The sequence below is a fragment of the Curtobacterium sp. MCBD17_008 genome, assembly GCF_003234475.1.
In the GTDB taxonomy this organism is placed as follows: domain Bacteria; phylum Actinomycetota; class Actinomycetes; order Actinomycetales; family Microbacteriaceae; genus Curtobacterium.
The window spans coordinates 1-87,698 of the sequence record NZ_QKTK01000008.1 but is presented as its reverse complement, the minus strand read 5'-3'; the positions used below and the strand labels follow the sequence as shown (position 1 = coordinate 87,698).

77 protein-coding genes and 1 other RNA gene are annotated in these 87,698 nt (G+C 72.3%); 37 read left to right on the top strand and 41 right to left on the bottom strand.

Going from position 1 to position 87,698, the window contains the following annotated elements:
* Positions 1-135: 135 nt before the first annotated feature.
* The 4 genes from DEI95_RS09325 (at position 136) to DEI95_RS09310 (ending at position 3,581) form a co-directional block, all read left to right on the top strand.
* Positions 136-861, top strand: a complete 726-nt coding sequence (locus DEI95_RS09325; RefSeq protein WP_110825130.1) for a PspA/IM30 family protein — start codon at positions 136-138, stop codon at positions 859-861.
* A 57-nt stretch (positions 862-918) separates the two neighbouring features.
* Entirely contained in the window at positions 919-1,740 is an 822-nt protein-coding gene (locus tag DEI95_RS09320; protein ID WP_110825131.1) for an arginase family protein, read from the top strand.
* 80 nt (positions 1,741-1,820) lie between these two features.
* Positions 1,821-3,221, top strand: a complete 1,401-nt coding sequence (locus DEI95_RS09315; protein WP_111060067.1) for an NAD(P)/FAD-dependent oxidoreductase — start codon at positions 1,821-1,823, stop codon at positions 3,219-3,221.
* Positions 3,222-3,224: 3 nt separating this feature from the next.
* On the top strand, positions 3,225-3,581 hold the full coding sequence (locus DEI95_RS09310) for a Fe-S oxidoreductase (RefSeq protein WP_111060066.1): 357 nt from the start codon (positions 3,225-3,227) through the stop codon (positions 3,579-3,581).
* 202 nt (positions 3,582-3,783) lie between these two features.
* On the opposite strand, the gene DEI95_RS09305 is transcribed toward DEI95_RS09310, so the two are convergent.
* Both DEI95_RS09305 and DEI95_RS09300 read right to left on the bottom strand, forming a co-directional pair.
* A complete protein-coding gene (locus tag DEI95_RS09305; RefSeq protein WP_111060065.1) occupies positions 3,784-4,599 on the bottom strand; it encodes an ABC transporter ATP-binding protein in 816 nt (271 codons plus the stop codon).
* On the bottom strand, positions 4,596-5,510 hold the full coding sequence (locus tag DEI95_RS09300; protein ID WP_110825134.1) for a siderophore-interacting protein: 915 nt from the start codon (positions 5,508-5,510) through the stop codon (positions 4,596-4,598). Before DEI95_RS09300 ends, DEI95_RS09305 begins: the two co-directional genes overlap by 4 nt.
* Before the next feature lie 79 nt (positions 5,511-5,589).
* On the opposite strand from DEI95_RS09300, the gene DEI95_RS09295 reads away from it, so the two are divergent.
* The 6 genes from DEI95_RS09295 to DEI95_RS09270 all read left to right on the top strand — a co-directional run bounded on the left by DEI95_RS09295 (position 5,590) and on the right by DEI95_RS09270 (position 11,631).
* Positions 5,590-6,546: an alpha/beta fold hydrolase gene (locus tag DEI95_RS09295; protein ID WP_181436260.1), complete on the top strand. Its 957-nt coding sequence runs from the start codon at positions 5,590-5,592 to the stop codon at positions 6,544-6,546.
* A gap of 111 nt (positions 6,547-6,657) precedes the next feature.
* Positions 6,658-8,157, top strand: a complete 1,500-nt coding sequence (locus DEI95_RS09290) for an ABC transporter substrate-binding protein (protein WP_111060063.1) — start codon at positions 6,658-6,660, stop codon at positions 8,155-8,157.
* Positions 8,158-8,166: 9 nt separating this feature from the next.
* Positions 8,167-9,120, top strand: a complete 954-nt coding sequence (locus DEI95_RS09285; RefSeq protein ID WP_111060062.1) for an ABC transporter permease — start codon at positions 8,167-8,169, stop codon at positions 9,118-9,120.
* 2 nt (positions 9,121-9,122) lie between these two features.
* Entirely contained in the window at positions 9,123-10,022 is a 900-nt protein-coding gene (locus DEI95_RS09280) for an ABC transporter permease (RefSeq protein WP_111060098.1), read from the top strand.
* Positions 10,019-10,822, top strand: coding sequence for an ABC transporter ATP-binding protein (locus DEI95_RS09275; protein WP_110825138.1), 804 nt, complete (start codon positions 10,019-10,021; stop codon positions 10,820-10,822). The genes DEI95_RS09280 and DEI95_RS09275 overlap by 4 nt, the downstream gene beginning before the upstream one ends.
* Entirely contained in the window at positions 10,819-11,631 is an 813-nt protein-coding gene (locus DEI95_RS09270) for an ABC transporter ATP-binding protein (RefSeq protein WP_375342351.1), read from the top strand. Before DEI95_RS09275 ends, DEI95_RS09270 begins: the two co-directional genes overlap by 4 nt.
* Positions 11,632-11,783: 152 nt before the next feature.
* Here DEI95_RS09270 and DEI95_RS09265 read toward each other — a convergent pair whose 3' ends face one another.
* A complete protein-coding gene (locus tag DEI95_RS09265) occupies positions 11,784-13,223 on the bottom strand; it encodes an amidase (protein ID WP_111060061.1) in 1,440 nt (479 codons plus the stop codon).
* Between the two features lie 71 nt (positions 13,224-13,294).
* On the opposite strand from DEI95_RS09265, the gene DEI95_RS09260 reads away from it, so the two are divergent.
* Positions 13,295-14,056, top strand: a complete 762-nt coding sequence (locus DEI95_RS09260; RefSeq protein ID WP_111060060.1) for a hypothetical protein — start codon at positions 13,295-13,297, stop codon at positions 14,054-14,056.
* Here DEI95_RS09260 and DEI95_RS09255 read toward each other — a convergent pair.
* Entirely contained in the window at positions 14,053-15,021 is a 969-nt protein-coding gene (locus DEI95_RS09255) for an NAD-dependent epimerase/dehydratase family protein (RefSeq protein ID WP_111060059.1), read from the bottom strand. The two genes, DEI95_RS09260 and DEI95_RS09255, sit on opposite strands and share 4 nt — an antisense overlap.
* 106 nt (positions 15,022-15,127) lie before the next feature.
* Between DEI95_RS09255 and DEI95_RS09250 the strand changes: the two genes are divergently transcribed.
* Entirely contained in the window at positions 15,128-16,792 is a 1,665-nt protein-coding gene (locus tag DEI95_RS09250; protein ID WP_110891351.1) for an ABC-F family ATP-binding cassette domain-containing protein, read from the top strand.
* A 21-nt stretch (positions 16,793-16,813) separates the two neighbouring features.
* A complete protein-coding gene (locus tag DEI95_RS09245) occupies positions 16,814-17,299 on the top strand; it encodes a tetratricopeptide repeat protein (protein WP_111060058.1) in 486 nt (161 codons plus the stop codon).
* 21 nt (positions 17,300-17,320) lie between these two features.
* Here the strand turns inward: DEI95_RS09245 and DEI95_RS09240 are convergent, their stop codons facing one another.
* Positions 17,321-18,637: a cytochrome P450 gene (locus tag DEI95_RS09240; protein ID WP_111060057.1), complete on the bottom strand. Its 1,317-nt coding sequence runs from the start codon at positions 18,635-18,637 to the stop codon at positions 17,321-17,323.
* Between the two features lie 108 nt (positions 18,638-18,745).
* Here DEI95_RS09240 and DEI95_RS09235 point away from each other — a divergent pair, with 108 nt between their 5' ends.
* Positions 18,746-19,750, top strand: coding sequence for an SPFH domain-containing protein (locus DEI95_RS09235; RefSeq protein ID WP_146243641.1), 1,005 nt, complete (start codon positions 18,746-18,748; stop codon positions 19,748-19,750).
* A gap of 38 nt (positions 19,751-19,788) precedes the next feature.
* On the opposite strand, the gene DEI95_RS09230 is transcribed toward DEI95_RS09235, so the two are convergent.
* Positions 19,789-20,331 (bottom strand): gluconokinase, encoded by a 543-nt coding sequence (locus tag DEI95_RS09230; protein WP_111060055.1) that lies wholly within the window; start codon positions 20,329-20,331, stop codon positions 19,789-19,791.
* Positions 20,328-21,830 (bottom strand): GntP family permease, encoded by a 1,503-nt coding sequence (locus tag DEI95_RS09225; protein ID WP_110891346.1) that lies wholly within the window; start codon positions 21,828-21,830, stop codon positions 20,328-20,330. Before DEI95_RS09225 ends, DEI95_RS09230 begins: the two co-directional genes overlap by 4 nt.
* A 215-nt stretch (positions 21,831-22,045) precedes the next feature.
* Here DEI95_RS09225 and DEI95_RS09220 point away from each other — a divergent pair, with 215 nt between their 5' ends.
* Positions 22,046-22,744 carry a FadR/GntR family transcriptional regulator gene (locus DEI95_RS09220; protein ID WP_111060054.1) on the top strand — a complete coding sequence of 233 codons (699 nt, stop codon included), beginning with the start codon at positions 22,046-22,048 and terminating at the stop codon, positions 22,742-22,744.
* 25 nt (positions 22,745-22,769) lie between these two features.
* On the opposite strand, the gene DEI95_RS09215 is transcribed toward DEI95_RS09220, so the two are convergent.
* Genes DEI95_RS09215 through DEI95_RS09195 form a run of 5 tightly spaced genes read right to left on the bottom strand, consistent with a single transcriptional unit; the run spans position 22,770 to position 26,177 of the window.
* Positions 22,770-23,378 carry a GNAT family N-acetyltransferase gene (locus DEI95_RS09215; RefSeq protein ID WP_111060053.1) on the bottom strand — a complete coding sequence of 203 codons (609 nt, stop codon included), beginning with the start codon at positions 23,376-23,378 and terminating at the stop codon, positions 22,770-22,772.
* 23 nt (positions 23,379-23,401) lie between these two features.
* Positions 23,402-24,088 carry a uracil-DNA glycosylase gene (locus DEI95_RS09210; protein WP_111060052.1) on the bottom strand — a complete coding sequence of 229 codons (687 nt, stop codon included), beginning with the start codon at positions 24,086-24,088 and terminating at the stop codon, positions 23,402-23,404.
* A 1-nt stretch (position 24,089) separates the two neighbouring features.
* Positions 24,090-24,809: a Type 1 glutamine amidotransferase-like domain-containing protein gene (locus DEI95_RS09205; protein ID WP_110825232.1), complete on the bottom strand. Its 720-nt coding sequence runs from the start codon at positions 24,807-24,809 to the stop codon at positions 24,090-24,092.
* On the bottom strand, positions 24,806-25,336 hold the full coding sequence (locus DEI95_RS09200; protein ID WP_181419527.1) for a phosphoribosyltransferase: 531 nt from the start codon (positions 25,334-25,336) through the stop codon (positions 24,806-24,808). Before DEI95_RS09200 ends, DEI95_RS09205 begins: the two co-directional genes overlap by 4 nt.
* A 43-nt stretch (positions 25,337-25,379) precedes the next feature.
* Complete coding sequence (locus tag DEI95_RS09195; RefSeq protein WP_110825151.1) at positions 25,380-26,177, bottom strand: SDR family oxidoreductase; 798 nt, start codon at positions 26,175-26,177, stop codon at positions 25,380-25,382.
* Between the two features lie 84 nt (positions 26,178-26,261).
* Between DEI95_RS09195 and DEI95_RS09190 the strand changes: the two genes are divergently transcribed.
* A complete protein-coding gene (locus DEI95_RS09190; protein WP_111060051.1) occupies positions 26,262-27,353 on the top strand; it encodes an acyltransferase family protein in 1,092 nt (363 codons plus the stop codon).
* Between the two features lie 7 nt (positions 27,354-27,360).
* Here the strand turns inward: DEI95_RS09190 and DEI95_RS09185 are convergent, their stop codons facing one another.
* Positions 27,361-28,350, bottom strand: coding sequence for a helix-turn-helix domain-containing protein (locus DEI95_RS09185; RefSeq protein WP_110891340.1), 990 nt, complete (start codon positions 28,348-28,350; stop codon positions 27,361-27,363).
* 213 nt (positions 28,351-28,563) lie between these two features.
* Between DEI95_RS09185 and DEI95_RS09180 the strand changes: the two genes are divergently transcribed.
* The 5 genes from DEI95_RS09180 (at position 28,564) to DEI95_RS09160 (ending at position 34,684) form a co-directional block, all read left to right on the top strand.
* Positions 28,564-29,895 carry a bifunctional o-acetylhomoserine/o-acetylserine sulfhydrylase gene (locus DEI95_RS09180; RefSeq protein ID WP_110900136.1) on the top strand — a complete coding sequence of 444 codons (1,332 nt, stop codon included), beginning with the start codon at positions 28,564-28,566 and terminating at the stop codon, positions 29,893-29,895.
* A gap of 135 nt (positions 29,896-30,030) precedes the next feature.
* The gene (locus DEI95_RS09175; protein ID WP_111060050.1) at positions 30,031-31,230 is read left to right on the top strand and encodes a homoserine O-acetyltransferase; all 1,200 of its coding nucleotides are present in this window, start codon (positions 30,031-30,033) and stop codon (positions 31,228-31,230) included.
* A gap of 181 nt (positions 31,231-31,411) precedes the next feature.
* Positions 31,412-32,569 (top strand): sensor histidine kinase, encoded by a 1,158-nt coding sequence (locus DEI95_RS09170; RefSeq protein WP_111060049.1) that lies wholly within the window; start codon positions 31,412-31,414, stop codon positions 32,567-32,569.
* Positions 32,566-33,882 (top strand): hypothetical protein, encoded by a 1,317-nt coding sequence (locus DEI95_RS09165; RefSeq protein WP_111060048.1) that lies wholly within the window; start codon positions 32,566-32,568, stop codon positions 33,880-33,882. The genes DEI95_RS09170 and DEI95_RS09165 overlap by 4 nt, the downstream gene beginning before the upstream one ends.
* Positions 33,883-34,012: 130 nt before the next feature.
* Positions 34,013-34,684 carry a response regulator transcription factor gene (locus DEI95_RS09160; RefSeq protein WP_111060047.1) on the top strand — a complete coding sequence of 224 codons (672 nt, stop codon included), beginning with the start codon at positions 34,013-34,015 and terminating at the stop codon, positions 34,682-34,684.
* A 219-nt stretch (positions 34,685-34,903) separates the two neighbouring features.
* Here DEI95_RS09160 and DEI95_RS09155 read toward each other — a convergent pair whose 3' ends face one another.
* From DEI95_RS09155 to DEI95_RS09145, 4 genes are all read right to left on the bottom strand, one after another.
* A complete protein-coding gene (locus DEI95_RS09155; protein ID WP_111060046.1) occupies positions 34,904-36,172 on the bottom strand; it encodes an MFS transporter in 1,269 nt (422 codons plus the stop codon).
* Positions 36,173-36,382: 210 nt separating this feature from the next.
* On the bottom strand, positions 36,383-36,559 hold the full coding sequence (locus tag DEI95_RS16680) for a hypothetical protein (RefSeq protein WP_181436259.1): 177 nt from the start codon (positions 36,557-36,559) through the stop codon (positions 36,383-36,385).
* A gap of 131 nt (positions 36,560-36,690) precedes the next feature.
* Complete coding sequence (locus DEI95_RS09150; RefSeq protein WP_110900133.1) at positions 36,691-36,999, bottom strand: thiamine-binding protein; 309 nt, start codon at positions 36,997-36,999, stop codon at positions 36,691-36,693.
* A complete protein-coding gene (locus tag DEI95_RS09145; protein WP_111060045.1) occupies positions 36,996-38,273 on the bottom strand; it encodes a glycosyltransferase family 87 protein in 1,278 nt (425 codons plus the stop codon). The genes DEI95_RS09150 and DEI95_RS09145 overlap by 4 nt, the downstream gene beginning before the upstream one ends.
* 184 nt (positions 38,274-38,457) lie before the next feature.
* Between DEI95_RS09145 and DEI95_RS09140 the strand changes: the two genes are divergently transcribed.
* On the top strand, positions 38,458-39,183 hold the full coding sequence (locus tag DEI95_RS09140) for a YceI family protein (RefSeq protein ID WP_258365875.1): 726 nt from the start codon (positions 38,458-38,460) through the stop codon (positions 39,181-39,183).
* Positions 39,184-39,266: 83 nt separating this feature from the next.
* Here DEI95_RS09140 and DEI95_RS09135 read toward each other — a convergent pair whose 3' ends face one another.
* Positions 39,267-40,136 carry an ADP/ATP-dependent (S)-NAD(P)H-hydrate dehydratase gene (locus DEI95_RS09135; protein ID WP_111060044.1) on the bottom strand — a complete coding sequence of 290 codons (870 nt, stop codon included), beginning with the start codon at positions 40,134-40,136 and terminating at the stop codon, positions 39,267-39,269.
* Between the two features lie 24 nt (positions 40,137-40,160).
* Between DEI95_RS09135 and DEI95_RS09130 the strand changes: the two genes are divergently transcribed.
* The 3 genes from DEI95_RS09130 to DEI95_RS09120 all read left to right on the top strand — a co-directional run bounded on the left by DEI95_RS09130 (position 40,161) and on the right by DEI95_RS09120 (position 43,401).
* The gene (locus DEI95_RS09130; RefSeq protein ID WP_146243640.1) at positions 40,161-40,784 is read left to right on the top strand and encodes an HAD-IA family hydrolase; all 624 of its coding nucleotides are present in this window, start codon (positions 40,161-40,163) and stop codon (positions 40,782-40,784) included.
* 209 nt (positions 40,785-40,993) lie between these two features.
* A complete protein-coding gene (locus DEI95_RS09125) occupies positions 40,994-42,364 on the top strand; it encodes a hemolysin family protein (RefSeq protein ID WP_258367557.1) in 1,371 nt (456 codons plus the stop codon).
* Positions 42,361-43,401 (top strand): hemolysin family protein, encoded by a 1,041-nt coding sequence (locus DEI95_RS09120; RefSeq protein WP_110891332.1) that lies wholly within the window; start codon positions 42,361-42,363, stop codon positions 43,399-43,401. The genes DEI95_RS09125 and DEI95_RS09120 overlap by 4 nt, the downstream gene beginning before the upstream one ends.
* Positions 43,402-43,479: 78 nt before the next feature.
* Here the strand turns inward: DEI95_RS09120 and DEI95_RS09115 are convergent, their stop codons facing one another.
* Positions 43,480-44,919 (bottom strand): GuaB1 family IMP dehydrogenase-related protein, encoded by a 1,440-nt coding sequence (locus DEI95_RS09115; RefSeq protein WP_111060042.1) that lies wholly within the window; start codon positions 44,917-44,919, stop codon positions 43,480-43,482.
* Positions 44,920-45,108: 189 nt separating this feature from the next.
* Here DEI95_RS09115 and DEI95_RS09110 point away from each other — a divergent pair, with 189 nt between their 5' ends.
* Positions 45,109-48,816: a multifunctional oxoglutarate decarboxylase/oxoglutarate dehydrogenase thiamine pyrophosphate-binding subunit/dihydrolipoyllysine-residue succinyltransferase subunit gene (locus DEI95_RS09110; protein WP_181436258.1), complete on the top strand. Its 3,708-nt coding sequence runs from the start codon at positions 45,109-45,111 to the stop codon at positions 48,814-48,816.
* A 101-nt stretch (positions 48,817-48,917) separates the two neighbouring features.
* Here DEI95_RS09110 and DEI95_RS09105 read toward each other — a convergent pair whose 3' ends face one another.
* From DEI95_RS09105 to DEI95_RS09095, 3 genes are read right to left on the bottom strand one after another with little or no spacing between them, the layout of a single operon-like run.
* The gene (locus DEI95_RS09105) at positions 48,918-49,355 is read right to left on the bottom strand and encodes a GNAT family N-acetyltransferase (protein WP_111060041.1); all 438 of its coding nucleotides are present in this window, start codon (positions 49,353-49,355) and stop codon (positions 48,918-48,920) included.
* Positions 49,356-49,413: 58 nt separating this feature from the next.
* Positions 49,414-49,656: a zf-HC2 domain-containing protein gene (locus DEI95_RS09100; protein ID WP_110825167.1), complete on the bottom strand. Its 243-nt coding sequence runs from the start codon at positions 49,654-49,656 to the stop codon at positions 49,414-49,416.
* Positions 49,653-50,474 carry a sigma-70 family RNA polymerase sigma factor gene (locus DEI95_RS09095; protein ID WP_110825236.1) on the bottom strand — a complete coding sequence of 274 codons (822 nt, stop codon included), beginning with the start codon at positions 50,472-50,474 and terminating at the stop codon, positions 49,653-49,655. Before DEI95_RS09095 ends, DEI95_RS09100 begins: the two co-directional genes overlap by 4 nt.
* Before the next feature lie 152 nt (positions 50,475-50,626).
* Between DEI95_RS09095 and aroA the strand changes: the two genes are divergently transcribed.
* The 7 genes from aroA (at position 50,627) to DEI95_RS09060 (ending at position 60,746) form a co-directional block, all read left to right on the top strand.
* A complete protein-coding gene (gene aroA / locus DEI95_RS09090) occupies positions 50,627-52,045 on the top strand; it encodes a 3-phosphoshikimate 1-carboxyvinyltransferase (RefSeq protein ID WP_111060040.1) in 1,419 nt (472 codons plus the stop codon).
* Positions 52,042-53,094 carry a ribosome small subunit-dependent GTPase A gene (gene rsgA / locus DEI95_RS09085; RefSeq protein ID WP_110825169.1) on the top strand — a complete coding sequence of 351 codons (1,053 nt, stop codon included), beginning with the start codon at positions 52,042-52,044 and terminating at the stop codon, positions 53,092-53,094. Before aroA ends, rsgA begins: the two co-directional genes overlap by 4 nt.
* Before the next feature lie 88 nt (positions 53,095-53,182).
* Positions 53,183-53,968 carry an inositol monophosphatase family protein gene (locus DEI95_RS09080; protein ID WP_111060039.1) on the top strand — a complete coding sequence of 262 codons (786 nt, stop codon included), beginning with the start codon at positions 53,183-53,185 and terminating at the stop codon, positions 53,966-53,968.
* Positions 53,969-54,413: 445 nt separating this feature from the next.
* Positions 54,414-57,155 (top strand): LuxR family transcriptional regulator, encoded by a 2,742-nt coding sequence (locus DEI95_RS09075; protein WP_111060038.1) that lies wholly within the window; start codon positions 54,414-54,416, stop codon positions 57,153-57,155.
* 48 nt (positions 57,156-57,203) lie between these two features.
* On the top strand, positions 57,204-57,923 hold the full coding sequence (locus tag DEI95_RS09070) for a M50 family metallopeptidase (RefSeq protein ID WP_110901477.1): 720 nt from the start codon (positions 57,204-57,206) through the stop codon (positions 57,921-57,923).
* A 139-nt stretch (positions 57,924-58,062) separates the two neighbouring features.
* On the top strand, positions 58,063-59,442 hold the full coding sequence (locus DEI95_RS09065) for an O-acetylhomoserine aminocarboxypropyltransferase/cysteine synthase family protein (RefSeq protein ID WP_111060037.1): 1,380 nt from the start codon (positions 58,063-58,065) through the stop codon (positions 59,440-59,442).
* Positions 59,442-60,746, top strand: coding sequence for an LLM class flavin-dependent oxidoreductase (locus tag DEI95_RS09060; RefSeq protein ID WP_111060036.1), 1,305 nt, complete (start codon positions 59,442-59,444; stop codon positions 60,744-60,746). Before DEI95_RS09065 ends, DEI95_RS09060 begins: the two co-directional genes overlap by 1 nt.
* A gap of 15 nt (positions 60,747-60,761) precedes the next feature.
* Here the strand turns inward: DEI95_RS09060 and DEI95_RS09055 are convergent, their stop codons facing one another.
* The 7 genes from DEI95_RS09055 to DEI95_RS09025 form a co-directional block, all read right to left on the bottom strand.
* A complete protein-coding gene (locus DEI95_RS09055) occupies positions 60,762-61,574 on the bottom strand; it encodes a hypothetical protein (protein ID WP_146243639.1) in 813 nt (270 codons plus the stop codon).
* 197 nt (positions 61,575-61,771) lie between these two features.
* Positions 61,772-62,147: a transfer-messenger RNA gene (gene ssrA / locus DEI95_RS09050) on the bottom strand.
* Between the two features lie 125 nt (positions 62,148-62,272).
* Positions 62,273-62,749, bottom strand: coding sequence for an SsrA-binding protein SmpB (gene smpB / locus DEI95_RS09045; protein WP_110825237.1), 477 nt, complete (start codon positions 62,747-62,749; stop codon positions 62,273-62,275).
* A 121-nt stretch (positions 62,750-62,870) separates the two neighbouring features.
* Positions 62,871-63,785, bottom strand: a complete 915-nt coding sequence (ftsX, locus tag DEI95_RS09040) for a permease-like cell division protein FtsX (protein WP_110825176.1) — start codon at positions 63,783-63,785, stop codon at positions 62,871-62,873.
* Positions 63,782-64,537, bottom strand: a complete 756-nt coding sequence (gene ftsE, locus DEI95_RS09035) for a cell division ATP-binding protein FtsE (protein WP_110825177.1) — start codon at positions 64,535-64,537, stop codon at positions 63,782-63,784. Before ftsE ends, ftsX begins: the two co-directional genes overlap by 4 nt.
* Positions 64,538-64,613: 76 nt before the next feature.
* Positions 64,614-65,723 (bottom strand): peptide chain release factor 2, encoded by a 1,110-nt coding sequence (prfB, locus tag DEI95_RS09030; protein ID WP_110825178.1) that lies wholly within the window; start codon positions 65,721-65,723, stop codon positions 64,614-64,616.
* Between the two features lie 81 nt (positions 65,724-65,804).
* Positions 65,805-66,968, bottom strand: a complete 1,164-nt coding sequence (locus DEI95_RS09025; protein ID WP_111060034.1) for a cysteine desulfurase family protein — start codon at positions 66,966-66,968, stop codon at positions 65,805-65,807.
* Positions 66,969-67,005: 37 nt separating this feature from the next.
* Between DEI95_RS09025 and DEI95_RS09020 the strand changes: the two genes are divergently transcribed.
* From DEI95_RS09020 to glgB, 3 genes are all read left to right on the top strand, one after another.
* Complete coding sequence (locus DEI95_RS09020) at positions 67,006-69,078, top strand: glycogen-debranching protein (RefSeq protein ID WP_258367551.1); 2,073 nt, start codon at positions 67,006-67,008, stop codon at positions 69,076-69,078.
* An 84-nt stretch (positions 69,079-69,162) separates the two neighbouring features.
* Entirely contained in the window at positions 69,163-71,163 is a 2,001-nt protein-coding gene (locus tag DEI95_RS09015) for an alpha-1,4-glucan--maltose-1-phosphate maltosyltransferase (RefSeq protein WP_110890922.1), read from the top strand.
* Positions 71,160-73,661: a 1,4-alpha-glucan branching protein GlgB gene (glgB, locus tag DEI95_RS09010; protein ID WP_258367550.1), complete on the top strand. Its 2,502-nt coding sequence runs from the start codon at positions 71,160-71,162 to the stop codon at positions 73,659-73,661. The genes DEI95_RS09015 and glgB overlap by 4 nt, the downstream gene beginning before the upstream one ends.
* 83 nt (positions 73,662-73,744) lie before the next feature.
* On the opposite strand, the gene DEI95_RS09005 is transcribed toward glgB, so the two are convergent.
* Both DEI95_RS09005 and DEI95_RS09000 read right to left on the bottom strand, forming a co-directional pair.
* Complete coding sequence (locus DEI95_RS09005; RefSeq protein WP_111060033.1) at positions 73,745-74,740, bottom strand: tetratricopeptide repeat protein; 996 nt, start codon at positions 74,738-74,740, stop codon at positions 73,745-73,747.
* Positions 74,737-76,479: a hypothetical protein gene (locus DEI95_RS09000; protein WP_110825182.1), complete on the bottom strand. Its 1,743-nt coding sequence runs from the start codon at positions 76,477-76,479 to the stop codon at positions 74,737-74,739. Before DEI95_RS09000 ends, DEI95_RS09005 begins: the two co-directional genes overlap by 4 nt.
* A 186-nt stretch (positions 76,480-76,665) precedes the next feature.
* Here DEI95_RS09000 and DEI95_RS08995 point away from each other — a divergent pair, with 186 nt between their 5' ends.
* Positions 76,666-78,522 (top strand): hypothetical protein, encoded by a 1,857-nt coding sequence (locus DEI95_RS08995; protein WP_181436257.1) that lies wholly within the window; start codon positions 76,666-76,668, stop codon positions 78,520-78,522.
* Between the two features lie 29 nt (positions 78,523-78,551).
* Here DEI95_RS08995 and DEI95_RS08990 read toward each other — a convergent pair whose 3' ends face one another.
* The 10 genes from DEI95_RS08990 to DEI95_RS08945 form a co-directional block, all read right to left on the bottom strand.
* Positions 78,552-79,331: an alpha/beta hydrolase gene (locus tag DEI95_RS08990; RefSeq protein WP_111060032.1), complete on the bottom strand. Its 780-nt coding sequence runs from the start codon at positions 79,329-79,331 to the stop codon at positions 78,552-78,554.
* Positions 79,328-79,633 (bottom strand): hypothetical protein, encoded by a 306-nt coding sequence (locus tag DEI95_RS16980; protein WP_181419523.1) that lies wholly within the window; start codon positions 79,631-79,633, stop codon positions 79,328-79,330. The genes DEI95_RS08990 and DEI95_RS16980 overlap by 4 nt, the downstream gene beginning before the upstream one ends.
* 12 nt (positions 79,634-79,645) lie before the next feature.
* A complete protein-coding gene (locus DEI95_RS08980; protein WP_110825184.1) occupies positions 79,646-80,629 on the bottom strand; it encodes a transglycosylase SLT domain-containing protein in 984 nt (327 codons plus the stop codon).
* A 93-nt stretch (positions 80,630-80,722) separates the two neighbouring features.
* Positions 80,723-81,271 (bottom strand): DivIVA domain-containing protein, encoded by a 549-nt coding sequence (locus DEI95_RS08975; RefSeq protein ID WP_110825185.1) that lies wholly within the window; start codon positions 81,269-81,271, stop codon positions 80,723-80,725.
* 81 nt (positions 81,272-81,352) lie between these two features.
* Positions 81,353-82,294 carry a phosphatidate cytidylyltransferase gene (locus tag DEI95_RS08970; protein WP_110825186.1) on the bottom strand — a complete coding sequence of 314 codons (942 nt, stop codon included), beginning with the start codon at positions 82,292-82,294 and terminating at the stop codon, positions 81,353-81,355.
* 50 nt (positions 82,295-82,344) lie between these two features.
* Positions 82,345-82,899 carry a ribosome recycling factor gene (frr, locus tag DEI95_RS08965; RefSeq protein WP_110825187.1) on the bottom strand — a complete coding sequence of 185 codons (555 nt, stop codon included), beginning with the start codon at positions 82,897-82,899 and terminating at the stop codon, positions 82,345-82,347.
* A gap of 54 nt (positions 82,900-82,953) precedes the next feature.
* Entirely contained in the window at positions 82,954-83,673 is a 720-nt protein-coding gene (pyrH, locus tag DEI95_RS08960) for a UMP kinase (RefSeq protein ID WP_110825188.1), read from the bottom strand.
* 106 nt (positions 83,674-83,779) lie between these two features.
* Positions 83,780-84,607 (bottom strand): translation elongation factor Ts, encoded by an 828-nt coding sequence (tsf, locus tag DEI95_RS08955; protein ID WP_110825189.1) that lies wholly within the window; start codon positions 84,605-84,607, stop codon positions 83,780-83,782.
* A 90-nt stretch (positions 84,608-84,697) separates the two neighbouring features.
* Complete coding sequence (gene rpsB, locus DEI95_RS08950) at positions 84,698-85,624, bottom strand: 30S ribosomal protein S2 (RefSeq protein WP_110825190.1); 927 nt, start codon at positions 85,622-85,624, stop codon at positions 84,698-84,700.
* Positions 85,625-85,910: 286 nt separating this feature from the next.
* The gene (locus DEI95_RS08945; protein ID WP_258365872.1) at positions 85,911-87,353 is read right to left on the bottom strand and encodes a sugar porter family MFS transporter; all 1,443 of its coding nucleotides are present in this window, start codon (positions 87,351-87,353) and stop codon (positions 85,911-85,913) included.
* Between the last annotated feature and the right edge of the window lie 345 nt (positions 87,354-87,698).

Below are 87,698 nucleotides of genomic sequence, written 5' to 3'. Positions count from 1 at the left end.
GAGCTGCGGGCCGCCGCGACCGCCGCCCATGCCGCCGCCGGGCCACCCGGTGGTGTCGTCGTTCGCCTCGTCGATGGCGGCCGCTTCTGACCGGTCAGACCCACCTAGACAACCAACCACGAAAGGGACACAGCAATGGCAAAGCAGACCATCTTCGGCCGGATCTCCTCGCTCGTCCGGGCGAACATCAACCAGATCATCGACGACGCCGAGGACCCGCAGCTGATGCTCGACCAGCTCGTCCGCGACTACTCGAACAACATCGCCGACGCCAAGAGCGCCATCGCGCAGACGATCGGCAACCTCCGCCTGCTCGAGCAGGACAACGAGGAGGACGTCCGCGCCGCCCAAGAGTGGGGCCAGAAGGCGGGCAACGCCTCCGCCGCAGCGGACAAGTACCGCGCCGAGGGCAAGACGGCCGAGGCCGACAAGTTCGACAACCTCGCCAAGATCGCCATCGGCAAGCAGATCGCCGCCGAGCAGGAGGTCAAGGACAACGCCGCACCGCTCGCCACGCAGAACGAGCAGGTCGAGAAGCTCAAGCAGGGCCTCGCCGGCATGGAGCAGAAGCTCGAGGAGCTCCGCGCCAAGCGCAACAGCCTCGTCGCCCGCGCCAAGACCGCGGAGGCGCAGTCGAAGGTGAACGACGCCATCGGCACGATCGACATCACCGACCCGACGAGCGACCTCGCGCGCTTCGAGGAGAAGGTCCGTCGCGAAGAGGCGAAGGTCATCGGCCAGCAGGAGCTGCAGGCGTCGAGCCTCGACGCGCAGTTCGAGAGCCTCGAGGACGTCGGCCGCGACGCCGAGGTGGAGGCCCGTCTCGCAGCCCTCAAGTCCGGCGGGACGTCCGCGGTCTGACACCGCGCACCACCGGCAGCTCCGGACGACGTCGGACCCGACTGACAGACTGACAGGATGCGCTTCCTCGTGGTCGGTCAGTGGCAGGGTTCGGCGTCGTCTCGCGCCATGCGGCTCGCGGACGGAGCCGCCGCCGTCGCCGCGGACCTCCCCCGAGCCGCGACGACCACGATCGCCGTCCCACCCGGTGCGGGCGACCGGCTCGACACTGCGGTCGCCCGCTACACCTCGGTCCTCTCCGTCTCCGGGTCCGTCGCCGAGGAGTGCGCCGTCGCGAGCGAACCCGTGCTCGTCATCGGCGGGGACGGCTCGACCGTCCTCGGTGCCTCGGTCCTCGTCGGCCCCGACACCACCGTCGTCCGGTTGTCCGGCTCGAGCGGCTACCGAGCGCTGAACCGCGCGCAGCCGGTCGCCGCCGAGACGGCCGCGCTGCGCCTGCTGGTCGACCGCCCGGCAGACCTGTTCCCGGAGCTCCCGGTCGTCCCCGCCGCGTCCGTCGTCGTCGCGGGCACCCGCGGGACCGAGGGGGCCGAGGCGGCCGCCCTCGAGCGCGCCGGCGTCGCACACCTCGACGTGGACGCGGCCACGCCCGACGCGCTCGCAGCCGCCGTCGAGCGGACCGGGGCCACCGGGGTCTTCGTCCACGTCGACCTCGACGTGCTCGACCCCTCCGAGGTCGACGGCCTGCTGGAACCCGTGCCGTTCGGACTCGACGGCGCCGCACTGGTCGCCCTCGTCCAGGCGGCCACCGCCGGCCGACGGCTCGTCGGCGCCGCACTCACCGGCTTCGCACCCGTCGACCCGGAGCGGGCCGTCGACGACCTCGGCGTGATCCTCCGGATCGTCGGCGCACTCTCCACCGCAGCACGGGCCTCCTGACCCGCCCGTCCACACCGGACGCTCCACACAGCGCAGCGCTCCCGGCCGGGACCCCACCCCGGGCGGCTACGCTCGGCCCCATGACGGACTACGACCTCATCGTGATCGGAGCCGGCGCTGTCGGCGAGAACGTGGCGGACTACGCCCACAAGCGCGGCCTGTCGGTCGCGGTCGTCGAAGCCGAGCTCGTGGGCGGTGAGTGCTCGTACTGGGCCTGCATGCCGTCCAAGGCCCTCCTGCGCAGCAGCCACGCGGTCGCCGCGGCCAAGCGCCTCGGCGGAGCGGAGGAAGCCGTCACCGGCACCGTCGACGCTGCCGCCGTCCTGGCCCGTCGCAACTCGTTCACGAGCAACTGGGACGACGCGTCGCAGGTGCAGTGGCTCGAGTCGTCCGACATCGCGCTGATCCGCGGGTACGCGAAGTTCACCGGCGCGAAGACCATCGAGGTCGACGGGACCTCGTACACGGCCGGGGCCGTCGCCGTCGCGACCGGCTCGCTGCACACGCTGCCGCCGGTCCCCGGACTCGAAGCGGCGAAGCCCTGGGGCACGCGCGAGGGCACGAGTGCACAGGAGGTCCCGGAGAGCCTGCTCGTCATCGGCGGCGGCGTCGCCGGGTCCGAGCTCGCCACCGCGTGGGCGGCCCTCGGCGCGAAGGTGACACTCGTCGCCCGCCACGGCCTGCTCGGCGGGATGGAACCGTTCGCCGGTGAACTCGTCGGCGACGCCATGCGCGAGGCCGGCATCGACGTCCGCACCGGCGTCAACCCGACGCGCGTGGACCGCGACGAGCACGGCCTCGTCACGACGACCTTCGACGACGGCACGACGCTCGTCACGAGCGAGGTCCTCGCCGCGACGGGCCGCGCCCCGGGCACCGGCAACCTCGGGCTCGAGGCCGTCGGACTCACCCCGGGCGAGTGGCTCGAGGTCGACGACACCATGCTCGTCACCGGCACCGACTGGCTCTACGGCGTCGGTGACGTGAACCACCGCGCCCTCCTCACCCACCAGGGCAAGTACCAGGCCCGCGCCGCCGGCGAGGCGATCGCCGCCCGCCTCCAGGGGAAGCCCGTGCACGCGGAACCGTGGGGCGCCCACGTCGCCACGGCCGACCACGCCGCGGTCCCCCAGGTGACCTTCACCGACCCCGAGGTCGCGAGCGTCGGCCTCACCGAGGAGCAGGCCCGGCAGCAGGGCATCGACGTCCGTGCGGTCGAGTACGACCTCGGCGCCGTCGCCGGCTCGGCACTGCAGGCCGACGGCTACACGGGGCGCGCCAAGATGGTCGTCGACGAGTCCCGCGGGGTCGTCGTCGGCGTGACCTTCGTCGGGCAGGACGTCGCCGAGATGCTGCAGGCCGCGACGGTCGCCGTGGTCGGCGAGGTCCCCGTGGACCGGCTCTGGCACGCCGTCCCCGCCTACCCGACGATGAACGAGATCTGGCTCCGCCTGCTCGAGACGTACGGCCGCCCCGAGTAGCCGGTGCTGAACCCGCTCGTCGACTCGCCGGTGTCCCGCGCCGGGTGGGCGTTCGCGACGGCCGTCGGCCTCGCGATCGGCCTGACGCTGTCGACGGGGCCCGTGCGGGTCGTCGACGGGCCCGTCGTCTGTCGGGGCCTGCCCCGCTGGGTCTTCCGGCGTGGCGGGACCTGCGTCGGCTCGGTCTACCTCACCCGGGACAACGACGGCGACCGGGTCCTGCGGCACGAGCGGGTGCACGTCGACCAGTGGCGGCGGTACGGCATGCTCATGCCGCTGCTGTACGCGCTGGCGGGGCGCGACCCGCTGCACAACCGCTTCGAGGTCGAGGCCGGACTCGAGGACGGCGGCTACCGCTGAGCGCCGAGCGCCGAGCGCCGAGCGCTCCGCGCCGAGCGCCGGCCCGCGCCCGGCTCGGCGTCGGCCGCGGCGTCCGCCGGTCACGCGCAACGGAAACCGGCTCGAACCACGGACTCCCGTGGTTCGAGCCGGTTTCCGTTGTGCGGCCCCGGACCGCGCCGGACCGCGCCGGACCCGGACCGTGCAGCGCGCAGCAGGCCCGTCAGCGCGCGCGACGCGGCACGACGAGCGGCGTGCCGGTCTCCGGGTCCGACACGACCACGCACGGCAGGCCGAAGACGTCCTCGACGAGCTCCGCGGTCACGACCGTCGCCGGCGGCCCCTGTGCCACGATCACCCCGTCCCGCATCGCGATCATGTGCGTCGCGTACCGCGCAGCCTGGTTGAGGTCGTGCAGGACCGCCACGACCGTGCGACCGGCCGCGTGCAGCGTCGAGGCGAGTTCGAGCACGTCGTACTGGTGCGCGATGTCGAGGAACGTGGTGGGTTCGTCGAGCAGCACGATGTCGGTCTCCTGCGCGAGCACCATCGCGATCCAGACGCGCTGCCGCTGGCCGCCGGACAGCTCGTCGACGCCGCGGTCGGCGAGGCCCACGATGTCCGTCTGCGCCAGGGCGGCCTGCACGACCTGGCGGTCGGTGCCGCTCGAGGGGTGCAGCAGGTCCTGGTGCGGGAAGCGTCCTCGGGACACGAGGTCGCGCACGCTGATGCCGTCCGGGGCGATCGGCGTCTGCGGCAGCATCGCGACGCGCCGGGCCACGGCCTTCGGGCGGTACGACGTGATCGGACGGCCGTCCAGGTAGACCGTCCCGGCGGTGGGCTTGAGCGTCCGCGCCAGCGCCTTGAGGAGCGTCGACTTCCCGCAGGCGTTCGGACCCACGATGACGGTGAGCTCACCGTCCGGCACGTCGACGTCGAGCCCGTCGACGACCACGCGGTCGTCGTAGCCGAGCCGCAACCCGCGGGCGCCGAGTGCGGTGACGGGCGCCTCGGGGGTGAGGACGCTGGCAGGGGTCAACACTCCGCCTTGCCGTGGCGCCAGTACCCCATGAACGCGACCTGCTTGCGGTCCAGGCCGACGCCGCGCACGAGGTGGCGTCGGAGTTCCTTGACGCAGCCGGCCTCCCCCGCGATCCAGGCGTAGACGGGCAGGTCGTCGTCCTCGCGCGGGACGTCCCAGAGCACCTGGTGGTCCACGTCGACGTCCGCGAGTTCCACCGGCACCGCCGCGCGCCCATCGGTGAGGACGGGCGCCGGCACCGCGACCGTCGATGCCCAGGCTTGCACGTGGTCGGTCATGCGGACGCCGTGCGACGCGCCGTTGCGGGCGATCCACCGCACCTCGACGCCGGCGGGCGCGGAGACGGGCAGGCGGTCGGCGTCGGTCGGGACCTCGATGAACACGTGTCCGACGGCCGAGACGTCGAGGGCCTCGAGGATCGCGCAGATCGCGGGAGCGGCCGTCTCGTCGCCCGCGAGGAGGATCCGGTTCGCCGACCCGGGCGCGAACTCCGCCGCGCCGGACGGCAGGTCCTCGGGCGACTCCGGCACGCGGGGGCCGACGATCCGCAGTTCGTCGCCGACACGGCACGCGGACACCCAGCGCGAGGCCGGCCCGCCGTCCCCGTGGGCGACGAAGTCGATGTCGAGCTCGTGCGCGTCCGGACGGAAGGAGCGGACGGTGTACGTGCGGATCGGGTTCCGGGTGGCGTCCGGCAGCGCGCGCCACGCCGCGAACCAGTCCTCGCCCTCCGGCAGGTCGGAGAACCCGTGGCCGTCGAGCGGCAGGAGCACCTTGATGCGTTGGTCCAGCCCGACGGCGGAGAACTCCGCGAGTTCGGCACCGGTCAGCGTCACGCGGACGAAGTGCGGGGTGAGCGAGGTGACGGCCGCCACGCGGACGGAGAAGACGCGGTACCGGGCAGCCACACATCGAGTATGGCATGCCTTACCTAAGGAGAGAAGGACGGGTCATGTCGCAGCCCGCGTCGGCTGCGACACTGGGACGGTGTCCGTGCACGATGACGAGTTCTCCGACGTCCCCGCCCTGGCCGCCGCGAGCGGCGTGACGGAGCCGCTCCGCGCCTCCCGGCAGGTGGTGCCGACCGTCCCCGGTGGTGACGTGTCGGCGATCCGTTGGTCGCGCACCGGTCCGCCGGTCCCCGCTCGGGAGGCCCGGATCACCTACCTGCACGGGCTCGGCATCGACGCGCACAGCTTCGACCAGACCGCGATCGCCGTCGACGAGCCGGCCGTCGCGCTCGACCTGCCCGGGCACGGGCGGTCCGCGTGGCGTGCGGACGCCGACTACGCCGCCACCACCACGGCCCCCACCGTCCTCGCCGCGCTCGACGCACTGGACGTCCCGCCGGGCATCGTCGTCGGGCACTCCCTCGGCGCGATCCTGTCCGCCCGCCTCGCCGCGCTCGCTCCGGAGCGGGTCACCGGTCTCGTGCTGGTCGACATGTCGCCGGACTTCGCGCAGCGCGCCGTCGACCGGATCGCCCGTGCACTGGAGGCCGAGGAACCGTTCTCGGACCTCGACGAGGTCGTCGACCGGGCGATCGCGGCCCGCGTCGGCGACGACCGACCCACGCTGCTCCGCGAAGCCCGGCACACCACGCGGCTCGGTGCCGACGGTCGGCTGGTGCGACGCCACCACTTCCCGCACCTCGGCGTCGGACGGTCGGCCTCGGTCGGGCGCTTCGCCGACGCCTGGCCGGACCTGGAGCAGCTGGACGTACCGCTGCTGCTCGTGCGCGGGGACCGCGGGTACGTCTCCCCCAAGCTGCACCAGTCCTTCGCCGAACGACTCCCGGATGCCACGATCGTCACGGTCGCGTCCCGGCACGCGGTGCAGACGCAGGCGCCGCTGCCCCTCGCCGCTGCCATCCGGTCCTGGGCGACCACGCATCGTTTGTCGGACGGCGTCGAAGAACCCCCCTCGACTTCGTCGGAGCCCTGACACCGCCGGTGCGACGCATCCCGGTAGCCTCGTCCGAGCGCCGCTGACGACCGTCGTCGCGCCGCCCTCGTTCCGGACCCTGCGTGGCCCGGCTCCGGGAAGGAACCCAGCATGCGTCCGCTCCACCGCACCGCACTCGCCGCGACAGCACTCGTCGTCGCGACCTCGGTCGCCCTGGCCGGCTGCTCCGGCGGCCCCGACGAGACCCGTGGCGGTCCCGACGCGACGGTCCGGGTCGGCCTGGTGCTCGAACCGACGAGCCTCGACATCCGCACCCAGTCCGGCAACGCGCTCGACCAGGTCCTCATCGACAACGTCTACCAGGGGCTCGTCGGCCGGACCGCCGACGGCGGGATCCGCGACGTGCTGGCGTCCTCGCACGAGGTCTCGGACGACGGCCTGACGTACACGTTCACGCTCCGCGAGGGCGTCACCTTCCAGGACGGCGAGCCGCTCACGGCGGACGACGTCGTGTCCTCGCTCGAGGACGTCAAGGCGAACGACTCCTACGTCGACGCGGACGACCTCGCCTCGGTCGACACCGTGACGGCGACCGGCGACGACCAGGTGCAGCTCCGGCTCACCCGGCCCGACTCCGAACTCCTGTGGAACCTGACCGGACGCGCCGGGCTCGTGCTCGAGCAGGGCGCGGACGGCGACCGGACGAAGACCGCGAACGGCACCGGGCCGTTCGAGGTCGCGAACTGGAAGCAGGGCGACTCGCTCACCTTCAAGCGGAACCCGGACTACTGGGGTCCGAAGGCGAAGGTCGGCACGGTCGTCTTCCGGTACATCACCGACCCGTCCACGGCCGTCAACGCGATGGCCGGTGGGGACCTCGACGTCCAGACCGCGGTGGACGGCACGCTGAAGGGGCAGCTGGAGGGCACCTCCGGCATCACCCTGCACACCGGCAAGACCACCGACAAGTACACGCTCGCCTTCAACGACCGGAAGGCGCCCTTCGACGACGTCCGCGTGCGCAAGGCGATCCGGCAGGCGATCGACCCCAAGGCGGTCATCACGGCCATCGGCGGCGGCGGCGTCGAGCAGGGCGGCCCCATCCCGGCGCTCGACCCCGGCTACCAGGACCTGACCGACGTCGACGCGTACGACCCCGCGTCGGCGCGGAAGCTCCTGCGGCAGGCCGGCGTCACGAAGCCAACGCTCACCCTCACGTACGCGAACGTCTACCCGACGGCCATCGGCGACGTCCTGACCTCGCAGCTCGCCGACGTCGGCATCACGCTGAAGGTGCGGCGCGTGGACTTCGCCACCTGGCTCGACACGGTGTTCACGAAGAAGGACTTCGACCTCAGCATGGTCAACCACACCGAGGCACGGGACTTCGGCAACTGGGCGGACCCGGACTACTACTTCGGCTACGACAACGCACAGGTGCAACGGCTGTACGCCGCGGCCCTCGCCACCACCGACCAGGACGAGAAGGTCCAGGCGCTGCGACAGGCCGCCCGGATCGTCAGCGAGGACGCCGCTGCCGAGTGGCTGTACACCGCGACGACGACGACCGCGGTCCGTGACGGCGTCTCGGGCTTCCCGTTCGACAGCACCACGACCCGGCTGGACCTGGCGGACCTCGCGGTCTCGTAGCATCGCACCGTGACCCGATTCCTCGTCGGGCGGGTGCTCCTGCTCGCCGTCGGCCTGCTCGTGGCGAGCCTGATCGTCTTCGCGACGCTGCGCGTGCTCCCCGGGGACGTCGCACAGGTCGTCGCCGGGGCCGAGGCCACGCCCGCGCAGGTCGCAGCGCTCCGGGAGCAGCTCGGGCTCGGCCGTCCGGTCGTCCTGCAGTACCTCGACTGGATCGGCGGGCTGTTCCACGGCGACCTCGGGAACTCGCTCGTGACCCGCGGGCCGGTCGCACCGGAGATCGCGGAGAAGCTCGCGGTCACGCTGCCGCTGGCCGGCATGTCCCTGGTCGCCGCCCTCGTGGTCGGCGTCCCGCTCGGGGTCCTCGCCGCGGTCCTCCGCCGCCGTCCGGGTGGGGCGGTGATCTCGTTCGCCGCACAGGCCGTCGCGGCGGTCCCGGTGGTCTGGGCCGGGCTGCTCCTGGTCGCGCTGTTCGCCGTGACGCTGCACTGGCTGCCGGTGCAGGGCTTCCCGCTCGACGGCTGGCGGACGCCGGGCCGGGCGTTCGCCGCGCTCGTCCTCCCCGCGCTGACGATCGGTGCGGTCGAGGGCGCCGTCATCCTGCGCTTCACCCGCTCGGCGACGCTGTCCGTCCTCGACGCCGACCACGTCCGGACCGCCGCAGCGGTCGGGCTCACGAAGACCCGCGCTCTGCTCCGGCACGGCCTGCCCAGCGTCGCCCTGACCGTGCTCGCCGTCCTCGGGGTGCAGATCGCCGGGCTGCTCGTCGGAGCGGTCGTCGTCGAACAGGTCTTCTCGCTCCCGGGCGTCGGCCGGATGCTCGTCACCGACGTCGGCCGGCGGGACATCACGAAGGTGCAGTCCGAACTCCTCGTCCTCACCGGTCTCGTGCTGCTCGTCGGGTTCGCCGTCGACGTGCTCCACCGTGCGCTCGACCCCCGGCAGCGGGAGGCCGCCTCGTGACCGTGCTCCGTCGTCTGCTCCGCACCCCGACCGGGCTCTTCGCCCTGGTCGTCCTCGGGCTGCTCGTCGTCCTCGCAGCCGTGTCGCTCGTCTGGACACCGCAGGACCCGTTCCGCACCGACCCCGCGGCGCAGTGGGGTCGACCGAGTGCCGCGCACTGGTTCGGCACCGACGCCGTCGGCCGCGACATCGCCAGCTACCTGCTCGCCGGGACCCGCACCACGCTCGTCGTCGCGGTCGGCTCCGGCGTCATCGCGAGCGTCGTCGGCGTCGTCCTCACCGCGATCGGGTCGCTCACCGCGCGCTGGGTCCGCGAGGGGACGGCCGTGCTGCTCGACGTGCTCGTCGCCTTCCCCACCCTGCTCACGGCGATGCTCCTCACCGCGGTGTACGGCGGCTCCCTCGGCGTCGTCGTCGTGTCCGTCGGACTCGCCTCCGGTGTGACGATCGCCCGCGTCGCCCGCGGGGAGATCCGCCGCATCGCCCGGAGCGACTACGTCGTCGCAGCGCGGGCCTCCGGCGTCGGTCCCGCCGGCGTGCTCTTCCGGCACCTCGTCCCGAACGCCGCACCCCTGTTCACCGTGCAGCTCTCCCTCGCGATGGCGACGGCGGTCCTCGCCGAGGCCGGCCTGTCCTACCTGGGGTACGGCGCCGATGCGGGCACGGCCTCGTGGGGACGGTTGCTGTCCGACCTGCAGACCTACATCGGTGTCCACCCCTGGAGTGCGACCTGGCCGGGTGCCGCGATCGCGGTCGTCGTCGCGGCGCTCTCCCTCCTCGGTGACGCCGTCCGCGACGCGACCGACCCCCGGCTCGGCACCGGCCGACGGGACGGCGACGACCGCGGTGCCCGCCCTGCTGACGGGGTCCCGGGCGTCACCGGGTCGGAGGGCGTCGCATGACCGCCGACGCCCCCACCTCGCGTGGTCTGGACGTCCGCGGCCTGACGGTCCGGATCGCCGACCGGACGGTGCTCGACGACGTGACGTTCGCCGTGCCTCCCGGCCGTCGCGTCGGCGTGATCGGGGCGTCCGGGTCCGGCAAGTCCATGACGGCGCTCGCGCTGATGGGTCTGGAACCGGCGGGTGCGGCCGTCACCGGCAGCATCCGTCTGGACGGGCGTGAGCTCGTCGGGCTGCCGGACCGCGAGCGCGCGCGGACCCGCGGCGCCGCGATCGGCATGGTGTTCCAGGAGCCCGGCACCGCACTCGACCCGCTCCGCCGGGTGGGGAAGCAGATCGCCGAACCGCTGCGCCTGCACCGCGGGCTCGACCGCCGGGCGGCCGCCGAGGCCGCCGTCGGCCTCGCGCGCGACGTCGGCCTGCCTGACCCCGAGCTGCTCCTCCGCCAGTACCCGCACCAGCTGTCCGGCGGCCAACGGCAGCGCGTCTGCATCGCGATGGCGATGGCGGGGGAACCGGACCTCCTGGTCGCCGACGAGCCGACCACCGCCCTGGACGTCACCACGCAGGCCCGGATCCTCGACCTCTTCGAGTCGCTCACCGCCTCCAGGGGGGCCGGCATGCTCTTCGTGACGCACGACCTGGCGGTGCTGTCCCGGATCGCCGACACCGCGGTCGTGCTGGAGGCCGGACGTGTCGTCGAGCAGGGCCGGGTCGCCGACCTGCTCGCCGCGCCCCGTCACCCCGCCACCGCGGCGCTCGTCGACGCGGCCCGCGCCACCGCCAGGAGGACCCCGTGACCGACCTCCCCGCACCGACCGCTGCAGGCGCACCGGCACTCGCCGCCGCCGATCTGCACCGCACCTACCGACTCCCCCGCCGTGGACCGTTCGAACCCGGCCCGCTCCGCACCGCCGTCGACGGCGTCGACCTCACCGTCGCGGCCGGTTCCCGGCTCGGCATCGTCGGTGAGTCCGGGTCCGGCAAGTCGACCCTCGTCCGTCTGCTGGCCGGACTGGAGGCCCCCTCCACCGGCACCGTGCACGCCTCCGGCCGACCCGTGGACGCCCGCGCATCGGCCGCCGCCGGCAGGTGGTACCGGCGGGAGACCGGCATCGTCCTCCAGGACCCGGTCGCCTCGCTCGACCCACGGATGCGCGTCGGGGCCGTCGTCGCCGAGCCCCTCCGGGCGCTGCGGATCGAGGGCGACCACCGGGCGATGGTCGCCGCCGTGCTCGAACGGGTCGACCTGCCCGCCGATGCCGCGGACCGGTACCCGCACGAGTTCTCCGGCGGGCAGCGGCAGCGCATCGCGATCGCGCGGGCGGTGGTGCACCGTCCGCGGATCCTGTTCGGGGACGAACCGATGAGCGCCCTCGACGTGGTGGTCCGGGCGCGGGTGATCGACCTGTTCCGCTCGTTCGTCGACGACCTCGGCGCGACGCTCGTGCTCGTCTCGCACGACATCGGCGTCGTCCAGCGGCTGTGCGACACCGTCGCCGTGATGAGCGCCGGGCGCATCGTCGAGCACGGGCCGGTGTCCCTGCTCGACGCTCCTGCCCACGAGGTCACGCGGGCGCTGGTCGCGGCGGCACCGACGCTGCCGTAGCGGCGCGCTCCTCCCCCGGGTTCCAGAACCGCGGCATCTCGGGCCGCCAGATGTGACGATCGTGGAACCTGGACGGTGCGCGAGCGGCGAGTCGTGGGACCGCGACGGGCGGCGCAGGGCACTCGGCGCTCGGCGCAGGGGCGTCGACGGCGCTACCAGCCGGCCGGGTGCCTCCGCTGCCAGCGCAGCCGCCGTTCGAGCTGCGCCCCGATCGCCAACAGCACCCGCTCGCCACCCGGGCGCCCGATCAGCTGCACGCCCATCGGCAGGCCCGCGCCGTCCGGGTGTCCCTCGGCCGTGATCCCGACGGGCAACGTGATCGCGGGCAGACCCGACACGTTCGCCATCGAGGTCCACGGCGAGTACGCACACTGGCGACGGAAGTCCGCCTCCGGGTCGTCGCCGTACCAGCCGAGGGGCCGCGGGGTCATCGCGAGGGTCGGCGTGAGGACCGCGTCGAACCGGTCGAACGCCCGGACCAGGGCGATCGAGAACGCGTCGAGCCCGGCCATCGCATCGAGGACCTGCGTGCTCGTCAGCGCCCGCCCGCGCTCCACCAGCCAGGCGACGAGGGGCGTCAGTGCTCGCAGGTCGATGCCCGGGATCCGGGCGATCCCGGCACCGGAGGACTCCCAGGCGACCCGGAACGGCTCGGCGTACGGCGCGCGCGGCATCGCCACGTCCTCGACCCCGTGCCCGACCTCGCCGAGGACCCGCACGGCCGTGTCGACCGCCTCGCGCGCGGCCGGGTCGACGACCACGTCGACGGAGTCGTCCCACGGCGAGCCCTCGAGCAGGCCCACGACGAAGCGGCCCTCGCCCCGGACAGCGGCCGCGGTGAAGGGGCCGTCGCCGACGTCGGGCGTCACGAGTGCGTACGGCTGGCGCTCCGGCAGCCCGGTCGGTGCCACGAGCGCGTCGAGCAGCATCCCCGCGTCGGCGACCGTCCGGGTGAGCGGTCCGGCGACGGCCAGTCCGCCCAGCCCGGCGCGTCCGGGCATCGACGGCACCCGGCCGCGACTCGGCTTGAGCCCCACCAGGCCGGTGGCCGCCGCCGGGATCCGTACCGAGCCGCCACCGTCCGACCCGACGGCAGCCGGCAGCAGTCCGGCTGCCACGGCGACGGCGGCACCGCTCGACGACCCACCCGGGGCGCGTGTGGTGTCGTAGGGATTCCGCGTCGTGCCGAACCGCGTCTCCGACGAGGACGACATCCCGAACTCGGGCGTGGCCGTCTTGCCGAGGCTGATCGCCCCGGCGTCGTCGAGCGCGGTGACGAGCGGGTGGTCGGCCTCCGCCGGGTCTCCCGGCAGGGCGGCGGTGCCCGACCGGGTGGGGACGCCGCGACGGTCCGTCAGGTCCTTGTCCCCGGACGGGAGGCCCCACAGCGGTCGCGACGTCGGCACCAGGTCGCCGAGGTGGTCGGCTCGGGCACGTGCAGCATCGGCGGTGACGGTGACGAACGCGCCGAGCTCCGCGTCGAGCCGGTCGATCCGGGCGAGGTAGTGGTCGGTGACCTCGCGGGCGGTGGCGTCGCCGCGGCGGATCCAGTCCCAGAGTTCCTGCGCGGACAGGTGGTGGAGTTCGAACACGGACCGAGCCTAGGCGGACGCGGTCGGACCCGGTCCTTGACCGTGCCGTGGTCCGGGGCCAGGCTCGCCGTATGGACTTCGGCGGAGTGCTCGGCGCGGACGCGCCCGACCCGGAGCTCGAGCAGCGGGCCACGGTCCGTGCGCTCGGGTTCGACGTCGCCGGTCTCGTCGCGCAGCGGCACCTCGAGGACTCCGGCTCCCTCGGCGTGCAGACCAGCGAGTCCGACGGTGTGCTCGTCGGTGCGACCGTGTCCCGGCAGTACACGCTCTGGCGGAACCCCGACGACCGCGACGACCCGGTGAACCTGGCGGTGTTGGACGACGAGCGGCGGCGGTCGCTCGAGGAGGTCCCGCCGTGGCCGCGCCCGGACTGGCTCGTCGCGACCGTCGAGCGCCTGCGCTACCCGATGCTCTGGGAGGCGGTCCAGACGCACTGGTCCGCACCCGGTCGGACCCGTCCCACGGCGGCGGAGACCCTCGTCCAGCACGTGCAGAACGTCCTCGTCAACCAGTACCGCGACGAACACGCCCTCCCCGACCTGACCGCCGAGCACACCTGGCCCACCCTGGTCGACGAGCGGAGCGTCCAGTCCGGGCACCCCGTCCTGGTCGACGGCGCCGAACGCCCGGGACTGCTCCTCGACACGGACCCGTTCGTGCTCGGCCTGGCCGCGGAGCTCGACGACGGCCGCCTCCTGACCGCGGTGCTCCCGCGCGACGAGCTGTCCCTGCTCACCGTCGCCTTCGACTCGGCGGTACAGCTCGACCGCATCGCTGCAGACCGACCCGGCAGCATCGCACCCGACCGGCCTGGCGGCACCGCAGCGGGCTAGTCCGCCCGAAGCGCCTCGAGCACCCGCAGTTCCTCGTCCGCCGTCAGCCCCGACCGCCGGACCCGTCCGACCCCGCGGGCACGCTCGTCGTCGACGACGCGTCGCACCGTGTCGACGAGCGGCCGAGGTGTCCCGCCTGCAGCGAGGAACGCCCGACCGGCCCGCCGCGCGAAGCCGACCTCGCTGACCGGGATCCAGAGCGGTAGGGACATGGGACCGGCCCAGTAGCCGACCCCCTGCGCCAGGAGGGAGTCGTCGTCGCCTGCCACGAGCCTCCCGTCGAACCCGGTCACGTCCGCCACCGCGTCGACGAAGGTCCGCATCGACGTGCTCGACCCCACGGCGTCCACCGTGCCGACCGTGCCCGTCCGTCCTGCCCGGACGATCCACGCCGCGAGGTCCGCGACGTCGACGACCTGCACCGCCCGGTCGTCGAGGACCGGCGTCAGCACTTCGCCGCCGCGGAGGAGCCGAGCGGCCCAGTACCCGAACCGATCGCTGGGGTCACCCGGTCCGACGACGAGGCCGGGTCGGACCACGAGCGCATCCGTGCCCCGTACACGACGGCTGGCGCGCTCGCCGGTGGCCTTCGCATCGGGGTACTGCGTCACGTCCGCTGGCTCGACGACCGGGGCGTCCTCGTCATCACCGGCCCGGTCGGTCCGCGCGTACACGGAGACCGTCGACACGAACGACCAGTGTGCAGCCGCCGACGAGAGCGCCTCGAGCGCGCCCTCGACGTGCGCCGGGTCGGTCGCGAGCTCGACGACTGCGTCCCAGTCCCCGAGCACGTGCTCGTACGCGCCGGTGTCCGAGCGGTCGGACCGGACGAAGCGTGCACCGGTCGGCGGCGCCCCGGACGCACCACGGGCGAGGCAGGTCACCTCCGCGCCGTCCCGCAGAGCGGCCTCGGCGATCGCCCGCCCGAGCCATCCGGTCCCACCCAGCACCAGCACGCGTCGCATGCGGTCAGTCTGGCAGCGTGGGGACCGGACGGGAGGCACGGGACGGGCTCAGGCCGCGCCTCCCGTCCGGTCGGTGGCCGGCCCGACGAGGTGGGACGATGGACGGATGACCGCCACGCTCGTCGCCAAGGGGCTCGCCGGCGGCTACGCCGCCCGCACGCTGTTCGACTCCCTCGACCTCACGGTCGCACCCGGTGACGTGATCGGCGTCGTCGGGGTGAACGGGGCCGGGAAGTCGACGCTGCTGCGCCTGCTCGCCGGGGTCGACGAGCCGCTGGCCGGGACCGTCTCGCTGTCACCGACCGACGCGTTCGTGGGGTGGCTGCCGCAGGAGCACGAGCGCGTGCCCGGCGAGACGGTCGCGGCCTACGTCGCACGACGGACCGGCTGTGCGGAGGCGGCGGCGGAGATGGACGCGACGGCCCTGGCGCTCGGCGAGCCGGACGCCGGCGATGCCGCGGCGGACCGGTACTCGGTCGCGCTCGAGCGCTGGTTGGCCTCGGGCGCCGCCGACCTCGACGAGCGGATGCCGGTGGTGCTCGCCGACCTCGGTCTGACGCTCGACGCGCGTGACGGCTCGGTCACGGCGGACTCGCTCATGACGTCGCTGTCCGGTGGGCAGGCGGCACGGGTCGGCCTCGCGGCACTGCTGCTCTCACGCTTCGACATCGTGCTGCTCGACGAGCCGACGAACGACCTCGACCTGGACGGCCTCGACCGACTCGAGGAGTTCGTCCGCGGCCTCCGCGGCGGTGTCGTGCTCGTCAGCCACGACCGGGAGTTCCTCGCCCGCTCGGTGACGGCCGTCCTGGAACTCGACCTCGCGCAGTCGTCGAACCGGCTGTTCGGCGGCGGGTACGACGCGTACCTCGAGGAGCGCGAGATCGCCCGCCAGCACAAGCGCGACGCGTACGACGAGTACGCCGCGACGAAGGCCGACCTGGTGTCCCGTGCGCGGACGCAGCGCGAGTGGTCCAGCCAGGGCGTGCGCAACGCGATGAAGAAGGCGCCCGACAACGACAAGATCCGCCGCAAGGCCGCGAGCGAGTCGAGCGAGAAGCAGGCGCAGAAGGTCCGGCAGATGGAGTCGCGCATCGCCCGGCTGGACGAGGTGGAGGAGCCGCGCAAGGAGTGGCAGCTCGCGTTCACCATCGGCCAGGCCCCGCGGTCCTCGGCCGTCGTGGCGACCCTGTCGGACGCCACGTACGTGCAGGGCGACTTCACGCTCGGGCCGGTGTCGCTGCAGGTGAACGGCGGCGACCGGATCGGCATCACGGGCCCGAACGGCGCCGGCAAGTCGACCCTGCTCCGCGCGTTGCTCGGGCGCCAGGAGCCGACGACGGGCACCGCGTCCACCGGGTCGAGCGTCGCGATCGGCGAGGTCGACCAGGCCCGGTCGCTGTTCACGGGGACCGAGTCGCTCGCGGCCGTGTTCGAGGGCCTCGTGCCGGAGATGAACACCGCGGACGTCCGGACCCTGCTCGCGAAGTTCGGGCTGAAGGCGGACCACGTCGGCCGCGCCGCCGGTGAGCTCTCCCCCGGCGAGCGCACCCGCGCCGGGCTCGCGCTGCTGCAGGCCCGCGGGGTGAACGTCCTCGTGCTCGACGAACCCACGAACCACCTGGACCTCGTCGCCATCGAACAGCTCGAACAGGCGCTCGAGTCCTACGAGGGCACGCTGCTGCTCGTCACGCACGACCGGCGGATGCTCGACACGGTGCAGCTCGACCGGCAGTGGCGGGTCGAGGCGGGGCGGGTCACCGAGGGCTGAGACCCGCCCTACTGTGGGCTCATGGACCTCGCGGAGTGGGAAGAGCGCGTCGACGCCCTGTGGGCGGACACGCAGGTCGACGACGAGGGCCGGATCCGGCGCATGCGTGCCCTCGCGGCGACGGCACCGCACCCGGCGCTCGGCGCGTTCGAGCTCGGTGGCGCCCACGACTCCGGTGGGCAGGAGGCCGAGGCGGACGTCGAGTACTCCCGCGCCACGGCAGCGGGCCTCGACACCGTCGACCCGACCCGTGCTGCACAGATGGTGATCCAGCACGCCTCGACGCTGCGGAACCTCGGTCGGACGGACGAGGCGATCGCCATGCTCCGGGCCGCACCGGCACACCCGGCCGTCGGCGATGCGCCGGCGGTGTTCCTCGCACTGGCCCTGCACAGCGCAGGACGGTGCGACGAGGCGCTGCGGCTCGCCATCGAGACCATCGAACCGACGCTGCCGCGCTACAACCGGTCGGTCCGCGCGTACGCGGCGGCGCTCACCGGCGACTGACCGGGCAGCGCCACACCGCGGTCAGTGTCCGCCGACACGGTGGAACGGGCAGCCGCCCGACCGGGTCGCGCCGCCGTGGGACCGGGAGGCCCGCACCTTCCCTCCGGACGCCGGCTTGGTGGGCAGACGGCGCCGGTCGACCCCGAGGCCCTCGTCGAGCACGGTCAGTCGCGGGTCGCTGAGGGTCGCCACGGCAGCTGCGAGCCCCGCGATCGCGAGCTTCTCCCCGGGGCACCGGTGGCCGGTCGCCGGGTCTGCTCCGCCGTGCGGGATGAAGGTCCGGATCGCCTCGTAGTCGTCGACGCCGAGGAACCGCGTCGGTTCGAAGCGCTCCGGCTCCGACCAGGACGCCTCGTCCGTGTCGGTCCCGAGGATGTCGAGCACCACTCGACCGCCCGCCGCCAGGCGTTCGCCGTCGAGCTCGACGTCCTCGGTCGCCCAGCCGGGCAGCATCGGGACGAAGGGCGCCGTCCGCCGGATCTCCTGCGCGAACGCGGTCGCCAGCGGGCCGTCCACGAGGGATCCGCGCGTGCGGGCCTCCTCGGCGAGGCGCTCGCGCCACTCCGGGCGGTCGTGTAGCTCCGCGGCGGCGAACGCGACGAACCGGGCGACGGCGATCATCGGGCGGATGCTGTTCTGCAGCTCGATGCCGGCGGTCGCAGCTGGCAGGAGCAGCGCGGAGCGGTCGCGGTGCCACGCCCACTCGTACAGCGCAGTGCCCTCCGCGGGCTCGAGCTCGCCGGCCCGGACCGCGCGGATGAGTCGCTCGGCGTGCCGGTCGGACCACCAGCGGTTGGCCGCGGCGAGCAGGTACTCCGGCGAGTACGGTGCACCGAACCCGTCGACGATCTGCGCGAGGCGGGCGGCCCAGCGGGTCTTCGCATCGGCGGTCCCGGGCAGTCCCGCCCACCGCATCGACGCACGGCCGAAGGCGCCCACCGCGGCGTCGTAGGCGGACCGGCGCCCACCGGCGAGCCAGTCGTCGAGTTCGCGCTGCCACTCCTCCGCGAAGAGCGGGGTCAGCCGCGCGACCTGCTCGTCCTCGTACGCGACGTCGAGGAACGTGGCCTTGCGGTGCCGGTGCTCGTCCCCGTCGAGGCTGTGCACCGACCCGTCACCGAACAGGGTCTGCTGGACGATCGCGGGCATCGCGCCGTGGCGGGCGATCCGGTCACCGTCGTAGAAGAGGTCGACGGCCTCGCTCCCGCGGACGAGCAGGGCGTCCTTGAACAGGAACCGCATCGGCACCGCCCGGGCGCCGTCGGACGCACGGCGCCAGATGTGGGCGCCGAAGCCGTAACCGCGGGTGAGCAGGGACACGGAGTCGTCGATCGCCATGCGCCCATGCTGCCGGGAGCCGCCCGGCCGTCCTCCCAAGGGCCGCCGCGGGAACCGTGACCGCCGGGGTACGGCAGACTGCAGAGACCAACTCCAGGAGTGTTCTTCATGTTCGTGCTCGCCATCCTCTTCCTCGTCGTCGCGCTCGCTGCGCTGTGGTTCCGCACACGGACCTACACCACCCCGGCCCGACCGGCGACGCCGGGTCGAGAGGCCCAGGAAGCGGCACCCACCCGTCGCCCGAACGGCGTCGCCGCCTGGTTCGCCGTCGGGGCAGGCTTCCTGTTCGCCGTCTGCACGCTCGCGAGCACCCTCTACGCGCAGGACACCGGCGAGTCGAAGGTCCAGGTGGACATCTCCGGCAACATCGTCGGGCAGACGACCGACTCCGGCTTCCACTTCACGGCGCCGTGGGCGACGCTGCACACGTTCAACATCCGCAACCAGACGGTGACGTACATCAACGCGGTCAACGGCTCGGACTCGGACAACAACGGCAACGTCCGCTCCGGCCCGTACGTCACCGTCCAGGACCGGGACGGCGTCTCGTCGAACATCAGCCTGAACCTGCAGTACAGCATCGACGCGAAGGCCGTCACGGACATCTACCGGTCGTACAAGACCGAGGAGAACTTCAAGACGCAGTTCATCGGCAACTCGGTGCGGAGCGTCGTGCGCCAGGTCCCGAACGACTTCACCACGATCGCCCTCATCACCAAGCGCGGGGCGGTCGAGAAGTCCATGATCCAGGCGCTCGAACGACGGTGGCAGGGCTCGGGCGTGCACGTCGACAACTTCGCACTCCAGGAGATCACGCCCCCGAAGTCGGTCACGGACTCGTACGCGGCCGCGCAGCAGGCACAGATCCAGGTGACGAAGGAGCGCGCGCTGCTCGACGCCAAGAAGGTCCAGGCGCAGCAGCAGGTCGCCGAGGCGCAGGGGCAGGCCGACGCGAACAAGGTGCTCAACGGCCAGCCGCTGTCGGACGCCGCGCTGAAGCAGCGGGAGATCGAGGCCCTGAAGAGCGCCGGTGACAACGGCTCGCTCATCGTCGTCCCGCAGGGCAGCGACAACATCCTCAGCCTGCCCGGCACGCGCGGCGGCTCGGAGTGACGGGCGGACCGGTCAGCGCGTGCCGGAGCGCCCGCTGCTCACGCGGCCCGGAGCCCCAGCGCCCGCAGCACCTCGGCGCACTCCTCGGCAGGGGTACGGTCGGCCGCGACGGTGACGTGGACCTCGTCCGCCTGCGGCGGCTCGAGCGTCGCCAGCTGTGAGTCGAGCAACGACGTCGGCATGAAGTGCCCGGACCGTGACGACATGCGCTGTCCGAGGAGCGCCCGGTCCCCCGCGACGTGCACGAAGACCACCCCGGAGGCCCGGAGCACGTCCCGGTAGGACCGCTTGAGTGCGGAGCAGGTCACCACCCCGTTCGTACCGGCGGCGAGGTGTCCGCGGATCCACCCGGCCACGACGTCGAGCCACGGCCACCGGTCCTCGTCGCTCAGGGGTGTCCCGGCCTGCATCTTCGCGACGTTGGTCGCGGGGTGCATGTCGTCGCCCTCGGCGAAGGCCCATCCGAGCTCCTCGGCGAGCATCGCGGCGACCGTCGATTTGCCCGAACCGGACACGCCCATGACCACGAGCACCCGTGCGTCGAGCGGTACCGGCTGCTGGTCGGTCGCGTGTCCGCTCATCGGATGAAGACCCCCGCGACGAGCACACCGACCAGCCCGGTGACCGAGATGAGGCACTCGAGCACCGACCACGTCTTGAAGGTCTGCCCGACGGTCGTGTTGAGGTAGCCCTTGACGAGCCAGAACCCGGCGTCGTTCACGTGCGACAGGAAGACCGACCCGGCACCGATGGCGAGCACGAGCAGCGAGGTCATCGGGGACGAGAGGTCCTGCGCGATCGGGGCCATGATGCCCGCGGCGGTGACGGTCGCGACGGTCGCGGACCCGGTGGCGACCCGGACGAGCGCGGACACCACCCAGGCGACGAGCAGCACCGACACGCCGGACTCCTGGACGGCGTCGGCGATCACGCCGCCGATGCCCGTGTCGATGAGCACCTGCTTGAAGCCGCCGCCCGCGCCGACGATGAGCAGGACGCCGGCCACGGGCGGCAGGGCGCTCTCGAGGGACTTCGCGACGGCCGACCGGTCCATGCCACCACCGACCGCGAAGAACACCATCGCGTAGACGGTGGCGATGCCGATCGCGATCATCGGCGTGCCGAGGAAGTCGAGCACGCCGACCCACGCGCCGCCGGCGTCCGGCACCGTGGCCTCGCGGATCGCCTGCGCGAGCATGAGCACGACGGGCAGCAGGATGCCGACGAGGGCGACCGCGAAGGACGGGCTGCGCGGTTCGCTGATGACCCGGGTGAAGTCGCTCTTCCCGTTCGGCAGGGACGCCGTGTCCTGCGTGGCGGAGCCGCGGCGTGCCTCCCGGCCGGAGTGCGCGGGGTCCGCGTCCCGTGAGCCGAACATGTCCGGAGCGGGGACGTCGACCCAGCGTGCCGCGAAGCGGGCGAACACCGGACCGGCGACGACGATGACGGGGACCGCGAGCACGATGCCGAAGGCGAGCGTCGTCCCGAGGTCCGCGCCGACCGTCGAGACGGCCACGAGCGGACCGGGGTGTGGTGGGACGAACGCGTGCATGGTCGACAGACCGGCGAGGGCCGGGATCGCGATCTTCATGATCGGGACGCCGCTGCGCTTCGCGACGAGCACGATGATCGGGATGAGGAGCACGAGGCCGACCTCGAAGAACATCGGCAGGCCGATGAGCGCGCCGATGAGCGCCATCGTCCAGGGCAGGGCGGCGGCCGAGGACCGGCGGACCAGCGTGTCGACGACCCGGTCGGCGGCGCCGGAGTCGACGAGCAGCTTGCCGAACATCGACCCGAGCCCGACGAGGATGCCGACGCTCGTCATGGTCGCGCCGAAGCCGTTGCCGAAGCTCGTGACCGTCTGTTCCGGGGCGAGACCCGCGCCGAGACCGACGCCGAGCGCGCCGATCGTCAGGGCGACGAACGGGTGCACCTTGAGCCAGGTGATGAGCGCGATGATCACCACGATGCCGACGAGGGCAGCGATGACGAGCTGTGGGATCGTGCCCGACGGTTCGACCGGCTCGGGGCCCGCCGCGAGCAGGGTGCCCGCCGCCGAGGTCTGGAGGTGAGGCATCTGCGCCCCTTCCTGGTGCAGCTCCTGCGCTGCGCCGTCCTGCTGCTGGTGGCTGATCCGTGCCGGTCGTTGTCCATCCCGACCGTCGAACCAATAATCTGATTAATCAGACTACATCGTCGACGCCCGCGCGCCAGCTCGTCCTGCGCGCAGTTTGCCGCTGCAATGGGGTCCGCGTCACACACCCGTACCCGACGGTCCGACCAGGAGGAACGATGCCGACACCCCGCGGCCTGCACGCCCACGTGCTCGACACGCTCGGGCAGCGCATCGTCGACGGCGCGGTCGCCCCGGGGACGGTGCTCCGACCGGAGGACGTCGCCGCCGAGTTCGGCGTCTCACGATCGGTCGTCCGCGAGGCACTCCGCGTGCTCCAGTCGCTCAGCATGGTCCGGCCACGCCAACGGGTGGGCACCCAGGTGCTGCCGTCGTCGGACTGGGAGCTCCTCGCCCCCTCGGTGATCCGCTGGCGCGGGGCCTCGGACGCGTACTTCACCCAGCAACGCGAACTGCTCGAACTCCGGCTCGGGATCGAGCCGGTCGCCGCCGCCCTCACCGCGGACCGGGGCGGTCCGGCCGCCGACGCCGTGCTCGTCGCGGCTCGCGAGATGGTCGAGGCCGTCGGCCGCGGGGACGGACGTGCCTACCTCGAGGCGGACGTGCGCTTCCACCGTGCCCTGCTCACCGGATCCGGCAACACGGTCTTCGCGCACTTCGCGCACACGGTCGAGGCGCTCCTCCGCACCCGGACGAGCGAGTCCCGCGACACCATCACCCGATGGACCGCCGAGGCCGCCGCCCGACACGAGGCCGTCGGCCGGGCGGTCGTCGACCGGGAGGCCCGACTCGCGTCCGACGCGGCCGCCGCGCTGGTGCGCACCACGCGCGACGAGTTCGTCGCCGAGGCTCGCTGACCGGTGCTCGCTGAGCGGTGCTCGCTCAGCGCCCGCCGGAGGGCCGCCTGCGCAGACCCCGGAGCCGCAGGCGCATCGTCACCGTGCCGAGCCACCGGTCGTACTTGAAGCCGACCCGTGCCATCCGGCCGATCTCCTCGAAGCCGAGCCGCTCGTGCAACCGGATCGAGGCGTCCGCGGACCGGTCGGCGATCACGGCGATGACCTCGCGCACGCCGGCCGCCCGGCACGCCTCGAGCAGTGCCTCCATGAGTGCCCGGCCGAGGCCCTTCCCGCCCGAGGCCGCCCCGAGGTAGATCGAGTCCTCGACCACGTGGTTCGACCGGTCCCGCGGGTTCCAGGGCTCGACGAGCGCGTAGCCGAGCACCTGCCCGGACGGCGCCTGCGCCACCAGGAACGGCAGCTTCCGCCGCTGGAGGTCGTCGTACCGGCGCTTCCACGCGGCGAAGGTGAAGGCCGCCGCGTCGAACGTCACCGAGGAGTTCCGGACGTAGTGCGTGTGGATCTCGCGCACCTCGGGCAGGTCCGCGGTCGTCGCCGGTCGGATCGCGTACGTGAAGACCGGTTCCGGCGGGGCCGGGGCACGCAGGTGTCGCGGCAGGGTCCGCCGCTGCTGGTATTCCTCCTCGAGCACGGTCCGAGCCTACGGGAGGCCCGTCACGGCTCGGTCGGCAGGGTCCAGTCGACGGGGTCCGCGCCCTGGGCGGCGAGCAGGTCGTCGACCGCGGAGAACGGTCGGCTGCCGAAGAACCCGCGGGACGCGCTCAACGGACTCGGGTGTGCCGACGCGACGACCGGGGTGTCGCCGAGGAACGGCCGGACCGACGCCGCCTGCGCACCCCAGAGCACGGCGACGAGGGGACGGTCGCGGGCGACGAGGGCCCGGACGGCCTGCTCGGTGACCGCCTCCCAGCCCTTGCCGCGGTGACTGGCGGGCGCGCCCACGCCGACGGTGAGCACCCGGTTGAGCAACAGCACGCCCCGCCGGGACCACGCCCGCAGGTCGCCGTGTGGCGGTGGCGTCACGCCGAGGTCGTCGGCGAGCTCCCGGTAGACGTTCTGCAGGCTCCGCGGGACCGGGCGCACGTGCGGGGCGACGGCGAAGGACAGGCCGATCGGGTGCCCGGGTGTCGGGTACGGGTCCTGCCCGACGACGAGCACCTTCACGCGGTCGAACGGGTCCTCGAAGGCACGGAGGACGACCGGTCCGGCGGGCAGGTACGGTCGGCCCGCCTCGTGTTCGGCCCGGAGCCACGCACCGATCCGGTGGACCTCGTCCTCGACCGGGGCGAGCGCCTCGGCCCAGCCGGGGTCGACGAGCTCCGCGAGGGGCTTCGGCTGCACGCTAGGCGCCCATGGTGGCGACCGAGACGGACTCCTCGCCCGCCATCACCCGCCAGACGCTCCCGGTGCCGCGGACCTCGAGCGCACCTTCGCCGACGACGAGCGCGGTGTCCTCGTCGATGGCGAGACCCGCCGTGACGAACTCGGCCTCGGCGCTCGCGACGAGGCGGGCGAGGGTGCCGGCCTGCGCGGCGTGCACGTCGATGGTGAGGTCGACGAGTCCGAGTCCCTCGCGGAGCTCGACCTCGTCCAGGCCCTCGGAGGCGTCCTCGGGGCAGACCTCGACGCCGCCGATCCGGTGTCCGCCGACCAGGGCACGGTCCGCGGCGATCATCGCACCGGCGGAGTACCCGAGGTACGGCAGACCGTCCGACACGAGCAGGCGGATCTGGTCGACGAGCGGCGTGACGGCGTCCAGGTAGTCCGGGGTCCGGCCGCCGCTGACGACCAGGGCGTCGACGTCGCTGAGGACCGTCGTGTCGAAGACCCCGCCGGCGGGGACCTCGGTGACGAGGACCTCGGCCGCGCGGGCACCGCCGAGGACCTCGGCGATGTCGGCGGTCGAGCCGGGCGACCTGCCGTCGGCACCGGCGACGGACAGCAGCGCGATGCGGGGGACGGTGCGCCCGACCGCGGCGGAGCGAGCGGTGGCCTCGGCGGTGAAGGCGGCGGCGACGTCCGCGGCGACGAAGGGGCCGCCGCCGACCAGGTGGATGCTCACGACTCGGCCGTCACCGGCGCGAGGGCGCTCCACGGGAACGTGATCCAGCCGTCGACCCGGCGCCACACGTGGTCGGGCTCGAGCACCGTGCCGGGCTTGGAGTAGAGGCAGGCGCTGCGGACGTCGGCACCGGCGTTCCGGATGATGTCGACCACGAGCGCGAGGGTGCGGCCGGAGTCCGACACGTCGTCGACGACCAGGACCCGCTTGCCGGCGAGGCTCGGCGCGTCGAGGGCCGGCGCGAGCACGACCGGCTCCTCGAGGCGCTGCTCGACGTCGGTGTAGAACTCGACGTTGATCGAGCCGCACTCCTTCGTGCCGAGCGCGTAGGCCACGGCACCGGCGATGATGAGTCCGCCGCGGGCCACGGCCACGACCACCTCGGGCTCGAACCCGGCGGACAGGACGTCCTTGGCGAGCAGGCGTGCGGCGTCGCCGAACTCGAGCCAGCCGAGCACCTCCGGTCCGCTCGTCACGGTCACGGTCGACGAGGCGGACGGCTCCGCTGGTTCGCTGCTGATCGGCATCCGCCCACGGTACCGGCAGGGGTGCGCCGCCCGCGACCCGTCGTCACCGCCCGGGCGCTGCGGCCTGCCCCTTGGGCGTGAGCGGCCCGCGGGCGAGCTTGTGCTGCGCCGACTGCGCCACCGGACGGACCGTCACGAGGTCGAGGTTGACGTGCGGCGGCAGCTCCACGGCGTGCACGATCGCCTCGGCGACGTCGTCCGCCACGAGCGGCGCCTCGACCCCGTCGTAGACGGCCGCGGCCGCCGCGGTGTCGCCGCCGAACCGCACGACGGAGAACTCCTCGGTCTTCACCATGCCGGGGGCGATCTCCACGACGCGGATCGGCTCGCCGTTGAGCTCGAGCCGGAGCACACCGACGAGGGCGTGCTCGGCGTGCTTCGCGGCCACGTAGCCGCCGCCGTTCTCGTAGGTGACGAACCCGGCCGTGCTCGTCACGGTGACGACGTCCGCACCGCCCGTCGCTGCCGCACGGCGGCGCAGCGCCGGCAGCAGCGCCGCGGTGACCCGCTTCGTGCCGAGGACGTTCACCTCGAACATCGCGCGCCAGTCCTCGACGTCGGACTCCTCCACGGACGCCGAGCCGAACGCTCCCCCGGCGTTGTTGACGAGCACGTCCGCCCCGCCGAGCTCGTCCACGCGGGCGGCGAGCGCCGACACGTCCGCGTCCGAGGTGACGTCGACGACGAGCGTGTCCGCACCGGTCTCCGCGGCGAGCGCCTCGAGCCGGTCGGCCCGGCGCGCGACCGCGAGGACGTCCCACCCGTGCTGGCGGAAGCGCCGGACGGTGGCGGCCCCGATCCCCGAACTGGCTCCGGTGACGACGGCTCGACGGTTGCTCATGGTGCTCCTCGTGGTGGTCGGTGGTGCGGGGTGTCGTCAACGCTACCGACACGCCGGGGGCCGCCGGACGGTAACGTGCGGGAGATGACGACGGACGCCGCTCCTCCCGCGCCTTCGGTCCCGGCCGCTCCGCTCGAGGCGGGCCGGTCGAAGCGCCGCATCCCCCTGTGGGACACCTCGCGGTTCGTCGCGGTGACCCTCGTGGTGATCGGGCACGCGATCCAGCGGCAGACGACGGGCAGCGAGCACGCTCTGGCGCTGTACACGTTCATCTACGCCTTCCACATGCCGGCGTTCGGCGTGATCAGCGGGTACTTCTCGTCGGCGGACACCCCGACCGCGCAGCGCATGCGGCGGACGTTCACGGACATCGTCGTGCCGTACATCGTCATGCAGACGATCTGGACCGTGGTGCAGGGGATCGTCGAGGGCGGCAAGGAGTTCAACCCGACGAAGCCGACGTGGACGCTGTGGTTCCTGCTCGCGCTGGGGATCTTCCGGCTGATCCTGCCGTACCTCGCGCAGCTGCGGTGGCCGCTGTTCTGGGCGGTGGTGCTGAGCATCGGCGTCGGGTACTTCGACAACGTCGACTCGACGCTCTCGCTGTCGCGCGCGATCAGCCTGCTCCCGTTCTTCCTGCTCGGGTGGCAGGTCAAGCAGTGGGGCGTGTTCGACCGCTGGTACGAGGCGCCCCGCCGGGTCGTGGTCCGGGTGCGGGTCGTCGCGGCGTTGCTCTTCGCCACGTGGGCGGCAGCGTGCGTGCTGTTCACCCCGCAGTTCGAGCAGTTCGACCTGCACCACTGGTTCTTCTACGACGACTCGTACTCCGGGCTCGGCGAGGACACGTGGTGGGCCGGTGGCGTCCGCTTCGGGCTGATGCTGTTCGCGGCGCTGCTCACGGCGGCGTTCCTGCTGCTCGTGCCCCGCCGGACGGTCTGGCTGACCCGGTTCGGTGCGGCGACGATGTACGTCTACCTCCTGCACACCTTCGTGCTCTACCCCATCCGCGAGTCCGGGATCCTGGCCGGGGAGCACTCGGCGTGGCCGTACGTGCTGCTCATGGTGCTGCTCGCGTGCGCGGTGAGCCTGTTCCTCGCGCAGCCGTTCGTCCGGCGCGGGATGCGGTGGCTGCTCGAGCCGAAGGTCGACTGGTTGTTCCGCCGCGACCCGGTGTGACGCGCGGTCAGGACCGGAGCGTGTCGTTCGGACGTTCGCCGAACCGCTCGGCGTAGTAGCCGGCGAAGCGGCCGAGGTGGACGAAGCCGTGCGCCCGTGCCACCGCTGCGACGCTGTCCTCGCCGACGCGCCCGTCGGCGAGCGCCGTGCGGACCCGTCGGAGTCTGGCTTCGCGGAGGGCCTCGAGCGGCGTCGGGAGGTCGTTGCGGGCGAACGCCTGCTGGAGTCCGCGCTGGCTGAGGCCGGCGGCACCGGCGATGTCGGCGGCGGTGACCGGCTCACCGAGGTGCTCCTCGATGTACTCGAGCGCTCGGGAGACGTTGCGCGGGTGTCCGGCGTGGTGCGGTGCCGCCGGAGCAGGGACGAAGGCGTCGAGCATGCGACGGCTCAGGGCGTCTACGTGTCGAGCACGCTCCAGGCGGTCGGCGGCGGGGTCGAGGAGGACGGGGGCCGAGGCGGAGAGCACGGCGCGCAGGGCGGCGAGGCCCTCGGCGTCCGGGCGTCGGGCGATCGTGAGCGGTCGGGGGGCGGTGCCGGTGCGGGCGGCGTGCAGGTCCTCGAGGGCGCGCGCGTCGACGTCGATGGTGTGCAGCGTGATGCCGGCGGGCGCCTCGATCGTGAAGGGGCGGCCGGTCGGGTACACCGCCGGCACTCCCGCGTGGGCGACGAGCTCCTGGTCCGTCCCGGCGTCGAAGGCGAGCTGTCCGTCGTGCGCCCACGCCACGAGGATGCGACCGACGGGTTCGATGCGGCCCCAGCGGTCGGCGCTGAGGGCGGAGCTGCGGAGGCGGAGTCGGTCGTCACCCACGACACGGAACCGGAACCCGAACGGCCGCGACTCGTCCTGCGTGAGCCGGACCTCGTGGGCGTCGTGCACCCGCTCGTAGAACCCCGTCGCTTCGTCCACGTCCCGCCCGGCCACGTCGTCCCGGCGCACGGCGGCGTGCCCGGGTCCGTGCTGCGGTCCGCGGTCCGGCGGCGTCGGTGGGGAGGTCATGACGGCAGAACTGTAGGCCATCCGCCGCCTGACCGCCCTCGCCCCGGACGGGATGCGCATCCTGCGTCGCGCGAGCGCGTTACGCCCGACGACGCCCGCGCTGGTAGCAGCCCCGCCATCTGCGTAGCGTGAGGCGTGACGGACAGACGCGGCGGTCCTCCCGGCCCGCGTCCGTGTCGACCCGACGACCACGGTGACGGACAGGAGCTCCCGATGACCACGAACGACGCAGCCGCCTGGCGGTTCGAGACCACGCAGGTGCACGCGGGTGCCGCTCCGGACCCGACGACGGGTGCCCGGGCGACGCCGATCTACAAGACGACCTCGTACGTGTTCGAGAACTCGGACCACGCCCGCGACCTGTTCGCGCTGGCGCAGCCCGGCAACATCTACTCGCGGATCATGAACCCGACGAACGACGTCGTCGAGCAGCGGGTCGCGGCACTCGAGGGCGGCACCGGCGCCCTGCTCGTGTCGAGCGGCCAGGCGGCGGAGACCTACGCGGTGCTCAACATCGCCGGCGCGGGCGACCACATCGTCTCGTCGTCGTCGATCTACGGCGGCACGTACAACCTGTTCAAGTACACGCTCGCCAAGCTCGGCATCGAGACGACGTTCGTCGAGGACCAGGACGACCCCGAGGAGTGGCGTCGCGCGGTCCGCCCGAACACGAAGCTGTTCTTCGCCGAGACGATCGGCAACCCGCGGATCAACGTGCTCGACATCGAGACCGTCGCGGGCGTCGCGCACGAGTCCGGGGTGCCGCTCATCGTCGACAACACGATCGCGACGCCGTACCTCATCCGGCCGTTCGAGCACGGGGCGGACATCGTCGTGCACTCGGCGACGAAGTTCCTCGGCGGGCACGGCACGGTCATCGGCGGGCTCATCGTGGACGGCGGCACGTTCGCCTGGTCCGAGCACGCCGAGCGGTTCCCGGAGTTCAGCACCCCGGACCCGTCGTACCACGGGGCGGTGTTCTCGCAGGTCGTCGGCGACGCGGTGGCGTACATCGTCAAGGCGCGGGTGCAGCTGCTCCGTGACCTCGGTGCGTCGAACTCCCCCGACACCGCCTTCGCGCTCCTGCAGGGCATCGAGACGCTCAGCCTCCGGATCGAGCGCCACGTCGCGAACGCGCAGGAGATCGCCGAGTGGCTCGACCGGCACCCGGACGTCGCGACGGTGGCGTACGCGGGCCTGCCGACCAGCCCCTGGTACCCCGCTGCGACGAAGTACGCGCCGCGGGGTGTCGGTGCGGTGCTGTCCTTCGAGCTCAAGGGCGGTGTGGACGCGGGCCGCGCGCTCGTGGACGAGCTGCAGCTGTTCTCGCACCTGGCGAACATCGGCGACGTCCGCTCCCTCGTCATCCACCCGGCGTCGACGACGCACTCGCAGCTCACGCCCGAACAGCAGCTCACGACGGGTGTGACGCCGGGGCTCGTCCGCCTGTCGGTCGGGATCGAGAACGTCGAGGACCTCAAGGCCGACCTGGAGGCCGGGCTCGCCGCCGCACGGGCCGTCGCCCAGGCGGGCCTGCGCGCCTAGCCCCGCCGCACGGAACGTGGGCGGTTCCCCGCAGCGGTCCACCGCTGCGCGGACCCGCCCACGTCGCGTTCCGCGGCCCGTCGCGACGTAACACGGCGACGGTGCGGCGGGCCTCCCGGCAGACTGGACCCCACGATGGACTGGCAGACGACCCCCGAGGACTCCGTGCCGTCCACCCTGGTGCCCGGCGCCGAACTCCGCACGCTCGGCAAACCGCCCGTGACGGGTGCGTGGCGACCGGGCGACCCGCCCGGGGCACGCCGGTTCGAGGACCTCGGCTCGCAGACCGTCCGCGGCGGGCTCGTCCCCGCCGTCCGCGTGGCGTACGAGACCTGGGGGACGCTCTCCCCCGCGCGGGACAACGCCGTCCTGGTGCTGCACGCCCTGACCGGCGACTCGCACGTCACCGGACCCGCCGGCCCCGGCCACCGCACCGCCGGCTGGTGGGGCGACGTCGTCGGGCCGGGGCGGGCGATCAACACCGACCGGTTCTTCGTCGTCGCGCCGAACATGCTCGGCGGGTGCCAGGGCACGACCGGCCCCTCATCGCTGGCACCGGACGGCGTCGAGTGGGGCTCCCGCTTCCCGTTCGTCACCGCCCGCGACCAGGTGGCGACGCAGCTGCGGCTGGCGGACCGACTCGGCATCGACCGGTTCGCGGCCGTCGTCGGCGGCTCGATGGGCGGCATGCACGCGCTGGAACTCGCGGTCACCGCCCCGGAGCGGGTGGCGCGCCTCGCCGTGCTCGCGACGACCGCGCAGACCACCGCGGACCAGATCGCCGCGAACTCCCTGCAGCGGGCGGCGATCCAGATGGACCCGGGCTTCGCCGGCGGCGACCACCACGACGCCGAACCCGGCGAGGGGCCGCACCGGGGGCTGGCGCTCGCGCGACGGATGGCGATGATGACCTACCGCGCCTCGGACGAGCTCAACGGCCGGTTCGCCCGGACGTGGCAGAGCGACGTCTCCCCGCTCGGCGACGACGGCCGGTTCTCGGTGGAGAGCTACCTCGACTTCCATGGCAACAAGTTCACCCGGCGGTTCGACGCGGCCTCGTACGTCGCGCTCACACACGCGATGGACTCGCACGACGTCGGGGCCGGCCGCGGTGGGGTCGCCGCGGCCCTGGCCCGTGTGACCGCACGGACCCTCGTCGTCGGCGTCTCGAGCGACCGTCTGTTCCCGGTCGAGGACCAGCACCGCATCGCCGCCGGGGTGCCCGACACGCTCGACGGTGACCGGGCCGCGGTGATCACGAGCGAGTTCGGCCACGACGGCTTCCTCATCGAGTCCGAGGCCGTCGGCGCGCATCTCCGGCGCCTGCTCGTCTGATCGGGGTGCAGCGCGTGTCCTCGGAAGACGGGACACCCGCAGACCGATCCGTCGACCCCCGCGCGCCGAACACCCCACAACGAGTGTCGCCCGTGGAATGATGCAGAGTGCACGGTCTCGACCAGTGCTCGGTTTCCCAAGACCAACCAGTTTCCCGAACCAGGAACAGCCAGGACCAACGATGGAACTCCTCGCGCAGGAACGCGACCGCCTCCTCCGGTCGACGACGCGTGTCGTGGGCATCGTCTGCGCGCTCGTCAGCGTCGTCGCCGTGGCCACGTCGCTCGCCGTGCCCGCGCTGCCGCTCGTGGTCGGGTTCACGTGCATCGCCGTCATGATCGGTGCACTCGTCGCCTTCGGGTGGAACGGGTCGACCTGGTGGACCGCCCTCACGGTGCTGAGCGGTCTCGGCGCCGTCGCGGTCCTCGCCACCGCCGTCGTCCCCGACGACCGCGGAGTCATCGCGAGCGCGCTCGTGCCGCTCGCCGGCGGCGGACTGGCCTCCCTCCTCATGGCGCAGCGCGGACACCCCGTCGGCCTCGGCATCGCGGCCGCCGCCGGTGTCGTCTCGGTCACCCTGATGTCGTGGGCGAGCGGCACGGTCCTCTCCCTGCCCGTCAGCGGTGTCCTGCTCGGCTGGGTGCTCGTCGCCGTCGTCGCGGTGTGGATCAGCCGGAGCATCCCCCGCGTGGCGCGACGCATCTACACGATCGGGACAGCGCACCGCGCCGAACGGCAGGCCAGCGAGACCGAGGCGCAGCGGCGGCAGGGAGCACGCCTGCTGCACGACACCGTCCTCGCGACCCTGACCCTCCTCGCGCACAGCGGTGTCGGCGTCTCCGAGCACGCGATGCGCGAGCAGGCCGCCGAGGACGCCCGCCTCCTCCGCCACCTCCGCCTCGGCGCGACCCCGCAGCCGCAGCAGTCCGGGGACTACTCGCTCACCCGCACCGAGGAGTCCCCGCTCGGGCAGACCCTCGAGTCGGTCAAGCAGCGGTTCGGCCGGATGGGGCTCGAGGTCGCCTGGCACGGCACCGGACAGGTCCTCCTGCCGACCCACGTCCTCGACGCCTTCCTGCTCGCGCTCGGCGAGTGCCTCGAGAACGTCCGTCGGCACGCCGGGGTCCCCGAGGCGCACGTCACGATCGTGCACGACGAGGCGATGGTCCGCGCCATGGTCACCGACTCCGGCGTCGGCTTCGAACTCGACGCCGTCAGCTCCGAACGACTCGGGTTCAAGGAGAGCGTCGTGAACCGTCTCCGTGAGGTCGGCGGCGACGCCCGGCTCTTCTCCGCGCCGGGCTCCGGCACCACGGTCGTGTTGGAGGCACCGCGGTGAGCCGCATCCCCGAGGACACCATCAGCCGGGGGCTCACCGGTGACCAGGACGCACCCCGTACCCGCCGGGAGGCCCGGGAACGGTACCGGGGCACCGAGCGTCGGCAGGCGCGCGGCCTCCCCTCCACGTCGACCGGTGCACGTTCGCTCCGCCAGGCCGCCCAGCCCGGCGCCTCCCTCGGAGCCGGCCACCTCGGGCTCGGTGCGGCCGTCCTGACCGGTCTCGAGGCACTCGGCGGCATCGTCTTCTTCCTCGTGCACTGGGAGGACTACGGCAACCCCTGGTTCACCGCCAGCGCGTGGCTCCTCTTCGTGGCCGCCGCGACCTGCGTCATCGCCATCGTCCTCACCTACGGCGAGCGGTTGACCGGTCTCGCGTTCGGCCTCATCTGCGTCGTGCTCGCCAGCGTCGTCGCGCTCGACTTCATCGGCATCTGGTCCCAGCACGACCTCGGGCACACCTCGACCGCGTCGATGGCGGCCGGGTTCGCCCTCCTGCCGATCACGACCCTCCGGCCCGCGCGCGAGGTCATCGCGGCGATCGTCGGCCTCGGGCTGGCCTTCGTCATCTACGCGGTCGTCTCCACGCCGATCAACCCCGAGACACTCCCCGGCCTCGTGACGCTCCTGTCCGTGACGGTCGTGCCGCCGTCGCTCGCGCTCTTCGTCGTGCACCGGTTCCGCCAGCTCGTGCAGCGCGAACTCGACCGGGTCCTCGTGCAGAGCAACGTCGGTGCGCCGCAGTTCGCCGTCGGGATGCTCGCGTCGGACGAACTCGCCCGGCTCGACCTCGCAGCCGAGAAGCTCCTCGACGCCGTCGCGAACGGATCCGACCCGTTGCCGCTGTCGGACGCGTCCGCCTCCGTCGCCGCCTCCCTCGCGACCGAACTCCGCCTGCACCTCATCGAGGGGCGTCGCGAGACGTGGCTCTACCACGCCATCACGGAGTCGGACCGGCTGGGTCGAGCCGTCGCCGTCGCCGACCCCGGTGCCCTGGCCGGACACCTGTCCCCGGCGCAGCGCGACGGTCTGCTCCAGGCCCTCTGGCTCATGGTCGGCGACGGCCGGAGCCAGCAACCCGGCGTTCCCGTCGTGTCGGTCACCCTCGGACCGGTCGGGACCGACGGCCACCCGGTCAGCGACGACCGGATGGACGTCCCCGTCGTCATCGAGTCCCGCGGGGTCCCCCGTCGGCGCCTCGGGCCCGCAGCGTGGGCCGCCCTCCAGCGCATCGGCCCGTACACCGACAGCATGCGGGACGGCGTGCTGCACGTCACCGCGCACTGCGTCGTCGACCGGCACCCGCAGATGTGACGCACCCCGCGCCTCCCGGCACCGTCGACGTGCGTCATGCGGACAACCAGGCCAGCCTCCCCAGACCGGACCACCGACCCTCCTAGGATCGGCAGGCCCCGGACGGACACCACGAGAAAGGACGCCGAGCATGGCGACTCCAGCGGAACCGATCAGACTCGCACTCGTCGACGACCACCGGATGCTCCTCAGCGCCCTGACCGAGTGGATCCGCAACGCCGCGGACGACATCCAGATGGTCACCGCGGTCACCACGTGGCCCGAGCTGCTCACCAGCCCGGGGTTCCCGGTCGACGTCGTGCTCCTCGACCTCGACCTCAAGGACTCGATCCCGGTCTCGCTGAAGATCTCGACGCTGAAGACCGCCGGCGTGAAGACCGTCGTGATGAGCACGTACTCGGAGCCGAACGTCGTCCGCGAGGCCCTCGGCGCCGGCGCCCTCGGCTACCTCGTCAAGAGCGAGGACGCGGCCATGATCGTCGAGGCGATCCGCTCGGCGCAGCGCGGCGAGCAGTACGTCTCCGCCGAACTCGACCTGGCCATCAACTCCGGGGACGTCGGCGGCGTCCCGAAGCTCAGCGCGCAGGAGCGTCGCGTGATGGCGCTCTACGGCGGCGGCGAGCCCGTGAAGAGCGTGGCGTACCAGCTCGGCATCTCCGAGGAGACCGCGAAGAGCTACCTCAAGCGCATCCGCGAGAAGTACCGCGTCGCCGGCTTCGACGTGGGCACGAAGGTGGCGCTCCGGAAGCGGGCGATCACCGACGGCATCATCCTGCAGGACGGGTCCCCGCACGGGTTGTAGCAGCGACCCGACCCGCCGCGCCCCGCCAGGTTCCGGAATCTCGGCATCTCGAGCGTCGAGATGCCGCAATCGTGGAACCGGAACGGTGCACACGCGGCGCGTCGTGGAACCGCGACGACAGCAGCCGGATGCGTCGACAGCGCTGTGCGCACGGGAGGCGCGGCACCAGTCAGCGCGCCCCGTCGAGCCCGACGGACCCGGGTGGGGCCGGGGGACGCGTCAGTGCGTGGACACGACCTCGCGGATCGGACCGGTGCTCGCGCCCGCCGTCCCGAGCGCCGCTGCGCGACGCTTCGAGCGGCCCTCCACCGCGTAGCTGATCACCGCGACGACGACGCCGAGCAGCGCCAGACCGATGCCGAGCCAGCCCGGCGCGAGGAACCCGAAGCCGGCCGCGATGACTGCCCCGCCGAGGGCCGCACCGAGCGAGTTGCCGAGGTTGAACGCCGAGTGGTTGAGCGCTGCCGCGATGGTCCGGGCGTCGCCGGCGATGTCCATCAGGCGGGACTGCACCGCCGGCGGGATCGCGGACGAGGTCGCTCCGAGCAGGAACGCGCCGACGAAGAGCCCGACGACCCACTGCGCGGTGAGCACCGTCACGAGCAGCGCGCCGATCAGGGCGAAGAGCCCCACGAAGATGGTGGCCTTCACGCTGTGGTCGGCCAGGAACCCACCGAGCAGGCCGCCGACGACCATCCCGAGCCCGACGACGACGAGCACCAGGGGGACGGTGGACTCCGACAGTCCGGTGACGTTCTGCACGAGCGGCGAGATGTACGAGTAGACGGCGAAGAACCCGCCGAACCCGACCGCGCCGAGGCTCATCACGATCCACGCCTGCGGCAGGCGGAAGACCCGGAGCTCACGGCCGATGGTCGCGTGGACATCCCGGGCGCTGCGGGGGACGAACGCGGAGACCGCGAGGAAGGTCAGGGCGAACAGGGCGGCGACGACGCCGTAAGCGACACGCCAGCTCGCGACCTGCCCGATCCACGTCACCGCGGGCACGCCGACGACGTTCGCGACGGAGAGGCCGAGCAGCACGAGTGCGATGCCCTTGCCCCGCTTGCCCGGGCCCATGATGTCGCCGGCGACGATCGAGGCGATGCCGAAGTACGCGCCGTGCGGGAGTCCGGCGACGAAGCGTGCGACGACGACGAGCCCGAAGGACGGCAACACCGCGCTGGCGACCGTCGCGACCGCGAACCCGATCAGCAGCACCATGAGCAGGCCCTTCCGGGGGAACCGGGCCGACATCGCGGCGATCGTCGGCGCTCCGACGACCACACCGAGGGCGTATGCGCTCACGAGCCATCCCGCGTGCGCGACGCCGCCCTCGGGGTCGGCCGCGTACTGCCCGGGCAGGAGCGCCTCGGCGATGTTCGGCAGCAGGCCCATCGCGACGAACTCGGTCGTGCCGATGGCGAACCCACCGAGCGCGAGGGCGAGGATGGCGAGCGTGCGGCGGGCCGGCGTGAGCTGCGACATGGGACCTGTTCTCGTGCCGGAGCACGGTGGGATCGGAGGCGGTGGACGACCGAGGTCGCGGCTGGATCAGTGTAGACCGCTCCAACACCGCGGCGGAAGGAACTGGTCGCATCGATTCGATCCGCTGGCAGGAGCGGACGACGACGAGGGGACAGAACGCGGCCCTGCCGATCGGGATTCCCGATCGGCAGGGCCGCGGACACGGGCGCCTCAGGCTGCGCGCTGCTCCGGCGCACGGGAGGCGGTACGCGCCTCCGGCAGGTCGTCGCGGTGCACCCACCCGGAGCCGCACTCGGTGCAGCTCGCCCAGGCGTTCCCGCTCTGGTCGTCGACGTCGATCACGACCGAGCGGAGGTCACAGTCCGGGCACCAACCGTCGTGCATCATGAGCGGGCTCCTTCCGTCGTGGTGCCGGTGCTCGTGCACCGGCTGATGAGGACAGCACACACCCGACCGCCGACATCACGGCGACGTCAGCGGCGTGTCGGACGGACCCACACCGGCCGGTCGGGCGGGGCTCAGTCGCCGAGCGCCGCCTCGAGCCGCTCGAGCTTCCCGTCGATCTCACCCGTGTGCCCCGGTCGGATGTCCGCCTTGAGCACGAGCGAGATGCGGGTGCCGAACGGTGCGACGGCCTCGGTCGCCCGCTTGACGACGTCGAACACCTCGTCCCACTCCCCCTCGATCTCGGTGAACATCGACGAGGTGCGGTTCGGCAGTCCGGACTCGCGGACGACCCGGACGGCCGCGGCGACGGCGTCGTGCACGGAACCGTCCTCGTTCGCAGCGGGTCCGCCGGACGGGGCGATGGAGAAGGCGACGATCATGCGCCCATCCTGCCCCGCTCGCGGTCCGCGTGCGCGGCTCCGGTGGCCGGACGGGAGGCCCGTGGCTCGATCCCGTCCCGCCACATCCGGACCAGGACGACGACCGACCAGACGAGCACCGCGACCTCCAGCAGGTTCCGCAGCGACAGCACGACGAGGATCCACGGCTGCACGGCGAGCACCTGGTCGTAGTACGCCGGGTAGACGAGCTGCGTCAGGAAGGCCATCGGCAGCATCGCCCCGGCGACCGGCAGGAACCGCCACGCACTGCCGCGCCCGGCGACGAGCCCCCAGACCACCGGCACGGCGAACCAGCCGATGTACTGCGGTGACCCGACCTTGTTCGTCGCGATGAGCGCCGCCACGAACAGCAGCGCGAGGACCGGTGCCACCCGTGCCCGCTGCGCGCCGGTGCGGACGGCGAGCAGGGCGAGGACGACGCCCACCACGACGACGACGGCCATGAGCGGGGTCGAGAGCGCTGCGACGACCTCCGTCCCGGCACCGGACACCTCGAACGTCAGGATCTCCTGGTCGTAGAACACCGCGGCGCCCGGCACCCGCGCCGCTGCCGCCCACAGGTACGGCGTCGCGAGCGGTGACTCGATCTGCAGGCCGCGCCCGGTCTGTTCGCCGATGAACGAGAACAGGTGCGCGGCGCCGCCGAACAGCACGTCAACGAGCACCACGAGCGCGGTCACGGTGAGCGCTCCCGCGACCACCTCGACACGACGCCCCCGACGGAGGACGACGAGCACGCCGACGAGCGCCGCCGGCCAGACCTTGACCCAGGCGGCGACGGTGAACACCGCGGCGGCGATCCCCGGACGAGCCGCGACGGACGCGACCCCGACGAGCGCGACCGCGGTGGCGACGGTGTCGACGCGTCCGAGGCCGATCGGCCCGAGCGCGAGCAGGAACGCCAGCCACCACCAGACGACCCGGACGCCGAACGCCCGGTAGCGCCAGAGCACCGCGCAGACGACCGCGTGCAGCAGCACCATGAGCAGCAACCAGCCGGAGCCGATCGCCGCGGTCCCGCCGAGTGATGCGGCAGCCATCGGCACGATCGCCAGGATCGGGTACACCCACGGAGCGTCGATCCCCACCCAGAAGTGCGAGGCGTGCCCGGACTCGATCCAGCGACGGTACGTGATCGTCACGTCGCCGATCGGCTGGTTCGGGACGACGAGGGTCAGGGTCCAGAGCAGCGCGTGCACCGCGGCGAACGCGACCACGAACGCGACGATCTCCGGCCACGGGTTCCTGCGCACCGGATGAGCGTACCGAGTCGGGACGGGCCGACCGCCGCTGTCCACAGGGCCGGTGACGCTGCCACCGCCGTCCGGGCACCACGGCGGCCCTGGCCCACAGCCGATCCGGATCGACAGCCGATCCGTATCCACAGCCGACCCGGATCCACAGCCGATCCGGAGAGTGACGTGTCACCGTCCTCCTGTGACCCCAGCACCGGACCGTCCCGCGCCCCGCCGCCCGCGCCGCCGTCTCCTGACGTGGCTCGTCATCGCCGTCGTCGTCCTGGCCGTCGCGGTCGTCGCCGTCGTGGTCGGCACCCGCGCCTACACATCCACCGAGAACGCGAAGGCCTCGGCCACACCCAGCGTCGCCGCCACCCGCGCGCCCTCCACGCTCGAGCCGGAGGACCTGTCCGGCGAGTGGACGATCGGCGACGGGTCCGAGGCGGGCTACCGCGTGCACGAGGTCCTCAACGGCTCCGACGTCACCGTCACGGGTCGTACGTCGAGCGTCACCGGCACGGCGACCGTCGACGGGACGACGATCAGCGCGGCCACGATCACGGTGCAGGTCGGCGACATCGCCACCGACTCGGAGCAGCGCGACTCGTACTTCCGCGACTCGGCGCTCGACACCCAGGCGTTCCCGACCGCCACCTTCACGCTCACGGAGCCGATCGAGGACGCGGTCCCGTCGGGCGACGCCACCACCGAGGTGCGGGCCACCGGCACGCTCGACCTGCACGGCGTCACGAAGCCGGTCACCGCGACGCTGCAGGTCGGACTCAGCGGTGACGGCGTCGACGTCTCCGGCTCGGTCCCGATCACGTTCTCGGACTACTCGGTGCAGGCCCCGGACCTCGGGTTCGTCAAGGTCGACGACGCAGGCGCGGTCGAGTTCCTCGTGCACGCCACGCCCGCCTCCTGACCACCCGTCCGGAAGGTCGCGACGCGACCACCTGACGGCCGGGAGGCGCGGCACCGGTCGGCACCGCGCCTCCCGTCGGTCCCTCAGTCCAGACCGTCGGTCCGCCAGTCCGCCTGCGCGTCGCCCCGCACCGCGAGGTCCCGCACCACACCCGGCAGCTGCTCCACGAGTCCCGTCATCGGGAACGGGCCACCACGCGACGCCCGGCGTGCCGCGACCCCGTGCACGACCGCAGCGGCGGCGGCGAGGTGCGCCAGCTCTTCCGACCCGACCTCGCTCGTCCCGGCTCGCGCTGCGACGAGGGCTCCGAGCACCCCGCCGAGGACGTCCCCGGCACCGGCCGCGGCGAGCCACGGCGTCGCCGAGGACGCCACCAGCCGGACCCCGCCGTCGGGCGTGACGACGTGCGTGTCCGCACCCTTGAGCAGCACGACGCTGCCGGTGCGCTCCGCCGCACGCAGCGCAGCACCCTGCGGGTCCCCCTCGACCTCGTCGCGGGCCACCCCGAGCAGGGACGCTGCCTCGCCGGCGTGCGGGGTGAGGACCGCGAGCGGCCCGAGGTCGACGAGCGGGATCGCACCGGCGTCGACGACGACCGGCACGCCGTCCTCGGACGCGTGCGCGAAACCGTCGCGGGTCGTCGCGTCGAGCTCGTCCAGCGAGGCCGCCGAGATGCCCGACCCGACGAGCCACGCCTGCACGCGGCCGACCCCGGCGACGATCTCCGGCCGTCGGGCGAGCACGAAGTCGGTGGCACGGTCGGGTCCGACGTACCGGACCATGCCGAGCCCGGTGTGCACGGCGGCGTCGACGCCCATGACCGCGGCACCCGGGTAGGCGGCGGAACCGGTGGCGACCCCGAGGACCCCGCGCCGGTACTTCGAGGTGTCCCCGGTGGGGACGGTGATCCAGGCGGCGGCGTCGGCGGGTCGGACGGAGACGAAGTCGTTCATCGTCCCCACGGTACGGTGACGGGCATGAGCCTGTCCCTGCCCGGCCGTGTCGTCGTCTTCGACTACGGCGAGGTGATCAGCCGCACCCCGCACGCCGCCCGTGCCGCGCTGCTCGAGGCGACGGGGCTCGAGGCCGACGAGCTGTTCCCCGTGTACCAGGAGCTCCGGGACGACCTGGACCGTGGCGACCTCTCCGTGCTCGCCTACTGGCGGGCGATCGGCGAACGGACCGGGCGGTCCTGGTCGGTCACCGAGATCCACCGGTTCTGGGCGCTCGACTACACCGGGTGGTTCGACGTCGACCCCGAGGTCCTGGCGCTCGTCGAGGAACTGCACGACGCCGGCACGCGCCTGGCGCTCCTGTCGAACGCGGGGTTCGACTTCAGCGACCCCTACCGGTACTCGCCGATGGGCTCGATGTTCGAGACCGTCGTGGTGAGCGCGGAGGAGCACGTGCTCAAGCCGGACGCGTCCATCTACCGCGACACGTGCGACCGCCTCGGGATCGAGCCCACCGCGATGGTGTTCGTCGACAACCGTGCGGAGAACGCCGCCGGCGCGGACGCGGTCGGTGCGGTCGGCGTGCACTTCACCTCGGCGGCGGCCCTGCGGTCGGCGCTCGAGGAGCTCGCCGCCCCGACGGGGTGACGACGACCGACGGCGTGACGGCGGACCGGGATCGGCCGGGAGGCCCGGCGCACCGACCGGGCGCCTCCTCGGTTCCTCCGAGCGAGCGCCCGGTACGATTCCCTCATTGTGGACGACCCTCCTAGTTGCGCTGACCATCACATGCCCGCCGCTCACACAGTGAGCTGCCCGACTCCGAGGTGTGCCTCGTGAGCCCCGTCGACGTCCTCATGCTGATCGGCGGGATCCTGCTGACGCTCGGCACCGGGGTCTTCGTGGCCTCCGAGTTCTCGCTCGTCAACCTCGACCGCGCCGACGTCGAAGCCCGCCGCGACCGCGGCGAATCCGGCCTGAGCCCCGTGATCGGTGCGCTCAAGGTCACGTCGACGCACCTGTCGAGCGCCCAGCTCGGCATCACCCTGACGACCCTGCTCACCGGGTACCTGCTCGAACCGTCGATCGCGAAGCTGCTCGAAGCACCGTTCCTCGCGATGGACCTGCCCGAGGGGGTCGTCGAGACCGTCGGATCGATCGTCGCCCTCGTCATCGCCACCCTGCTGTCGATGATCCTCGGCGAGCTCGTGCCGAAGAACTTCGCCCTCGCGCTGCCGCTCCAGACCGCGAAGCTCGTCGTGCCGCTCCAGGTGGGCTTCACGACGGTGTTCAAGCCCGCGGTCGCCGTGCTCAACGGCACCGCGAACGCCGTGCTCCGCTCGATCGGCATCGAGCCGCAGGAAGAGCTGTCCGGCGCCCGGAGCGCCGAGGAGCTCACCTCGCTGCTCCGCCGTTCGGCGTCCGAGGGGTCGCTGGAACAGGACACCGCGACGCTCCTCGAGCGGACGCTGGCGTTCTCCGAGCTCAACGCGAGCGACGTCATGACGCCCCGGCCGCGGCTGTCGACGATCCGTGTGTCCGACAGCGCCGACGCCGTCATCGCCCTCGCCCGCCGGACTGGCTTCAGCCGCTTCCCGGTGATCGAGGAGGACGCGGACGACGTCGTCGGACTCGTGCACGTCAAGCAGGCCGTCTCGGTCCCGCGCGAGAAGCGCGCCGAGGTCCCGGTCGGCGCGCTGATGACGGACGCCGAGCGCGTCCCCGAGACCATGCCCGGCGACACGCTGCTGACCGAGGTCCGCGGCCGTGGGTACCAGATGGTCATCGTCGTGGACGAGTACGGCGGGACGGCCGGTGTCGTCACGCTCGAGGACCTGGTCGAGGAGATCGTCGGCGAGGTGTCGGACGAGCACGACCGCGCCCGCATCGACGTCGTGCGCAGCCGCGGCTGGCTGACCTTCCCCGGGCTGCTCCGTCCGGACGAGCTCGAGGACCGCGCGAGCGTCACGGTGCCCGAGGACGGCCCGTACGAGACCGTCGGCGGGTTCCTCATGCAGGAGCTCGGGCGGCTCCCGGTGGTGGGGGACGAGGTCGCGATCGACTCGGGCGTGTTCCGCGTCGAGCGCCTCGACGGCCGTCGGATCGACCGCATCCGCTACACGCCGAACCCGGTCGACTCCCCCACCGGGAGCACCGCCACCCCGACGGGGACGACCACGAAGACGACGAGCACGACGACGACCGACACCGCGGAGGCCGACCGATGAGTTCCGACTGGTGGGGCATCTTCTGGCTCTTCGTCCTCCTCGGGGGCAACGCGTTCTTCGTCGCCGCCGAGTTCGCCGTCATCTCGGCACGTCGCTCGCAGATCGAGCCGCGGGCCGAGCAGGGCTCCCGTGCCGCGCAGATGACGCTGTGGGCGATGGAGCACGCGACCCGCATGCTCGCGACCACGCAGCTCGGCATCACGGTCTGCTCGCTGCTCATCCTGAACGTCTCCGAGCCGGCGATCCACCACCTGCTCGAGGTCCCGCTGCACCTGACCGGGTGGAGCGCCGAGGTCATCGGCGTCGTGGCGTTCGTGTTCACGCTGCTGCTCGTGTCGTTCCTGCACGTCGTGTTCGGTGAGATGGTCCCGAAGAACATCTCGTTCTCGATGCCGGACCGGGCCGCGCTCATGCTCGTCCCGACGCTCTGGTACATCGGCCACGGCCTGCACTGGGTGGTCGTCGGCCTCAACGAGGTCGCGAACGGGGTCCTGCGGCTCTTCAAGGTGGAGCCGAAGGACGAGGCGGTCAGCGCCTACACGGTCGACGAGGTGCAGACGATCGTCGAGCAGTCCCGGCGCGAGGGCACCCTCGCCGACGACTCGGGCACGCTCCGGATGGCGTTCGAGTTCACCGAGAAGAAGGTGAAGGACGTCGCCGTGCCGATGTCCGGGCTCGTGACGCTGCACGAGGACGCCACCCCGGCGGACGTCGAGCGGATGGTCTCGCAGCGCGGGTTCTCGCGCTACGTGCTCGTTGACGACGCCGGTGACCCGACCGGGTACGTGCACGTCAAGGACGTCATCGACCTGCGGCCGGACGAGTTCGACGACCCCGTGCCGCCGAAGCGCATCCGCCAGCTCATCTCGCTGTACACGGAGATGGACCTCGAGGACGCGCTCGCCACCATGCGCGGGGCCGGGCGCCACGTGGCCCGGGCGTTCGACGCCGAGGGGCGGACGACGGGCGTGCTCTTCCTCGAGGACATCCTCGAGGAGCTCATCGGCACCGTCGAGGACGCCACCCGGCGTCGCTGACGCCGGTCGCTCCCGCGACCCGGGACGGACGGGAGGGGCTCACCTCCCGTCCGTCGTGGCGCGGGCGGCGCGACCGCGCTACCAGCTGACCGGCAGGGGCTTGCCCTCCTCGTACCCGGCGGCGGACTGGATGCCGACCAGCGCGCGGTCCGAGAACTCGGCCAGGCTCGTCGCGCCCGCGTACGTGGCAGAACTGCGGAGCCCCGTCGTGATCATGTCGAGCAGGTCCTCGACGCTCGGACGCTCCGGGTCGAGGAAGATCGTCGACGACGAGATCCCCTCGGCGAACAGCGCCTTTCGGGCGCGCTCGTACGGGTCGAGTCGCTCGAACCGCTCCCGCACGGCCTTGGCGGACGCCATCCCCCAGCTCTCCTTGTAGGCGCGACCGGCTGCGTCGCGGCGGAGCACGCCGGGTGCCTCGAGCGTGCCGGCGAACCACGAGCCGATCATCACGGCGGACGCCCCGGCGGCCAGCGCGAGCGCGACGTCCCGCGGGTAGCGGACGCCGCCGTCGGCCCAGACGTGCGCGCCGAGCGACCGGGCGGCCGCGGCGGTCTCGAGCACCGCGGAGAACTGCGGGCGCCCGACGGCGGTCATCATGCGCGTCGTGCACATGGCACCGGGGCCGACACCGACCTTGATGATCGACGCGCCGGCGGCGACCAGGTGCGCGACGGCGTCGGCGGTGACGACGTTGCCGGCGACGAGCGGGATGCCGAGCTGCAGGGCCGACACGGCACGGAGCGCGCGGAGCATGCCCTCCTGGTGGCCGTGGGCGGTGTCGAGGACGAGCACGTCGACCCCGGCGTCGGCGAGGGCCGAGGCCTTCGCGGCGACGTCGCCGTTGATGCCGACGGCCGCCGCCACCCGGAGCCGACCGGACGGGTCCACGGCCGGTCGGTAGATGTCGGAGCGGATGGCGCTCGTCGGGCTCGTCGTGCCGACGACCTTGCCGTGCCGCACGACGGGAGCGAAGTCCACGCCGGCCGCGGTCAGCACGTCGTACACGTGCCGCGGGGTGCCGGCGTCCTCGGCGTCGATCGCGACCGTCGCGCCGTGCAGCAGGTCGCCGAGGACGGCGTCCGCGCCGGCGGTCGCGAGCCGGGTCGCCGGCACGCAGCCGAGGTACTCGCCCGCCGGGTCGCGCACGACGATGCCACGGCCCTCGACCGGCAGGAGCTGCTCGAGCGCCTCGGCCACGGTCGCGTCGGCGCCGAGCTCGAGTGCGGAGTCGTACGCGACCGGCTGCGCCTTCACCCAGCGGATCGCCTCGGCGAGGTCCTGCAGGTGCATGTCCTGCGGCAGCACACCGAGACCACCGCGTCGGGCGAGCGTCGCGGCGAGGCGGGGACCGGTCACCGAGTTCATGTTCGCGCTGACGATGGGGATGGTCGCACCCGTGCCGTCGTCCGTCGCGAGGTCCACGTCGAAGCGGCTCGTCACGCTCGACCGACTCGGGACGAGGAAGACGTCGGAGTAGGTCAGGTCGTGGGTCGGCCGCGTCTCGTAGAACCTCATGGGGCCAATCGTACGGCGGCGGCGTCAGGCCCGGCCGGGAGGCCCCGCGACGCCCGCCGGGAGGCCCGACTCGCCCGCCCTCTCCCACCTCGCGGCCACGGAGGAGCGGCTAGGGTTGACGGCGTGCGGGACAGGGTTGCCCCGCACGACACACACGAGCATCAATCGACGGAGAGTGGGCGATCGGCTGTGTCGAGCCATCTGACCGGAACGGACGAGACCGCGGGCGATTTCGGCGCGAACGAGTGGCTGGTGGACGAGCTCTACGAGCAGTTCGTGGCCGACAGGAACAGCGTCGACGAGTCCTGGTGGCCTGTCCTCGAGAGCTACCACCGGACGCAGGCCGCCACGACGGACGCCGCCTCCGGCCCCTCCTCCACGCAGCAGCCCGCCACGGGAGAGGCGAAGACCCCGCTCCAGGCCCGCACCACCTCGCGCCAGCCGTCCCCGCAGCCGATCCCCGCCGAGGCGAACGACGCGGCGGACGACCACGAGGAGACCCACGAGGACGTCGCCACCCCGCTGCGCGGCATGGCGAAGACCCTCGCGTCGAACATGGACGCGTCGCTCACCGTCCCGACCGCGACCAGCGTCCGGACCATCCCGGCGAAGCTGATGATCGACAACCGGATCGTCATCAACAACCACCTGCGGCGTGCCCGCGGCGGCAAGATCTCCTTCACGCACCTGATCGGCTGGGCCATGGTGCAGACGCTCAAGGAGTTCCCGAGCCAGAACGTCTCGTACGAGGAGCGCGACGGCAAGCCCTTCCTGGTCACCCCGGCGCACGTCAACCTCGGCATCGCGATCGACGTCCCGAAGAAGGACGGCACGCGCTCCCTGCTCGTCCCGAGCATCAAGCGCGCCGAGGCCCTGACGTTCGGCCAGTTCCTCTCCGTGTACGAGGACGTCGTCAAGCGCGCCCGGGACAACAAGCTCACCCCGTCGGACTTCCAGGGCACGACGATCTCCCTCACGAACCCGGGCGGCATCGGCACCGAGCACTCGGTCCCGCGTCTCACGAAGGGGCAGGGCTGCATCGTCGGCGCCGGCGCCCTCGAGTACCCGGCGCAGTTCCAGGGGTCGGCGCCGAAGACCCTCATCGAGCTCGGCGTCGGCAAGACCATCACGCTGACGAGCACGTACGACCACCGTGTCATCCAGGGCGCCGGGTCGGGTGAGTTCCTCAAGAAGGTGCACGAGCGGCTCATCGGCCAGCACGGCTTCTACGACGACATCTTCGCCGCGCTCCGGATCCCCTACAAGCCGATCCAGTGGGCGAACGACATCAACGTCGACCTGGCGCACCGGGTGAACAAGACCGCGCGCGTGCAGGAGCTCATCAACAGCTACCGTGTCCGCGGGCACCTGATGGCCGACATCGACCCGCTCGAGTACCGGCAGCGCACGCACCCCGACCTCGAGATCGAGAGCCACGGGCTGACCTTCTGGGACCTCGACCGGGAGTTCGTCACGGGCGGGCTCGCCGGCACGACGACCGCTCCCCTGCGCGACGTCCTCGGGATCCTCCGCGACGCCTACTGCCGCACGGTCGGCATCGAGTACATGCACATCCAGGACCCGGAGCAGCGTCGCTGGGTGCAGGAGCGCATCGAGGTCCCGTACTCGAAGCCGTCGAAGGACGAGCAGCTCCGCGTCCTCGGCAAGCTCAACGAGGCCGAGGCCTTCGAGACCTTCCTGCAGACGAAGTACGTCGGCCAGAAGCGGTTCTCGCTCGAGGGCGGCGAGTCGACCATCGCGTTCCTCGACACGCTCATCCAGCACGCCGCCGTGGACGGTCTCGACGAGGTCGCGATCGGCATGGCGCACCGCGGCCGCCTCAACGTGCTGACGAACATCGCCGGCAAGACCTACGGCCAGATCTTCCGCGAGTTCGAGGGCACCCAGCTCCCGGGCACGGTCTCCGGTCAGGGTTCCGGCGACGTCAAGTACCACGTCGGCACCGAGGGCGTGTTCCGCGCCTCCGACGGGTCCCGCATCCCCGTCACGATCGCCGCCAACCCGTCCCACCTCGAGGCCGTCGACGGCGTGCTCGAGGGCATCGTCCGCGCGAAGCAGGACCGGAAGCCCGCCGGCACCTTCGGCACGCTCCCCGTGCTCGTGCACGGCGACGCGGCGATGGCCGGCCAGGGCGTGGTCGTCGAGACCCTGCAGATGTCGCAGCTGCGGGGCTACCGCACCGGCGGCACCGTGCACCTCGTCATCAACAACCAGGTCGGCTTCACGACGCCGCCCGAATCAGCGCGCACCTCGGTGTACTCGACCGACGTCGCGAAGACGATCCAGGCACCGGTCTTCCACGTGAACGGCGACGATCCGGAGGCCGTGGCCCGCGTCGCGGACCTGGCCTACGCGTACCGCGAGGAGTTCCACCGCGACGTCGTCATCGACCTGGTCTGCTACCGCCGCCGCGGTCACAACGAGGGCGACGACCCCTCGATGACGCAGCCGCTCATGTACAACCTCATCGAGGCGAAGCGCTCGGTCCGCACGCTGTACACCGAAGCCCTCGTCGGCCGCGGTGACATCACGCAGCAGGAGTACGACGACGCGCACCGCGACTTCCAGGACCGCCTCGAGCGCGCCTTCGCGGAGACGCACGAGGCGCAGACGGGCTCGGTGTCGACGCCCGCCACGGACGACTCCGGTGCCGTGAACGGCCTCGAGCGCCCGACCTCCCAACGCGACGACTCCGAACTCGAGGTGCACGACACCGCGGTCTCGCAGGAGCTCGTCGAACTCATCGGCGACGCGCACGGGAACCCGCCGTCGGGCTTCTCGATCCATCCGAAGCTGCAGCAGCTGCTCACCAAGCGCCGCGAGATGACCCGGACCGGCGGGATCGACTGGGCCATGGCCGAGCTGATGGCGATCGGTTCGGTCCTGACCGAGGGCAAGCCGGTGCGGCTCGCCGGGCAGGACGCCCGTCGTGGCACCTTCGTCCAGCGCCAGGCGGTCTTCCACGACCGGACCAACGGCCAGGAGTGGCTGCCGCTCGCGAACCTCACCGAGGACCAGGCACGCTTCTTCATCTACGACTCGCTCCTGAGCGAGTACGCGGCGATGGCGTTCGAGTACGGGTACTCGGTCGAGCGTCCCGAGGCCCTCGTGCTCTGGGAGGCGCAGTTCGGCGACTTCGCGAACGGCGCCCAGACCGTGATCGACGAGTTCATCTCGTCCGCCGAGCAGAAGTGGGGCCAGCGCTCCGGCCTGGTGCTCCTGCTCCCGCACGGCTACGAGGGTCAGGGGCCGGACCACTCCTCGGGGCGCATCGAGCGCTACCTGCAGCTCTGCGCGCAGGACAACATGGTCGTGGCTCGCCCGTCGACCCCGGCGTCGTACTTCCACCTGCTCCGGCGCCAGGCGTGGGCGAAGCCGCAGAAGCCGCTCATCGTGTTCTCCCCGAAGGCGATGCTCCGCCTGCGACAGGCGACGAGCGCGGTGACGGACTTCACCTCCGGCACGTTCCAGGAGGTCCTGGACGACGACCGCCTGCAGGCGAACGGTGTCGACCGCGGTTCGGTGCGCCGGGTGGTCCTGCACTCGGGCAAGATCCACCACGACCTGCGTGCCGAGGCGGAGAAGCGCGGTGTGACGGACGTGGCACTGGTCCGGCTGGAGCAGCTCGCCCCGCTCCCGCTCGACCGCATCCTCGAGGTCATCGCGGGCTACCCCGAGGCCGAGGTCGTGTTCGCCCAGGAGGAGCCCGAGAACCAGGGCGCCTGGCCGTTCGTCTGCATGAACCTGTCCCCGCACCTGGACGGTCGGCCGCTGTCCGTCGCGGCCCGGTCCGCGAGTGCGGCGCCGGCGACCGGCTCGTCGAAGCGCTCCGCCGCCGAGGCGGCCGAGGTCATCGACCGGGCGTTGCGGGCATGAGCGCTTGAGCGCGTCGGCCTGATGACGAGGGAGCGCCTCGTGCAGGAGTCCGTGGGACTCCAGCACGAGGCGCTCCGACGTCCGCGAGGGATCAGTACAGTTCAAACCAGCCTGGTGTAGCGGACGCCCGCCTCGTGGTAGCCGCGGCGCTGGTAGAACCGGTGCGCGCTGTCCGTCGCGGCGGCGCTCACGGCGCTCAGCTGGCGCGCGCCCTGCTCGACGGCCCACGTCTCGAAGGTGCCCAGGAGCGCAGAGCCGGTGCCGTGCCTCCTGGCCGTGGGGTCCACGACGAGCAGGAGCAACTGCGCGGTCGGCGCGTCCCCGGCGTACGTCCACGTGAGCTGAGCCCCGGCGACCGCGACGGGCCGACCGTCCTCCGCGCGCACGACCCACGTGCGGTGCCCGGCCTCGGCGGTGAGCCGGTCGAGGCGCGAGCGCATCGACGCGGGCTCGACCTGGTGGCCGAGCAGGCGCACCAACTCGGTCACCGCGACGACGTCGGGTTCGGTCCAGGTGCTGATCGGCTCGGCGTCGGTCATGCCCGCACCCTACCCGCTCGCGGCGCCGCGGCCGCCGGTGTGACGCGGCCGGGTGCGGTCAGTGTGTGGACTGCACCGCGCGGAGCCGGGCGAGGACCTCGCCGCGGAGCTGCTCGGGAGCGGTCTCCTGGCAGGCGCGCTTCACGGTCTCCATGAGCACCACGCCGACGCGGTGTTCCGTCAGGCAGTCCTCGCAGCCGTCCATGTGCTCGCGGATGTCCGCGGCGTCCTCGTGACGGAGCTCGTCGTGGAGGAACTCCTCGAGTTCCGCCTTCGCCTTCGAGCAGTCGCACCCGCTCATCGTGCGTCCTTCCGGGTCGTGCGGGCACCGGCCGTCGTGGCCGCCCGCGTACCTGCACCACGGCCTCGCCCGCGCATCGTCGCCGTCGACGCTGCGTCCGGGACGACACCGGTCTCGCGTGCGTGGTCCGCCAGCAGCCCACGCAGGAGCCGGCGACCACGGTGGAGGCGGCTCATGACCGTCCCCACGGGGGTCTTCATGATGTCGGCGATCTCCTGGTAGGAGAACCCCTCGACATCGGCGAAGTAGACCGCCATCCGGAAGTCCTCCGGGATGGCCTGCAGCGCGTCCTTCACGGCGGAGGACGGCAGGTGGTCGATGGCGTCGGCCTCGGCGGACCGGGCCGAGATCGACTGCGTCACGCTCTCCGCGCCGCCGAGCTGCCAGTCCTCGAGCTCGTCGATGGTGCCCTGGTACGGGTTCCGCTGGTTCTTGCGGTACGTGTTGATGAACGTGTTCGTCAGGATCCGGTACAGCCACGCCTTGAGGTTCGTGCCCTGGCGGAACTGCCGGAACGCGGCGAACGCCTTGACGAACGTCTCCTGTACGAGGTCCGAGGCGTCGGCGGGGTTGCGCGTCATCCGCATCGCCGCGCCGTACAGCTGGTCCATGAACGGCAGCGCCTGGTCCTCGAACAGGCGGCGCAGCTCGTGCTCCGAGACCGTCTTCGCGTCGACCGGCTCGTCGTCGGCGGTCGGGTCGTCCGACTCGTCCACCGTGTCCGACGCGGCGAGGTCCTCGTCCTCGACGGCGTCGAGCTGCGCCTCGGTCTCCTCGACCAGGTCGTCCGGTGCGTGCTGCGGTTCGTCGGTCGTCATCGCCCGCCAGTCTAGGCGGACGAGGACGTCCGGGCCCTGCGGCTCGGTCAACGTCGTGACGACCGTCGGCAGCTGGTCCGCGGCGGCCGGTCGTGACGGTGCGAGTGCGATCACCGTGCTCCTCCCGATGGGTTCAGTAGTGTGGTGAACCGATGGCAGCCACGACGCATTCCCGCCCCTGGACCGCCCCCGTCGCGCCGGGCCCGCTCGCCGGGGACGTCGCCCTGCCCGGGTCGAAGTCGCTGACGAACCGCGAGCTCGTCCTCGCCGCGCTCGCGGACGGCCCCTCCACGATCCGGCTGCCCCTGCACTCCCGGGACTCCGCCCTCATGACGACCGCGCTCCGTCAGCTCGGCGTCGGCATCGACGAGGTCGAGCCGGTCGCGGGTGACCCGGCGAACCCGTACGGACCGGACCTCCGCGTGGCGCCCGCCGCCATGCACGGCGGTGTCCGTGTCGACTGCGGCCTCGCGGGCACCGTCATGCGCTTCCTGCCGCCCCTGGCGGCACTGGCCGAGGGACCGGTCACGATCGACGGTGACCCCTACGCCCGCAAGCGACCGATGGCTGCGATCATCCGCGCGCTCGTCGACCTCGGCGTGGACGTCACCGACGACGGCGGCGGCGCGATGCCCTTCACCTTCGTCGGCAGCGGTTCGGTCCGGGGTGGGACGCTCGAGATCGACGCCTCGGCGTCCTCCCAGTTCGTCTCCGGCCTGCTGCTCTCCGCGCCCCGCTTCGACGAGGGCCTGCACCTGCGGCACGTCGGTGACCGGCTGCCGAGCATGCCGCACATCGCGATGACGGTCGAGGTCCTCCGTGCCCGCGGCGTCCGCGTCGACGAGCCGGGCGTCGGCGAGTGGGTCGTGCACCCCGGACCCATCGCGGCACGGGACGTGACGATCGAACCGGACCTCTCGAACGCCGCACCCTTCGCGGTCGCCGCACTCGTCGCCGGTGGGACGGTCCGGATCCGGACCTGGCCGACCGGGACGACGCAGGTCGGTGCCGACCTCGAGACGCTCCTGCCACTGTGGGGCGCGACCGTGACGCGGGACGGTGCGGACCTGGTGTTCGACGGCGGCGTCGGGGTCCGGGGTGGGGCCTCCCTACCGGGTGTGGAGCTGGACCTGACCCGCGGCGGCGAGCTCGCCCCGGCACTCGTCGCGCTGGCGGCCCTGGCCGGCGGCCCGAGCGAGGTCTCCGGGATCGGGCACCTGCGCGGGCACGAGACGGACCGGCTCGCGGCGCTCGCGGCGGACCTCAACGGGCTCGGAGGCGCGGTCACCGAGCGCGAGGAGGGCCTCCGGATCGAACCGGCGCGGCTCTCGGGCGGTGACTGGGCTGCGTACGAGGACCACCGGATGGCCACCGCAGGTGCCGTCGTCGGTCTGGTGACCGAGGGCGTCGCGGTCGACGACATCGGCTCCACCGCGAAGACGTTGCCGCAGTTCCCGGAGCTGTGGGCCGACCTGGTCGCCACGGCGGGCCGGACCGCTCCGGCAGACCGGGACACCGACGTCGCGGGAGCAGCGGGCGCGGCCGAGACAGCAGAGGGGGCGCCGGCATGAGCTGGTGGGACGACACCGACGGCGGCGACGAGGACGAGCCGTACGGCCAGTACGACGAGTCGAGCGTCCGCGTCCGGCCGAACCCGAAGGGCAACCGACCCCGGACGAAGACCCGACCGACGTACGAGGACGCGCCGTCGGGCTGGGTCACCAACGTCGACCGCGGACGCTTCGGCGTGCTCGTCACCGACGCGGACGGGGAGCACGTCATCACCGCGACGAAGGCCCGCGAGCTCGGCCGGAAGTCGGTCGTCACGGGCGACCACGTCTCGCTCACCGGCGACGTCTCCGGCAGCGAGGGCTCGCTGGCCCGCATCGTCCGGGTGGCCGAGCGGACGACCCTGCTCCGGCGGAGTGCCGACGACTCGGACGAGGTCGAGCGCGTCATCGTGGCGAACGCCGACCAGATGCTCATCGTCGTGGCCTCGGCGGACCCGGAACCCCGGCCGCGCCTCATCGACCGGTACCTCGTCGCGGCGTTCGACGCCGGCCTCGACCCGGTCCTCTGCATCACGAAGACCGACCTCGCCGACCCGGCGCCGTTCCTGGCGCACTTCGCCTGCCTCGACCTGCGCATCGTGACGAGCCGGGCCGACGACGTGCCGTTCGAGGCGCTGCACGAGCTCCTCGACGGCAAGGTGACGGTCACCGTCGGCCACTCCGGCGTCGGCAAGTCCACCCTCGTCAACGCGCTGACCGGCTCCACGCGGGCGATCGGCGTCGTCAACTCGGTCACCGGGCGCGGCCGCCACACGTCATCGTCGTCCGTCGCCCTCCGGGTGCGGGACGGCGGGTGGGTCATCGACACCCCCGGCGTCCGGTCGTTCGGCCTCGGGCACGTGCAGCCGGAGAACGTGTTCCGCGCGTTCGCCTCGCACGCGGTGCCGGTGCAGGACGCCCCGGACGGCATCCCGCTGCACCAGGCGCACGACTGGGAGATCGTCGACCGGGTCGCGGGCGGCGAGCTCGGGCCGACCGGGATCGAGCGGCTCGACTCGTTCCGGGCGCTCCTCACCGGGATGGGCGCGGAGGACCCCGGCACGGCGTGAGCTACCCCGCACGGTCTCCCCCGGCGTCGGGTGGACCCACTCGGCGGGGTCGTGCGGGGGTCCGCCGGACCGCCGCTACGCTCGACCCGTGGACCTCAGCGCCGACCTGGCATTCGCCCGTTCCCTCGCCGACACCGCCGACGCGATCAGCCTCGACCGGTTCCGCGCCGCCGACCTGCACGTCACGGAGAAGGCCGACCACACCGCGGTCACCGACGCCGACCAGGCCGTCGAGCGCGCCCTCCGCGAGCGGCTCGCCGCGGAGCGCCCGGAGGACGCCTTCCTCGGCGAGGAGACCACGGCGGACACCGGCGAGGAGGCCGTGAGCGCCGGACACCGCCAGTGGGTCGTCGACCCGATCGACGGCACCGCCAACTACCTGCGCGGCGTGCCGGTGTGGGCGACGCTCATCGCGCTCGCGGTGGACGGCCGTCCCGTCCTCGGGGTGGTCAGCGCACCGGCCCTCGGCAAGCGCTGGTGGGCGGCGGCGGGCCTGGGCGCGCACTCGTTCGACGGACCGCTGCACGTGTCCGGCGTCGCCGCCCTCGGGGACGCGAGCCTGAGCTACAACTCGCTGCAGCAGTGGGACGACGACGACCGGCTCGACGCCCTCGTCACGCTGTCGCGACGGGTCTGGCGCACCCGCGCCTACGGCGACATGTGGTCGTACATGATGGTCGCGGAAGGGGTCCTCGACGTCGCCGGGGAACCGGACCTCAAGCCGTGGGACATCGCCGCCCTCCTCCCGATCGTGGAGGAGGCCGGCGGCCGCCTCACCTCGCTCGACGGCGACCCCGGTCCGTGGCACGGCAGTGCGCTCGCCTCGAACGGCCTCGTGCACGACGCCGTCGTCGAGGTGATCCGCCGGGCCTGACCGCTGACGGGGCACCTGCGACCCTGCTCGCCCCAGCGCGACCGTCACCCCCCGTTCTGGGGGCACGCCTATCGGCGCATCGGACTGACGGTTCCTCCAGCACGACCGATGGTGGGTTACCGTTCTCGTGGCGGCAGGTCAGTACTCGTCGGGATCCCTAGTCCCGGTCACCACGGACCCACCGTCATCTCGTCCGACTGCCCTAACCCGAGGGGTGACCACGACGATGGATTCATCGTTCCCGAGCGGGACCGAGCCCACCCAGGCTCGTCGTCCGCGATCCGTCCACACATCGACCCTGCCAGTGTCCCGGGCCACCCACCCGATGCACACCGGCACCTCCCACCGCGGGGCCACCCACCCCGCCGCGGGATCACCCGCCGTCGGCTCCCCCGCCGACGTGTCCTGCTCCCCCGTCCCTGGCGCCGGAGGCCGGTGAGTCCGCATGGAACTCACCGGCCGACGCACTGAGGTCGACCGGATCACGACCCTCGCCGTACTCCCCCGGGAGTCCGCGCTGGTCGTCGTCGGCGACCCTGGCTCCGGACGCACGAGCGTCCTCGACGCGGCCAGTGGCCGCGTCCCCGTCCCCGTCGTCCGCATCGGCGTCAACGGGACCGAGTCCCGTTGGCCGCTCAGCGGCGTGACGACCCTCTTCGGCGCACTCGACGACCCCCGGGCCGCCGCGCACGTGACACGGATCCTCGCCACGGTCCGCGACGCGGACCCGTCCCGGGCGATCGTCGTGGCGCACGAGCTCCTCGCGACGCTGCGTGTGCTGCAGCTCCCGCCGACGCTCGTCCTCATCGACGACCTCGACCGGATGGACGCGGCGAGCCAGACGCTCATCGCGTTCCTCGCCGGTCGGCTGGTCGGCACGTCGCTGCGGATCGTGGCGACGGTGGCGAGCCTCCCGTCCGACGGGCCGCTGACGGCACTGCCGTCGATGCGCCTGGAGGCCCTGCCCGCGGACGAGACGCTGCTGCTGGCCCGCAGCATGGTCGCCGAGGACGCGAACGACGGCGTGCTCGCGGTCGTCGCCGAGCAGACCGCCGGCAACCCCGGCGTGCTCCGCGAACAGCTCGACGTGCTCAGTCGGGACCAGCTGCTCGGCTCCGAGCCGCTCGTGCTGCCGTTGCGACCCACCGACACCACCGGCCGGATCGCCGCCGCGGCCGTCGCCGGGACCGGCACCCGCGACCTCGAGGTCCTGGCCCGCCTGGCCCTGGTGCCCGTCACCCGCGCGGTCGGGCCGGAGTGGGACCGGGACGTCGTGGAAGACCTCGCCGCACTCGGTCTCGTCACGGTCCGCGGGCAGTCGATCGCCGTCCGTTCGCCGCTCGTGCGGTCCTGGCTGCACTGGCAGATGCCCGCCCGTGACCGTCGTGCCGCCCACGCCGGGCTGGCTGCGTCCGCCGACACCTCGGACCCGCGTGCCGCTGCCTGGCACCGGAGCTTCACTGCGGACGAGCCCGACGCCGTGGCGCTCCTGCACGCGGCGCGCGAGTACGCGGCCGACGGTGAACCCGGCGCCGCGGTCACGCTCACCGAACGGGCCCTGCACGTCGGGACGCGCTCGGAGCCGGAACACCTGGCGCTCCTGGCCGTCGCGGAGGTGCTGCTCACGCGCCGTCTCCTCGGCTACGCGGCGCGGTACCTCGCGGCGATCGAGCCGTTCGCCTCCCGCCTCGACGACGTCCGCCGCCTCCGCCTGCACTACTCGGTGCAGTACCTCAGCGGGGAAGCAGTGGTGGCCGACGAGCTCATCGTCCCCGCCGACGCCGGCGACCACGACGAGGCCCTGGCCGTGACGGGCCTCGTGGCCATGGTCGCGAGCTTCCGGGCCGAGGCGTGGGAGCTCGACCAGGCCCGTGAACTCCTGGAGCGCGCCGAACCGTACGAGCACGACCTCCCCACACCGACCGCACAGGTCCTCCAGGCCGCCCGCACCATGGTGGCCGCGATCGCCGGTCACCTGCCGGCCGACCGGGACCTGCACGACGGACTCGCGACGCCGAGCCTGCTCGCGCTGTCCGACCCGGCGCTGCTCATGCTCGCGCACGCGCTGAGCCTGTCCGATCGGCACCGGAGCGCCCGCCGTGTGTTCGCCCTGGTCCTCACCCGGTCCACGCACACCGCGCCGGTGTGGCTCGAGGCCGCGCGGTACCTCTCCGCGGAGAACGAGGTGCGGTCCGGCGACTTCCGCCTCGCGCACCGGGCCATCGACGCGTGGGAGTCCGGGTCGAGCGTGGTCGAGCGCCTCCGGGAGCCGTCGCGGGCGATCGCGATCGCGTGGCGGCACTTCCTCGAAGGACATCCCTTCGCGGCCCTCGACGTCCTCGACCGGTGCCTCGCGGACCGGTCCACGAGCGGGCTCTGGGGTGCGACGGCGAAGCTGCACGCGTTCCGCGGGCGGGTCCTGCTGTCCGAGGACCGGCCGGACGAGGCGGTCACCGCGCTCGAGACCGCGGACGCGATCGGTCGGACGCTGCGGAACCCGACGGTCCTCCGTCACCTCGGCGACCTCGTCGAGACGTACGTCCGGCTCGGCCGGACCGAGGACGCGCGGTCGACGACCGCTCGGCTCGCGGCCGACCACCGTGCGCACCCGTCGCGCTGGGGCGCGCTCGTGCTGGCGAGGAGCCTCGCGCTCGTCGCCGACGAGGACACACGTGACGCCGCACGGTACCGGGCGCTCGAGCTGTTCGAGCCGACGGACCCGCAGTACGAGCGTGGCCGCACGCTGGCCGCGCTCGCTGCGACGAGCACCGGCCCGGACCGCGCCCGACTCGGTACGACCGCTGCGGCTGCCTTCGAGGCCGCGGGGCTGCGGCGTCCGCTCGTCGCACCGCAGGGCGACGTCGCGATGCCCCCGGTCCACGCCGTCGTCGTGGACGGCGTCGGGGTGCACGCGGAGGCGAGCGGTACGGCGCCGGTCAGTGCGACCCGGTTCCGCACCGCTCCGTCGCCGACCACGCCCCGGAGCGCCCCGGACGCCGTCCCGGTCCTCCCCCTGCTCACCGCGGAGGAGCGTGCCGTCGTGCAGAAGGTGACCGAGGGGTACCGCAACCGCGAGATCGCCTCGTCGCTGTACATGTCGCAGCGGACGGTCGAACTGCGCCTCACGCAGATCTACCGGAAGGTGGGCGCCCGGTCACGCTCGCACCTGGTGGCACTGCTGGGGTGACGCCGGACTCCCAGTGAACACCAGCGGGCGGTCTGGGACGATGGCGCCTTGACCGCCCTGCCCGCCTCCGCCGTGTCCGGCGCCCTGCTCATCGGCGCCGTGCTCCCCCTCCTGCCGTTCCTCGGCCGGATCGCGCGCCTCGCCGCGACGATCGCCCACGAGGTGGGCCACTGCGTCGTCGTCGTGCCGTTCGGCGGCCGCATCCGGCGCATCGACCTGCACGCGGACGGCTCGGGTGAGGCGTGGGTGTCGCTGGGCCGGGTCCCGGGGGCCGTGCGGTGGCTCGTCCGGGTGCTCAACCTCTTCGCCGGGTACAGCGCACCGCTCTGGGCGGGGGCACTGCTCGTCACCGGTGCGGTGGTGGGCACGCCCTGGCTCCCGGTCGTCGTGCTCGGCGTCGTCGGTCTCGTCGCCCTGGCGTTCGTCCGGAACTGGTTCGGCCTGCTCGTCGTCGTCGGGTTCGACGCCCTCGCCCTCTGGGTGGCGCTCCGCCCCTCCGACCTCACCCTGCTCGTCGTCGCGGCCCTCGGCGCCGCGTTCCTCGTCGACGGACTCCGCTCGCTGCTCCAGGTGCTCCGCTGGCTGCTGACCGGGGCCCGCGTCCAGACGGACTTCCACATCGCCGCCGCCGAGATGCGCCTGCCCGCCGTCGTCTGGTTCGTGCTGTTCCTCGGCGTCAACGGCGTCGCGGTGTGGGCCGCCCGCGGACCGCTGCTCGCCGTGTGGGACACCGTCGTGGTGGGCGTCCGGGCGGTCGTCGGGGCGTAGCCGGACACCCGGACCGACGGACGCCGCACCCGGGATGCCGTAACGCGACGTCGTGTTCGCTCCCCCCGGCGCCGGGGCCTGCGAGAGTACCGCCCACAGCAGACCCGAGAGCGCGGGGCGGCAGCACGGAGGTGGACGGATGACGGACGAGCGACCCGGGTTCGCGACGGAGCAGGTGCACGGCGGGTTCCTCCCGGACACCGGACACGGCGCGCGCGTCCCCGCGATCCACATGTCCTCGGGCTTCCTGTTCGACGACGCCGCGCAGGCTCGCGACCGCTTCGCCGGCACCGACGACGGCTACACGTACACGCGGCTCGGCAACCCGACGAACGGGGACGTCGAGCGGCGCATCGCCCTCCTCGAACACGGCACCGAGGCCGTCCTCGTCGGCAGCGGACAGGCGGCGGCGACGGTCGCGTTCCTCGGCCTGCTCGCCGCCGGGGACCACGTGGTCAGCGCGTCGAGCATCTACGAGGGCACCCGCGGACTGCTGCTGCAGAACCTCGGACGACTCGGGATCGAGGTCGACTTCGTCACCGACGCGCGTGACCTCGACGCGTGGGCCGCCGCGGTCCGCCCGGAGACGAAGCTCTTCTTCGCGGAGACCATCCCGAACCCGAAGAACGACGTCCTCGACATCGCCGGCGTCGCGGAGGTCGCGCACCGAGCCGGCGTCCCGCTCGTCGTCGACAACACCCTCGCGACCCCGTACCTCGTGCAGCCGGTCGACCACGGCGCCGACGTCGTGATCCACTCCGCGTCGAAGTTCCTCTCCGGCCACGGCGCCGGGCTCGGCGGTGTCGTCGTGGACGGCGGCCGTTTCGACTGGACGGTGACCCCCGAGCGCTGGCCGCACCTGACCCGGTCGGACCGTGCCCTCGGCGGTGCGAGCCACACCGACCGGTACGGACGCGGCGCGTTCATCGCCTACGCCCGGGACGTCGTCGCCGCCCGCATCGGCCCCACACCGTCGCCGTTCAACGCGTTCCTCCTCCGCCAGGGCATCGAGACCCTGTCGCTGCGCGTCGAACGCCACGTCGCGAACGCGCTCGCCGTGGCGACCTGGCTCGAGGCGCAGCCGGAGGTGACGAGCGTGGACCACGCGGGGCTCGCCTCCAGTCCGTACCACGACCTCGCCCGTCGCTACCTGCCGCGCGGTGCCGGGTCGGTGTTCGCCTTCACGCTCGCCGGCGGCGAGGTCGCCGCGCACGCCCTCATCGACGCGGTCCGGCTCTTCAGCCGGATGACCCACCTCGGCGACGTCCGGTCGCTCGTGCTGCACCCCGCGTCGACGACGCACGCCGGACGGACCCCGGAGGAGCGCGCGGCGCAGGGCATCCACGACGGGCTCGTCCGCCTGTCGGTGGGGATCGAGGACGTCACGGACCTCATCCGCGACCTGGAGCGCGGGTTCACGGCCGTCCGTGCGCTCGCCGAACCCGGCCGGGAGGCTCGCCCCGACCCCGCGACGGACGGCGCGACGGTCGGCGTCCCGGCCCCGGCAGGCGTGCGCTGATGGCCCGGATGCAGCACATCGGCTACTTCTTCTCGCGGGGCTTCGGGCCGCAGGCGTGGGGCCGGCCGGACTGGCACTGGGGGCACGACTGGACGAAGCCGGACCTGTACCAGCAGTCCGTCCGGGCGCTCGAGGACGCCGGGTTCGACCTCGTCATCGCGGAGGACGCGATCTCGCTCGGGAACCCCGCGACGCTCGACCTCCGGATCCGCCAGGCGTACGGCGGCCCGAAGCACGACCCGCTCCTCCTCGCGCCGTGGCTGTTCGCGGCGACCCGGCACATCGGCATCGCCCCGACCGTGAACGCCGGGGTGACGCCGCCGTACCTGGCCGCCCGGCAGCTCGCGACCCTCGCGCACCTGTCCTCCGACCGGCTCGGGGTCAACGTGGTCACCGACGTCGGCAGCGCCCGGCACGCCGGCCTCGACCCGGTGCCGCACGACGTCGCCTACGACCGCGCCGAGGAGTGGACCGGTCTGCTCCGCCGCCTCTGGCACTCGTGGGGCGACGGGTACGTCGGGTCCGAGGCCGACTGGCACTTCGCGGACGGCGACCGCCTCGACGCGTTCAGCCACGCGGGCGAGCACTTCCGCACCGCCGGGCCGTTGAACGCCCTCCCGCTCGCCACGGACCCGGTCGTGGTCTCCCCCGGCGGGTCCGGACGCGGGCTCGGCTTCGCGGGGACGCACTCCGACGTGCAGCTCGCCCTCGCCCCGCTCTCCGCGGCGGCGGTGTCGGCGTACCGGCGGACGGTGCACGACGCGGCCGCCCGCGCCGGTCGCGGCCCGGAGGACGTGCGGGTCCTCTTCGTCCTGAAGCCCGTCGTGGTGTCCTCGGCGGCCGAGGCCGACCGTGTCGTCGAGGCCTCGCGGCACCCCTCGGACGACGACCTCCGCGCCGCCGCCCTGGCCTGGTCGAGCGACGCGGAGACCGACCTGCTCGCGCTCGACCTCGACGCGCCGATCCCGGAGGGCACGTTCGCCGACCACGTGTCCGCCGGCACGGTCCGCGGACTCGTCGGGGACACCCCGGACGCACCGCTCCGGGAACTGCTCACCCGGAAGGCCCGGCTCGGCCGCGTCGCCGACCGGTCCGGGTTCGTCGGGACGGCGGAGGAGTTCGCGGACTTCATCGAGGAACTCGGGTCGGACGCGGACAACGACGGCGTGATCCTGTCGGGCGACCTGCACCCGGCGCAGGTGTACCGCATGCTCGGGGACCTGGTGCCGGTGCTCCGGCAGCGCGGGGTGCTGCGCCGGGAGTACGGCGACGGTGGGCTCCGGTCGAACCTGTTCGACTTCTGACCCCCGCGGGACGGGCTACTTCTTCTTCTTCGAGGCCTTCTTGTCGGACTTCTCCTTCCCGTCCGACTTCTTCTTCCCGCTGTCCTTCCCGCCCGACTTCTTCTTCCCGCTCACCTTCTTGTCCGACTTCTTCCCGCCCGACTTCTTCTTCCCACCGGGCTTCTGCGCGTCGGCATCGGGAGCGTCGGCACCGGAACCGTCGACACCGGAACCGTCGACACCGGGACCGTCGACACCGTCGACCGGTTCGACCACGACCGAGGCACCGGTGTCCGTGATGGTCCCGACCGCCTGCCCTTCGACCTCGGTCGCGAGCGCGTCCTCGATCCGCTCGACGACGATCTCGGCGCCGGACCCGGCGAGACGCACCAGGGCCTGGGCGGCACGGAGCCGCGTCGTCGACCGGCGGGCCAGGGCGTCCGCACGTGCCCCTTCGAGGAAGGTCCGCAGCGCACGCTCCGGCTGGCTCCGGCCACGCGGCGCCGCGCGGTCGAGACGGTCGAGCGCGCCGGCCGTCCCCGCCATGTCGTCCTCGACGTGCTCGTGCCGCACGGTCTCGACGAGCGCCGCGACCGCTGCCGCCGCCTGCTCGACCGCGGGGCTCCGCTGGTCCATCACGACGAGCATCTCGAAGACCGCGCCGTAGGACATCGTCTCGAGCCGCACCGGCTCCGCGCCGCGCCCGCGTAACACCAGACGGGCCTCCGGCGTCGGCAGCCACGCGACCACGGCCGCGACCGAGGCGACGGACCCCACGATGCGCTCGTACTCGGCCAGGCCCAGACGGTCCTGCTGTCGCAGACGGACTCGGATCGCGATCTCCTGCACGGGGTACCTCTCGCTCGGGTACGGCACCGCGGACGCGGAACCGTGCCCTCGAACGTAGTCCTCACACCCGGCCGCTCCGGCGACGCGCACCCGCGCCTGCGCAACGGGCCGGGACACGCAGAACGCCCCGCACCGTCCGAGGACGGTGCGGGGCGTTCTGTGGCGACTCACGTGACAGTGGTCCGACGATCGGCAGGTGGTGGAGATGGGGGGAATCGAACCCCCGTCCATCGCTGCAATTCGACGTCTTCTACGGGCGTATCCGGATGTTCGTTCTGCTCGGCCCCGTCCGTTGCTACCGGCTTCTCGGACGACAGGCCCAGTCTCAGTGCACGTCCCGCACGGCCCTGAGGCACAACCGCGCAGCAAGTCCCCTTGATGACGCCGGACTCAGGTTAGGGAACGATCACCTGGCCGACGGACTTCATGTGCTGGGCTGCTTACGCAGCGAGAGCGAAGTCAGTGCGCTTGGAATTGGCACTTGTTGTTTTCCACGGATCGTTGACGAGATGACCGTGGGTCCTCGGCCCGCTTCCCGTCGGCACACAGGCGATGTCGAAACCGATCATCCCCATGCAGGCCGTCGTGCGGACCACTGTCACGCTGTTGAGTTGCCAAGCCCGTCCCCGGAGACCTCCGGGTCAGGCAGCTGTTCAGTCTACCGACCGGACAGCATCAACGCTAGTCGACCCGGCTGGTCACTCGCCGAGTCGGTTGCGCGACCGCATGGCCCGCTCGGCCTCGCGCTTGTCGGTCTTCTCGCGCAGCGCCTGGCGCTTGTCGAACTCGCGCTTGCCCTTCGCGACCGCGATCTCGACCTTGGCCCGGCCGTCCGAGAAGTAGATCTTCATCGGCACGAGCGTGTACCCGCCCTGCGCGGTCTTGTGCGAGATCTTCACGATCTCCTGCTTGTGCAGGAGCAGCTTGCGCTTCCGCCGCGGTGCGTGGTTGTTCCACGTGCCCTCGGTGTACTCGGGGATGTGCACGGCGTCGAGCCACGCCTCCCCCGCGTCGACGAACGCGTACCCGTCCACGAGCGACGCTCGGCCTTCCCGCAGCGACTTCACCTCGGTCCCGCTGAGCACCATGCCGGCCTCGTACGTGTCCTCGATGAGGTAGTCGTGGCGCGCACGACGGTTCGTCGCGACGACCTTCTCCCCGCGTTCCTTCGCCATGCCCGGCTCCTTCTCGATGGTGTGCACTCGCCCGTGCGAGCCGCCCAGCATATCGAACACGGACGGGCCCGCGCACCTTCCCGGTGCGCGGGCCCGTCCGGGGTCCGCGGGCGTCGCCCGATCAGACCTTGAGGTAGCGGCGGATCGCGATCGACGCCGACAGCGCCGCCAGGACGACCCCGATGACGATCACCGCCGGGACCACGACCGCCGCGTCGTCCATGCCGATGAACGCGGTGCCCGAGAAGCGCTTCGTCAGGTAGTTCCGGACGAAGAACCAGACCACCGCCAGGATCGCGCCGCCGGCCAGGACCGCTCCCACCGCAGCGGCGATCACGCCCTCGAGCACGAACGGCGTCTGGATGAACCGGTTCGACGCCCCCACCAACCGCATGATCCCGAGCTCCCGGCGTCTCGAGAACGCAGACAAGCGGATCGTCGTCGCGATGAGCAGCACCGCGGCGACGAGCATCAGGGACGCGATGCCGATGGCCGTGTAGGACGAGGCGTTGAGCAGGTTGAAGATCGGCTGCAGGTACCCGCGTTGGTCGACGACGCTCTGCACGCCCGCGACCTTCGACAGGCTCTCCACGAGCACGTCCGCCTGCGACGGGTTCTTCAGGTTCACCCAGAAGGTCTCGTTGAGGTACTCGGGCTTGACGAACTCCGTGGCCGGGGAGTCCTTGAACTGCTGCTTGAACCGCGTGTACGCGTCCTGCTGGTCCTCGAAGTAGGACTTCTCGATGTACGGCTGGAGCGTCGACGAGTCGAGCTGCTGCTTGATCTGGTCCCGCTGGTCCGCGGTCGCCTTCGCGCCGGTGCAGTTGCCGGTCGTGTCGGTGTCGGTGCACAGGTACACCGCCACCTGGGCCCGGTCGTACCAGTAGCCCTTCATCTGGTTGATCTGCATCTGGAGCAGGATCGCGGTGCCGACGAAGGTCAGCGAGATGAAGGTCACGAGGACGACCGACACCACCATCGAGGCGTTCCGTCGGAGACCGGAACCGACCTCGGCCATGACGAGTCCGAGCCTCATCGGATGAGCCCCGGGATCGTCTGGATGCCGGTCGTGTTCGAGACACCGCCGCGCTGGATCGGCAGGGCCTGGGTCTGGTACCCGCCGGCCTGCTCGTCACGGAGGACCGTGCCGCCGGAGAGCTCGATGACCCGCCGCTGCATCTGGTTCACGATGCTCGCGTCGTGCGTCGCCATCAGGATCGTCGTGCCTCCCTGGTTGATGCGTTCGAGGAGCGCCATGATGCCCGCCGAGGTCGTCGGGTCGAGGTTGCCGGTCGGTTCGTCGGCCAGCAGGACCGCGGGCTTGTTGACGACGGCACGGGCGATCGCGACGCGCTGCTGCTCACCGCCCGAGAGCTCGTGCGGCATCCGGGTCGCCTTGCCGGAGAGCCCGACGAGCTTGAGCACGTCCGTGACGGACTCGCTGATGAAGCCCTTGCTCTTGCCGATCACCTGCAGCGAGAACGCGACGTTGTCGAACACGTTCTTGTTCGGGAGCAGCCGGAAGTCCTGGAACACCACGCCGAGGTTGCGGCGGAAGTACGGGACCTTGCGGGACGAGAGCGCGCCGAGACGCTGTCCGAGGACGTGGATCTGCCCGCGGGAGGGCTTCTCCTCCTTGAGGACGAGCCGGAGGAAGCTCGACTTCCCGGAGCCGGACGCACCGACGAGGAAGACGAACTCACCCTTGAGGATCTCGAGGGTGACGTTGTCGAGAGCGGGACTCGGGTTGCCCGAGTACACCTTGGTGACCTGGTCGAATTTGATCATGACCGGATCAGGGTAGGTCGCGATCCGGTGATCCTGCTCCAGGCGCGCGGCTCACGACCCCGTGGACTCGTGCAGGTCAGTCCTCGTCCGGGCGCTTGCGCCAGCGGATCCCGGCGTTGATGAAGCCGTCGAGGTCGCCGTCGAACACCGCCGAGGGGTTGTTGACCTCGTAGTCGGTGCGCAGGTCCTTGACCATCTGGTACGGGGCCAGCACGTAGTTGCGGATCTGGTCGCCCCAGCTGGCCGTGATCGTGCCCGCGAGTTCCTTCTTCTTCGCGTTCTCCTCTTCCTTCTTCAGGAGCAGGAGGCGCGACTGCAGCACGCGCATGGCGGCGGCACGGTTCTGGATCTGCGACTTCTCGTTCTGCATCGAGACGACGGTGCCGGTCGGGATGTGGGTCAGGCGCACGGCCGAGTCGGTCGTGTTGACGGACTGCCCGCCGGGGCCGGAGGACCGGAACACGTCGACGCGGATGTCGTTCTCCGGGATGTCGATGACGGCGGTCTCCGGCATGAGCGGGATGACCTCCACCGCGGCGAAGGACGTCTGGCGCTTGCCGGCGGCACCGAACGGCGACATCCGGACGAGGCGGTGCGTGCCGGCCTCGACCGACAGCGTGCCGAACGCGTGCGGACCGTCGACCTCGAACGTGGCGGACTTGATGCCCGCTTCCTCCGCGTAGGAGGTGTCCATCACGGTGACCTTCTGGTCGTGCTGCTCGGCGTACCGCAGGTACATGCGCATGAGCATCTCGGCGAAGTCCGCGGCGTCGACACCGCCGGCGCCGGCACGGATCGTGATGACGGCGGGACGGTCGTCGTACTCGCCGTCCAGGAGGGTCTGCACCTCGAGCTCGCCCATGGTCTTGGTGATCGCGGCGAGTTCGGCGAGCGCCTCGTCGGCGGACTCCTGGTCCTCCGCCTCGTTCGCCATCTCGACCAGGACCTCGAGGTCGTCGAGGCGCTGCTCGGTGGCCGTGAGCTTCTTCAGCTCGGCCTGCCGGTGCGCGAGCGCGCTCGTCACCTGCTGCGCGTGGTCGGTGTCCTCCCACAGGTCGGGCGCGCCGGCCTGCTCGCTGAGCTCCGCGATCTCACGCTCGAGGCGGTCCACGTCGACCACCGAGCGGATGTTCCCGAAGGTCACGCGGAGGGCGTTGACCTGTTCGGCGATGTCCAGTTCGACCATGGTCCCCGATCCTACCGGCGCTTCCCGGACGGGAGGACCGGGCCGGCCCCGTCCCGTCGCCCGCGGAACCGGGTGGGCCGGTCAGCGTCCGAGCGACGGTTCCCGGGACGCCATGCCGGCGGCACCCGCGCGCGCCACCGCTGTGGGCAGCGCCGCCAGGAACGCGTCGACGTCGTCGTCCGTCGAGGTGTGTCCGAGCGTGATGCGGAGCGCACCGCGCGCGTCGTCCTCGCTGAGCCCCATCGCGAGCAGCACGTGCGAGGCCTCCGGGACCCCGGCCTGACACGCGGACCCGGTGGAGACGGCCACGCCGGCGGCGTCGAGCAGGAAGAGCAGGGAGTCCCCCTCGCAGCCGGGGAAGGTGAAGTGCGCGTTGCCCGGGAGCCGGTCGTCCGGGTCCCCCATGAGCACCGCGGTGGGGACCGCGCTGCGGACCCCGGCGACGAGCCGGTCACGGAGGTGCCGGACGTCGGCGTGCGGCGAGGCGGCGGCCACCCCGAAGGCGGCGGCCGCCGGCGCGTCCTGGGTCCCGCTCCGCACCTGCCGCTGCTGGCCCCCGCCGTGGATGAGCGGCTCGACGACGGCGCGACGCCCGAGCACGAGGGCCCCGACGCCGACCGGTCCGCCGATCTTGTGCGCCGACACGCTCAGCGCGTCGAGCCCGGACGCGGCGAAGTCCACCGGGACCTGGCCGTAGGCGGCGACCGCGTCGCTGTGCACCGGCACGCCGGCGTCGTGCGCGAGCGTGACGATGCGCTCGACCGGCTGGATGGTGCCGACCTCGTTGTTCGCCCACAGGAACGTCACCAGGGCGACGTCGTCCGCGGCGGCGAGTCGGGCCTCCAGTGCGGCCAGGTCGACCCGACCCTGCGCGTCCAGCGGGACGACGTCGACGACGGCGCCCTCGTGGCGCTCCAGCCAGTCGACGGTGTCCACCGTGGCGTGGTGCTCGCCGGCCGGGACCACGATGCGGGGTCGCCGTCGGTCCCGCTGGCGCGCCCAGAACAGGCCCTTCACGGCGAGGTTGATGCTCTCGGTGCCGCCGGAGGTGAAGACGACCTCCACCGGGTCGGCGCCGAGCGACGCGGCGACCCGCGCGCGGCCGTCCTCGAGCAGCATGCGGGCGTGCTGGCCGGCGCTGTGGATGGACGACGGGTTCCCCACGGTGCGCAACGCGTCGGTGAACGCGGCGAGCGCCTCGGGCAGGATCGGCGTCGTGGCGGCGTGGTCGAGGTAGACGGGCACGGGGTACCCCTTTCTGGAGCGTTTTCAGGATACCCGGGTGTCCTCGTACCCTGGGGTCGTGTACCAGACGGCGATCGACACCATCCCGGGCTTCCGGCTCGACGACGGCGACCCGCGCTTCGCGCTCCGGTCGGCGACGGCGACGGCCGCGGCGGTGGTCGTCGACGGCCGCGGACGCTTCGACCTCACCCGGCAGGGCGACTCCGACCTGTGGACCGCGGTCACCCCCGGCGTCCGAGCGGGTGACGCGTACCACCTCCGCGTCGACGGGCCGACGGGGCCGCGGCACGGGTTCGACCCGGCGCTGCCGCTCCTCGACCCGTACGCGCGGGGCATCGTCCCCACCGGGCACGACCCGGTCGACGGCGCCGACACGGACGGCCACCCCCGGTGGACGAGCGTCGTCGTGGACGGTGCGTTCGACTGGGGCGGTGTCGGCAAGCCCGAGGTGCCCCGCGACCGCGTGGTCGTCTACGAGGCGAACGTCCGCACCCTGACCGCGGCGAACCCCGCCGTGCCGGAGGACCTCCGCGGCACGTACGCGGGCGTCGCGCACGAGAGCACCATCGCGCACCTCCAGCGGATCGGCGTGACGACGCTCGAACTCCTCCCCGTGCAGGCGTTCGACACGGAACGCTGGCTCCGCGAGGCCGGGCGCGAGAACGCATGGGGCTACAACACGCTCGGGTTCTTCGCCCCGCACGCCGGGCACGCCTCCGCCGCCGCACGGGCAGCGGGTGCGGACGCGGTGCTCCGCGAGTTCAAGGGCATGGTGCGACTGCTCCACGAGGCCGGCATCCAGGTCGTGCTCGACGTCGTCTACAACCACACGGCGGAGGAGGGCCTCGGCGGCCCGACCACGTCGCTGCGCGGCATCGACGGCGCGAACCGCTACCGGTGGTCCGACACGGACACCTACTACGACACGACGGGCTGCGGCAACACGCTCGACACCTCGGTGGAGGCGACCGCCGACCTGGTCCTCGACAGCCTGCGCTACTGGGCGCGCGAGGTGCAGGTCGACGGGTTCCGCTTCGACCTGATGGCCGCGCTCGCCCGGGACGCCGACCACCGGTTCGACCCCGAGCACCCGCTGCTCGACCGCATCCGCAGCCACCCGGACCTGCAGGACACCCTCGTCATCGCCGAGCCGTGGGACGTCGGCCCGGACGGTTGGCGCACCGGGTCGTTCGGTGCCGGGACCCTCGAGTGGAACGACGGCTTCCGGGACACCGTCCGGAAGTTCTGGCTCGGGGACGTCGCCGACGAACGCCGGCACGGCTCACCCGACACCGGGATCGGCGGCCTCGCCGGCGCACTGACCGGGTCGCAGCACCTGTTCGGGAGCCGCGGGCCGCTCTCCGGCGTCAACTTCGTCACCGCCCACGACGGGTTCACCCTCCACGACCTGGTGTCGTACGACGCCAAGCACAACGCGGCGAACGGCGAGGACGGCCGCGACGGCTCGAACGACAACCGCTCGTTCAACCACGGCGTCGAGGGCCCGACGGCGGACCGCGGCGTCCGCGCTGCCCGTGGTCGGTCGATGCGGAACCTCATGGCGACCGTGCTGCTGTCCGCGGGCGTCCCGATGATCACCGCGGGCGACGAACGCAGCCGCACCCAGCACGGCAACAACAACGCGTACGTCGTCTCCGAGGACCTGACCCCGGTGGACTGGTCCGACGACGAGGACGCCGAGTCGATGACCGAGACGGTCGCGGCCCTCACCCGCCTCCGCGCCGCACACCCGGCACTCCGTCCGTCACGCTTCGGCGTCCCCGGGCAGACCACGCCGTCGGCGTCCCGGATGACCTGGTACGGCCCGGACGGTCTGCCGATGACCGCCGAGGGCTGGGACCAGCCGATCCACCGCGCGCTGCAGTACTTCGTCGAGTCCACCCCGGAGCACGAGCCGTACGACCGCGTCCTCGTCGTCGTGCACGGCAGCGGCCGCACCCGCGACATCACGCTGCCGTCCCGCGAGGACGTCTTCGCGTACCGGCTGGCGTGGTCGAGTGAGAAGCACCGGGACCACGAGCGGCACCGCCCCGCCGGCACCGTGTTCACGGCCTACGGTCCGGGCATCCACGTCTTCGAGGTCGTCTGACGATCCGTCGCGCCGCGGCCGGTCCGCCGGGCCCGACACACCAAACGGGGAACACGGACGGCCCGGCCGGGTAGCGTCTGCTCCGTGGCCTCCGTAGACCGACCCCGGCGTCCGAAGATCGGGCGCATCCCGATCACCGAACTCGCCCCGACGACGCCGAACGGCTTCCCGGGCAAGGGCTTCGACGGGGAGGTGATCACGTTCGGCGCGACCGTCTTCCGAGAGGGACACGGTGTCATCGGCGCCGACCTCGTCCTCGTCCGGCCCGACGGCGCGACACGCACCGTCCCGCTGACCCTCGTCGCACCCGGGACCGACCGGTACGAAGCGACCGTGCAGGTCGAGGGCGTCGGCGTCTGGGAGTGGCACATCGAGTCCTACGCCGACGACTGGGCGAGCTGGGTGCACGGCGCACGGCTGAAGATCGCCGCCGGCGTCGACACCGACGCGACCCTGCTCGACGGCGCCGCGCTCCTCGAGCGGCTCGCCGCCGAGACCGACTCGACCACGGCCGCCCGCGCAGCGGCCCGCCTGCAGGACGAGGACCTCGACCCGGCCGAGCGCCTCGCCGCCGTGGACGACCCCCGTGTCGTCGCCGAGCTCGCCGAGTCGCCGCTCACCTCGCTCCGGACGCGCTCCGCGACGCAGCTGCTCGACGTCGAGCGCACCCGCGCCGGAGTCGGTGCCTGGTACGAGTTCTTCCCCCGCAGCGAGGGCGCCAAGCGCAACCCGGACGGCTCGTGGAAGAGCGGTGACTTCCGCACCGCGGCACGTCGCCTGCCCGCCGTCGCCCGGATGGGCTTCGACGTCGTCTACCTGCCGCCGATCCACCCGATCGGCACGACGGCCCGCAAGGGACCGAACAACACCCTGACCGCCGGCCCCGACGACCCCGGCAGCCCCTGGGCCATCGGTGGCCCCGAGGGCGGCCACGACGCCATCCACCCCGACCTCGGCACCGAGGACGACTTCCGGGACTTCGTCGAGACGGCGAAGAACACCGGGATGGAGGTCGCGCTCGACTTCGCCCTGCAGTGCTCCCCCGACCACCCCTGGGTCACCGAGCACCCGGAGTGGTTCACGGTCCGCGCCGACGGGTCGATCGCCACGGCCGAGAACCCGCCGAAGCGCTACCAGGACATCTACCCCATCCAGTTCGACACCGACCCCGAGGGCCTGGTCGCCGAGGTCCTGCGGGTCCTGCGGCACTGGATCGCGTTCGGTGTCCGGATCTTCCGCGTCGACAACCCGCACACCAAGCCGCTCTGGTTCTGGGAGCGGGTCATCCGCGAGGTCCGCGACGAGCACCCCGACATCGTCTTCCTCGCCGAGGCGTTCACCCGCCCGGCGATGATGCGGGCGCTCGCCGAGACCGGGTTCCAGCAGTCGTACTCGTACTTCACGTGGCGGAACACGAAGGAGGAGATCGAGACCTACTTCGACGAGCTGTCCCACGAGACGAGCGCCTACCTGCGCCCGAACCTCTTCGTGAACACGCCGGACATCCTCACCGAGTTCCTGCAGTACGGCGGTCGCGCCGGGTACAAGGTGCGTGCCGCCCTCGCCGCCACCGGCGCCCCGACCTGGGGCATGTACTCCGGGTACGAGCTCTTCGAGGACGTCGCCCGGCCGGGTTCCGAGGAGAACATCGACAACGAGAAGTACGAGTACAAGCCGCGTGACTTCGCGCTCGCCGAGGCCGAGGGCGCGAGCCTGGCCCCGTACGTGACGATGCTCAACCGCCTCCGGTCGGCGCACCCCGCGCTCCGCCAGCTCCGGAACACGACGATCCACTCCGCCGAGGACGACGCGATCGTCGTGTACTCGAAGCACCTGCCCGGGCAGTACAACCGATCGGGCCGTGACGACACCGTCATCGTCGTGGCGAACGTCGACCCGCACTCCTCGCGGGAGACCACCGTGCACCTCGACCTCACCGCCCTCGGGCTCGAGCCCGGCACCCTGTTCGACGTCCGCGACGTCGTCACCGGTGCCCGCTGGACCTGGGGCTCCGCCAACTACGTGCGCCTGGATGCCTTCCAGGAGCCCGTGCACCTGCTCGTCGTGGAAGGACCGCACCGATGACCGACCCGAACACCACACCCGAGCAGAAGCCGTCCACGTCGGCCCCCGCGGCGGGCACGCCCGGCACCGGCCCCGGCCTGCCCCCGGTCCCGCCGCCGCCGCCCGCGCTCCCCCGTCGGTCGGAGCAGCCCCGGACCGAGCGCGTCGAGCCGAACACCTCGGCACCCGGCGAGGACCTGCCCGGCGCGCCCGCCGCGCAGCCCGAGTCGCCCTCCCGGGACGTCCCGGAGTCGGCGACGCTCGCCGGCGGGCTGACCAGCGACGCGCCTGTCGCTCCGGAGGCGACCCCCGCCTCCCGGACGGAGGTCCCGCCGCAGACCACGACGGCGTCCGCGACGGCCACCGAGCCGGTCCCCGCACCGGTCGACGAGTGGATCCGCCAGCAGGTCGCCGAAGGCCGTTGGTCGCAGCCGCACGACGTCCTCGGCCCGCACCCGGTCGAGGGCGGGACGAGCGTCCGCGTCGTCCGCCACCTGGCCACGGCGGTCCGGATCGTCCGTCCGGACGGCGACGACGTCGAGCTCCGACACGAGGGCGAGGGCGTCTGGGCCGGTGCCACCACCGGCGAGCTCGGCCGCTACCGCGTCGAGGCGGACTACGAAGACGACGCCACCTGGACCACCGACGACGCGTACCGGTTCGCCCCGACGCTCGGCGAGCTCGACCTGCACCTGTTCGGCGAGGGCCGCGACGAGCAGCTCTGGCACCACCTCGGCGCACACGTGCAGACCGTTGACGACGTCGAGGGCGTCGCCTTCGCCGTCTGGGCGCCCCGCGCCACCGCCGTCCGTGTGATCGGCGACTTCGAGGGGTGGGAGGGCCGCACGACCGCGATGCGCCGTCTCAACGACCTCGGCGTCTGGGAACTGTTCTGGCCCGGCGCCCTCGAGGGCCAGCGGTACAAGTTCCAGATCCTCACCGACAGCGGTTGGGTGGAGCGGGCGGACCCGTTCGCCCGCCGCACCGAGGTCCCGCCGCTCACCGCGTCCGTCATCACGAGCGCCCACCACACCTGGTCCGAGGGCGACGACCGGTGGATGGCCGAGCGTGCCGCGTCGACGACCCACGACCGGCCGATGAGCATCTACGAGGTGCACCTCGGCTCGTGGCGCCCCGGCCTGAGCTACCGCGAGGTCGCGGACGACCTCATCGGGCACGTCCAGTACACCGGCTTCACCCACGTGGAGTTCCTGCCGCTCGCCGAGCACCCGTTCGGCGGCTCGTGGGGCTACCAGGTCACCGGGTACTACTCGCCGACCGCGCGCTTCGGCTCCCCCGACGACCTCCGCTACCTCATCGACCGGCTGCACTCGGCCGGTATCGGCGTCATCATGGACTGGGTCCCCGGGCACTTCCCGAAGGACGAGTGGGCGCTGGCGAAGTTCGACGGCTACGCACTGTTCGAGCACCCGGACCCCCGTCGCGGCGAGCAGCTCGACTGGGGCACCTACGTGTTCGACTTCGGGCAGCCGCAGGTGCGGAACTTCCTCGTCGCGAACGCGCTGTACTGGCTGGAGGAGTTCCACATCGACGGCCTCCGCGTCGACGCCGTGGCCTCGATGCTGTACCTCGACTACTCCCGCACCGAGTGGCTGCCGAACATCCACGGCGGCCGCGAGAACCTCGAGGCGATCACGCTCCTGCAGGAGACGAACGCCACCGCGTACAAGCGCTACCCCGGCATCGTGATGATCGCCGAGGAGTCGACCTCGTGGCCCGGTGTCACGCAGCCGACGAGCGCAGGCGGGCTCGGGTTCGGCCAGAAGTGGAACATGGGCTGGATGCACGACACGCTCCAGTACGTCGAGCGCGACCCCGCGTACCGCTCCTACCACCACGACGAGATCACGTTCTCGTTCGTCTACGCGTTCAGCGAGCAGTTCACGCTGCCGATCAGCCACGACGAGGTCGTGCACGGCAAGGGGTCGCTCTACGGCAAGATGCCCGGAGACGAGTGGCAGAAGCTCGCGAACGTCCGTGCCTACCTGGCGTTCATGTGGGCGCACCCGGGCAAGCAGCTGCTGTTCATGGGACAGGAGTTCGCGCAGCCCAGCGAGTGGAGCGAGGCGAACGGTCTCGACTGGTGGCTCCTCGACGACCCGGGACACCGCGGTGTCCAGGACCTGGTCGCCGAGCTGAACCGTGTCTACAAGGAGAACCCGGCGTTCTGGACGCACGACGCCACGCAGGACGGCTTCGAGTGGCTCGAGGGCGGCGACGCACCGCACTCCACGCTCGGTTTCCTCCGCAAGGCCGGTGACGAGCGCATCGCCGTGTTCGTCAACTTCTCGGGCGTCCCCGTCGAGCACCGCTTCGGTCTGCCGACCGCGGGGACGTGGAACGAGGTGCTGAACACCGACGCGTCGGCCTACGGCGGCTCCGGTGTCGGCAACCTCGGCGCCGTGCAGGCCGAGGACGTCCCGTGGGCCGGCCGGCCCGCCTCGGCGAACCTCGTGGTGCCGCCGCTCGGCGCGGTCTGGCTGCGCCTGGCGGAGTAGCGCACCGACGCGACGACGGACGGGAGGCCCGGTACCAGCTGGTACCGGGCCTCCCGTCCGTCGTGGGGCCGCTCCGCGGCTGCTCAGTAGAGGGCGTTGGCGAGCCGGCGTCGCGCCGCGACGACGCGCGGGTCCTCGGAGCCGATGAGCTCGAAGTACTCGACCAGACGGACCCGGAGTGCCTCGCGGTCCTCGCCGAAGACCGTGGGCACGAGGTCGAGCAGGCGTCCGAAGGCGTCCTCGACGTGCCCGCCGCTGACGTCGAGGTCGGCGACCGCGAGCTGTGCGGCGACGTCGCGCTGGTCGGCTCCCGCGGCGGCGCGGATCTCGTCCGCGGTCCGTCCGGACAGCCGGTCGAGGAGCGACACCTGCGCCAGCCCGGCGACGGCCATCTGGTCGTGCGGGTCCTGCAGGATCGCGGTCCGGTACTCCGCGATCGCGGCGGCGTAGTCCCCGCGCTCGATCGCGTCGTACGCGGCCTGGTGGTGCGGGGGCAGCGGCTCGGGCTCCGGCTCACCCTGCTCGGCGCCCTCGGGCACGTCCGCAGCGCCGTCGACCTGCACGCGGCCCGCGACGCCGTTCTGCTCGGCGGCCTGGAGCACCTGCTCGAAGACGTCGCGGACCTCGGCCTCCGGCAGTGCACCGACGAACAGTCCGAGCGGACGTCCACCGATGACCGCGGCCACCGTGGGGATCGACTGCGCCTGGAAGGCCTGCACGAGCTGCGGGTTCGTGTCGGCATCGACCTTGGCGAGCACGAGACGGCCGGCGTACTCCTCGGTCAGACGTTCGAGCACCGGGGAGAGCTGCTTGCACGGCCCGCACCACTCGGCCCAGATGTCCACGATGACCGGGACGACCGTCGACAGCTGCACGACGTCCTGGAAGCTCTGGTCCGTGACGTCCATGACCAGCGACGGGACGCTCAGGACGCCGTCGGGCTGTCCCGCACCGGTCGGCGCGGGCGTACCGGCACCGGTGGTCGCGGGGGCGGTCTGCGGCCGCTGTGCGCGGTCGACGAGGGACGAGAGGTCGACCGCTCCGCGCAGGCTGGACGGGGTCGGGGGGACGTTGGTCATTGCACCTCACTAGCTGCGATCAGGCCCTGGGTGAACCCGAGGAGTTCTATCTTGTCGTCCGAGCCCACCGGGGGCACGGAGAAGAGCAGCTGGACGCCGTACGTCGCCCGCACGCCCTTCGTGCTCGAGTCGACGCCCGACAGCGCCTTCACGGCGCCCTCGGTGTTGACCTTCGCCCCGGTGGCCGTCGGCGTGACCTCCTCGACCTCGTCGAGGTCCACGGAGACGAGCGCACCCGCGGTGTTCGTGGCGAGTGCCAGCGGGGTGTCGTCCGGGATCTCCGAGGAGAACGCGATCTCGGCCGTGTCGTCCAGCGACTTCGCCTTCTCGTCCTTGTAGGACTTGCCGATCCGGGTGCGGAGGTCGTCGCCGTCACCCGCGAACAGGTCCGCGGAGGGGCTCTCGGCGTCCTTGGACAGGATGTCCGCGTAGGCCGCCGCCACCTCGTCCGGAGCGAGCGCGAGGAGCTTCGAGTCCGGGGCGAGCTGCGCGGCACCGATCGCGGTGGGGGCGAGCGAGGGCAGCTGCGCGTCCGCCTCGAGCGAGACGGCGTACTCCACCTTGTAGTCGGAACGGGCGTCCTGCTGCACGAGCGTCAACGCCTGCGGGGCGGTCTGCTCGTCGGAGCAGTCCGCGGCGACGACTGCGAAGACCGTCCGCGGCCAGGAGTCCGTCTGCTGCGGGAGCGCCACGCAGACGTCGTCCGCCGCGATCGCCGGCAGCGGCTTCGCCTCTGCATCGGCGTCCCGGATCGCGTAGTTGGCCTTCCGGAGCTCCAGGGCCGGTCCGGCGAACCGGGTACCGGCGAGGTCGGCGTCCTTGTCCGCGTCCGCCTGCTCGGCGACGTCGGCGACGCGGGAGACGATCCGCGAGATCTGCTGCTTCGTGGCGGCCGTGGCCGGGGCAGGTGCGGCACCGCCGGTCGCCGTGGCGGTCGGTGTGGGCGTCGCGCCCGCGTCGCCGCCCTGGGGCCAGTACTCGGATGAACAACCGCTCAGCACGAGCGCACCGGCGACGAGCACCGGCACGGCCACGAAGGACCGACGACCGCGTCGGCTCCGTGCCGGGACCTGTGCCCCGGCAGCGGCGGCACGACGGGAGGCACGGACACGCGGCGGTCGTCCGCCCCCGCTCCGACGACGCGGACCACGGGACCGACGCTGGTGCAGGAACGCCCAGACCAGCAGGACGACCCCACCGAGGACGAACAACCCGCCGACGGTCAGGAGCGGACCGACGGACGGTGTCGCGGTGTCGCGGGGCCACGTGACGGAGACGTCCGACGGGGCCGGCGCCGACCCGTCGGAGGCGACCACGAGGGACACGTCCGCGGGCAGCCGCACGGTGAACTGCCGGGCGTCGTCGTACTCCTGGTACCAGAGGTCGCTGCCCCGCGGGTCCGGCACCTCCGTCGCGGTCCCGGTGGTGCGCGCCGTGAGCTTGCCCGCTGCGGCGTCGTAGCGCAGGGTCGTGTGTGCGGCATCGCCGACCCAGGCGTCGACGTCCGACGTCCTGCCGTAGGCCGCGAACACCTTCCCCGTGCCGGAGACGCTGATGCGCTGGTAGCCGGGGTTGGCGTTGAGCACGCTCCCCGGGATCACGGTCACCGGGGCGGACGTCGTACCGCTGGTCGCGGCGACGATCGAGGACGGGGGCGCGAACACCGTGCGCTGCCCGACGCCGAGACCGACGAGGAGCACCCCGATGACGAAACTGACGATCGCCAGGACGAACCGCACGGACTCTCTCCCTCCGCGCCGGGGTGGGGTGGACGGCGCGCGAAACAACGGTCCAGGGTACCCAGGACAGCTGTGAGGCGCATCCCCCGGGCCTGGTCCACGCCTCCAGGGGCCGACCTGGACGCACCACTACACTCGGGGTCCGGACCGCACGGGGTGGTCCGGGACGACCGCAGGGAGCGACGCGTGGCGAACGACGAGGCAGAGTTCGGGACCGAACTGCGGGGGTACCGCAAGGACGAGGTCGACCGTGCTCTGAACGACCTCCGCCGCGAGCTCATCAAGTCGAACACCGACCGGGCCGAGGCGGCGAAGGAGATCCGCCTGCTGCAGTCCCGCGTCTCCGACCTGCAGGGCGAACTGGACGAGGCTGGCACGCCGACGTACAGCGGCCTCGGTACCCGCCTGGAGTCGACGCTCCGCGTGGCCGAGGAACAGTCGACGCGGCTCATCAGCCAGGCCGACATCGACGCCCAGCGGCTCCGTGCCACCAGCCGGACCGAAGCGGAGCGCGTCCTGCGCGAAGCACGCGACGAGGCGCACGACACGCTCGAGGACGCGCGGACCCGGGCGACGAACGAGCTCTCCCGCGCCCGGGCCGAGTCGGCCGACACGGTGGAGCGGGCGCGTGCCGAAGCCGGGATCCTCGTGCAGGACGCCCGGAACGAGGCCGCCGCCGTCCGCGGGGCCGCCGTGACCGAAGCAGCCGAGGTGCGGTCGGTCGCGATCCGCGAGACGAACGCGCTCCGCGCCCAGGTCGAGCACGAGGTCGCCGAACTCCGTGAGGTCGCGCAGCGGGAGTCGGCAGCCGCCCGCCGTGCCGCCGCCGACCTCGAGCGCGAGACGGAGCACCGTCGCAGCGTCTTCGAAGCCGACCAGACCCGCCGACTCGAGGACCTCGACCGCGAGGAGAGCACCCGCCGCGAAGCCCTCGACCGCACCCTCACCGAGGCGCGCACGGCCTGGGAGCGCGAACACGGCGCAGCCCGACAGGCCCTGGACCTCGAGGTCGAGAGCGCGCGCGCGGAGCTCGCCGGCGAGGTCGACCGCCGCCGCGCTGAACTCGCAGCCGAGGTCGACGACCGCCGCCGACAGCTCGACGAGGACCTCGCCGCCGCCCGGGCCACGTGGGAACGCGAACTCGCCGGGGCGCGGACCGCGCTCGAGCAGGAGATCGAGGCCGCGCACGCGCAGCTCCGTGTCGACACCGAGCAGACCGCCGCCGAGAACGCCCGCCGCGTCCAGGAGACCACGGAACGGATCGAGCGCGAGACGGCCGACCACCTCGACCGCATCCAGCGGGAGCGCGAGGCCGCCGAAGCCGCAGCGGAGCGGGCTGCACGGGAGCACGAGAACGAACTCGCCGCACGGCGGGAGCGCGAGCACGCCGAGGTCGACACCGAGATCGCCGATCGACGGAGCGCCGAGCTCGACGCCCTGTTCGCCGAGCGGACCGCCCTGCGACAGGAGATCGACACGGCACGCGCCGCCCTCGCGCAGGAGCGCGACGAAGCCCGGGCGACCGTCGAACGCGAACGGGAGGACGCTCGGGCCGCCCTCGAGACGGAGTTGGCCGCTCGACGGGACGACGCCGAGCAGGAGTACCTGGAACGCCACCGCGCCACCGTGACCGAGACGCAGAAGTACCTCGACGAGGCGAACCTGCAGCTCGCCGAGGCGACGCGTCGCGCCGCCGCCGCCCGGGAGATCGCCGACCGCCTCGAGCGGGAGGCCGCCGACGTCGCACGACAGCAGGAGTCCGACGCCCGGGAACGAGCCGCGGACCTCGTCCGGGACGCCCAGGAACGTGCGCACCGACTCGTGGCCGACGCCGAGGAGCGGACGGCGCTCCTGCTGGCCGAGGCCGAGGACCGTCTCGGCGCCATCCGCACCGAGCGGGAGGCCGTGGCCGGCTACCTGGAGAACCTGCGGGGCGTGCTCACGCACGCGGCAGGCGTCATCGAGGAGCAGGGCGCCGCTCGTCCCGCCACGGTCGACGCGGACCAGGCTCGGCTCGAGACGGACGGCGACGCGGCGCACTGACCGGTCGCCCGGGGCCGGCGCTGGTCGGGCTAGGCCTGCGTCGGCCAGTGCGAGGGCAGCGGAGCGCTACCCGGCACGACGAGGTCCGCGACGGCGTCGAGGACGACCCGCACGTACTTCTCCCCCACCCACAGGTGCTTCGCGCCGGCGACGGGCACGACCCGGACGTCCGGTGCGACGGCGAACCGGCGGACCGCATCGTCCGGCACGAGGAAGTCGTCGTGCTCGGGGACGAGGGCGACCACCGGCACGCCCACGCCCGACCACCGGGCGAGCTCCTCGTCGGTGGTCCGGTGCAGCGGTGGCGACAGCAGGACGACCCCGGCGACGTTCCCGGCCTCGACGTGCTCGAGGGCGTGCTTCAGGATGACCTCCGTCCCGAAGGACCACCCGACGAGCCACGGCGTCGGCAGGCCCCGCGCGACGACCTCGTCGACGGCGGCCCGGAGGTCGAAGCCCTCGGACACCCCGTCGCCGAAGACACCCTCGGACGTCCCGCGCGGTGAGGTGACGGAGCGGAAGTTGAACCGCAGGACGGCCAGGTCGGCCAGCGCGGGGAGCCGGGCCGCGGCCTTCTTCAGGACGTGCGAGTCCATGAAGCCCTGCGCGGTGGGCAGCGGGTGCAACGTGACGAGTGTTCCCCGTGCCGGTCGGTCGAGCGGCTCGGCCAACTCCCCCACCAGCGTCAGGTGGTCGTCGGTGACGAGCTCCACGTCCGTCCGCCGAGCGGGCAGCACGGTGCCGGAACGGATCTCCTCGCCGGGCGCGACCGACTCGCGGGCGTGTCCCTCGGGGTGTCCGGTCGTCATGCGATGCTCCAGCAGTGGTGGTGCCAATGACGGCGCGCAGCGAGGTCGGCGGCGTCGCCGAGCACCCCGTCCGCACGCCACACGACGACGTGCGCGGTCCCGGGTTCGATCGTCAGGCCGCAGCCCGGACAGAGGTACTCCTTCTGCGCCGATGCTGCCGAGATCGGTTGTACCGACCACTCGCGGCCACGACGGACTTCGGTCCGGCGCCAGCCGCCCGTCAGTCGCTCGAGTCCGGCGCCCTCAGGGACGTCATCGTGGCCACGACCACGCGGGCGACGCGGCCGGTTGCTCCGCGGCACCGCGATCGCCGATCAGTACCAGTTGTACGAGACGCTGTGCGCCCAGGCGCCGCAGGGCGTGCCGTAGACACCGGTGATGTAGTTGAGTCCCCAGGTGATCTGCGTGGCGGGGTTCGTCTGCCAGTCGGCACCGGCGGAGGCCATCTTGCTGCCCGGGAGGGACTGCGGGATGCCGTACGCACCGCTCGGGTTGTAGGCGTTCACCCGCCAGCCCGACTCCTTGTTCCACAGCGAGACCAGGCAGCTGTACTGGTCGTTGCCCCACCCGCGGGCGGCGACCATCTGCTGCGCGATCGCCTGGGCGCTACCAGGGTCCGGCGTCGCTGCGGTGGCGGCCAGGGGCGTGCTCGCGGCGGGCTGCGCTGCGGTGGCGTCGTCCTCGGTCGACGCGGTGTCGCTCGACGCACTGTCGGTCCCCGCGGGCGTGGCGGTCGGAGTCGGCGTGGGAGTCGGCTTCGGCGCGGGCTTGACGACGTCGAACCCGTCGCGGGCCGCGTCGAAGTCCCCGTACGTGCCGTGCGCCGAGAACTGCTGGGGCGTCGAGATCGGAGCCGGGGCGAGCACGGGCGCGGCCGTGGCGGCGTCGGTCTGCATCGGGTTGAACAGCGATCCACCGACGAAGGCCGACACGGCGAGGAACGACATCGCCGGGATCGTCGAACGCTGCCGCACGAACCCGTTGAAGGACCGCGGGGTCGACGGCTTCGACGGCGCGACGGACCGCGCGCGGGACCGGCGGACGATCCGGGCGGCGGGAGCGGTCACCACAGCTGCGGCGCGCGTGGCCTCGGCGTCGGAGACGCGGTTCGCTGCGACGGACACCGGCGCGATGACGGGAGCGACGGGCTGCTCCTGCTGGGCCGGGGTGGGACGGACGACCGAGGTCTCCGCCGTGCGCGTTCGGTTCTTCGCCGCTCGTCGCTCGCTGACGATCGCGTGATCGTGCAGTTCGCGGTTCGCGCGGTCGGATCGAGTGTCTGCCGTGTGCCTGCCCATGAGTCCGACCAGGATAACGGAACGATCACGGAAAGCGAAGCACCTGGGGACGGCGATTCGGCAGGCGCCGATGCGGCCCGTTGCGCCGGTCCGTCAGCGCACGGCGAGCATGACCTCGACGACGGCGTCGAGGAGGGCGTCGACCTGGGCTTCGCGGTACCCGCCGTGCTTCGGACGGAACACGATCGACCGGACCTCGGTCAGGCTCAGCGGCTTGCCGTCCTTGAAGTAGCCGTGCAGCCGGCGCGAGAACGCGTCGACGTCCTTCGGGTGGTAGCCGGTCGTCAGGACGCTCACGCGCTGGAACCGCTGCCCGTCGGGTCGGCCGAGTCGTGCGACCACGTCGGACGCCTTGCTCCGAGCCTCCGCGTACCAGGCCTTCTGGCCGACGTCGGCGATCTCCCGCTCACGCTCACGTGCGGCGAACGCGTCCTCGAGACGTTCCAGCGCGGCGTCGACGTGTTGCGTCGAGTAGCCGCCCTTCTTCATCGAGAAGGCGGTCGCGCGGATCTTCGCCGCCTCGATCCCGGGGGCGCTGTCGTTCGCGGTGTAGGCACGCCGAGCGTCCTCGAGGAAACGCTCGACCTCGTCGGCGTCGTAGCCGAGGACCGAGCGGGGGGCAGTCGGGAACGTCGAAGGCACGGCGCCATTGTGCCAGTCCTGTGTCGGAGCACTTCCTGGACGCGCGGGGACAGCGTGCGCGGAGCCCCGTCCGGGGTGTGGTCAGCGCACGATGACGAGGTACATCAGGTACGCGATGGCCGCCGACGGCAGGATGCTGTCGATCCGGTCGAGCAGCCCGCCGTGGCCCGGCAGGAACGAAGAGATGTCCTTGATCCCGAGGTCGCGCTTGATCATCGACTCGGTGAGGTCCCCGAGCGTGGCCGATCCGGAGATGAGCACCCCGAGGATGATCCCGGTCCACCAGGGCAGTCCGAGCATCAGCCACGTGACGAGGATGCCGACGAGGATGCTCGCCGCGACCGATCCCCCGAAGCCCTCCCACGTCTTCTTCGGGCTGATGCGCGGCGCCATCGGGTGCTTGCCGAGGTTGATGCCGGTCGCGTACGCCCCGGTGTCCACCGCGACGACCACGAGGATGAACGCGATCACCCAGCGTTCGCCGTGGTCCTGCGCGGACAGGAGCACCACGCAGGCACCGAGCAGCGTCACGTACGCCTGGACGAACAACCCGTTCGTGAGGTCGCGGACAACGTTCTGCGCCGACGGCTTCGTGCGGGCGAAGGCGACCTCCACGAGGCGCCACACCGAGATGACGACGACGCCGCCGAGCAGCGTCGACAGCGCCCAGTCCTGCCCGCCGAGGAAGGCGGCCGGGACGGTCGCGACCGCGACCGCGACGCTCGGGATCCTCGGGACGTCACGACCCGCGAACCGCATCGCGCTCGCGAGCTCGTAGACGCCGACGCCGAGCAGGAACGCGGCGACGAGCATGAACACCGGTTTGAAGACCAGGAGCGATGCGAGCATGACCACCGCGAACGCGAGTGCGATCGCGATCGCCGCCGGCAGGTTCCGCCCGGTGCGGGCGGTCAGTGCTTCGTTGCGCACACCGAATTCGGCACGACGTTGCCGGATCTGCGCCTCGAAGTCGCTCCGGGCCGCCCTCGCCCGCGCGTCGAAGTCCTGTCGGAACCCCGTCATGCGGCGGTCATCTGATGTGGGGCGGTCGTCGCCCTGGTCCGGACGGCGCATCAGACCTCGAGGAGTTCGGCTTCCTTCTTCTTCAGCGCCTCGTCGATCTGGTCGACGTGCTTCTTCGTCAGCGCGTCGAGCTCCTTGTCGCTGCGGGCGATGTCGTCGTCGGATACCTCGCCCTTCAGCGCGTCGAGGTCGTCCTTGGCCTTGCGGCGGATGTTGCGGAGGACGACCTTGTGGTCCTCGCCCTTACCCTTGACGATCTTCACGAACTCCTTGCGGCGCTCGGCCGAGAGCTCGGGGATCGTCACGCGGACGATCTCGCCGTCGTTCGTCGGGCTGGCCCCGAGGTTCGGGAAGGTCGCGATCGCACGCTCGATCTCCTTGAGCGCCGACTTGTCGTACGGCGTCACGATGAGGGTGCGGGCCTCCGGCGTCTGGAGGGACGCGAGCTGCGCGAGCGGGGTCGGCGAACCGTAGTACTCGACCGGGATCTTCTGGAAGAGCGCGGCGTTGATGCGGCCGGTGCGGACGGTGGCGAAGTCGTCCCTCGCGACGTCGACGGCCTTCGCCATCTTCTCGGTCGCCTCGGTCATGACGTCACTGATCACGGTGGTTCTCCTTCGGTACGGGTCGAGTCTAGTCAGTCGGCGGTCGGGACCCGGTCAGTTGCTGACGACGGTCCCGATGCGCTCGCCCTGGATCGCGGCGCGGACGTTGCCCTCGCCCTCCATGCCGAACACGTGCATCGGCATGCCGTTGTCCATGCAGAGCGAGAACGCGGTGGCGTCGACGACCTTGAGCCCCTTGAGGAGTGCGTCCTGGTAGGTGACGTGGTGCAGCTTCTCGGCGGTCGGGTCCTTCTTCGGGTCGGCGGAGTACACGCCGTCGACGCCGTTCTTGGCGACGAGCACCTCGTCCGCACCGATCTCGAGCGCACGCTGCGCGGCGACGGTGTCGGTCGAGAAGTAGGGCAGGCCGGCGCCCGCACCGAAGATGACGACGCGGCCCTTCTCGAGGTGCCGCTCGGCGCGACGCGGGATGTACTGCTCGGCGACCTGGGTCATGCTGATCGCCGACTGCACACGGGTGGCGGCGCCGGCCTGCTCGAGGAAGTCCTGGAGGGCGAGGGCGTTCATGACGGTACCGAGCATGCCCATGTAGTCCGCGCGGCCCCGGTCCATGCCGCGCTGCGACAGCTCGGCACCGCGGAAGAAGTTCCCCCCACCGACGACCACGGCCACCTCGACCTCGCGAGCGGCGTTCGCGATCTCCTTCGCGATGGAGCTGATGACGTCGGGGTTCACGCCCAGGGAACCGGCGCCGAACGCCTCTCCCGAGAGCTTCAGCAGGACCCGTCGGCGTCCGGTCTTCTCGTCGGTCATGTGTCAAGCACCCTTCGTCGTGGTCTCGTGGAAATGTACTCGGTGCGCCGGGGCGCACGACAACGGGGCCAGGAACCGGTTGGTTCCTGGCCCCGTCATGGGTTCGTTACGCGCCGACCTTGACGCGGGCGAAGCCCTGGATCGTGATGCCGGCGTTCTCGGCGGCCTTCGCGACGGAGATCTTGTTGTCCTTCGCGTAGTCCTGGTCGAGGAGCGAGATGCCCTTGATGAAGGCGTTGACGCGACCCTCGACGATCTTCGGGAGGGCGGCCTCGGGCTTGCCCTCCTCGCGCGTGATCGCCTCGACGGTGGCGCGCTCCTTCTCGATCGCGTCGGCCGGGACCTCGTCGCGCGTGAGGTACGACGGGTTCGCGAACGCGACGTGCTGCGCGATGGAACGGGCCTCGGCGGCGTTGTCACCCTCGTAGGCGACGACGACGGCGATCTGCGGCGGCAGGTCCTGGCTCGTCTTGTGCAGGTAGATCTCGAAGGCCGAGCCCTCGACACGGCGGACCGTGCGGACCTCGAGCTTCTCGCCGAGCGCCGCTGCGCTCTCGTTGACGACCTCGAGGACGGTCTTGCCGTCGAGCGGGGCCGCGTTCGCCGAGGCGACGTCGGTGGCACCGGCAGCGGCGACCGCACCGAGCACCTTGTCGGCGAGGGTCGTGAACTTCTCGTTCTTCGCGACGAAGTCGGTCTCGCTGGCGAGCTCGACGACGGTGGCGGCACCGTTGTCGGCCGATGCGACGACGACGCCTTCCGAGGTCGCACGGTCGTCGCGCTTGGCGACGGCCTTCGCGCCCTTGATGCGGAGCAGTTCGACGGCCTTGTCGTAGTCGCCGTCAGCCTCGACGAGGGCGTTCTTGGCGTCCATCATGCCGGCGCCGAGGTCCTCGCGGAGCTTCTTCACGTCAGCAGCGGTGAAGTTTGCCATTGCCTGGAGTCCTTTCTGGACTGTGCGTGTGTGGAGAGTGGGGAGCGGAGCAGGGGCGCCGGACCGGTGACGGTCCGGCGCCCCGGGTGCTCACTCGGCGGGGGTGGTCTCCGCAGCGGCGGCGGCCTCGGCCGTCGGCTCGGCGTTCTTGTCGGCGTCGGCGATCGGCTCGCCGATCTCCTTCGCGGCGACCTGAGCGTCAGCGTCGTTCTCGGCGACGGTCGCACCCTCGGGGGCGGCGTCGGCGGCCGGCGTCGCGCTGTCGCCACCGAGGAGCTCCTGCTCCCACTCGGCGAGCGGCTCGGCGGCCGCGTCGTCGTCGCCACCGTTGTGGCGGGTCTTCAGACCCTCGGCCGCGGCGTCGGCGACGATGCGGGTGAGGAGGCCGACGGAGCGGATCGCGTCGTCGTTGCCCGGGATCGGGTAGGTGATCTCGTCCGGGTCGCAGTTGGTGTCGAGGATGCCGATGATCGGGATCCCGAGCTTCTGCGCCTCGTCGACGGCGAGGTGCTCCTTCTTGGTGTCGACGATCCAGAGCGCGCTCGGGGTCCGCGTGAGGTTGCGGATACCACCGAGGGTCTTGTGGAGCTTGTCCAGCTCGCGCTTCTTGATGAGGAGCTCCTTCTTGGTGAAGCCCTTCGTCGTGTCGTCGAAGTCGATCTCCTCGAGCTCCTTCATGCGCGCGAGGCGCTTGGAGACCGTCTGGAAGTTCGTGAGCAGACCGCCGAGCCAACGCTGGTTGACGTACGGCTGGCCGACGCGGGTCGCCTGCTCGGCGATGGAGCCCTGCGCCTGCTTCTTGGTGCCCACGAAGAGGATCGTGCCACCGTGCGCGACCGTCTCCTTGACGAAGTCGTACGCACGGTCGATGAAGGCCAGCGACTGCTGCAGGTCGATGATGTGGATGCCCGAGCGCTCGGCGAGGATGAAGCGCTTCACCTTCGGGTTCCACCGACGGGTCTGGTGTCCGAAGTGGACGCCGCTGTCGAGCAGCTGGCGGATGGTGACGACGGCCATGCCGTCCCTCCTTGTTCTCGGCGCACGGGACGGAGCCCGTGCACACGGTTGCGGTTGTGTCGGTCACGACCGGTGGTCGTGGCCCCTGGCGCCCAGCCCCGTGACCGCCCGCTCGTGAGAGCGGGACCGATGGCCGCGGGACGTGCCGGAGGCCGGCACTGGTGGACACGCGAAGTCAGCGCGACCAGCGCGCTGCTGGATAGATGCTAACAGAGGAAGGAGGCCCGGATCACGCGACCCGGCAGGGTCACGCGATCCGGGCCTCCCGGCTGGGTGGGCGGCAGCGTCAGGCCTTGGCGCTGACCGTGTCGCCCTCGGCCGAGATGCCCATCTCCTCGAGGGAGCGGCCCTTGGTCTCGGGGATCTTCGCGATGACGAAGAACAGCGACAGCAGCGCGAAGAGCGCGTAGATGCCGTAGGTGACCGTCAGGTTGAAGCCGGACAGCACCGGGAACGAGATCGTGACGATGAAGTTCGCGATCCAGTTCGCCGCCGAGCCGATGCCGAGCGCGGTGGCGCGGATGCGGTTCGGGAACATCTCGCCGAGCAGCACCCACATGAGCGGGCCCCAGGTCGCACCGAAGGAGACGACGAACAGGTTGGCGAAGACGAGGGCGATGACGCCCCAGGCGCCGGGCAGCGAGGGCTCGCCGTCGACGATGCGGGCCTGCGAGAACGCGATGGCGACCATCGTCAGCGAGACGAACATGCCCGCGGAACCGGCGACGAGCAGCGGCTTCCGGCCGACCTTGTCGACGAGGAAGATCGCGATGAACGTGACCAGGACGTTCACGACCGAAGTGATGGTCGAGATGAGGAACGAGTCGCTCTCCTTGAAGCCGACGGCCTGCCACAGCGTCGTCGAGTAGTAGAAGATCACGTTGATGCCGACGAACTGCTGCAGGACGGCGAGGATGATGCCGACCCAGACGATGGGCTGCAGGCCGAAGCGGTTGCCGCGGATCGAGCCCTTCTTCTCGTTCGCTTCCTTCTGGATGCCGTCCTGGATCTCCTCCAGGCTCGTGTTCACGGTGTCACGGGGCACGATCTTGCCCATGACCTCACGCGCGTCGTCCTCGCGGCCCTTGGTGAGCAGGTACCGGGGCGACTCCGGCAGCGTGATCGCGAGGATGCCGTAGACGATCGACGGGACGACACCGACCAGGAACATCCAGCGCCAAGCCGGCAGGCCGAAGACGTCCGCCGACGCGCTGCCCGCCGTGACCGCGAAGAACTGGTCGGAGAGCAGGGCGGCGAAGATGCCGAGCGTGATCGCGAGCTGCTGGAAGGACGCGAGGCGCCCACGGATCGCCTTCGGGGAGACCTCGGAGATGTAGGCGGGTGCGATGACCGATGCGGTGCCGATGCCGAGTCCGCCGACGAGGCGCCAGATGACGAAGTCCCACGTGGCGAAGGCGAACCCCGACCCGATCGAGGACACGAAGAACAGCACCGCGGCCCAGAACATGATCCGGGTACGACCGAACCGGTCCGCCAAGCGTCCCGCGAAGTACGCGCCGAACGCACACCCGATGAGGGCGGAGGCGACCGCGAACCCGCTGGCGCCGTCGGAGAGGTCGAACTCCCCCTTGATCGCGTCGACCGCCCCGTTGATGACGGACGAGTCGAAGCCGAAGAGGAAGCCACCGACCGCCGCCGCGACGGCGAACAGCGTGACCTTCCCCTTGAACGCACGGTCCTCGCCGTGCTCGGTGGTCCTGGTCGACACGATGCTCCTGGGTTCCCGCCGCCGTGCCGGGTGGTGCACGGTGCCCCGGCGGTCGGCTGGATCGCCGTCCGAGCGGCGTTGCGGTGTCCGGAGCGGCCCCGACAGTACCCCTTCGCGGGTTGTTGAGCACATCGGGCGCCGTGCGGCGGCCGCTCCTCCACTGGCCGGGAGGCCCGGGGCTCCGTCCACAGGAGGGCTCCGGTCCGCCTCGGGGCCGGGTCGGGACGGCGAGCCTGGGTGGCATGACGAGCGCGACGAGGAGCGGACGGGGAAGCGTGGTGCCGGGCGTGGCGGGGCGGCGTGCCGAGCGGGGGCCGGCACCACGCTTCCCCGTCCGCTCCTCGT

Bases quoted from the DNA above. Each gene is read 5' to 3' on its own strand.
- DEI95_RS09325 (WP_110825130.1), top strand. From the start codon at position 136: ATGGCAAAGCAGACCATCTTCGGCCGGATCTCCTCGCTCGTCCGGGCG.
- DEI95_RS09320 (WP_110825131.1), top strand. From the start codon at position 919: ATGCGCTTCCTCGTGGTCGGTCAGTGGCAGGGTTCGGCGTCGTCTCGC.
- DEI95_RS09315 (WP_111060067.1), top strand. From the start codon at position 1,821: ATGACGGACTACGACCTCATCGTGATCGGAGCCGGCGCTGTCGGCGAG.
- DEI95_RS09290 (WP_111060063.1), top strand. From the start codon at position 6,658: ATGCGTCCGCTCCACCGCACCGCACTCGCCGCGACAGCACTCGTCGTC.
- DEI95_RS09275 (WP_110825138.1), top strand. From the start codon at position 10,019: ATGACCGCCGACGCCCCCACCTCGCGTGGTCTGGACGTCCGCGGCCTG.
- DEI95_RS09260 (WP_111060060.1), top strand. From the start codon at position 13,295: ATGGACTTCGGCGGAGTGCTCGGCGCGGACGCGCCCGACCCGGAGCTC.
- DEI95_RS09255 (WP_111060059.1), bottom strand. From the start codon at position 15,021: ATGCGACGCGTGCTGGTGCTGGGTGGGACCGGATGGCTCGGGCGGGCG.
- DEI95_RS09250 (WP_110891351.1), top strand. From the start codon at position 15,128: ATGACCGCCACGCTCGTCGCCAAGGGGCTCGCCGGCGGCTACGCCGCC.
- DEI95_RS09245 (WP_111060058.1), top strand. From the start codon at position 16,814: ATGGACCTCGCGGAGTGGGAAGAGCGCGTCGACGCCCTGTGGGCGGAC.
- DEI95_RS09240 (WP_111060057.1), bottom strand. From the start codon at position 18,637: ATGGCGATCGACGACTCCGTGTCCCTGCTCACCCGCGGTTACGGCTTC.
- DEI95_RS09235 (WP_146243641.1), top strand. From the start codon at position 18,746: ATGTTCGTGCTCGCCATCCTCTTCCTCGTCGTCGCGCTCGCTGCGCTG.
- DEI95_RS09230 (WP_111060055.1), bottom strand. From the start codon at position 20,331: ATGAGCGGACACGCGACCGACCAGCAGCCGGTACCGCTCGACGCACGG.
- DEI95_RS09225 (WP_110891346.1), bottom strand. From the start codon at position 21,830: ATGCCTCACCTCCAGACCTCGGCGGCGGGCACCCTGCTCGCGGCGGGC.
- DEI95_RS09220 (WP_111060054.1), top strand. From the start codon at position 22,046: ATGCCGACACCCCGCGGCCTGCACGCCCACGTGCTCGACACGCTCGGG.
- DEI95_RS09200 (WP_181419527.1), bottom strand. From the start codon at position 25,336: ATGCCGATCAGCAGCGAACCAGCGGAGCCGTCCGCCTCGTCGACCGTG.
- DEI95_RS09195 (WP_110825151.1), bottom strand. From the start codon at position 26,177: ATGAGCAACCGTCGAGCCGTCGTCACCGGAGCCAGTTCGGGGATCGGG.
- DEI95_RS09190 (WP_111060051.1), top strand. From the start codon at position 26,262: ATGACGACGGACGCCGCTCCTCCCGCGCCTTCGGTCCCGGCCGCTCCG.
- DEI95_RS09185 (WP_110891340.1), bottom strand. From the start codon at position 28,350: ATGACCTCCCCACCGACGCCGCCGGACCGCGGACCGCAGCACGGACCC.
- DEI95_RS09180 (WP_110900136.1), top strand. From the start codon at position 28,564: ATGACCACGAACGACGCAGCCGCCTGGCGGTTCGAGACCACGCAGGTG.
- DEI95_RS09175 (WP_111060050.1), top strand. From the start codon at position 30,031: ATGGACTGGCAGACGACCCCCGAGGACTCCGTGCCGTCCACCCTGGTG.
- DEI95_RS09170 (WP_111060049.1), top strand. From the start codon at position 31,412: ATGGAACTCCTCGCGCAGGAACGCGACCGCCTCCTCCGGTCGACGACG.
- DEI95_RS09160 (WP_111060047.1), top strand. From the start codon at position 34,013: ATGGCGACTCCAGCGGAACCGATCAGACTCGCACTCGTCGACGACCAC.
- DEI95_RS09155 (WP_111060046.1), bottom strand. From the start codon at position 36,172: ATGTCGCAGCTCACGCCGGCCCGCCGCACGCTCGCCATCCTCGCCCTC.
- DEI95_RS16680 (WP_181436259.1), bottom strand. From the start codon at position 36,559: ATGATGCACGACGGTTGGTGCCCGGACTGTGACCTCCGCTCGGTCGTG.
- DEI95_RS09150 (WP_110900133.1), bottom strand. From the start codon at position 36,999: ATGATCGTCGCCTTCTCCATCGCCCCGTCCGGCGGACCCGCTGCGAAC.
- DEI95_RS09135 (WP_111060044.1), bottom strand. From the start codon at position 40,136: ATGAACGACTTCGTCTCCGTCCGACCCGCCGACGCCGCCGCCTGGATC.
- DEI95_RS09130 (WP_146243640.1), top strand. From the start codon at position 40,161: ATGAGCCTGTCCCTGCCCGGCCGTGTCGTCGTCTTCGACTACGGCGAG.
- DEI95_RS09125 (WP_258367557.1), top strand. From the start codon at position 40,994: ATGCTGATCGGCGGGATCCTGCTGACGCTCGGCACCGGGGTCTTCGTG.
- DEI95_RS09120 (WP_110891332.1), top strand. From the start codon at position 42,361: ATGAGTTCCGACTGGTGGGGCATCTTCTGGCTCTTCGTCCTCCTCGGG.
- DEI95_RS09115 (WP_111060042.1), bottom strand. From the start codon at position 44,919: ATGAGGTTCTACGAGACGCGGCCGACCCACGACCTGACCTACTCCGAC.
- DEI95_RS09105 (WP_111060041.1), bottom strand. From the start codon at position 49,355: ATGACCGACGCCGAGCCGATCAGCACCTGGACCGAACCCGACGTCGTC.
- DEI95_RS09100 (WP_110825167.1), bottom strand. From the start codon at position 49,656: ATGAGCGGGTGCGACTGCTCGAAGGCGAAGGCGGAACTCGAGGAGTTC.
- DEI95_RS09095 (WP_110825236.1), bottom strand. From the start codon at position 50,474: ATGACGACCGACGAACCGCAGCACGCACCGGACGACCTGGTCGAGGAG.
- aroA (WP_111060040.1), top strand. From the start codon at position 50,627: ATGGCAGCCACGACGCATTCCCGCCCCTGGACCGCCCCCGTCGCGCCG.
- rsgA (WP_110825169.1), top strand. From the start codon at position 52,042: ATGAGCTGGTGGGACGACACCGACGGCGGCGACGAGGACGAGCCGTAC.
- DEI95_RS09075 (WP_111060038.1), top strand. From the start codon at position 54,414: ATGGAACTCACCGGCCGACGCACTGAGGTCGACCGGATCACGACCCTC.
- DEI95_RS09065 (WP_111060037.1), top strand. From the start codon at position 58,063: ATGACGGACGAGCGACCCGGGTTCGCGACGGAGCAGGTGCACGGCGGG.
- DEI95_RS09060 (WP_111060036.1), top strand. From the start codon at position 59,442: ATGGCCCGGATGCAGCACATCGGCTACTTCTTCTCGCGGGGCTTCGGG.
- smpB (WP_110825237.1), bottom strand. From the start codon at position 62,749: ATGGCGAAGGAACGCGGGGAGAAGGTCGTCGCGACGAACCGTCGTGCG.
- ftsX (WP_110825176.1), bottom strand. From the start codon at position 63,785: ATGAGGCTCGGACTCGTCATGGCCGAGGTCGGTTCCGGTCTCCGACGG.
- ftsE (WP_110825177.1), bottom strand. From the start codon at position 64,537: ATGATCAAATTCGACCAGGTCACCAAGGTGTACTCGGGCAACCCGAGT.
- prfB (WP_110825178.1), bottom strand. From the start codon at position 65,723: ATGGTCGAACTGGACATCGCCGAACAGGTCAACGCCCTCCGCGTGACC.
- glgB (WP_258367550.1), top strand. From the start codon at position 71,160: ATGACCGACCCGAACACCACACCCGAGCAGAAGCCGTCCACGTCGGCC.
- DEI95_RS09005 (WP_111060033.1), bottom strand. From the start codon at position 74,740: ATGACCAACGTCCCCCCGACCCCGTCCAGCCTGCGCGGAGCGGTCGAC.
- DEI95_RS08990 (WP_111060032.1), bottom strand. From the start codon at position 79,331: ATGACGACCGGACACCCCGAGGGACACGCCCGCGAGTCGGTCGCGCCC.
- DEI95_RS08980 (WP_110825184.1), bottom strand. From the start codon at position 80,629: ATGGGCAGGCACACGGCAGACACTCGATCCGACCGCGCGAACCGCGAA.
- DEI95_RS08970 (WP_110825186.1), bottom strand. From the start codon at position 82,294: ATGACGGGGTTCCGACAGGACTTCGACGCGCGGGCGAGGGCGGCCCGG.
- pyrH (WP_110825188.1), bottom strand. From the start codon at position 83,673: ATGACCGACGAGAAGACCGGACGCCGACGGGTCCTGCTGAAGCTCTCG.
- tsf (WP_110825189.1), bottom strand. From the start codon at position 84,607: ATGGCAAACTTCACCGCTGCTGACGTGAAGAAGCTCCGCGAGGACCTC.
- rpsB (WP_110825190.1), bottom strand. From the start codon at position 85,624: ATGGCCGTCGTCACCATCCGCCAGCTGCTCGACAGCGGCGTCCACTTC.